Origin of the sequence: Nocardioides sp. dk884, from assembly GCF_009557055.1 — a bacterium.
Classification (GTDB): Bacteria; Actinomycetota; Actinomycetes; order Propionibacteriales; family Nocardioidaceae; genus Nocardioides.
In genome coordinates, this window is sequence record NZ_CP045649.1 from 3286924 (window position 1) to 3399197 (window position 112274).

116 protein-coding genes and 1 tRNA gene (2 of these 117 only partly in view) are annotated in these 112274 nt (G+C 73.1%); 55 read left to right on the plus strand and 62 right to left on the minus strand.

Translation table 11 applies throughout. The features are described 5' to 3' along the window. Nucleotides 1-474 carry the final stretch of an exodeoxyribonuclease VII large subunit gene (gene xseA / locus GFH29_RS15745; RefSeq protein ID WP_153324738.1) on the plus strand. The gene continues 777 nt to the left of window position 1, outside the view, so the window shows 474 of its 1251 coding nt (coding positions 778-1251); the start codon falls outside the window, past its left edge; the stop codon is at nucleotides 472-474. Continuing rightward, complete coding sequence (locus GFH29_RS15750) at nucleotides 458-691, plus strand: exodeoxyribonuclease VII small subunit (RefSeq protein WP_153324739.1); 234 nt, start codon at nucleotides 458-460, stop codon at nucleotides 689-691. Before xseA ends, GFH29_RS15750 begins: the two co-directional genes overlap by 17 nt. Nucleotides 692-698: 7 nt before the next feature. Here GFH29_RS15750 and GFH29_RS15755 read toward each other — a convergent pair whose 3' ends face one another. Further along, a complete protein-coding gene (locus tag GFH29_RS15755) occupies nucleotides 699-1358 on the minus strand; it encodes a DUF4245 domain-containing protein (RefSeq protein ID WP_267128525.1) in 660 nt (219 codons plus the stop codon). Between the two features lie 123 nt (nucleotides 1359-1481). On the opposite strand from GFH29_RS15755, the gene GFH29_RS15760 reads away from it, so the two are divergent. The 5 genes from GFH29_RS15760 to glpX are packed head-to-tail and all read left to right on the plus strand — an operon-like array spanning nucleotide 1482 to nucleotide 5551. Continuing rightward, nucleotides 1482-1877 (plus strand): TOBE domain-containing protein, encoded by a 396-nt coding sequence (locus GFH29_RS15760; RefSeq protein WP_153324741.1) that lies wholly within the window; start codon nucleotides 1482-1484, stop codon nucleotides 1875-1877. After that, nucleotides 1874-2635, plus strand: coding sequence for a molybdate ABC transporter substrate-binding protein (gene modA, locus GFH29_RS15765; protein WP_228387544.1), 762 nt, complete (start codon nucleotides 1874-1876; stop codon nucleotides 2633-2635). Before GFH29_RS15760 ends, modA begins: the two co-directional genes overlap by 4 nt. A gap of 9 nt (nucleotides 2636-2644) precedes the next feature. After that, nucleotides 2645-3433, plus strand: a complete 789-nt coding sequence (locus GFH29_RS15770; RefSeq protein ID WP_153324742.1) for an ABC transporter permease — start codon at nucleotides 2645-2647, stop codon at nucleotides 3431-3433. Beyond that, complete coding sequence (locus tag GFH29_RS15775) at nucleotides 3430-4572, plus strand: sulfate/molybdate ABC transporter ATP-binding protein (RefSeq protein WP_153324743.1); 1143 nt, start codon at nucleotides 3430-3432, stop codon at nucleotides 4570-4572. The genes GFH29_RS15770 and GFH29_RS15775 overlap by 4 nt, the downstream gene beginning before the upstream one ends. Further along, a complete protein-coding gene (gene glpX / locus GFH29_RS15780; RefSeq protein ID WP_153324744.1) occupies nucleotides 4529-5551 on the plus strand; it encodes a class II fructose-bisphosphatase in 1023 nt (340 codons plus the stop codon). Before GFH29_RS15775 ends, glpX begins: the two co-directional genes overlap by 44 nt. Here glpX and GFH29_RS15785 read toward each other — a convergent pair. Next, a complete protein-coding gene (locus tag GFH29_RS15785; RefSeq protein ID WP_194288970.1) occupies nucleotides 5516-6373 on the minus strand; it encodes an esterase/lipase family protein in 858 nt (285 codons plus the stop codon). The genes glpX and GFH29_RS15785 overlap by 36 nt on opposite strands. Nucleotides 6374-6500: 127 nt before the next feature. Between GFH29_RS15785 and GFH29_RS15790 the strand changes: the two genes are divergently transcribed. From GFH29_RS15790 to GFH29_RS15810, 5 genes are all read left to right on the plus strand, one after another. After that, nucleotides 6501-7430: an alpha/beta fold hydrolase gene (locus GFH29_RS15790; protein WP_153324746.1), complete on the plus strand. Its 930-nt coding sequence runs from the start codon at nucleotides 6501-6503 to the stop codon at nucleotides 7428-7430. Nucleotides 7431-7707: 277 nt separating this feature from the next. Continuing rightward, nucleotides 7708-8943 (plus strand): extracellular solute-binding protein, encoded by a 1236-nt coding sequence (locus tag GFH29_RS15795; protein ID WP_194288971.1) that lies wholly within the window; start codon nucleotides 7708-7710, stop codon nucleotides 8941-8943. Then, on the plus strand, nucleotides 8940-9881 hold the full coding sequence (locus GFH29_RS15800; RefSeq protein WP_228387545.1) for a carbohydrate ABC transporter permease: 942 nt from the start codon (nucleotides 8940-8942) through the stop codon (nucleotides 9879-9881). Before GFH29_RS15795 ends, GFH29_RS15800 begins: the two co-directional genes overlap by 4 nt. Before the next feature lies 1 nt (nucleotide 9882). Then, nucleotides 9883-10713 (plus strand): carbohydrate ABC transporter permease, encoded by an 831-nt coding sequence (locus GFH29_RS15805; protein ID WP_153324748.1) that lies wholly within the window; start codon nucleotides 9883-9885, stop codon nucleotides 10711-10713. A 4-nt stretch (nucleotides 10714-10717) separates the two neighbouring features. Beyond that, nucleotides 10718-11926, plus strand: coding sequence for an ABC transporter ATP-binding protein (locus GFH29_RS15810; protein ID WP_153324749.1), 1209 nt, complete (start codon nucleotides 10718-10720; stop codon nucleotides 11924-11926). A gap of 9 nt (nucleotides 11927-11935) precedes the next feature. On the opposite strand, the gene GFH29_RS15815 is transcribed toward GFH29_RS15810, so the two are convergent. Further along, a complete protein-coding gene (locus GFH29_RS15815; RefSeq protein WP_228387546.1) occupies nucleotides 11936-12607 on the minus strand; it encodes a DUF1707 SHOCT-like domain-containing protein in 672 nt (223 codons plus the stop codon). 64 nt (nucleotides 12608-12671) lie between these two features. Continuing rightward, nucleotides 12672-13283 carry a hypothetical protein gene (locus tag GFH29_RS15820; protein ID WP_153324750.1) on the minus strand — a complete coding sequence of 204 codons (612 nt, stop codon included), beginning with the start codon at nucleotides 13281-13283 and terminating at the stop codon, nucleotides 12672-12674. 96 nt (nucleotides 13284-13379) lie between these two features. Here GFH29_RS15820 and GFH29_RS15825 point away from each other — a divergent pair, with 96 nt between their 5' ends. Then, entirely contained in the window at nucleotides 13380-15065 is a 1686-nt protein-coding gene (locus GFH29_RS15825) for a fumarate hydratase (protein ID WP_194289559.1), read from the plus strand. A 69-nt stretch (nucleotides 15066-15134) separates the two neighbouring features. On the opposite strand, the gene GFH29_RS15830 is transcribed toward GFH29_RS15825, so the two are convergent. From GFH29_RS15830 to GFH29_RS15845, 4 genes are read right to left on the minus strand one after another with little or no spacing between them, the layout of a single operon-like run. Next, complete coding sequence (locus tag GFH29_RS15830; RefSeq protein WP_153324752.1) at nucleotides 15135-15344, minus strand: hypothetical protein; 210 nt, start codon at nucleotides 15342-15344, stop codon at nucleotides 15135-15137. 46 nt (nucleotides 15345-15390) lie between these two features. After that, entirely contained in the window at nucleotides 15391-15969 is a 579-nt protein-coding gene (locus GFH29_RS15835) for a DUF3618 domain-containing protein (RefSeq protein WP_153324753.1), read from the minus strand. Further along, the gene (locus tag GFH29_RS15840; RefSeq protein ID WP_228387547.1) at nucleotides 15945-16424 is read right to left on the minus strand and encodes a phage holin family protein; all 480 of its coding nucleotides are present in this window, start codon (nucleotides 16422-16424) and stop codon (nucleotides 15945-15947) included. Before GFH29_RS15840 ends, GFH29_RS15835 begins: the two co-directional genes overlap by 25 nt. Continuing rightward, nucleotides 16421-17080 carry a hypothetical protein gene (locus tag GFH29_RS15845; RefSeq protein WP_153324754.1) on the minus strand — a complete coding sequence of 220 codons (660 nt, stop codon included), beginning with the start codon at nucleotides 17078-17080 and terminating at the stop codon, nucleotides 16421-16423. Before GFH29_RS15845 ends, GFH29_RS15840 begins: the two co-directional genes overlap by 4 nt. A 79-nt stretch (nucleotides 17081-17159) precedes the next feature. Here GFH29_RS15845 and GFH29_RS15850 point away from each other — a divergent pair, with 79 nt between their 5' ends. Together GFH29_RS15850 and GFH29_RS15855 are read left to right on the plus strand one after the other, a co-directional pair. Next, nucleotides 17160-17843, plus strand: coding sequence for a hypothetical protein (locus GFH29_RS15850; protein WP_153324755.1), 684 nt, complete (start codon nucleotides 17160-17162; stop codon nucleotides 17841-17843). Beyond that, nucleotides 17840-19249, plus strand: coding sequence for a class II fumarate hydratase (locus GFH29_RS15855; protein WP_228387548.1), 1410 nt, complete (start codon nucleotides 17840-17842; stop codon nucleotides 19247-19249). Before GFH29_RS15850 ends, GFH29_RS15855 begins: the two co-directional genes overlap by 4 nt. Before the next feature lie 36 nt (nucleotides 19250-19285). Here the strand turns inward: GFH29_RS15855 and GFH29_RS15860 are convergent, their stop codons facing one another. The 3 genes from GFH29_RS15860 to GFH29_RS15870 all read right to left on the minus strand — a co-directional run bounded on the left by GFH29_RS15860 (nucleotide 19286) and on the right by GFH29_RS15870 (nucleotide 22603). Next, on the minus strand, nucleotides 19286-20026 hold the full coding sequence (locus tag GFH29_RS15860) for a lytic transglycosylase domain-containing protein (RefSeq protein ID WP_153324756.1): 741 nt from the start codon (nucleotides 20024-20026) through the stop codon (nucleotides 19286-19288). Between the two features lie 214 nt (nucleotides 20027-20240). Continuing rightward, nucleotides 20241-21578, minus strand: a complete 1338-nt coding sequence (locus tag GFH29_RS15865; protein ID WP_153324757.1) for a PhoH family protein — start codon at nucleotides 21576-21578, stop codon at nucleotides 20241-20243. 251 nt (nucleotides 21579-21829) lie between these two features. Next, on the minus strand, nucleotides 21830-22603 hold the full coding sequence (locus GFH29_RS15870; RefSeq protein ID WP_153324758.1) for an isoprenyl transferase: 774 nt from the start codon (nucleotides 22601-22603) through the stop codon (nucleotides 21830-21832). 119 nt (nucleotides 22604-22722) lie between these two features. On the opposite strand from GFH29_RS15870, the gene trhA reads away from it, so the two are divergent. Beyond that, the gene (trhA, locus tag GFH29_RS15875; RefSeq protein WP_153324759.1) at nucleotides 22723-23463 is read left to right on the plus strand and encodes a PAQR family membrane homeostasis protein TrhA; all 741 of its coding nucleotides are present in this window, start codon (nucleotides 22723-22725) and stop codon (nucleotides 23461-23463) included. Nucleotides 23464-23490: 27 nt separating this feature from the next. Here trhA and GFH29_RS15880 read toward each other — a convergent pair whose 3' ends face one another. Next, nucleotides 23491-24750 carry an MFS transporter gene (locus GFH29_RS15880; protein WP_228387549.1) on the minus strand — a complete coding sequence of 420 codons (1260 nt, stop codon included), beginning with the start codon at nucleotides 24748-24750 and terminating at the stop codon, nucleotides 23491-23493. Nucleotides 24751-24806: 56 nt separating this feature from the next. On the opposite strand from GFH29_RS15880, the gene GFH29_RS15885 reads away from it, so the two are divergent. Then, nucleotides 24807-25766 carry an ArsR/SmtB family transcription factor gene (locus tag GFH29_RS15885; protein WP_153324760.1) on the plus strand — a complete coding sequence of 320 codons (960 nt, stop codon included), beginning with the start codon at nucleotides 24807-24809 and terminating at the stop codon, nucleotides 25764-25766. A 13-nt stretch (nucleotides 25767-25779) separates the two neighbouring features. On the opposite strand, the gene GFH29_RS15890 is transcribed toward GFH29_RS15885, so the two are convergent. Then, nucleotides 25780-26319, minus strand: a complete 540-nt coding sequence (locus GFH29_RS15890; RefSeq protein ID WP_228387550.1) for a bifunctional adenosylcobinamide kinase/adenosylcobinamide-phosphate guanylyltransferase — start codon at nucleotides 26317-26319, stop codon at nucleotides 25780-25782. A 71-nt stretch (nucleotides 26320-26390) separates the two neighbouring features. Here GFH29_RS15890 and GFH29_RS15895 point away from each other — a divergent pair, with 71 nt between their 5' ends. Beyond that, nucleotides 26391-26777 carry a thioredoxin family protein gene (locus GFH29_RS15895; RefSeq protein ID WP_153324761.1) on the plus strand — a complete coding sequence of 129 codons (387 nt, stop codon included), beginning with the start codon at nucleotides 26391-26393 and terminating at the stop codon, nucleotides 26775-26777. Between the two features lie 24 nt (nucleotides 26778-26801). On the opposite strand, the gene GFH29_RS15900 is transcribed toward GFH29_RS15895, so the two are convergent. Further along, nucleotides 26802-27119, minus strand: a complete 318-nt coding sequence (locus tag GFH29_RS15900) for a hypothetical protein (protein ID WP_153324762.1) — start codon at nucleotides 27117-27119, stop codon at nucleotides 26802-26804. A 12-nt stretch (nucleotides 27120-27131) separates the two neighbouring features. Then, nucleotides 27132-28025: a mycothiol conjugate amidase Mca gene (gene mca, locus GFH29_RS15905; RefSeq protein ID WP_153324763.1), complete on the minus strand. Its 894-nt coding sequence runs from the start codon at nucleotides 28023-28025 to the stop codon at nucleotides 27132-27134. Between the two features lie 45 nt (nucleotides 28026-28070). Here mca and GFH29_RS15910 point away from each other — a divergent pair, with 45 nt between their 5' ends. Beyond that, entirely contained in the window at nucleotides 28071-28544 is a 474-nt protein-coding gene (locus GFH29_RS15910) for a DUF4307 domain-containing protein (RefSeq protein ID WP_153324764.1), read from the plus strand. Between the two features lie 279 nt (nucleotides 28545-28823). Then, the gene (gene greA, locus GFH29_RS15915; protein WP_153324765.1) at nucleotides 28824-29333 is read left to right on the plus strand and encodes a transcription elongation factor GreA; all 510 of its coding nucleotides are present in this window, start codon (nucleotides 28824-28826) and stop codon (nucleotides 29331-29333) included. 18 nt (nucleotides 29334-29351) lie between these two features. On the opposite strand, the gene ilvA is transcribed toward greA, so the two are convergent. The 3 genes from ilvA to GFH29_RS15930 are packed head-to-tail and all read right to left on the minus strand — an operon-like array spanning nucleotide 29352 to nucleotide 33198. Beyond that, nucleotides 29352-30578 (minus strand): threonine ammonia-lyase, encoded by a 1227-nt coding sequence (ilvA, locus tag GFH29_RS15920; protein WP_153324766.1) that lies wholly within the window; start codon nucleotides 30576-30578, stop codon nucleotides 29352-29354. Then, complete coding sequence (locus tag GFH29_RS15925) at nucleotides 30575-31996, minus strand: AI-2E family transporter (RefSeq protein WP_153324767.1); 1422 nt, start codon at nucleotides 31994-31996, stop codon at nucleotides 30575-30577. Before GFH29_RS15925 ends, ilvA begins: the two co-directional genes overlap by 4 nt. Nucleotides 31997-32031: 35 nt before the next feature. Next, the gene (locus GFH29_RS15930) at nucleotides 32032-33198 is read right to left on the minus strand and encodes a cystathionine gamma-synthase (protein ID WP_153324768.1); all 1167 of its coding nucleotides are present in this window, start codon (nucleotides 33196-33198) and stop codon (nucleotides 32032-32034) included. 93 nt (nucleotides 33199-33291) lie between these two features. On the opposite strand from GFH29_RS15930, the gene msrA reads away from it, so the two are divergent. The 3 genes from msrA (at nucleotide 33292) to GFH29_RS15945 (ending at nucleotide 36104) form a co-directional block, all read left to right on the plus strand. Further along, on the plus strand, nucleotides 33292-33945 hold the full coding sequence (msrA, locus tag GFH29_RS15935) for a peptide-methionine (S)-S-oxide reductase MsrA (RefSeq protein ID WP_153324769.1): 654 nt from the start codon (nucleotides 33292-33294) through the stop codon (nucleotides 33943-33945). A 187-nt stretch (nucleotides 33946-34132) separates the two neighbouring features. Continuing rightward, on the plus strand, nucleotides 34133-34750 hold the full coding sequence (locus GFH29_RS15940; protein WP_153324770.1) for a hypothetical protein: 618 nt from the start codon (nucleotides 34133-34135) through the stop codon (nucleotides 34748-34750). Between the two features lie 25 nt (nucleotides 34751-34775). Beyond that, entirely contained in the window at nucleotides 34776-36104 is a 1329-nt protein-coding gene (locus GFH29_RS15945; protein ID WP_153324771.1) for an ABC1 kinase family protein, read from the plus strand. 28 nt (nucleotides 36105-36132) lie between these two features. Here the strand turns inward: GFH29_RS15945 and GFH29_RS15950 are convergent, their stop codons facing one another. Then, complete coding sequence (locus GFH29_RS15950) at nucleotides 36133-36636, minus strand: GNAT family N-acetyltransferase (protein WP_153324772.1); 504 nt, start codon at nucleotides 36634-36636, stop codon at nucleotides 36133-36135. 209 nt (nucleotides 36637-36845) lie between these two features. On the opposite strand from GFH29_RS15950, the gene GFH29_RS15955 reads away from it, so the two are divergent. The 3 genes from GFH29_RS15955 to GFH29_RS15965 all read left to right on the plus strand — a co-directional run bounded on the left by GFH29_RS15955 (nucleotide 36846) and on the right by GFH29_RS15965 (nucleotide 39640). Then, nucleotides 36846-37691: an ABC transporter ATP-binding protein gene (locus tag GFH29_RS15955; protein ID WP_153324773.1), complete on the plus strand. Its 846-nt coding sequence runs from the start codon at nucleotides 36846-36848 to the stop codon at nucleotides 37689-37691. An 87-nt stretch (nucleotides 37692-37778) separates the two neighbouring features. Continuing rightward, nucleotides 37779-38789 carry an aliphatic sulfonate ABC transporter substrate-binding protein gene (locus GFH29_RS15960; RefSeq protein ID WP_153324774.1) on the plus strand — a complete coding sequence of 337 codons (1011 nt, stop codon included), beginning with the start codon at nucleotides 37779-37781 and terminating at the stop codon, nucleotides 38787-38789. Next, the gene (locus GFH29_RS15965; RefSeq protein ID WP_153324775.1) at nucleotides 38789-39640 is read left to right on the plus strand and encodes an ABC transporter permease; all 852 of its coding nucleotides are present in this window, start codon (nucleotides 38789-38791) and stop codon (nucleotides 39638-39640) included. The genes GFH29_RS15960 and GFH29_RS15965 overlap by 1 nt, the downstream gene beginning before the upstream one ends. 25 nt (nucleotides 39641-39665) lie before the next feature. On the opposite strand, the gene GFH29_RS15970 is transcribed toward GFH29_RS15965, so the two are convergent. The 7 genes from GFH29_RS15970 to GFH29_RS16000 are packed head-to-tail and all read right to left on the minus strand — an operon-like array spanning nucleotide 39666 to nucleotide 46289. Further along, nucleotides 39666-40178: a DinB family protein gene (locus GFH29_RS15970; RefSeq protein ID WP_153324776.1), complete on the minus strand. Its 513-nt coding sequence runs from the start codon at nucleotides 40176-40178 to the stop codon at nucleotides 39666-39668. Nucleotides 40179-40214: 36 nt separating this feature from the next. After that, on the minus strand, nucleotides 40215-40994 hold the full coding sequence (locus GFH29_RS15975; RefSeq protein WP_194288972.1) for a VOC family protein: 780 nt from the start codon (nucleotides 40992-40994) through the stop codon (nucleotides 40215-40217). Further along, complete coding sequence (locus GFH29_RS15980) at nucleotides 40991-41380, minus strand: pyridoxamine 5'-phosphate oxidase family protein (protein ID WP_194288973.1); 390 nt, start codon at nucleotides 41378-41380, stop codon at nucleotides 40991-40993. The genes GFH29_RS15975 and GFH29_RS15980 overlap by 4 nt, the downstream gene beginning before the upstream one ends. Further along, entirely contained in the window at nucleotides 41377-42024 is a 648-nt protein-coding gene (locus tag GFH29_RS15985; protein ID WP_153324777.1) for a YigZ family protein, read from the minus strand. The genes GFH29_RS15980 and GFH29_RS15985 overlap by 4 nt, the downstream gene beginning before the upstream one ends. A 7-nt stretch (nucleotides 42025-42031) precedes the next feature. Beyond that, a complete protein-coding gene (locus tag GFH29_RS15990) occupies nucleotides 42032-42811 on the minus strand; it encodes a TSUP family transporter (RefSeq protein WP_153324778.1) in 780 nt (259 codons plus the stop codon). Between the two features lie 22 nt (nucleotides 42812-42833). Continuing rightward, a complete protein-coding gene (locus GFH29_RS15995) occupies nucleotides 42834-44855 on the minus strand; it encodes a vWA domain-containing protein (protein ID WP_153324779.1) in 2022 nt (673 codons plus the stop codon). A gap of 30 nt (nucleotides 44856-44885) precedes the next feature. Then, nucleotides 44886-46289 carry an ATP-binding protein gene (locus GFH29_RS16000; RefSeq protein WP_153324780.1) on the minus strand — a complete coding sequence of 468 codons (1404 nt, stop codon included), beginning with the start codon at nucleotides 46287-46289 and terminating at the stop codon, nucleotides 44886-44888. Between the two features lie 59 nt (nucleotides 46290-46348). Between GFH29_RS16000 and GFH29_RS16005 the strand changes: the two genes are divergently transcribed. Next, nucleotides 46349-46714: a YchJ family protein gene (locus tag GFH29_RS16005; protein ID WP_153324781.1), complete on the plus strand. Its 366-nt coding sequence runs from the start codon at nucleotides 46349-46351 to the stop codon at nucleotides 46712-46714. Nucleotides 46715-46772: 58 nt separating this feature from the next. After that, complete coding sequence (locus GFH29_RS16010) at nucleotides 46773-47336, plus strand: TIGR03086 family metal-binding protein (protein ID WP_153324782.1); 564 nt, start codon at nucleotides 46773-46775, stop codon at nucleotides 47334-47336. 108 nt (nucleotides 47337-47444) lie between these two features. Here the strand turns inward: GFH29_RS16010 and GFH29_RS16015 are convergent, their stop codons facing one another. The 3 genes from GFH29_RS16015 to GFH29_RS16025 form a co-directional block, all read right to left on the minus strand. Beyond that, entirely contained in the window at nucleotides 47445-48638 is a 1194-nt protein-coding gene (locus tag GFH29_RS16015; RefSeq protein ID WP_267128526.1) for a lipid-transfer protein, read from the minus strand. Then, nucleotides 48635-49099, minus strand: coding sequence for a Zn-ribbon domain-containing OB-fold protein (locus tag GFH29_RS16020; RefSeq protein WP_153324783.1), 465 nt, complete (start codon nucleotides 49097-49099; stop codon nucleotides 48635-48637). The genes GFH29_RS16015 and GFH29_RS16020 overlap by 4 nt, the downstream gene beginning before the upstream one ends. Before the next feature lie 116 nt (nucleotides 49100-49215). After that, a complete protein-coding gene (locus tag GFH29_RS16025) occupies nucleotides 49216-50607 on the minus strand; it encodes a cystathionine beta-synthase (RefSeq protein ID WP_153324784.1) in 1392 nt (463 codons plus the stop codon). Nucleotides 50608-50687: 80 nt separating this feature from the next. Between GFH29_RS16025 and GFH29_RS16030 the strand changes: the two genes are divergently transcribed. Beyond that, a complete protein-coding gene (locus GFH29_RS16030) occupies nucleotides 50688-51752 on the plus strand; it encodes an SGNH/GDSL hydrolase family protein (protein WP_153324785.1) in 1065 nt (354 codons plus the stop codon). A gap of 73 nt (nucleotides 51753-51825) precedes the next feature. Here the strand turns inward: GFH29_RS16030 and GFH29_RS16035 are convergent, their stop codons facing one another. Then, the gene (locus GFH29_RS16035) at nucleotides 51826-52671 is read right to left on the minus strand and encodes a Bax inhibitor-1/YccA family membrane protein (RefSeq protein WP_153324786.1); all 846 of its coding nucleotides are present in this window, start codon (nucleotides 52669-52671) and stop codon (nucleotides 51826-51828) included. Between the two features lie 222 nt (nucleotides 52672-52893). On the opposite strand from GFH29_RS16035, the gene GFH29_RS16040 reads away from it, so the two are divergent. Next, complete coding sequence (locus tag GFH29_RS16040) at nucleotides 52894-55032, plus strand: acyltransferase family protein (protein WP_153324787.1); 2139 nt, start codon at nucleotides 52894-52896, stop codon at nucleotides 55030-55032. On the opposite strand, the gene GFH29_RS16045 is transcribed toward GFH29_RS16040, so the two are convergent. From GFH29_RS16045 to eno, 12 genes are all read right to left on the minus strand, one after another. Continuing rightward, nucleotides 55021-55674, minus strand: coding sequence for an SAM-dependent methyltransferase (locus GFH29_RS16045; protein ID WP_153324788.1), 654 nt, complete (start codon nucleotides 55672-55674; stop codon nucleotides 55021-55023). The genes GFH29_RS16040 and GFH29_RS16045 overlap by 12 nt on opposite strands. 1 nt (nucleotide 55675) lies before the next feature. Beyond that, a tRNA-Leu gene (locus GFH29_RS16050) sits at nucleotides 55676-55749 on the minus strand. 83 nt (nucleotides 55750-55832) lie between these two features. Next, nucleotides 55833-56411, minus strand: coding sequence for a peptide deformylase (def, locus tag GFH29_RS20735; RefSeq protein WP_228387552.1), 579 nt, complete (start codon nucleotides 56409-56411; stop codon nucleotides 55833-55835). Beyond that, nucleotides 56408-56935 carry a glycine cleavage system protein R gene (locus GFH29_RS20740; protein ID WP_228387553.1) on the minus strand — a complete coding sequence of 176 codons (528 nt, stop codon included), beginning with the start codon at nucleotides 56933-56935 and terminating at the stop codon, nucleotides 56408-56410. Before GFH29_RS20740 ends, def begins: the two co-directional genes overlap by 4 nt. Then, nucleotides 56932-57798 carry a uracil-DNA glycosylase gene (locus GFH29_RS16060; RefSeq protein ID WP_323368667.1) on the minus strand — a complete coding sequence of 289 codons (867 nt, stop codon included), beginning with the start codon at nucleotides 57796-57798 and terminating at the stop codon, nucleotides 56932-56934. Before GFH29_RS16060 ends, GFH29_RS20740 begins: the two co-directional genes overlap by 4 nt. A gap of 26 nt (nucleotides 57799-57824) precedes the next feature. Beyond that, entirely contained in the window at nucleotides 57825-58118 is a 294-nt protein-coding gene (locus tag GFH29_RS16065; protein ID WP_228387554.1) for a hypothetical protein, read from the minus strand. 73 nt (nucleotides 58119-58191) lie between these two features. Then, nucleotides 58192-58572: a DUF3618 domain-containing protein gene (locus GFH29_RS16070; protein ID WP_153324789.1), complete on the minus strand. Its 381-nt coding sequence runs from the start codon at nucleotides 58570-58572 to the stop codon at nucleotides 58192-58194. Beyond that, on the minus strand, nucleotides 58569-58973 hold the full coding sequence (locus GFH29_RS16075; protein WP_153324790.1) for a phage holin family protein: 405 nt from the start codon (nucleotides 58971-58973) through the stop codon (nucleotides 58569-58571). Before GFH29_RS16075 ends, GFH29_RS16070 begins: the two co-directional genes overlap by 4 nt. Before the next feature lie 44 nt (nucleotides 58974-59017). Continuing rightward, nucleotides 59018-59956, minus strand: coding sequence for a Ppx/GppA phosphatase family protein (locus GFH29_RS16080; RefSeq protein WP_153324791.1), 939 nt, complete (start codon nucleotides 59954-59956; stop codon nucleotides 59018-59020). Then, a complete protein-coding gene (locus GFH29_RS16085) occupies nucleotides 59949-60476 on the minus strand; it encodes a DUF501 domain-containing protein (RefSeq protein WP_153324792.1) in 528 nt (175 codons plus the stop codon). The genes GFH29_RS16080 and GFH29_RS16085 overlap by 8 nt, the downstream gene beginning before the upstream one ends. Further along, on the minus strand, nucleotides 60473-61075 hold the full coding sequence (locus GFH29_RS16090) for an FtsB family cell division protein (RefSeq protein WP_153324793.1): 603 nt from the start codon (nucleotides 61073-61075) through the stop codon (nucleotides 60473-60475). Before GFH29_RS16090 ends, GFH29_RS16085 begins: the two co-directional genes overlap by 4 nt. Before the next feature lie 28 nt (nucleotides 61076-61103). Further along, nucleotides 61104-62381, minus strand: coding sequence for a phosphopyruvate hydratase (eno, locus tag GFH29_RS16095; protein WP_153324794.1), 1278 nt, complete (start codon nucleotides 62379-62381; stop codon nucleotides 61104-61106). Nucleotides 62382-62576: 195 nt separating this feature from the next. On the opposite strand from eno, the gene GFH29_RS16100 reads away from it, so the two are divergent. The 4 genes from GFH29_RS16100 (at nucleotide 62577) to GFH29_RS16115 (ending at nucleotide 66750) form a co-directional block, all read left to right on the plus strand. Further along, complete coding sequence (locus tag GFH29_RS16100) at nucleotides 62577-63014, plus strand: CoA-binding protein (protein WP_153324795.1); 438 nt, start codon at nucleotides 62577-62579, stop codon at nucleotides 63012-63014. A 66-nt stretch (nucleotides 63015-63080) separates the two neighbouring features. Next, nucleotides 63081-63605, plus strand: a complete 525-nt coding sequence (locus GFH29_RS16105) for a 2Fe-2S iron-sulfur cluster-binding protein (protein WP_153324796.1) — start codon at nucleotides 63081-63083, stop codon at nucleotides 63603-63605. Next, entirely contained in the window at nucleotides 63602-64624 is a 1023-nt protein-coding gene (locus tag GFH29_RS16110) for an FAD binding domain-containing protein (protein WP_153324797.1), read from the plus strand. Before GFH29_RS16105 ends, GFH29_RS16110 begins: the two co-directional genes overlap by 4 nt. Then, a complete protein-coding gene (locus GFH29_RS16115) occupies nucleotides 64621-66750 on the plus strand; it encodes a xanthine dehydrogenase family protein molybdopterin-binding subunit (RefSeq protein WP_153324798.1) in 2130 nt (709 codons plus the stop codon). Before GFH29_RS16110 ends, GFH29_RS16115 begins: the two co-directional genes overlap by 4 nt. Here GFH29_RS16115 and GFH29_RS16120 read toward each other — a convergent pair. The 6 genes from GFH29_RS16120 to GFH29_RS16145 all read right to left on the minus strand — a co-directional run bounded on the left by GFH29_RS16120 (nucleotide 66710) and on the right by GFH29_RS16145 (nucleotide 71522). Next, nucleotides 66710-67903: a heparan-alpha-glucosaminide N-acetyltransferase domain-containing protein gene (locus GFH29_RS16120; protein WP_153324799.1), complete on the minus strand. Its 1194-nt coding sequence runs from the start codon at nucleotides 67901-67903 to the stop codon at nucleotides 66710-66712. The two genes, GFH29_RS16115 and GFH29_RS16120, sit on opposite strands and share 41 nt — an antisense overlap. A 10-nt stretch (nucleotides 67904-67913) precedes the next feature. After that, entirely contained in the window at nucleotides 67914-68447 is a 534-nt protein-coding gene (gene purE / locus GFH29_RS16125) for a 5-(carboxyamino)imidazole ribonucleotide mutase (RefSeq protein ID WP_153324800.1), read from the minus strand. An 8-nt stretch (nucleotides 68448-68455) separates the two neighbouring features. After that, complete coding sequence (locus GFH29_RS16130; RefSeq protein WP_153324801.1) at nucleotides 68456-69616, minus strand: 5-(carboxyamino)imidazole ribonucleotide synthase; 1161 nt, start codon at nucleotides 69614-69616, stop codon at nucleotides 68456-68458. 10 nt (nucleotides 69617-69626) lie between these two features. After that, nucleotides 69627-69953: a winged helix-turn-helix domain-containing protein gene (locus GFH29_RS16135; RefSeq protein WP_153324802.1), complete on the minus strand. Its 327-nt coding sequence runs from the start codon at nucleotides 69951-69953 to the stop codon at nucleotides 69627-69629. An 86-nt stretch (nucleotides 69954-70039) separates the two neighbouring features. After that, on the minus strand, nucleotides 70040-71029 hold the full coding sequence (locus GFH29_RS16140) for an adenylate/guanylate cyclase domain-containing protein (protein WP_153324803.1): 990 nt from the start codon (nucleotides 71027-71029) through the stop codon (nucleotides 70040-70042). After that, entirely contained in the window at nucleotides 71016-71522 is a 507-nt protein-coding gene (locus tag GFH29_RS16145) for a PH domain-containing protein (RefSeq protein ID WP_153324804.1), read from the minus strand. The genes GFH29_RS16140 and GFH29_RS16145 overlap by 14 nt, the downstream gene beginning before the upstream one ends. Before the next feature lie 178 nt (nucleotides 71523-71700). On the opposite strand from GFH29_RS16145, the gene GFH29_RS16150 reads away from it, so the two are divergent. Beyond that, nucleotides 71701-73020, plus strand: a complete 1320-nt coding sequence (locus GFH29_RS16150) for an HNH endonuclease signature motif containing protein (protein WP_153324805.1) — start codon at nucleotides 71701-71703, stop codon at nucleotides 73018-73020. Between the two features lie 72 nt (nucleotides 73021-73092). Here GFH29_RS16150 and GFH29_RS16155 read toward each other — a convergent pair whose 3' ends face one another. Then, entirely contained in the window at nucleotides 73093-73860 is a 768-nt protein-coding gene (locus GFH29_RS16155; protein ID WP_228387555.1) for a biotin--[acetyl-CoA-carboxylase] ligase, read from the minus strand. Between the two features lie 105 nt (nucleotides 73861-73965). Between GFH29_RS16155 and GFH29_RS16160 the strand changes: the two genes are divergently transcribed. The 4 genes from GFH29_RS16160 to GFH29_RS16175 all read left to right on the plus strand — a co-directional run bounded on the left by GFH29_RS16160 (nucleotide 73966) and on the right by GFH29_RS16175 (nucleotide 78222). Next, a complete protein-coding gene (locus GFH29_RS16160) occupies nucleotides 73966-75585 on the plus strand; it encodes an acyl-CoA carboxylase subunit beta (RefSeq protein ID WP_153324806.1) in 1620 nt (539 codons plus the stop codon). Next, nucleotides 75582-75815, plus strand: coding sequence for an acyl-CoA carboxylase subunit epsilon (locus GFH29_RS16165; protein ID WP_153324807.1), 234 nt, complete (start codon nucleotides 75582-75584; stop codon nucleotides 75813-75815). Before GFH29_RS16160 ends, GFH29_RS16165 begins: the two co-directional genes overlap by 4 nt. A 164-nt stretch (nucleotides 75816-75979) precedes the next feature. Continuing rightward, nucleotides 75980-77470 carry a glycosyltransferase gene (locus GFH29_RS16170; RefSeq protein ID WP_228387556.1) on the plus strand — a complete coding sequence of 497 codons (1491 nt, stop codon included), beginning with the start codon at nucleotides 75980-75982 and terminating at the stop codon, nucleotides 77468-77470. A gap of 29 nt (nucleotides 77471-77499) precedes the next feature. After that, on the plus strand, nucleotides 77500-78222 hold the full coding sequence (locus GFH29_RS16175) for a hypothetical protein (RefSeq protein WP_153324808.1): 723 nt from the start codon (nucleotides 77500-77502) through the stop codon (nucleotides 78220-78222). A 56-nt stretch (nucleotides 78223-78278) separates the two neighbouring features. Here GFH29_RS16175 and GFH29_RS16180 read toward each other — a convergent pair whose 3' ends face one another. After that, nucleotides 78279-79253: a response regulator transcription factor gene (locus tag GFH29_RS16180; RefSeq protein WP_153324809.1), complete on the minus strand. Its 975-nt coding sequence runs from the start codon at nucleotides 79251-79253 to the stop codon at nucleotides 78279-78281. A gap of 54 nt (nucleotides 79254-79307) precedes the next feature. Further along, on the minus strand, nucleotides 79308-80300 hold the full coding sequence (locus tag GFH29_RS16185; RefSeq protein WP_153324810.1) for a glycoside hydrolase family 6 protein: 993 nt from the start codon (nucleotides 80298-80300) through the stop codon (nucleotides 79308-79310). Between the two features lie 87 nt (nucleotides 80301-80387). Between GFH29_RS16185 and GFH29_RS16190 the strand changes: the two genes are divergently transcribed. Together GFH29_RS16190 and GFH29_RS16195 are read left to right on the plus strand one after the other, a co-directional pair. Continuing rightward, nucleotides 80388-80945 (plus strand): TetR/AcrR family transcriptional regulator, encoded by a 558-nt coding sequence (locus GFH29_RS16190; protein ID WP_228387557.1) that lies wholly within the window; start codon nucleotides 80388-80390, stop codon nucleotides 80943-80945. A 10-nt stretch (nucleotides 80946-80955) separates the two neighbouring features. Beyond that, a complete protein-coding gene (locus tag GFH29_RS16195; RefSeq protein ID WP_153324812.1) occupies nucleotides 80956-81564 on the plus strand; it encodes a Maf family protein in 609 nt (202 codons plus the stop codon). On the opposite strand, the gene GFH29_RS16200 is transcribed toward GFH29_RS16195, so the two are convergent. The 3 genes from GFH29_RS16200 to GFH29_RS16210 all read right to left on the minus strand — a co-directional run bounded on the left by GFH29_RS16200 (nucleotide 81500) and on the right by GFH29_RS16210 (nucleotide 84541). Beyond that, nucleotides 81500-82033 carry a GtrA family protein gene (locus tag GFH29_RS16200; protein ID WP_153324813.1) on the minus strand — a complete coding sequence of 178 codons (534 nt, stop codon included), beginning with the start codon at nucleotides 82031-82033 and terminating at the stop codon, nucleotides 81500-81502. The genes GFH29_RS16195 and GFH29_RS16200 overlap by 65 nt on opposite strands. 26 nt (nucleotides 82034-82059) lie before the next feature. After that, complete coding sequence (locus GFH29_RS16205) at nucleotides 82060-83292, minus strand: glucose-1-phosphate adenylyltransferase family protein (protein ID WP_153324814.1); 1233 nt, start codon at nucleotides 83290-83292, stop codon at nucleotides 82060-82062. Between the two features lie 67 nt (nucleotides 83293-83359). Then, entirely contained in the window at nucleotides 83360-84541 is a 1182-nt protein-coding gene (locus GFH29_RS16210; RefSeq protein WP_153324815.1) for an acyl-CoA dehydrogenase family protein, read from the minus strand. A 262-nt stretch (nucleotides 84542-84803) separates the two neighbouring features. On the opposite strand from GFH29_RS16210, the gene GFH29_RS16215 reads away from it, so the two are divergent. The 10 genes from GFH29_RS16215 (at nucleotide 84804) to GFH29_RS16260 (ending at nucleotide 98579) form a co-directional block, all read left to right on the plus strand. Next, complete coding sequence (locus GFH29_RS16215; protein WP_153337445.1) at nucleotides 84804-86558, plus strand: biotin carboxylase N-terminal domain-containing protein; 1755 nt, start codon at nucleotides 84804-84806, stop codon at nucleotides 86556-86558. A gap of 29 nt (nucleotides 86559-86587) precedes the next feature. Next, nucleotides 86588-87835: a hypothetical protein gene (locus GFH29_RS16220; protein WP_153324817.1), complete on the plus strand. Its 1248-nt coding sequence runs from the start codon at nucleotides 86588-86590 to the stop codon at nucleotides 87833-87835. After that, nucleotides 87832-88614: a hypothetical protein gene (locus tag GFH29_RS16225; protein ID WP_153324818.1), complete on the plus strand. Its 783-nt coding sequence runs from the start codon at nucleotides 87832-87834 to the stop codon at nucleotides 88612-88614. Before GFH29_RS16220 ends, GFH29_RS16225 begins: the two co-directional genes overlap by 4 nt. Further along, nucleotides 88611-89846, plus strand: a complete 1236-nt coding sequence (locus tag GFH29_RS16230) for a hypothetical protein (protein WP_153324819.1) — start codon at nucleotides 88611-88613, stop codon at nucleotides 89844-89846. Before GFH29_RS16225 ends, GFH29_RS16230 begins: the two co-directional genes overlap by 4 nt. A gap of 135 nt (nucleotides 89847-89981) precedes the next feature. Beyond that, on the plus strand, nucleotides 89982-91205 hold the full coding sequence (locus tag GFH29_RS16235) for a hypothetical protein (RefSeq protein ID WP_153324820.1): 1224 nt from the start codon (nucleotides 89982-89984) through the stop codon (nucleotides 91203-91205). After that, nucleotides 91202-91906, plus strand: a complete 705-nt coding sequence (locus tag GFH29_RS16240) for a hypothetical protein (RefSeq protein ID WP_153324821.1) — start codon at nucleotides 91202-91204, stop codon at nucleotides 91904-91906. The genes GFH29_RS16235 and GFH29_RS16240 overlap by 4 nt, the downstream gene beginning before the upstream one ends. After that, complete coding sequence (locus tag GFH29_RS16245) at nucleotides 91903-93090, plus strand: hypothetical protein (protein ID WP_153324822.1); 1188 nt, start codon at nucleotides 91903-91905, stop codon at nucleotides 93088-93090. The genes GFH29_RS16240 and GFH29_RS16245 overlap by 4 nt, the downstream gene beginning before the upstream one ends. A gap of 30 nt (nucleotides 93091-93120) precedes the next feature. Continuing rightward, nucleotides 93121-93630, plus strand: a complete 510-nt coding sequence (locus tag GFH29_RS16250; protein ID WP_228387558.1) for a PH domain-containing protein — start codon at nucleotides 93121-93123, stop codon at nucleotides 93628-93630. Continuing rightward, nucleotides 93627-95102 carry a PH domain-containing protein gene (locus GFH29_RS16255; RefSeq protein ID WP_153324823.1) on the plus strand — a complete coding sequence of 492 codons (1476 nt, stop codon included), beginning with the start codon at nucleotides 93627-93629 and terminating at the stop codon, nucleotides 95100-95102. Before GFH29_RS16250 ends, GFH29_RS16255 begins: the two co-directional genes overlap by 4 nt. 78 nt (nucleotides 95103-95180) lie before the next feature. After that, nucleotides 95181-98579, plus strand: coding sequence for a pyruvate carboxylase (locus GFH29_RS16260; protein WP_153324824.1), 3399 nt, complete (start codon nucleotides 95181-95183; stop codon nucleotides 98577-98579). A 106-nt stretch (nucleotides 98580-98685) separates the two neighbouring features. Here the strand turns inward: GFH29_RS16260 and GFH29_RS16265 are convergent, their stop codons facing one another. From GFH29_RS16265 to lpdA, 4 genes are all read right to left on the minus strand, one after another. Continuing rightward, nucleotides 98686-100473 (minus strand): peroxidase family protein, encoded by a 1788-nt coding sequence (locus GFH29_RS16265; protein WP_153324825.1) that lies wholly within the window; start codon nucleotides 100471-100473, stop codon nucleotides 98686-98688. A gap of 323 nt (nucleotides 100474-100796) precedes the next feature. Further along, nucleotides 100797-102008 carry a SpoIID/LytB domain-containing protein gene (locus GFH29_RS16270; protein ID WP_153324826.1) on the minus strand — a complete coding sequence of 404 codons (1212 nt, stop codon included), beginning with the start codon at nucleotides 102006-102008 and terminating at the stop codon, nucleotides 100797-100799. A gap of 126 nt (nucleotides 102009-102134) precedes the next feature. Further along, complete coding sequence (locus GFH29_RS16275; RefSeq protein ID WP_228387911.1) at nucleotides 102135-103529, minus strand: NAD(P)H-quinone dehydrogenase; 1395 nt, start codon at nucleotides 103527-103529, stop codon at nucleotides 102135-102137. A 62-nt stretch (nucleotides 103530-103591) separates the two neighbouring features. Next, nucleotides 103592-105001, minus strand: a complete 1410-nt coding sequence (lpdA, locus tag GFH29_RS16280; RefSeq protein WP_153324828.1) for a dihydrolipoyl dehydrogenase — start codon at nucleotides 104999-105001, stop codon at nucleotides 103592-103594. 69 nt (nucleotides 105002-105070) lie between these two features. Here lpdA and GFH29_RS16285 point away from each other — a divergent pair, with 69 nt between their 5' ends. The 4 genes from GFH29_RS16285 (at nucleotide 105071) to GFH29_RS16300 (ending at nucleotide 107631) form a co-directional block, all read left to right on the plus strand. Next, a complete protein-coding gene (locus GFH29_RS16285; protein WP_153324829.1) occupies nucleotides 105071-105523 on the plus strand; it encodes a gamma-glutamylcyclotransferase in 453 nt (150 codons plus the stop codon). A gap of 84 nt (nucleotides 105524-105607) precedes the next feature. Then, on the plus strand, nucleotides 105608-106408 hold the full coding sequence (locus GFH29_RS16290) for a purine-nucleoside phosphorylase (RefSeq protein ID WP_153324830.1): 801 nt from the start codon (nucleotides 105608-105610) through the stop codon (nucleotides 106406-106408). 5 nt (nucleotides 106409-106413) lie between these two features. After that, nucleotides 106414-107055, plus strand: coding sequence for a TetR/AcrR family transcriptional regulator (locus GFH29_RS16295; protein WP_153324831.1), 642 nt, complete (start codon nucleotides 106414-106416; stop codon nucleotides 107053-107055). Nucleotides 107056-107064: 9 nt separating this feature from the next. Then, entirely contained in the window at nucleotides 107065-107631 is a 567-nt protein-coding gene (locus GFH29_RS16300; RefSeq protein WP_153324832.1) for a TetR/AcrR family transcriptional regulator, read from the plus strand. 380 nt (nucleotides 107632-108011) lie between these two features. Here GFH29_RS16300 and GFH29_RS16305 read toward each other — a convergent pair whose 3' ends face one another. The 4 genes in view from GFH29_RS16305 to GFH29_RS16320 are tightly spaced (at most 35 nt apart) and all read right to left on the minus strand, a layout consistent with a single transcriptional unit that may run on beyond the window. Continuing rightward, on the minus strand, nucleotides 108012-109373 hold the full coding sequence (locus GFH29_RS16305) for an HtaA domain-containing protein (protein WP_153324833.1): 1362 nt from the start codon (nucleotides 109371-109373) through the stop codon (nucleotides 108012-108014). Nucleotides 109374-109408: 35 nt separating this feature from the next. Beyond that, entirely contained in the window at nucleotides 109409-110890 is a 1482-nt protein-coding gene (locus tag GFH29_RS16310; protein WP_153324834.1) for a hypothetical protein, read from the minus strand. Then, on the minus strand, nucleotides 110877-112037 hold the full coding sequence (locus GFH29_RS16315) for a hypothetical protein (RefSeq protein ID WP_153324835.1): 1161 nt from the start codon (nucleotides 112035-112037) through the stop codon (nucleotides 110877-110879). Before GFH29_RS16315 ends, GFH29_RS16310 begins: the two co-directional genes overlap by 14 nt. Continuing rightward, on the minus strand, nucleotides 112022-112274 hold the 3' end of the coding sequence (locus tag GFH29_RS16320) for a heme ABC transporter ATP-binding protein (protein ID WP_153324836.1). The gene runs 569 nt beyond the window's last position; the window shows 253 of its 822 coding nt (coding positions 570-822); its start codon lies beyond the right edge, outside the window — the gene reads right to left on this strand; the stop codon is at nucleotides 112022-112024. The genes GFH29_RS16315 and GFH29_RS16320 overlap by 16 nt, the downstream gene beginning before the upstream one ends.

Here is a 112274-nt window from a genome sequence, read left to right on the forward strand (position 1 = left end):
ACCGACGCGGCCAAGCTGGTCGTGCCCGACGTGGTCGAGGAGCTGCGCTCGATCGAGCGCGCCCGCGACCGGCTCCGCGCCGGCGTGCAGGGCCTCCTCGCCCGGGAGCAGGCCGGCCTCGACGCGCTGCGCTCGCGCCCGGCGCTCGCCGACCCCCGCTCGCTCCTCGAGGCCCGGCGCGACGAGGTGCTCGCGCTGCGCGACCGCACCCGCCGCACCCTCTCGCACCTGCTCGACCGCGCCGCCGACGACATCGGCCACCAGCGCGCCCGCGCCCGTGCGCTCTCGCCGCTGGAGACCCTGCGCCGCGGCTACGCCGTGCTCCAGGACAGCGACGGGCACGTCGTCACCTCGGTCGCCGGCGTCGCGGCCGGCGACGCCCTCAGCGTGCGCGTGGCCGACGGCCGCATCCACGCCACCACCACCGACACCCGCCCCGACCTCCCGGAGGACCCCGATGGCCGCGAAGACTGACAAGACCGAGGCCGCCGAGCAGCGCCCCTCCTACGAGCAGGCGCGCGAGGAGCTGATCGACGTCGTACGCCGCCTCGAGCAGGGCGGCTCGACCCTCGAGGAGTCGCTGGCGCTGTGGGAGCGCGGGGAGCAGCTGGCCCGCTGGTGCCAGGAGTGGCTCGACGGCGCCCGTGAGCGCCTCGACGCCGCCATCGCCGCCGAGGACGCCGACGACTGAGCCGGGCTCAGCGCGGCGACGGGCTCTCGACGTCGGGGCTCCAGGTCGCGGCCCCGGGATCGGTGACGTCCACGGGGGCGAAGGTCAGCAGGTTGACCAGCGTCGCGAGGTCCGCAGCGTCGGCCGACCCGAACACCAGGATCGTCTCGTTGCGGATCTCCGCGGCGAAGGCGGTGTCCCCGCCCTCGTCGGCGTACCCCACCCACTCCGGGGCGATCGCCTTCGGCGTCACGAGGGACTCCTCGGTCGTGGTGTCCTCGTCGACGAACTGGTCGAGCAGCACGTCGACCGACTCGTCCTGCTGGCGAACTCCGACGAACGTGCCCTCGTCGGTGAGCATGCCGATGCCCCAGGACGGCTGCCGGCCGGGGACGTAGTCGATGGAGGTGGCCTTCCAGCCCTCCGGCAGGGTGCGGGGATAGACGACCCGGCGGTCGATGCGCTGCTGGTCGCGGACGGCGCTGAGGTAGTCGACCGCCTCGACCTCGACCTCCGGCTCGTCGCTGGTCACGCTGCGCAGCAGCATGAAGCCACCGATCGCCACCAGCAGCACCAGCATCGCGCCGACCATCCCGGCCATCGACGTCTGGTAGCGGCGACCCGATCCACCCGGGTTCGGTCCGGCCTGGCTCGACCCAGTCTGCCCTGTTCCGCCCTGCTCGCTCACGCGGACATCCTCACAGGTGCGCGGGCGGTCCGGTGCGCCACCCCGTCACCGCAACCGACCCCTCGTCCCCGCACCTGCGGACAGATGCGCGACATTCCACCGCATCTGCGGCATGATGCCCGGGTGACCACCTACCGGATTGCGGAAGCCGCCGACCTGCTGGGCGTGAGTGACGACACCATGCGCCGCTGGGCGGAGGCCGGCCGCATCCCGACCACCGTGGTCTCCGGGCGCACCGTCGTCGCCGGCCCCGACCTGGCCGCGCTGGCGGAGTCCCTCGCCGACCTGCCCGACCGCGACCGCACCCGGGCCTCGTCGGTCAGCGCGCGCAACCGCCTCGACGGCATCGTCACCCGGGTCGTCAAGGACACCGTGATGGCGCAGGTGGAGATGATCTGCGGGCGCTACCGGCTGGTCTCCTTGATGAGCACCGAGGCCGCCGACGAGCTGGGCCTGGTCCCCGGCGCCCGGGCGATCGCCTCGGTGAAGTCCACCAACGTCGTCGTGGAGCGCCCGTGAGCACCGCACCGGCACGGGCGGCGACGCTGCTCGCCGCCCTGGCCCTGCTCACCGGCACGGCCGCCTGCGGCGGCGCCGATGACTCCCCCACCCTCACCGTGTACGCCGCGGCGTCGCTCCAGGCACCCCTGGACGAGCTCGTCGAGGACTTCGAGCGCAGCCACGACGGGGTCGAGGTGGTCGTGAGCTATGCCGGGTCCTCCGACCTCGTGGCCCAGCTCCGGCAGGGCGCGCGCGCCGACGTGCTCGCGACCGCCGACACCGCCACCATGGACCGAGCGGTCGCCGACGACCTGGCCGGCGACCCGCGGGTCTTCGCGACCAACACGCTCACCCTCGCCGTCCCGCCGGGCAACCCCGGCGCCGTCACCGGGCTCGACGACCTCGCCCGCGACGACCTCTCGGTCGTCGTATGCGCCCCCCAGGTCCCGTGCGGAGCCGCGACACGGCGCCTCGCCGACGTCTCCGGCGTCCGTCTCTCCCCCGACAGCGAGGAGCAGTCGGTCACCGACGTCCTCGGCAAGGTCGCCTCCGGCGAGGCCGACGCCGGGCTGGTCTACGTCACCGACGTCCTCGCGGCCGGAGACCGGGTCGAGGAGGTCGAGGTCCCCGGGTCCGGACGCGTCGTCAACGACTACCCGGTCGCCGTGCTCGCCGATGCGCGCGAGGACGACCTGGCCGCCGACTTCGTCGACCTGCTGAGCGGCGACACCGGTCAGCGGGCGCTGGAGCGGGCCGGCTTCGGCCCGCCGCGCTGAGGGGCGTCGATGTCCCGCGTCCGCGCCGTCGGCCTGCCCCGCTGGCTCTTCGTCCCCGCCGCCCTCGGCGCCACTCTCGTGCTGCTGCCGCTGGTCGCGATGGTGCTGCGGGTGCCCTGGACCGACTTCCCCGCCCTGGTCACCGGCGCCTCCGCGCAGGAGGCGCTCTGGCTGAGCCTGCGCACGTCGGCGACCAGCACCGTGCTGTGCGTGCTGCTCGGCGTACCCATGGCGATGGTCCTGGCCCGTACCTCCTTCCGCGGCCAGGCGGTGCTGCGCTCGCTGGTGCTGCTCCCGCTGGTGCTGCCGCCGGTGGTCGGCGGCATCGCGCTGCTCTACACCTTCGGGCGCCGCGGTCTGCTCGGCGAGAGCCTCGAGGTCCTCGGCATCCAGGTGGCCTTCTCCACGACCGCCGTCGTGCTCGCCCAGACGTTCGTGGCCCTGCCGTTCCTGGTGCTCAGCCTGGAGGGCTCGCTGCGCACCGCCGGGGAGCGGTACGACGTGGTGGCCGCCTCGCTGGGCGCGTCCCCCTCGACCGTCTTCCGCCGGGTCACACTGCCGCTCACCCTGCCCGGGCTGGTCTCCGGCGCGGTGCTCGCCTTCGCCCGCGCCCTCGGGGAGTTCGGGGCGACCATCACCTTCGCCGGCAGCCTGGAGGGCGTGACCCGCACCCTGCCGCTCGAGGTCTACCTGCTCCGCGAGAGCGACCCGGACGGCGCGGTGGCGCTGTCGTTGCTGCTGGTCGTCGTCGCGGTCGTCGTCATCGGCGCCACCCGTCAGGGACGGGCGCCGCGATGAGCACCGCACCCGTTCCCGACACCCGCACCGGCCTCGAGGTCGACGTCCGGGTCGACGACCGCGACCTCGAGGCGGCACTGTCCCTCGCGCCGGGCGAGACCCTCGCGGTGCTCGGGCCGAACGGCGCCGGCAAGTCGACCCTGCTCGCCACGGTCGCCGGCCTGCTGCGCCCCGACCGGGGCCGGGTGAGGATCGGCGGGCGCGAGGTCTCCGGGCCGCGCACCTGGCTCGCCCCGCACCAGCGCCGGGTGGCGCTGCTGTCACAGGACCCGCTGCTGTTCCCCCACCTCGACGTGCTGGACAACGTCGCCTTCGGCCCGCGCAGCGCGGGCACCGGACGCCGGGCGGCCCGCGAGGTCGCGCACCGCTGGCTGGTGGAGGTCGGGGTCGAGGACCTCGCCTCCCGGCGTCCCGCCTCGCTCTCCGGCGGCCAGGCCCAGCGGGTCGCGGTCGCCCGCGCCCTCGCGGCCGAGCCCGACCTGCTGCTCCTCGACGAGCCGATGGCCGCGCTCGACGTGTCGGTGGCGCCCGCGCTGCGCCAGGTGCTGCGCCGGGTCCTCGCCGAGCGAAGCACCGTGCTGGTCACCCACGACGTCCTGGACGCCCTGCTGCTCGCCGACCGGGTCGTCGTGCTGGACGGCGGGCGCGTCGTCGAGGACGGCGCCACCACTGAGGTGCTCACCCGCCCGCGCAGCGCGTTCGCCGCCCGGGTCGCGGGGCTCAACCTGCTCTCCGGGCGCTGGGAGGACGGCGTCCGCACCCCCGAGGGACGCCTGGTCCACGGCAGCGTCGTCGGCCCGCAGCCCGCCCCCGGCCAGGAGGTGGTCGCGGTGTTCCGCCCCGAGGCGGTCTCGGTGTTCGACCACGACCCCGGCGGCAGCCCGCGCAACGTCTTCGAGGCGACGATCACCGAGCTGGAGCCGGTGGGCGGCGTCGTACGCGTGCGGGCGGGGGCGCTCGCGGCCGACGTGACCACCCGCGCCGTCCCCGATCTGGACCTGGTCCCGGGCTCTCGCGCGACCTTCACGGTCAAGGCGACGGAGGTATCGGTCTACCTCGCGTCGGCGAACCCGACCGGACCGATAGGGTTCGGGCATGACGGAGCCGGACAGCCTGAGCGTCGACCCCCAGTCCCCTGACCGCAACCTCGCCCTGGAGCTGGTGCGGGTCACCGAGGCGGCCGCCATGGCCGCAGGCCGCTGGGTGGGCAGGGGTGACAAGAACGGCGCGGACGGCGTCGCGGTGAACGCGATGCGCGTGATGATCTCCACGATCGGCATGAACGGCACCGTGGTGATCGGCGAGGGCGAGAAGGACAACGCCCCGATGCTCTACAACGGCGAGTCCGTCGGCGACGGCACCGGCCCCGAGTGCGACGTCGCGGTCGACCCGATCGACGGCACCACCCTGACCGCCAAGGGCATGAGCAACGCGGTCGCCGTGCTCGCCGTCGCCCCGCGCGGCACGATGTACGACCCCTCCGCGGTGTTCTACATGGAGAAGCTGGTCGCCGGCCCCGAGGCCGCCGACGTCGTCGACATCCGCCTGCCCGTGGCCGAGAACATCCGCCGGGTGGCCAAGGCGAAGGGCTCGCAGCCCGAGGACATCACCGTCGTGCTGCTCGACCGCCCCCGCCACGCCCAGATCGCCGACGAGATCCGCGCGGCCGGCGCCCGCATCAAGTTCATCACCGACGGCGACGTGGCCGGCGCCATCATGGCCGCCCGCCCCGAGACCGGCATCGACCTGCTGCTCGGCGTCGGCGGCACCCCCGAGGGCATCATCGCCGCCTGCGCGATGAAGAGCATGGGCGGCGTCATCCAGGCCCGCCTGTGGCCCCAGGACGACGAGGAGCGCCAGCGCGCCCTCGACGCCGGGCACAACCTCGATCCCGACTTCGTGCTCGGCACCGACGACCTGGTCACCGGCGACGACTGCTTCTTCGTGGCCACCGGCATCACCGACGGTGAGCTGCTGCGCGGCGTGCGCTACCGCGCCGGCGGCGCGACCACCCAGTCGCTGGTGATGCGCTCGCGCAGCGGCACGATCCGCACCATCACCTCCGAGCACCGCCTGGAGAAGCTACGCGCTTTCTCCGCGATCGACTTCGAGCACTGAGGCGAGGCCGGTCCGGCCCGCGGGCACGTCCCGCGGCCGGACCGCCGCGACCACGTGGGCGATGACCCGCGGGTCGAGCACCATGCCGAGGTGCGAGGCAGTCACCTCGACCGGCTCGGCCAGCGGGTCCACGCAGGCGCGCCAGTCCACGACCCCGTCGCGCCGGCTGTAGATCGCGGTGAACCCGGTCCCGGCCGGGACCGGCTCGCGGCTCTCCTCGAAGCTGCGTCGCGCGCACGCCCCAGCCAGGCACTCCTCGGCCATCAGCCCGGACAGCCCCGCCCGGCTCAGCCGCACCAGCGCCTCCACGGCGGCGGTCAGCGACGGGTGGTGGGCCCCCGGCGCCAGCATCGGGCTGCCCATCGTGACGATGTTGGACACCAGGTCCGGGCGTCGTACGGCGATCCCACGCGCCAGCATCCCGCCCAGGCTGTGACCCACGAGCTGCACGCGGCTTCCGCGGCGCTGGGCGATGGACTCCAGGCGCCCCTCGAGCTCGGCGGCGGCGTCGAGGGTGCACCCGACGTTGGCGCGGATCTGGGAGCGGTAGGTCCGCAGCCCCTGCTCGCGCAGCACCCGTCCCAGCGGGCGCAGCGACAGGTCACCGCAGAGGAACCCCGGCACCAGCAGCACCGGATCGGCGTCGCGCGGCGCCACCCGGGAGGCGTACGCCGTGGCGCGGCGGGCGCGCCGCTGCCCCGCCCGGCTGTGCGCGTAGCGGCTCGCCTCGAGCAGCACGCTGCTCTCGCGTAGCGCCGCGTGCGGTGCGAGGCGGGCATAGCCCTCGGGCAGCAGGAAGGCGCCGAGTGTGGAACGGGTCACATCCGGAAGGTACCCCTCGGGTGCGCCGCGCACCGGCGCCCCGGCAACCGGTGTGGACCGGTCGCCCCGCTCACCGGTCGCGCGCACCCGTGGTCGCCGCGCCCAGGGATGGGTGACACTACGAGGCATGAGCCGCAGCACCACGCCGACCGAACGCCCCATCCCGGAGTCCGAGGAGCTCTTCGCACCCGTCGGACGGGGCATCGAGCTGTGCTATCAGACCTTCGGCGACCCGGATGGCGACCCGCTGCTGCTGGTGATGGGGCTCGGCGGGCCGATGGGCTGGTGGCCGGCCCCGCTGTGCCGGATGCTCGCCGAGCGCGGCTTCTACGTCGTGCGCTACGACAACCGCGACACCGGCCGCTCGACCCGCGTGCCCGGCCGGGTGGGCAGGTCCGCGATCCTGCGGGCCTTCGGCGGCGCGCCGGTGCGGGCGCCGTACACGATGTCCGACATGGCCGCCGATGCCGTCGGGCTGCTCGACCACCTCGGGATGGACCGCGCGCACGTCGTCGGGGTGTCGATGGGCGGGATGATCGTGCAGACGATGGCGATCGAGTTCCCCCAGCGGGTCGCCTCGATGACCAGCATCATGTCCACCACCGGCAAGCGCACGGTGGGCTGGCAGCACCCCAGCCTGCTGCCGCGGCTGATGTCCAAGCGCGGCTCGACCAAGGCGCAGTACGTCGCGATCAGCGCCCGGATGGCGCGGCTGATCGGCTCCCCGGCGTACCCGGAGTCCGAGGAGACGCTGCGCGCCCGCGCCGAGGAGACCTGGAGCCGAGGCCTGAACCCGGCGGGCGTGCTGCGGCAGATGCTCGCCATCCTCACCCAGCCCAACCGTGGCTCCCGGCTGCGTGGGCTGCGGGTGCCGGCGACGGTGATCCACGGACTCGCCGACAAGATGGTGCACGTCTCCGGCGGGCGGGCCACCGCCGCCGCCATCCCCGGCGCCGAGCTGATGCTGATCGACGGCATGGGCCACGACCTGCCGCACCAGCTGCACCGGACGCTCGCCGACGCGATCCGACGCACCGCCGACCGCGCCGCGGACTGAGCCGCGACCTCCGCCCCAGAGCCCCCTCCCTCGCGCGTCGCCCATCGGGTCGCGCCGCACATCCCGACCGGGCACCGGTCCAGACCTCCAGGTTTCCGGCGACCCCCCACGGGGTTATGGACAAACGGGCCATTGGGGACTAGACGTGTGACACTGATCACGCAGACCGGGAGGGGCAATGACGCATTCCTCAGCACGATCACTCACTCGGCGGGGCCGGGCGGGCCCGACCCGTCGGTCGCGGGCCCGGCGCGGGATCGCGGCTGCGGCCGCGACGGTGCTGGCGACCACGCTGCTCTCCGCCTGCTCCGGTGACGAGGGCAAGCCGGTGCTCACCTGGTACCTCAACCCCGACGGGGTCGACACGCTCAACGCCATCGCCGAGCGGTGCAGCACCGACGACTACGACATCGAGACCGAGCTCCTCCCGACCGGCGCGACCGACCAGCGGGTGCAGCTGGCCCGTCGGCTCGCCGCCGAGGACGACACGACCGACCTGATGAACCTCGACCCGGTCTTCGTGCCGGAGTTCGCCAACGCCGGCTGGCTCGCGGAGATGCCCGAGGACACCATCACCGAGGACACCCTCGAGGGCATCGCCGAGACGGCCCGCTGGGACGACACGATCTACGCCGCCCCGATGTGGGCCAACACCCAGCTGCTCTGGTATCGCAAGTCCCTCGCCGAGGAGACCGGCCTCGACATGAGCAAGCCGGTGACCTGGGACCAGATCATCGACGCCGCCTCCGAGGTGCCGGGCGCCACGGTCGGCGTGCAGGGCAACAAGTACGAGGCCTACGTCGTGTGGATCAACGCGATGATCCAGGGCGCCGGCGGCGAGATCGTCTCCAACACCGACGCCGGCATCGACGCGACGGTCGAGATCGACTCCGAGGCGGGACGCAAGGCTGCCGCGATCATCGAGAAGCTCGCGAACTCGCCCGCCGCGCAGTCCGACCTGTCGGTCTCCAACGAGGGCACCAGCCTCCCCGCGATGTTCGCCGGGCCCGGGGAGTTCATGGTCAACTGGACGTTCGTCTACAAGAACTACGCCCCCAGCCCCGAGAACACCATCACCGAGGAGCAGTACAAGGACCTCGGCTGGGCGCGCTACCCGCGCACCGTGGCCGACATGCCGTCGAAGCCGCCGGTCGGCGGCATCGACATCGGTGTCGGGGCCTACTCCAAGCACCCGGACTTCGCCCTCGAGGCCGCGCGCTGCGTGACCGACACCGAGGCCCAGGTGCAGCTCGCCGTCGAGGCCGGGCTGATGCCGGCGACCAACTCGGCGTACGACGCCCCTGAGCTCGCCGAGGCCTACCCCGAGGACCTGCTCGCGCTCTTCCGCGAGAGCGTCGACCAGGGCGGCCCGCGTCCCAAGAGCGCCTTCTACGCCACGATCTCCAGCGCCCTGCAGAGCGTGTGGCACTCCCCGGAGTCGGTGAGCGACTCGACCCCCCAGGAGTCCGCCGAGTTCCTCAAGAACGTCCTTGAAGGGAAGGCGCTGTTGTGACCACCACCATCGCCACCCCGGCCACCAAGGCCGGCGACATCCCACCGGAGGTGAGCGACCGCACCCGCGCCGAGAACCGGCTGGGCATGAAGCTCGTCGCCCCGGCCCTGATCGTGATGCTCGTGGTCACGGCGTTCCCGATCCTGCGGGCGCTGTGGCTCTCCTTCTACAACTACTCCCTCACCGCCCCCGAGGACCGCCAGTTCGTCGGGATCGACAACTACGTCACCGCGCTGACCGACAGCCTGTTCTGGCGCGACATCGGCATGACGGTGATCTACATGCTGGTCACCGTGGCCTTCGAGCTGGTCATCGGCTTCGCGTTCGCGATGATCATGCACCGGGTGATCTTCGCCCGCGGCGTCATCCGGACCTCGATCCTGATCCCCTACGGCATCATCACCGTCGTCTCCGGCTTCGCCTGGCAGTTCGCCTTCACCTACCAGAACGGCTTCGTCAACGGCTGGTTGCCATTCGTGAGCGCCGACTTCAACTGGTTCGGCGACACGGTGCCAGCGGTGATCGCGATCATGGTCTCTGAGATCTGGAAGACCACGCCGTTCATGTCGCTGCTCCTGCTCGCCGGCCTGGCGCAGGTCTCCGACGACATGATCGAGGCCGCCAAGGTCGACGGCGCCACCTGGTGGCAGCGGCTGTTCAAGGTGATCCTGCCGAACATGCGGGCCGCGATCATGGTCGCGGTGCTCTTCCGCGCCCTCGACGCCTACCGCATCTTCGACAACATCTTCGTGATGACGGCGGGTGCGCAGAACACCGAGTCGATCTCGTTCCTCACCTACCGCCAGAGCATCGAGCAGTTCCAGCTCGGCATGGGCTCCGCGCTCGCCGTGCTGCTGTTCCTCTCGGTGCTGCTGGTCGCCTTCTTGATCGTCAAGCTGTTCCGCGTCGACCTGGCCCAGGCCCGAGGGGAGTCCTGACATGCGCAAGCTCGCTCTGCCGCTCGGCGTCCTGCTCGTGATGGTGTGGTGCCTGCTGCCCATCGCCTGGATCGTGTCGCTGTCCTTCAAGAGTCAAGACGCCGTCTCCAACGGCACCGACCCCGGCTTCTTGCCGCTCGACTCCTTCACCGGCTGGGACAACTACACGGCCGTCTGGGACGACGACCAGTTCCGGCGCTCGATCATCAACTCGATCGGCATCAGCCTGATCGCGACGATCCTCTCGGTCGCGCTCGCGACCCTCGCGGCGTACGCCATCGCCCGCCTGGAGTTCAAGGGCAAGCGCTTCGTGCTCTCCACCGCCCTGGCGATCGCGATGTTCCCGGTGGTCTCGCTGGTCAGCCCGCTGTTCGACCTGTGGCGCCAGTTCGGGCTCTACGACACCTGGCCCGGCCTGATCATCCCGTACATGTCGTTCACCCTGCCGCTGGCGATCTGGACGCTCTCGGCGTTCTTCCGCGAGATCCCGTGGGAGATGGAGCAGGCCGCCCAGGTCGACGGCGCGACGTCGTGGCAGGCGTTCCGCAAGGTCATCGTCCCGCTCGCCGCACCCGGCGTGTTCACCGCGGCGATCCTGACCTTCTTCTTCGCCTGGAACGACTTCGTCTTCGGCATCACGCTGACCTCGACCGAGGCGGCGCGCCCGATACCGGCGGCGCTGTCGTTCTTCGTCGGGCCGGACCCGTTCCAGCGACCGGCCGGCCTGCTCGCCGCGGCCGCCGTCATCGCGACCATCCCGATCGTGATCATCGTCCTGTTGTTCCAGCGCAAGATCGTGGCCGGCCTCACCTCCGGCGCAGTGAAGGGGTAACACCATGGCCGCCATCTCCATGAAGAACATCGTCAAGAAGTACGGCGACGGGTTCCCCGCCGTGAACGACATCTCGATCGATGTCGCCGACGGCGAGTTCGTGATCCTCGTCGGGCCGTCCGGGTGCGGGAAGTCCACGCTGCTGCGGATGATCGTCGGGCTGGAGGACATCACCTCCGGCGACATGTACATCGGCGACCGGCGGGTCAACGACCTCGCTCCCCGCGACCGCAACCTCGCGATGGTCTTCCAGAACTACGCGCTCTACCCGCACCTCACGGTGTACGAGAACATCGCGTTCCCGCTGCGCCTCGCCGGGGCCAAGGACGAGGAGGTGGACAAGAAGGTCCGCGCCGCCTCCGCGACCCTGGAGCTCGACGAGCACCTCGACCGCAAGCCCGGCAACCTGTCGGGCGGTCAGCGCCAGCGGGTCGCGATGGGCCGTGCGATCGTCCGAGAGGCCGACGCGTTCCTCTTCGACGAGCCGCTGTCGAACCTCGACGCCAAGCTGCGCGGCCAGATGCGCACCGAGATCTCGCGCCTCCAGCGGCGCCTCGGCATCACCACCGTCTACGTCACCCACGACCAGACCGAGGCCATGACGCTGGGCGACCGGGTGGCGGTGCTCAAGCGCGGCGTGCTCCAGCAGCTGGCCACGCCCCGCGAGCTCTACACCCAGCCCAACAACCTCTTCGTCGCCGGCTTCATCGGCTCCCCGCCGATGAACTTCCTGCCCGCGACCGTGGAGGGCGACGAGGTCAGCCTGCCGTTCGGCAAGGTCCGCATCCCGCGGGCCAAGGCCGAGCGGGCCCAGGGCCGCGGCCTGCTGATCGCCGGCATCCGCCCCGAGCACTTCGACGACGCGAGCGTCGTGGGCAAGTCCGGCGACGGCTCGACGTTCCACGCGAAGGTCGACGTCGTGGAGTGGCTGGGCAACGAGTCCTACGCCTACATCCCCTTCGAGGCCCCGCCGGAGGTGCAGGCCCAGCTCGACCAGCTCGAGCGGGACCTCGACGGCGAGGCGATGCGCACCCAGCTCGTCGTCTCCCTCGACGGCGCCTCACGGGTCCGCGAGGGCGACGAGGCCGAGCTGTGGGTCGAGACCGAGCACATGCACCTGTTCGACCCGGAGACGGGCGAGAACCTCACCCTCGAGCGTCAGGTCGGGGACAACGAGCAGGCGACCCTGGAGCACACCGCCAGCGACAACTGAGCACCCGCGTCAGGACGATGCCCGGCCCAGGAACCCGCGTTTCTGGCCGGGCATCGGCTTGCGGGTGACCGTGACCGCGCCCATCAGCGCGAAGCCACGCACCCGCACGATCGGCGAGTACGGCCCGAAGTCGGGCGCCACCTTGTCCCGGCCCTGCTCGAAGGCGCCCATCAGACCGGCGCCCTCGACCACCACCTGGGTGTGGGCATTCACGATGATGTCGACCGACCCCATGAGGGTGTTGGCGGTGATGACGACCTCACGGACGGTGAACACCGCCTCACGCAGGTCCAGCTCGACCGCACCCATCAGCGAGAACGCCGTGTGCGTCCCCCCGACGACCCAGGCGCCCCTGCGGGTCTGCGAGCTCAGCACCGCCGTGCTGTTCGCGGGCTGCGGCAGGCCGACGTACGGCGTGGGGGCGGGCGCGCCCGGCTGGGCCGGGGCGGGCAGCGCGGCGGAGGCCGGTACGACGTTGGAGGCGCCCGGCAGGTCCACGACCAGCGGGACCAGGTCCGCGTACACCTTCGCGGCGTAGGTGGCCTCGAGACGCTCCTCGAGCTCGTCGACCTCCAGGCGCCCCTCCCCCGCGGCCTCGCGGAGGAACTCGGCCAGGCGGTGCCGGTCCGCATCCGATATCCGCAGCTGGGGCGGGCGCGGCTGCCGGGGGTCTCCGTCCATGGCGCTCACCCTATCGAGGCCGGGAGGCTCACGCGTCCCTGTGCGCGGCCAGCTCGGACACGCGTCAGCATCCGCCCTGGCGGGCCACCTTGTACCGGTAGTCACCGGCCTTGTAGCGCGACCGCGGACACAGGACCGTCCCGGTGTCCGAGCCGCCGAAGCTCTTGATCGGGCCGTACTTCTCGACGCCGATGCCCGGGGCCCGCGAGCACGAGAGGTGATGCCAACGCCCCTTCACCTTGTACTTGCCGGTGAAGAGCACGAAGCGACGGTCGTGGTTCTTCTCCGGGATCGAGAACGTCCTGGTCACGGTCTTGGTGCTGGTGCGCGCGCCCTCGCGCGCCACCGACATGGACGCCTTCGCCGAGAGAGAGTTGAACGCCCACGTGGTCGACCCCCCGATCTCGGTGCCGACGTTGGTGGTCGACTTCAGGGTCTTCGAGTGGGTCAGCGCCACTGACTGGGTGAAGGACGTGCCGCGCGCCAGCGTGATGGCCTCGACATGAGTGGCCACGAACTTCTTGGACACGTTCTCGACCCGCTTGATCACATCGCGGTCCTGACCGTCGCACTTCGTCTCAGGACTTGCGGCGGCGTGCGGAGCCAGGCTCGTCGGGGCGAACCCGGCCACGGCGAGGACGACGGACGCGGCGACGGTACGGCGAAAAGCAAGCATGGGCTCTCCTTGTCGACCGGAGGCAGGTCGAGCCCCCGAGGGTAGATTCCTCCCCCGTCCGCCACGGCAGCAAACGCCGCAGTATCCTCGCTGCCCGTGGCCAGCCCTGAGTTCCTGTACTCCGACCTCCTCCCCACCGGCAGGGACGACACGCCCTACCGGCTGATCACCACCGAGGGGGTCAGCACCTTCGAGGCGGACGGCGAGACCTTCCTGCGGGTCTCCCCCGAGGCGATCCAGCGGCTCACCACCGAGGCGATGCACGACATCAGCCACTACCTGCGTCCGGCCCACCTGCGCCAGCTGCGCCGGATCATCGACGACCCCGAGGCGTCGGGCAACGACCGCTTTGTGGCCCTCGACCTGCTCAAGAACGTCAACATCTCCGCCGGCGGAGTGTTGCCGATGTGTCAGGACACCGGCACCGCGATCGTGATGGGCAAGAAGTCCGAGGGCGTGCTCACCGGCACCGACGACGGCGAGGCGATCAGCCGTGGCGTGTATGACGCCTACACCCAGCTGAACCTGCGCTACTCCCAGCTCGCGCCGCTCACGACGTACGAGGAGAAGAACACCGGCTCCAACCTGCCGGCCCAGATCGAGATCTACTCCACCCCGCAGACCTCGGGCAAGCCGGAGTACAAGTTCCTCTTCATGGCCAAGGGCGGCGGCTCGGCCAACAAGTCGTTCCTGTTCCAGGAGACCAAGGCGATCCTCAACCCGGACCGGCTGCTGAGCTTCCTGGACGAGAAGATCCGCTCGCTCGGCACCGCTGCCTGCCCGCCGTACCACCTCGCGGTGGTCATCGGCGGCACGTCGGCGGAGTTCGCGCTCAAGACCGCCAAGTACGCCTCCGCGCACTACCTCGACAACCTGCCGACCGAGGGCTCGATGAGCGCGCACGGGTTCCGCGACCTCGAGCTCGAGGAGCAGGTCTTCAAGCTGACTCAGTCCTTCGGCATCGGCGCGCAGTTCGGCGGCAAGTACTTCTGCCACGACGTGCGGGTGGTGCGTCTGCCCCGCCACGGCGCCTCGCTGCCGGTCGCGATCGCGGTCTCCTGCTCGGCCGACCGTCAGGCGCTGGGCAAGATCACCCCCGAGGGCGTCTTCCTCGAGCAGCTCGAGACCGACCCGGCGCAGTACATGCCCGACGCCGGCATGGCCGAGGAGATCGCCGGCGGCGAGGTGGTCCAGGTCGACCTCAACCGCCCGATGAGCGAGATCCTCGCCCAGCTCTCGCAGTACCCCGTCAAGACCCGGCTCTCGCTCACCGGCCCGCTGGTAGTGGCGCGCGACATCGCGCACGCCAAGATCAAGGAGCGCCTCGACGCGGGCGAGGAGATGCCGCAGTACCTGCGCGACCACCCCGTCTACTACGCGGGTCCGGCCAAGACCCCCGAGGGCATGGCGTCGGGCTCGTTCGGCCCGACCACGGCCGGGCGGATGGACTCCTACGTCGAGCAGTTCCAGGCCGCCGGCGGCTCGATGGTGATGCTGGCCAAGGGCAACCGCTCCAAGCAGGTCACCGACGCCTGCGGCACCCACGGCGGGTTCTACCTCGGCTCGATCGGCGGCCCCGCCGCCCGCCTGGCCCAGGACTGCATCAAGAGCCAGGAGGTCATCGAGTACCCCGAGCTCGGCATGGAGGCGGTCTGGAAGATCGAGGTGGAGGACTTCCCCGCCTTCATCGTGGTCGACGACAAGGGCAACGACTTCTTCACCGACCCCGCCGGCACCACCACGGTGCCGATCTCGGGGATCCGGGTGCGCTCGGCGCAGTAACCCGGGTCCGCAGGAGCACCACGCACGCACGTCGGGGAGCAGCCAGCCGGCTGCTCCCCGATGCGTGTCTCAGGCCGAGCGGTTCGACTCGACGTTGCCACCGGCCTTGCCGTTCGGACCGGCGTCCTCGCCGTCCTCGATGGCGCCCTCGGCCTCCGGGTTACCGGCGACGGCCTGGTCATCGGAGATGGGGGTGTCGGCCGCGGCCGGGTCCATCGAGGCGACCTCGGAGACCTGCCCCTCGCTCTGCTCCACGTCCTGCTCGTCCTTGCCCGTCATCGGGCCTCCTTCTCGTCGGTAGGTGCTGACTTCTGCTCAGTACCCGTCATTCGCTCGTGGCCGACGACTGGACGTCGCCCACTGCCGAGCGTCCCTCGTCCTGGACGCGGCTGACCGACTCCTGGGCCGAGTCCTTGACCTGCTGCGCGGCCTCGGTCGCGGTCCCCTGCACACCGGAGACGACGTCCTGGCCGACCGACCGCGCCTCGTCGAGCAGCGGGCGACCCTGGTCGAGCGCGGACGAGGCGGCACTCGCCTCGGCCCGGCTGGCGGGGAACATCCCCGCGACCACCATGCCGAGGCCGAACGCGACGAGACCGGCGCCCAGCGGGCTGCCCTCGTAGCGCTCCTGTGCGACGCCGGCCGCCGAGGACGCGGTATCGCGGACGGTGTCCTTCGCGGAGCCGGCAGCCCCGCTGGCGGCGTTGCCGGTGCTCTCCCGAGCCTGGGATGCGCTGCCCATGATGCGGTTGCGCACCCCGAGGACCCGGTCGCGGGCCGCGGCCTTGCGGCGCGCGACGACGGCCGAGGGGCTGACCCGGTCCTGGAGCTCGTCGAGGTCCTGGGCGAGGGTCTGACGGGTGCCTGCGATGTCGGTGCTCAGCTCTTCTGTGCGGTTGCCCATTGGGCGTCCTCCTTCAGTGTGCGCTGCGTCGCGGGCAGCTGGGGGTTGCTCTGCTGCAAGGCCTTGCGGCCGGTCACGGCGAGCGCGGCCGCGATCGCCGCCCAGAGGACGGTGACGATCAGCGCCGCCGCCCACAGCGGCATCCAGGAGTCGAGGACCGCTGTCAAGGTGACCGACACCCAGATCAGCAGGAGGTGCCCGGCGACGCCGGCTCCCCCGAGCAGCCCGACTCCCTTCCCGGCTTGGGTCATCTCCTGCTTGAGCTCGGTCTTGGCCAGCTCGAGCTCCTGCTTGACCAGCGTGGAGATGTCGCTGGTGACGTCGCTGACGATGTCACCGAGGCTGCGCTCGCCCCGTGGGGCGGCATCGACCAGCGGAGTCGCCCCGGACAGCGGGTCGGCGAACTCCGGCGGGTGCTCCGGCGGCGGTACCGACGGTTGGACCGGCCCGCTCACAGCACGCCCCGCTCGCCGGCGGGCTCACCGGGCCCGCGCTCGCCGTACCCCATCTCCGGACCGGAGCCCGCGATCGAGGTGCTCGGCGCATTCGGCAGGCCCGAGCTGTGCGACATCGTCGGGTCGCCGATCGGGGTGTCACTCGTCCCGCTCGGAAGCGGTGTCGCCGAGCCCCCGAGGGGGTCCGCCTCCGCCGCCGCGATGCCGTCGGCGGCGCCGCGCAGCAGTCGTCCGGCCACCACGCCGGCGGCCAGCGACCCGAGCAGGAAGACACCCGGGCGGCGGCGCGCGAAGCGGCGGGCCTCGTCGAGGAGCTCGCTCGGCTCGTGTCCCTCCAGGTAGGAGCCGGCGCTGCGCGCGCGGTCGGCGACCTCCTTGGCGACGCTGGTGGCGAGACCGGGCTCGCCGCCGTCGGCCATCTGGCCCAGGTCGTCGGCGAGTCCGCGGAGGGTCTCGGCGAGTCGGGCCTGCTGGGTCCGCGACTGCTCACTGGCCTGGGCGACGACGTCGTCGAGGACCCGGCGCGCCTGATCCGCGGCCTCTGAGGCCACGGCACGCGCCTCCTCGGCGGCCGTGCCGGCGACCTGCTTGCCGTCATCGACTGCCGTGCCGGCAGCCGCCTGAGCGCGCTCCTTGGTGCTGGGACTGTCGTTCATCAGACCTCCACAGGGTTTCGGGGACATTCCGGGGGTATCCCTCCCAGCGCGGACCAACCCCATCCCCCAGGATGTAACAGTGGAGTACGTCGAGGTCGCCCGCGCCCAGTCCGAGCGGGGAGAGCTGGTGCTGCGCCAGCGCCACGAGGAGCGCGGGCCGGTGGTGCTGGAGCTGCGGGCGAACGGCGTGTTCGTGATGGACACCCAGGAGACCAGCACGGAGGAGGCGCTCGCGACGGCCTGCCTGGCGCTGGTCGAGGCGCCGGCCCACGTGCTGGTGGGCGGTCTCGGGCTGGGCTTCACCGCACACCGGGTGCTGGCCGACCGCCGCGTCGAGCGCTGCGTCGTGGTCGAGATCGAGCAGGCGCTCGTGGACTGGATGCGCGACGGAACGGTCCCGCACGGCCCCTCCGTGCTCGCCGACGAGCGGCTGCACGTGGTCGTCGCCGACGTCGCGGTCGCCCTCGCCGAGGCCCGTCCCGCGTCGTACGACCTGGTGCTGCTGGACGTCGACAACGGGCCGGGCTACCTGGTGCACGACGCCAACGCCGGCCTCTACGAGCAGCCGTTCCTCACCCGGGTGCGGGCGCTGCTGCGTCCGGGTGGGGCCGTTGCGATCTGGTCGGCGGCCGAGGAACCCGCGCTCGAGGAGTCGATGAGCACGGTCTTCGGCGCGGCCGAGGCGCACCCGCTGGAGGTCGCGCTGCAGGGACGCGAGGAGCACTACTGGCTCTACGTCGCGCGGGTACCGTCCCACGCGTGAGCAGCGACCCGAGCAGTCAGGCGGACGAGCAGTTCCGCACCGAGCACGACTCCATGGGCGACGTCCTCGTCCCGCGCGACGCGCTGTGGCGTGCCCAGACCCAGCGCGCGGTGGAGAACTTCCCCATCAGCGGCACGCCGCTGGAACCGCGCCTCATCCGCGCGATCGGCCTGGTCAAGGCGGCTGCGGCCGCCACCAACGGCGAGCTCGGGGTGCTCGAGGCCGACGTCGCCGGCGCGATCGCCGACGCTGCCGGCGAGGTGGCCGCCGGCGAGCACGACGACGCGTTCCCCATCGACGTCTTCCAGACCGGCTCGGGCACCAGCTCGAACATGAACGCCAACGAGGTGATCGCCAGCCTCGCCGCGCGCGCCGGGACCGAGGTCCACCCCAACGACCACGTCAACGCCAGCCAGTCCTCCAACGACACCTTCCCCACCGCCATCCACGTGGCCGCCACGCTGGCCGTCGTCGACGACCTGCTGCCTGCGCTCGACGTGCTGGGCAGCGCGCTGGAGCGCAAGGCCGAGGAGTTCGCCGGCCTGGTGAAGTCCGGGCGCACCCACCTGATGGACGCGACCCCGGTGATGCTGGGCCAGGAGTTCGGCGGGTACGCCGCGACCGTGCGCTATGCCGCCGAGCGGCTCGAGGCGGTGCTCCCCCGCGTCCGTGAGCTGCCACTGGGCGGCACCGCGGTGGGCACCGGGATCAACACCCCGGCCGGGTTCGCCCCCAGCGTCATCGCCGGGCTCGCGGAGCGGACCGGACAGCCCTTCACCGAGGCGCGCAACCACTTCGAGGCCCAGGGCACCCGTGACTCCCTGGTCGAGCTCAGCGGCGCGCTGAAGACCTACGCGGTCGGGCTCACCAAGATCTGCAACGACCTGCGCTGGATGGCCTCGGGACCGACCACGGGGCTGGCGGAGATCCACCTGCCCGACCTGCAGCCGGGCTCGAGCATCATGCCGGGCAAGGTCAACCCGGTGCTTCCCGAGGCGACGCTGATGGTCTGCGCCCAGGTGATCGGCAACGACACCACCGTGACCGTCGCCGGTGCCAGCGGCAGCTTCGAGCTCAACGTCGCGATGCCGGTCATCGCCCGCAACCTGCTGGAGTCGGTGCGTCTGCTCGCGGCCTGCTCACGCGTGCTCGCCGAGCGCACGATCGACGGCATCACCGCCGACGCGGAGCGGATGCGCACCTACGCGGAGTCCTCGCCCTCGGTCGTCACGCCGCTGAACAAGTACCTCGGCTACGAGGCCGCTGCCAAGGTCGCCAAGTCGGCGCTGGCGAACGGTGCGACGATCCGCGAGACAGTGATCGCGATGGGGTACGTCGAGCGGGGCGAGGTCACCGAGGCCCAGCTCGACGAGGCTCTCGACGTGGAGTCGATGACCCACCCGTGAGGGCGGCGCACCCCGTGCGGAGACGCGCGGGGTGCGTCAGTACCAGCCGTGCGACTCGCTGTGCGCCCAGGCGCCGCACGGGCTGCCGTAGCGGTCGGCGATGTAGCCCAGGCCCCAGCGGATCTGGGTGACCGGGTTGGTGGCCCAGTCGGCGCCGGCACTGGACATCTTCGAGCCGGGCAGCGCCTGGGGGATGCCGTAGGCCGACGAGGTCGGGTTGTCGGCGTTGACCGTCCAGTTGGACTCGCGGGTCCACAGCGAGTCCAGGCAGCCCCACTGGTCGGAGGAGAACCCGGCCTCACCGAGCAGCGCGCGACCGACGGTGCGCGGGTCCTGGGCCGAGAGGTCCTCGGTGCGGGTCATCGCCTCGCCGGCGGACGGCGACACCACTGCCTCCTTGGCCGGGTCGGCCGCCTGGCGACGATCGGAGCGCGAGACCTCGGGCGCCCGCGCGGGAGCCTGGGGCTGCTCGACGACCTCGACGCGCTCGGCGTCCGTGGTCGTGCTCGTGCCGGAGTCGTCCGTGCCGGAGTCGTCCGTGCTGGCGTCCAGCGCCTCGCCGAGCGACGCCGAGGCGAGCCCGATCCCGCCGCCGCTCCCGGCGGCCGAGCTGCCGCTGCTGGAGAGGACGCCGCCGACCACTGTCGCGCCGGTCGCGGCGACCGCGAGGGTGGAGTAGAGCAGCGTGGCACGCAGGGCCCGGCGCGGGGCCTCCGTGCTGACCGCTCGGGTGGGGGCGGCGCGGTGCTTGGGGGCGGACTTGGCAGGCTGAGTCACAGGGGTTTCGGCTCCGGGTAGAGGACGGTGGCCAGCGGCCCACCCTGCTCGGTCGACCTGCCTCAGGCAAACCGCCGTGCCCACGTGGCGGAAGAAAGTGGCGCGAGGAACAGACCAGTCGCCTCCTTCGTCCCACGAGACTCACCCGTCCCGCCCCGCGCCGCGATCTGGAAACGTCACACCTGCCACCCTCCTGCGCCGAGTCGGCCCGGGGTCAGAGGGTGACGTGCTCGAGCATCTCGGTGACGAGCGCGGCGATCGGGGAGCGCTCGGAACGGGTGAGGGTGACGTGGGCGAAGAGGGGGTGGCCCTTGAGCTTGTCGATGACCGCGACCACCCCGTCGTGGCGTCCGACGCGCAGGTTGTCACGCTGGGCGACGTCGTGGGTGAGCACCACCTTGGAGTTGGCGCCGACCCGGGAGAGCACGGTCAGCAGCACGTTGCGCTCCAGCGACTGCGCCTCGTCGACGATCACGAAGGAGTCGTGCAGCGAGCGGCCGCGGATGTGGGTCAGCGGCAGCACCTCGAGCATCCCCTGCGCGAGCACCTCCTCGATGACCTCCTTCGAGGTGATCGAGCCGAGGGTGTCGAAGACCGCCTGGCCCCAGGGCGACATCTTCTCGTTCTCCGAGCCCGGCAGGTAGCCGAGCTCCTGGCCGCCGACCGCGAACAGCGGGCGGAACACCACGACCTTCTGGTGCTGGCGCCGCTCGAGCACCGCCTCGAGCCCGGCGCACAGCGCCATCGCGGACTTGCCGGTGCCGGCGCGCCCGCCCAGCGACACGATGCCGACCTCGGGGTCGAGCAGCATCTCCAGCGCGATCCGCTGCTCGGCCGAGCGGCCGTGCACCCCGAAGGCCTCACGGTCGCCGCGCACCAGGTGCACCGCCTTGTCCGGCCCGACGCGCCCCAGCGCGGTGCCGCGCTCGGAGACCAGCACCAGCCCCTGGTGGCAGGGCAGGTCGCGGGCCGCGGCGAGCTCGAGGGTGCCGTCGTCGTACAGCTCGTCGAGGTCGGCGGTGTCGATCTCGAGCTCGGCCATGCCGCTGTAGCCGGTGTCGGACTCGCTGACCGCCTCGAAGCGGTACTCCTCGGCCTCCAGCCCGACGGCGGCGGCCTTGATCCGCAGCGGCAGGTCCTTCGACACCAGCGTCACCTGGTAGCCCTCGTCGGCGAGGTTGCGGGCGACGGCGAGGATGCGGGTGTCGTTGTCGCCGAGCCGGAAGCCCGACGGCAGCGCCCCGGGGTCGGTGTGGTTGAGCTCGACGCGCAGGGTGCCGCCGCTCTCGCCCACGGGGATCGGCTGGTCGAGGCGGCGGTGGGTGACCCGCAGCTCGTCGAGCATGCGCAGGGCGGCGCGGGCGAAGAACCCCAGCTCGGGGTGGTGCCGCTTGCCCTCGAGCTCGGTCACCACGACCACGGGGAGCACCACCTCGTGCTCGGCGAAGCGGCGGATCGCCCCCGGGTCGGCCAGCAGCACGCTGGTGTCCAGGACGTAGGTGCGAGTGGTGGATTCGTTCGGGCGCTGCGGGTGGTGGGCCTGGGTCGGCACGGTTCCCCCTCACGGGCCGGCACGGCGCACTCGGCGTCCCGGGTCCCTAGCTCACGCGGATGGACCGGGAGCCCCGAAGACAGGAGTGCCCGCCTCCGTCGGCACGGCGGGCCAGCCGCCGTGCGATGCAGTCGTGACTGGTCACGATCGGGCCTCCTGGTACGGCGGGCTTCCCCACCCGCCGATGCCTCGAAAAGTACGCCGCGGGGCCCCGCCGGTGCAGCGACACGCCGCACCGGAAAGGTGAAGCCTCAGGAACCGAAGCGGCGCTCGCGCTGGGCGTAGGCGCGGATCGCGCGCAGGAAGTCGACCCGACGGAAGTCGGGCCAGTAGGCCTCGCAGAAGTAGAACTCCGACCGCGCGCTCTGCCACAGCAAGAAGCCGCTCATCCGCTGCTCCCCGGACGTGCGGATCACCAGGTCGGGGTCGGGCTGGCCCTTGGTGTAGAGGTGCGCGGAGATGTCCTCGACGCTCAGGCTCTGGGCCAGCTCCTCCATGTCGGTGCCGCGCTCGGCGTGCTCGAGCAGCAGCGAGCGGACCGCGTCGGCGATCTCGCGGCGCCCGCCGTACCCCACCGCGATGTTCACCAGCAGCCCGTCGACGTCGCGCGTCGCGTCCTCGGCGGCCTTGAGCCGCGCGGCGGTCCCGGCGGGCAGCAGGTCGAGCGCGCCGACCGGGTGCACCCGCCAGCGACGCTTGGCCGCGAGGGAGTCCACGACGCCCTCGATGATCCCCAGGAGCGGGCGCAGCTCGTCCTCGGGACGGTTCAGGTTGTCGGTCGAGAGCAGCCACAAGGTGACCACCTCGATGCCGACCTCGTCGCACCAGCCGAGGAACGGCTCGATGTTGGCGGCCCCGGCGCGGTGCCCGTGAGCGGAGTCGTGGCCGAGGGAGCGGGCCCACCGGCGGTTGCCGTCGAGCATCACGCCGACGTGCTTGGGCAGGTTGTCCGGCATGCGCCGCAGCAGCCGGGCCTCGTAGGCCGGGTAGAGCACCCGGCGCAGCCCCCGTTTCCAGTCAGCCACGTCGCACAGCGTAGTGCTCAGCGCCGTTCGGCAACACGATGCACGGCTCACACCCGGAGATGAGGTGACGTTCGCCGCCTTGTCGTCGAATCGGAGCCCCAGATGGGTACCGTCGACCCATGAGCAGGTCTATGCAGCACGCGCGCGATGAGATGAGGCACGGCCTGGAGTCGATCCACGACTCGATCTCCGACACCATCGCCGAGGTCAAGCCCAAGCTGCGCGGCTGGCTGCACCTCTCCACGGCGCCGCTGACCCTCGTCGCGGGCATCGTGCTGGTCGCGCTCTCCCCCGACACCACCACCAAGATCGGGTCGGCGGTCTTCACCGGCACCGCACTCCTGCTCTTCACCGTCTCGGCGATCTACCACACCGGCACCTGGTCCCCACGGACCTGGGCGTTCCTGCGCCGCTTCGACCACTCCAACATCTTCTTGCTCATCGCCGGGTCCTACACGCCGTTCGCCCTGCTGCTGCTGGACGGCACCCAGCGCACCGCGCTGCTCGTGACGGTGTGGACCGGCGCCGTGCTCGGTGTGCTGTTCCGCATCTTCTGGACCGACGCCCCGCGCTGGCTCTACGTCCCGATCTACATCGCGCTGGGCTGGGCCGCGATCTTCTTCATCCCCGGGTTCCTCAGCGGCGCCACCGCGCTGGGCGTGGGCGTCGGCATCGCGATCTTCACCCTGATCGTGGTCGGCGGTGCCCTCTACACCTTCGGCGGCATCGTCTACGCCCTCAAGCGCCCGAACCCCTCGCCGCAGTGGTTCGGCTTCCACGAGGTCTTCCACAGCTTCACGGTGCTGGCGTTCGCCGCCCACTACATCAGCGTCTCGCTGGCCACCTACGCCCTGCGCTGATCGCCTGCTGATCCCGGGAGCGTCGGCTCAGGCGACGAGCAGGACCTCCGGCTCACCGCGTCGTACGGCGGCCCGAGCGGCCACCGCCGCGACGCCCGTCCCCGCGACGGCGAACATCGTCGCGAGACCGATCCAGCCCAGCCACCCGTGCTCGATCGCGGTCGCGGTGATCACCAGGGGCGCGAGCATCCCGGCGATCGAGTAGCCCATCTGGCTCACCCCCTGGTAGGCCCCGGCGCTCAGCGGGTCGGCGAGCTCGAAGGCCAGCCCCCAGGCGCCGGCCTCGGCGAGGATCTCCGCCGCCGTGCTGACGGTCTCGGCGAGCAGGAGCAGCACCACCGCCGCGACCACCCCGACCGACCCGGCCGCCGCCAGCAGCAGGCAGGCCAGCGCGAGCAGCAGGCCCCCGCGTCGTACCGCCCGGCCGGCGGCGCGGATCTCGTGGGTGCCGCGCGAGGCCCGCACCTGCAGGGCGGCCACCAGCACGGTGTTGAGCAGCAGCACCACCGAGACCATCACCGCCGGGGCCTCGGTGTGGTGGGCGATCCACAGCGGCACGCCGACGTTCTGCAGGCCGAACTGCATCGCGACCACCGAGTTCAGCGCGGTCGAGGCGAGGTAGGTCCGGTCGCGCAGCGGGGAGCGTCCACGCGGCGCGGTGAGGTCGGCCCCCCGCCCGCGGGTGGGCCGCAGCGCCTCCGCGAGCCCGGGCACCCGGGCGCGCAGCCCGCCCAGCGGCACCACCGCGAGCAGCGAGAGCAGCCCGACCGCCACCATCGTGGTGCGGTACGCCGTGGCGGTGCCGAGCAGCAGCGCGACCGCGGCCGCGGCGGTGCCGAGCGCGATGAAGACGTTGGTGACCACCCGCAGCCGGGCCCGCACCTCGATCCGGTCCGGCCCGGTGAACCAGCGCGCCAGCAGGGTCTGCTTCGCCGTGCCCTGCATGCTGCGCGCCCCGACGGCCACGCACGCGATCAGGACGAAGCTGAGCGCGTCGTCGGCCAGCACGTAGGCCAGCAGCGCGACGCCCTGCACCACCGTCGCGGCCTGCTGGAGCCGGTCCGCGCCGAGCCGGTCGGCCAGCCGGCCGCCGAGGAACGAGCCGAGGACCCCGACCGCCCCGGCGATCGTCAGGCCGGTGCCCACCGTGGTGGCCTCGAGGCCGATGACGAAGGTGAAGTAGAGCGCGCTGACGCTGTAGAAGAGCCCCATCGACAGCGAGCCCGCCATGGTCGCGATCGAGAGGGCACGGGCGACGGGGTCGCCGGGGAGGAGGGTCCGGAGCACGCGGCAGTTCTCCCACGACGCCGGGCCGCGCCACCAACGATGTAGCGTCCTGCTTCATGATCGAGTACGAGCTCGCGGGTCTCGACCTCGGCGAGGTCCGGTTCGCGATCTCACCGCTCAACGAGCTGGCGCTGTCGGTGCGGGTCTTCCGCGACCCCGGCCGCTACCCCCATCACCTGCCCTGGCTGCGCCGCACCGAGGCCGCGCGCGCCGGGCTGGACACCGAGGTGCTCGCCGCGCTCACCAACGACCGGCTGTGGACCCCCGACTTCCTGCACCCGCGCCCGACCAGCCCGCTGACCCGGATCGGCGAGGAGCTGGCCTCCCTGGCCGGCCTGCCGGCGGTGGTGGTGCGCGCGAAGCTGGCCGAGGTCCACGGCGAGGACCTGCCGCCGGCGCTGCGGGGTCGCACCGACCGGGTGCTGGCCCGGGTGGTGCGCGCGCTCACGGAGTACTGGGAGGCCTGCTTCGAGCCGTGGTGGCCGCGGATGCGCACGGTCTTGGAGGCCGACGTGACCTATCGCGGTCGGGTGATCGCCCAGCGCGGCCTCGCCGCGATGTTCGCCGACCTCAGCGCCCGGGTGCGCATGGTCGACAACGTGGTGCAGGTGAGCACGAGCTCGCGGGGCGGCTACCGGCGTACGACGACCGGTGCGGGGCTGACCCTGGTGCCGTCGCTGTTCTCGCGCGGCGGGTCGACCCCCATCACCCCCGAGCAGGCCCCGCAGATCATGTACGCCGCGCGCGGCGTCGGCACCCTGTGGGAGGCCGAGGACGTCGCCGGGCCGGACGCGGTGGCCGCGCTGCTCGGCGCCGCCCGCGCCCGGCTGCTGGCGATGCTCGACTCCCCCGCCTCCTCCACCGAGCTCGGGGTGCGTCTCGGGGTGACGACGACAGCGGTCAACCAGCACCTGCGGGCGCTGCACGCCGGGGGCCTGTTGACCTCGGCACGCCACGGCCGCTCGGTGCTCTACCTGCGCTCCGAGCTGGGTGACCGGCTGCTCGCCGGCGCCTGAGCGGCGGCCCTGCTCAGAGCACCAGGACCCGCCCGGCGATCACCAGGTGCACCTCGTCGCAGGCGGCGGCGACGCGTTGGTTGACGGTGCCGAGCAGGTCGCGGAAGACCCGCCCGGAGCGGTGCGCGGGGACCACGCCGAGACCGACCTCGTTGGTGACCAGCACGACCGGCCCGCTCGTGGCGCGCAGGGCGTCCACGGCCGGGGCGAGCGCGGCGAGCACGTGGTCGTGCACCTCGTCCACCGGCGCCTCCCAGAGCCCGGCCGCGTCCACGCAGGCCGTCAGCCAGGTCCCGAGGCAGTCGATGAGCAGCGGGCCGCTCGCCCCGGCGAGCACCGCGGCGAGGTCGGCGGTCTCGAGGGTGCGCCAGCCGGCGGGACGCCGGGCGCGGTGCGCCGCGACCCGGGCCGCCCAGTCGGGGTCAGCGGCCGGGTCCGGCACCTGTCCCGGCGCCACGTAGGTGACGGCGGGGTGGGCCTCCAGCAGCCGCTCCGCGTGGGTGGACTTGCCCGAGCGGACACCACCGGTGACCAGGATCCTCGACGCGCTCACGGCCCCAGCCTCACACGGGGGCGCCGTACGCCGCCCGGGAGGTCACTCACCCGGCCCCGTACCGTGGACCCATGGCCACCATCGAGCTGACCGGCGAGAACTTCGTGTCCCACGTGGAGGGTGACGACATCCTCTTCGTCGACTTCTGGGCGAGCTGGTGCGGGCCGTGCCGGCAGTTCGCCCCGACCTACGAGGCGGCCTCCGAGGCCAACCCCGACATCACCTTCGGCTCGGTGAACACCGAGACCGAGCAGGAGCTGGCCGCGATGGCGCAGATCCAGTCGATCCCCACGCTCATGGCCTTCCGCGAGGGCGTGCTGGTCTTCGCCCAGCCGGGCGCGCTGCCGGCCCCGGCGCTGGACCAGGTGATCGACGCGGTGCGCGGCCTCGACATGGAGGACGTGCACCGCCAGGTCGCCCAACAGCAGGCGGAGCAGCAGGCCCAGCCGCCGGCCTGAGCCGGCACGGACCTCCCCCGGGGCTCAGCCCTGCGGGCGCTGCGGGTCGTCCGAGGGGTCCTCGGGCGCCGCGGCGGTGTCGGTCGTCTCCTCGGCACCGGGGATCCGGCTGTCCGGACGCGGCTCGCGGTACGGACCGAAGGCGCCCTTCTTGCGGTTCGCCTCGGTGCGTCGCAGCTGGCGGGTCAGCGCCCAGCCCAGCAGGCCGACCGCGACACAGAGCGCCAGGAAGACGCCGAAGCCGACCCAGCCCGCCTTGACGTCCTCGGGCTCGGGGGTCTCGTCGAGTCGTTCCATCAGGACCGGCAGGACCTCGGCGACGAGGACGTTGTAGAGCTCCATGTCCCCAGTGTCTCAGGAGGGGGCGAGGATGCCCGCGAACAGGTCGTCCTCCGGAACCTGCGAGGGGACGTGGCTCACCACGAGCTCGTAGTCCTCCGTCGGCCAGACCTCCTGCTGCAGCTCGCGCGGGATCGCGAACCAGAAGCTGTCGGGGTCGATCTGGGTGGCGTGCGCGAGCAGCGCCTGGTCGCGCACCCCGAAGTAGTCCCCGCACGGGACCCGGGTGGTGACCCGCTCGTCCCACTCCGGCTCGCGGGTCCAGCTGGCCAGCCGCTCGGTGTACGGCGACTCCAGGCCGTGGGCGAGCATCGCCTCGTGCAGGGCGTTGGTCTTCGCCCAGCTCCAGCCGTGGTGGTAGTAGAGCTTCAGCGGCTGCCACGGCTCGCCGGCGTCGGGGTAGCGCTCCGGGTCGCCCGCGGCCTCGAAGGCGTGCACGCTCACCTGGTGGCACATGACGTGGTCGGGGTGCGGGTAGCCGCCCCGCTCGTCGTACGTCGTCATCACGTGCGGGCGGAACTCGCGGATCAGCCGCACCAGCGGCTCGGCCGCCTCCTCGACGGGCACCCGCGCGAAGCAGCCCTCGGGCAGCGGCGGCTTGGGGTCGCCCTCGGGCCACCCGGAGTCCACGAAGCCCAGCCAGTCCTGGCGTACGCCGAGGATGTCGCGGGCGCGCTCCATCTCCTGGCGCCGGATCTCGGTGATGTTCGCGGCGATGTCGGGGCGGTCCATCTTGGGGTTGAGGATCGACCCGCGCTCGCCGCCGGTGCAGGTCACGACGTGCACGTCGACGCCCTCGGCGACGTACTTCGCGGTCGACGCCGCACCCTTGCTCGACTCGTCGTCGGGGTGGGCGTGGACGTGCATGAGCCGGTAGCCGGCGCGCGGCGACGTGGAGACCTCTGACATGCCCGCGAGTTTAGGCCGCGCGGTCCCAAGTGGGATCATGGCGGGGTGAGCACCCGGCCTGCCTCGTCCGACCGCCCGTCCGGCTCCCCCGCCGGCGCCCCGTCGAGCCTCGCCGAGCCCGAGGCCACCGACCTCGCCCAGCGCTACGGCTCCACCGCGCCCTGGAGGCGCTGGACCCTGCGCGCCCTGGTCGCCGTGGTGGTGCTCGGCAGCGCCACGTGGGTGCTGTGGGCGATGAACGGTCATGCCCGCCCGGCGGTCGACTCCGAGCTGGTCTCCTTCACCGTCGTCGACGAGCACACCACGAGCGTGCGCGTCGAGCTGCGGGTGGACGACGACGCCGAGGACGTGCAGTGCCTGCTGCGCGCGTTCGCCGCCGACCACATGACGGTGGGTGAGCGCTCCTTCACCGCCGAGCCCGGCGACACCACGCTCGTCGTCGACATCCGCACCGAGCGGCGCGCCACGGCCGTCGAGTTCCCCGGCTGCACCGCCGAGGGCCAGGTCCGCCCGGGCTGAGCCCCGGTCCCGGTGAGCGGATAGCGGTCCCGAGCGCCTGCCGGCACCCTCCTCGCGCCGTCACCTGCGGTTTTCCGTGCCGGCCTGTCGTGCGACGACCTGCTTTCGTCAGTGGTCCTTGTTAGGCTGGAATTTCTGACCGACCCGCTGGGCCGTCCAGGAAGGAAGAGGCCCGCGCGACTCGGCGTACGGCCTCACCCACTGGCTGCCCGAGCGAGACGGTCCCGATCCCCCCGCAAGAGGCGCGGACGACCGCACCCCGAGCAAGCAGGAGTACCCATGACGCAGTCCCCCGGCCAGGACATCATCTGGCTGACCCAGGACGCCCACGACAAGCTGCAGGCCGAGCTTGCCAACCTCAAGGGCCCCGTCCGTCAGGAGATCGTCGAGAAGATCAGCTCGGCGCGTGACGAGGGCGACCTCAAGGAGAACGGCGGCTACCACGCGGCTCGTGAGGAGCAGGGCCGCGTCGAGGGGCGGATCCGCCAGCTCGAGGACATGCTGCGCCGCGCCGAGGTGGGCGAGACCCCGCCCGACGACGGCGTCGTCGAGCCCGGCATGGTCGTCACCTACAAGTTCGTCGGTGACGACGACGACGAGGCCGAGACCTTCCTGCTCGGTGCCCGCGAGATGGAGGACACCGTCGAGGGCATCAAGGTCTACTCCCCGCAGGCCCCGCTCGGCGCGGCCATCAACGGCGCCCGTGCCGGTGACACCGTCTCCTACGCCGCGCCCAACGGCAAGGAGATGAAGGTCGTCGTGCTCGGCGCCGTGCCGTACCAGCCGTGACCTCGTGAGGGCCGGGGCTCAGCTCCGCTCCTCACCCCCACGCACCAGGTAGCCCCGTCCTCGCAGCAGCTCCATGAGCTCGCGCGAGTGCGGGGCTCCTCGCGTCTCCAGCTGCAGATGCACCTCGACCTCGTCGAGGTGCAGGGCCGGCGAGTGCCGCTCGTGGACCACCTCGAGCACGTTCGCGCCGATCCCGGCGATCTCGGTGAGCAGCTCGGCGAGGCCGCCGGGGCTGTCCGGCACCCGCACGTGCAGGTGGAGGTAGCGTCCGGCCGCCGCCATGCCGTGCCGGATCACCTTGCCGATCAGCAGCGGGTCGACGTTGCCGCCGGACAGCACCGCCACCGCCGGCGTGCCGAACACGTCGGGACGGTCCAGCAGTGCGGCCACCGCGGCGGCGCCCGCCGGCTCGACGACGAGCTTGGCGCGCTCGATGAGCGAGAGCAGCGCGCGCGAGATCGAGTCCTCCGAGACGGTGACGATCTCATCGACGTGGTCGCGCACGGCCGCGAAGGTGATCTCCCCCGGCATCCCGACCGCGATGCCGTCGGCCATCGTCTTCATCGAGCCCAGGCGGCGCGGCACCCCTTCCGCCAGCGAACCGGGGTACGCCGCGGCGCCGGTCGCCTGCACCCCGACCACGCGGACCTCGGGGCGCAGCGCCTTGACCGCGATCGCGACGCCGGCCAGCAGCCCGCCCCCGCCAGTGGGCACCAGCACCGTCTGGACCTCGGGCACCTGCTCGAGGATCTCCAGGCCCACGGTGCCCTGCCCGGCCACGACGTCGGGGTGGTCGAAGGGGTGGATCAGCACCGCACCGGTCTGCTCGCTGAACGCCTGCGCGGTCGCCAGGACGTCCTCGAGGTAGCCGGGCGCGAAGCGCACCTCCGCGCCGTACGCCCTCGTCGCGCGCTCCTTGGGGATCGGCGCCCCCTCGGGCATGAACACCGTGGCGCGGGCACCGAGCATCTGGGCGGCGAGGGCGACGCCCTGGGCGTGGTTGCCGGCCGAGGCCGCCACCACGCCGCGGGCCCGCTCCTCGGCGCTGAGCCGGGCGATGCGGACGTAGGCGCCGCGGGCCTTGAAGGAGCCGGTGCGCTGGAGGTTCTCGCACTTGAGGTGCACCGGACCGTCGACGAGCGCCGAGAGCCAGCGCGACTCCTCCATCGGGGTGCGGATCGCCACCCCCTCGAGCAGCTCGCGGGCGGCGCGGATGTCGCCCAGCGACACCGTCGGCGTGCTCACGGTCTCTCCGCCGCCACGGGCGACTCGGGGGTGTCGCCGACCGCGGCGTGCTCGTCAGCCACGCGTGCCGGCTGCTCGCCGTCCTCGGCGTAGTCCTCCTCCAACGCCTCCACGGGGTCCTCCCCGGGGCTGCTGCGGGAGGCGAGGTGGGTGACCACCGCGTTGATCGCGGCCACCATCGGCACCGCGACCAGCGCGCCGGCAACGCCCGCCAGCACGACGCCGCAGGCGATCGCGACCAGCACGCCGAGCGGGTGGACCGAGACGAAGCGGCCCATCAGGAACGGCTGGAGCACGTGGCCCTCGATCTGCTGGACCACGATCACGCCGATCAGCATCAGCACGGCGGTCCACAGGCCCTGGTCGACCAGCGCCACGAGCACCGCCACCGCGCCGGCGACCGTCGCGCCGACCATCGGCACGAAGGCACCGACGAAGACCACCAGGCCGATCGCCAGGACCAGCGGCAGGCCGAGCGCCGCGGCCCACACCGAGATGCCGATCGCATCCACGAGCGCCACCAGCACGGTGGCCCGCACGAACTGGGTGAGCGAGACCCAGGCGACCCGGCCCGAGCTGTCGACCGCCTCGCGGGCCGCGCGCGGCGCGAGGCGCACGAAGAACGCCCAGATCCGGGCCCCGTCGGCCATGAAGAAGTAGGTCGAGAAGATCACGATGAAGAAGCCGGTGACGACGTGCGTCAGCGCCGTGCCGAGGGAGGTGACCTGGCTGAACGCGCCGCCGTTCTTCGACCACTCGGTGATCGCGTCCTGGGCGTCCTTGATGTAGCTGTTGATCTGGGAGTCGCTGGCGTTGAGGGGGCCGTCGCGCAGCCACACCCGCACCTTGCCCAGGCCCTGGACGACCTGGTCGACCAGCTGGGAGTACTGATCGGCGATCTGCTGGCTCACGAAGGTGACCATCAGCCCGAGCATCGCGAGGCCGGCCATCATCACCAGCAGGGCCGCCAGCCCGCGCGGCAGGCCGATGCGCCGCAACAGGCGCACGACCGGGCTCGCGAGCGCGGCCAGCAGCAGCGCGATCGCCAGCGGGACAGTGACCACCGAGAAGCGCCACAGCAGGTTGAGCAGGACGTACGTCGCGGCCGCGATCACCAGCATCCGCCACGACCAGGCCGCCGCGAGGTCCACGCCCCACGGCACCTGGGCACGGCTGAAGTTGGAGCGGCCGGCGACGGCCGGCGCCGGCTCGGGGTCGCCGCGGCGGTCAGCGGCGCGGATCAGCGCCCACTGGTTGGCGAGCTGCTGGGTGATCCGCTCGCCGAAGCGCTCCTCGTCCTCGGCGCTCGGCGCTCGGGTGGCGCCGCCGCCCGCACGGCCCCGCAGGACGCGCCGGGGCAGCCGGAGCCGGCCCCGCCGACCCCCGCCGTCCTGGTCGGCCGCGTGCTCCTCGTCCACCCCGTCGATCCTTCCCTCCCCCGCTTCCGCCTGTGTCACGAGCCCAGCGCCTGCTCGAGGTCGGCGAGCAGGTCCTCGGCGGTCTCGATGCCGACGCTGAGGCGCACCAGGTCGGCCGGGACCTCCAGGTCGGTGCCGGCGACGCTCGCGTGGGTCATCCGGCCGGGGTGCTCGATCAGCGACTCCACGCCACCGAGGGACTCACCCAGGGTGAACACCTGGGCGCGCTCGCAGGCGCGCAGGGCGGCCTCCTCGCCCCCGGCGCAGCGGAACGAGACCATGCCGCCGAAGCGGCGCATCTGGCGTGCGGCCACCGCGTGGCCGGGGTGCTCGGGCAGGCCGGGATAGATCACGTCGGTGACGCCGGGGTGCTCGAGCAGGAACTGCACGACCCGCTCGGCGTTGTCGCAGTGGCGCTCCATGCGGACCGCGAGGGTCTTGATGCCGCGGTGGGTGAGGAAGGAGTCGAACGGGCCGGGCACCGCCCCGATGGCGTTCTGGTGGAAGGCGATCGCCTCGGCCACCGCGAGGTCGCGCACGACCAGGGCGCCCCCGACCACGTCGGAGTGCCCCCCGACGTACTTGGTGGTGGAGTGGACCACGACGTCGGCGCCCAGGGTCAGCGGCTGCTGGAGGTACGGCGAGGCGAAGGTGTTGTCGACGACGAGCAGGGCGCCCGCCTCGTGGGCGATGCCGGCGAGCGCCTCGATGTCGCCGATGGTGAGCAGCGGGTTGGTCGGGGTCTCGACCCAGACCAGCTTGGTGAGGCCGGGGCGGATCGCCGCGCGCACCGCGTCGAGGTCGGAGACGGCCGCGGGGGTGAGCTCCAGGCCCCAGACCCGCTCGACCTTGTCGAAGAGGCGGTAGGTGCCGCCGTACGCGTCGTCGGGGATGACCGCGTGGTCGCCCGGGCGGCACAGCGCGCGCACCAGGGTGTCCTCGGCGGCCAGGCCGGAGGCGAAGGCGAAGGCCCGCTCGCCCTCCTCCAGCGCCGCCAGCGCGCCCTCGAGGGCGGTGCGGGTGGGGTTGGCGGACCGGCTGTACTCGTAGCCGCCGCGCAGGCCGCCCACGCCGTCCTGCTTGTAGGTGCTGGTGGCGTAGATGGGCGGGATCACCGCGCCGGTCGTCGGGTCGGGCTCATAGCCGGCGTGGATCGCACGCGTCTCGAAGCCAGACTTGCCACTGTGTCGCTGCTCGGTCATGTGCTGAGGCTAGCGGTGGGGAGGTCGGGAACGATCTGGTCGCCGGTGCTGTTGGACACTGGGCAGGCCCCACCCCCAGGAAGTGAGTCCCCCGTGTTCTTCTCCCGCACCAAGAGCCAGCTCCTCGCCCCGGACGCCACGCTGCCCGGTCGCACCGAGCGCCCCTGGCACCTCGCCGAGAAGCACCTCGTGCTCGGCACCCCGCTGGTCACCGACGAGGCGCCGGCCGGCTACGAGGTAGCGGTCTTCGGGCTGGGCTGCTTCTGGGGCGCCGAGGAGATCTACTGGCAGATCCCCGGCGTCTGGTCCACCTCGGTCGGGTACGCCGGCGGCACCACGCCGAACCCGTCGTATGAGGAGGTCTGCAGCGGTGGCACCAACCACACCGAGGCGATCCGCGTGGTCTTCGACCCCGCGCAGGTCTCCTACGCCGACCTGGTGAAGCGGTTCTTCGAGGTCCACGACCCGACGCAGGGGATGCGCCAGGGCAACGACGTCGGCACCCAGTACCGCTCGGCGATCTACTGGACCACCCCCGAGCAGGAGGCGACCGCCCGCGAGCTGACCTCGGTGTACGCCACCGAGCTCGCCCGCCGCGGCCTCGGCGAGATCACCACCGAGATCCGCCCGGCCGCGGAGACGCCGTACTACTACGCCGAGGACGTGCACCAGCAGTACCTCGCCAAGAACCCCCACGGCTACCGCTGCCACTCCAACACCGGCGTCCGCTTCCCCGCCACCGCCTGACCCCTCGTTCGCCGAGTCGGCGCCAATGGTTGCGCGAGTCGGCGCCAATGGTTGCGCGAGTCGGCGCCAATGGTGGCGCCGGTCCGAGACCGGGTGCCTCTTCCTGAGCTACCGCCGCCGCGACCGAGGCCTGGTCTAGCCCGCCGGCCGGCCGACGGGCTGGCGCTCCGGGGGCTAGGTTCCGGTCATGACTGTCGCCGCCCGGAGAACCTCCCACCCGCGGAGGGCCCTCTGGGCCGGGCTCTGCGGGCTCGCCCTGATCCTGGCTGCCGTCGTGGCGTGGATCGTGGTCGTGATGACCCACATGGGTGGATACCCCCACTGGTCGGACGACTCCGTCGTCCCGGTGGACGGGCGTGCCCACCGGGTCGAGGTGGACGGCGACCGTCCGCTGATGATCTGGACCTTCGACCGGACGCCCACCTGCACGGCCCGTGACGCCTCGGGCGCCGAGGTGCCGACCGAGGCCCCGGACGGCACCTACCGCCGCGACGGCGGCGCCGCGGACTGGGTGGGCTTCACGGTGCTGCGGCCGTCGTCAGATTCGGTCGAGGTCACCTGCCGTGGCATCCACCCGTCCTCGCGGAGCCTGGTCATGGTCGAGAGCGTGCCTCGACTGCCTGCGCGCATGGCCGGCGATGGACCGGAGGTCTGGGTCGCCGTCGGCCTCACGGGCGCCGGCCTGGCCACCCTAGTCACGGCCGCGCTGCTCGCCGTACGCCGCCATGAGCGCCGACTCGACGCGCCATTGGCGCCGACTCGCGCAAACCTCGGGGCCGACTCGGCGAGGGGTACGAAGGGGTGACCGACCGCCGGGCACACTGGGAGGCATGACCGACCTGCCCCGCAAGGCTGCGGCTCGCACCGCGCGGCTGGCCGCGCTGCCCCTGGGGTACGCCGGGCGCAGCGCGATCGGGCTCGGCAAGCGGATGGCCGGGCGACCCGGCGAGGACGTCATGTCCGACATCCAGCAGCGCACCGCCGAGCAGCTGTTCCGCACCCTGGGCGAGCTCAAGGGCGGGGCGATGAAGTTCGGCCAGGCGCTCTCCGTGCTCGAGGGCGCGCTGCCCGAGGAGGTCGCGGCGCCGTACCGCGAGAGCCTCACCCGGCTGCAGGACGCCGCTCCCCCGATGCCGACCCAGCAGGTGCGCGAGGCGCTCGCCCGCGACCTGGGCCCGGACTGGAAGAAGCAGCTGGTCCGCCTCGATGGCGGCCCCGCGGCCGCCGCGTCGATCGGGCAGGTGCACCGCGGCCGCTGGGCCGACGGGCGCGAAGTGGCGGTCAAGGTGCAGTACCCCGGCGCCGGCGAGGCGCTGCGCTCCGACCTCAAGCAGCTCGCCGCGATGGCGCGCACCCTGGGTCCGCTGGTGCCCGGCATGGACCTCAAGCCGCTCATCGCCGAGCTGCAGGACCGGGCCGCCGACGAGCTGGACTACCGCCTCGAGGCCGAGGCACAGACCGCGTTCCACGAGGCGTTCCGCGACGACCCCGAGATCGTGGTCCCCGCGGTCGTGGCCGCCGGCGACAGCACCCTGATCACCGAGTGGATGGAGGGGCCCGGGTCCCTCGCGCGCGTGATCGCGGAGGGCACCCAGGAGGAGCGCGACCACTACGGCACCCTCTTCGCCCGCTTCCTGGTCGCCGCGCCCGCGCGCACCGGGATGCTGCACGCCGACCCGCACCCGGGCAACTTCCGCCCGCTGCCCACCGAGGACGGCTCACCGGGTCGCCTCGGGGTCCTCGACTACGGCGCGGTGGCGCGGCTGCCCGATCGCCGTTTCCCCGAGGCCGTGGGACGCCTGATCCGGACCGCCGCCGACGGGGACGGCGAGGCGCTGCTCGAGGGCCTGCGCGCGGAGGGGTTCGTCAAGGCCAACATCCGCATCGACCCCCAGCTGCTGCTGGACTACCTGCTGCCGTTCGTGGAGCCCGCGCAGGTCGACACCTTCCGGTTCTCGCGGGAGTGGATGCGCGAGCAGTTCCAGCGGCTCAACAACCCCCGCGACCCGTCGTACACGCTCGCGGTCAAGCTCAACCTGCCCCCGGAGTACCTCCTCATCCACCGCACCTGGCTCGGGGGCGTCGGCATGCTGTGCCAGCTGGAGTGCGAGGCGCCGTTCCGCGACCTGCTGATCGAGCACCTCCCCGGCTTCGCCTGACCGCGCAGATCGCCAGCGGCCCGGCGGATCAGTCGCCGGCGTCGAGCGGCAGGTGCATCACGTGCAATCCGACCAGGCCGTGGGCGGCCGAGTCGAAGGCCTCCGGCACGGTGCCGACGATTCGGAACCCGAGCGCCTGCCACAGGCGTACGGCGGCGGTGTTGGTCTCGACCACGGCGTTGAACTGGATCGCCCGGAAGCCTTGGTCGCGGTGCCACTGCACGACGTGCTCACCCAGGGCGCGCCCCACCCCGCGACCGCGGGCGGCCGGTGCCACGAGGAACGACGCGGTGCCGACGTGGCTGCCGCGGCCCGGCCGGTTCGGCCCCATCGTGGCGCTGCCGAGCACCTCGCCGTCCTCCACGAGCACCGCGGTGCGTCCCGGCGGCGCCTGCATCCACAGCCGCCGCCCGGCCTCCGGCGTGAGGTCCAGCGGGTAGGCGTAGGTCTCCCCCGCCTGCACCGTCTCCTGCAGGAACGGCCAGATCTGCGGCCAGTCCGTGTCGGTCGCGGTGCGGATCATCCGTCCCATGGCGGCGACGCTAGCGCCCCGGCTCCCGGGCGCTCGGCCCCTTCCGCCGGCTGAGCGGACCCGCCGACGCCGCGAGAGGCAGGCCCGATCACCCGGAGCGCCCCCGGACGCGCCGCGGAGCCTCGGCGGCTGGCACACTGGCTCTAAGAACATTAAAACAGTATGTTTTAGTGACCTAGTTGCCAGCAAGCACGTTCCAGTGAGGTCCGATGAGTCTGCTCAGCCCGGCGCTCCGCCGCTCCCCCGCGGCGACGAGCACCTCCGTCACCGCCGCCGGCGGTGCCGACGCCCTGCCGCTGCGCTTCGCCCAGGTCGGGCGCAGCTTCGGCAGCGGCTCGCAGGCTCGCGCGGTGCTGCGCGGCATCGATCTCGAGATCGCACCCGGCGAGGTCGTCGCCCTGCTCGGTCCCAGCGGCTGCGGCAAGTCCACCCTGCTGCGCGGCGCCGCGGGCCTCGACACCCCCACCACCGGGCAGGTGCTGATCGCCGACACCCCCGTCCGGGCGTACGACGAGCGCTGCGCGGTCGCCTTCCAGGAGCCGCGCCTGCTGCCCTGGCGCACGCTGCGCGCCAACGTCGCGCTGGGCCTGCCCGCCGGCACCGACCGCCGCGCCGGCGCGGCGCGGGTCCAGGAGCTGCTCGAGCTCGTCGGCCTCGCCGACCAGGCCGACCTGCGTCCGCGCGAGGTGTCCGGCGGCATGGCCCAGCGCACCTCGCTGGCGCGCGCCCTGGCTCGCCGGCCCGGCGTGCTGCTGCTCGACGAGCCGTTCGGCGCCCTCGACGCCCTCACCCGCCTGAAGATGCAGGACCTGCTGCTCGCGGTGCACGGGGGCAGCCCCACGACGGTGCTGCTGGTCACCCACGACGTCGACGAGGCGCTCCAGCTGGCCGACCGGGTGGTCGTCCTCGGCCGCACGGGCGACGACCCGGCCGCCTCGGTGAGCCAGCTGGTGCCGGTGCCCGGCGTCCGGCCCCGCGACCGCGGCTCCGTCGAGCTCGCCGCCCTGCGCAGCCGGCTGCTGGAGAGCCTCGGCGTCGACGCGCACCGCCACTGACCCGCGCCCCGCCGCCAGCCCGGCCGGCACGCCCACGACTCGGAACCCACCCCCGGCACACCGTGCCCGCAACCGAAGGAACCACCGATGACGACGCACCACCTGCGCCGCACCATCGCGGCGCTCGTCGCCGCCAGCACCGTGCTCGCCGGCGCCACCGCCTGCGCCGAGGGCGAGGCCTCCGAGGAGGACTCGCGCGCGCTGGAGATCGACTACGCGACGTACAACCCGCTCAGCCTGGTGATCAAGGACCAGGGCTGGCTCGAGGACGCGCTCGCCGACGAGGGCGTCGACGTGACCTGGGTGAAGTCCGACGGCTCGAACAAGGCCAACGAGTCGCTGCGCGCCGGCGCCATCGACATCGGCTCGACGGCCGGCTCGGCCGCGCTGCTGGCCCGGGCCAACGGCTCCCCGATCCGCACCATCGACATCTACTCCCAGCCCGAGTGGGCCGCGGTCGTGGTCGGCCCGGACTCCTCGATCACCGAGCTCTCCCAGCTGGAGGGCAAGAAGGTCGCGGCCACCCAGGGCACCGACCCGTACTTCTTCCTGGTCCAGGCCCTCGAGGCCGAGGGGGTGGACCGCTCGAAGGTCTCCATCGAGAACCTCCAGCACGCCGACGGCGCGACCGCGCTGCAGAACGGCGCGGTCGACGCCTGGGCGGGCCTGGACCCGATCATGGCGGACGCCCAGACCGACGGCGCGGAGCTGATCTACCGCAACATCGACTTCAACACCTACGGCTTCCTCAACGCCACCGAGGACTTCCTCGAGGACGAGCCCGAGCTCGCCCAGCTGGTCGTCGACGCCTACGCCAAGGCCCGCGAGTGGGTGCAGGCCAATCCCGACGAGGCGGTCACGATCCTGGCCGAGGAGGCGGGCATCGAGGAGGACGTCGCCCGGACCGTGCTGACCGAGCGCACCAACCTCGACTTCGACCACGTCCCCGGCCAGGCGCAGCGCGAGGTGCTGGAGACCGTCGGGCCGCTGTTCGTCGAGACCGGCGACGTGGAGGAGCAGGGCCAGATCGACGACGCCCTCGAGGTCCTGCTGGACGACACCTGGGCGGCGAAGGCCGACGCCGCGAAGGTCGGCTGATGCCAGGGGCGAGCACGGGTACGGCGTCGACCGCCAGCCCCGCCAGCACCGCGACCGACGAGCCGCGCCTGGTCCCGCCGCCCGCGGGCGCCTGGCACGAGCGCACCCTCGTGCGGGTGGTCGGCGGGGCGCTGCTCCCGCTGGCGCTGCTGGGGCTGTGGCAGCTGCTCACCTCCTCGGGGGTGTTCAGCGCCGTCCAGCTCCCCGCGCCGGGCGCAGTGGTCGAAGCGGCACGTGGGCTGATCGAGCGCGACCTGCTGTGGCAGCACGTCCACATCTCCACCCAGCGGGTGCTGATCGGGTTCGCGATCGGCGCCGCGATCGGGACCGCGCTGGGCGCGCTCGTCGGGTTGTCCCGGGTCGCGGACCTGCTGCTCGCCCCGACCATCGGCGCGCTGCGCGCCGTCCCCTCCTTGGCCTGGGTCCCGCTGCTGATCCTGTGGCTCAAGATCGGCGAGGACTCCAAGATCACCCTGATCGCGATCGGGGCCAGCTTCCCGGTCTTCACCACCGTCTCGCTGGCGCTGCGCCACGTGGACCGCAACCTCGTCGAGGCCGCCCGCGCATTCGGGCTGCGCCGGCTGCGCCTGCTCGCCACCGTCCAGCTGCCCGCGGTCGTCCCCGCGCTCTTCTCCGGCCTGCGCCTGGCGCTCGCTCAGTCGTGGCTCTTCCTCGTGGCCGCCGAGCTGATCGCGTCCTCGCAGGGTCTGGGCTACCTGCTCATCGAGTCGCAGAACAACGGCCGCACCGACCGGCTGCTGCTCGCGATCGTGCTGCTCGCGGTGATCGGCAAGCTCTCCGACGCGCTGCTCGGGCTCGTCGAGCGCTGGGCCGTACGCCGCTGGACCTGAGCGTCACGGGACGGGCACGCAGACGTCAGTTCCCGGTCTGCCCGTCGATCGACTCACGGATCAGGTCGGCGTGCCCGTTGTGCTGGGCGTACTCCTCGATGAGGTGGACCAGGATCCAGCGCAGGTTGACGTGCTGTCCGTCGTGTCCGCGGGGACGTACGGCGCGGTCGTCGAGCGCCGCGGCCGCGATGATCGCGTCGGCCGCCGTCACCTCGGCCTCGTAGAGCTCGCGCAGCTGCTCGGGGGTGTCGTCGGCGGCGCTGTGCCAGTCCCAGTCCTCGTCGGCGTCCCAGTCCACCGAGAGCCACGGCTCCGGCTGCTCGCGACCGAGCAGGACCGCGGTGGTCCACCAGCTCTCGACGTAGGCGAGGTGCTTCATCATCCCGCCCAGCGTCATGTCCGAGGGCGGCTGCGGGGTGTTCAGCTGCGCCGCGCTCAGCCCGGAGCACCGGCGCCGGAACCGGTCGCGGTGCCGGTCGAGGAAGCCGAGCAGCATCGTGCGCTCGTCGGCGGCCGGGTCCATCTCGGCGAGATCCATGGCGGGCACACTAGCGCCCCCGGGCCCGGGAGCCGCTCAGGATCCGGGCCGCCGGTCGGTGACGCAGTACGCCGTCCCGACCGGGTCGGCGAGCACCGTCCACTGCGCGCAGGTGGCGAGCACCCGCGCGCCGAGGGTCTCGTGGCGCGCCACCTCCGCCGCCCGGTCGTCGGCGGCCAGGTCGAGGTGCGCGCTCACCGCGGGCGCCGGGTCGTCGAGGCGCTGGAGCAGCACCCGGACCGGGAACCCCTCGGGGCGCACCAGGTGGCGGAACTCCGGATCGCTCTCGCGCAGCTCCCACCCGGTGAGCGCGGCCCAGAACGCGCACTCCGCCTCCCACAGCTCCGCCGGCACGTCCAGGCAGACCTGGTCGAGCACGGAGCGGTGCCCGCCGGGCCAGGTGGCCGGCGCGGCACGCCGGGCGCCGGGGTGGCTCACCAGGCAGAACACGAAGCCGCCGGGCGAGGACAGCACGGCGTACCCCTCGGGACCGGCCTGCACCCGGGCGCCGAGCGCCACCGCGCGCACCGCGGCCGGCCCGACGTCCTCCCCCGGCGCGGCGACGGTGAGGTCGAGGTGGACCCGCCACGGGCCGGTGTCCAGGCGCCCGAGACGCTGCACGCAGAGGTGGTCGTCGGCGCCGTCCGGAGGCAGCAGGGTCGCGAACTCGTCGTGCTCCCCGCGCCACGGCGACAGCGCGTAGCCGGTCACCGCGCACCAGAACGGCACCACCCGCTCGGCGGCTCCGGGCGCGAGGTCGAGGAACGCGGTCGCCCAGGTCGGGCGCAGCGGCTCGATCCCCGCGCCGGCGCTCATCCGACCGGCTTGCAGTCGGCCCCGCAGCCGTCGTGCGAGGCGACGTGCGGGGCGTCGGCCTCGCCGTCGGCGTGCCGGCGGGGCCGGTGCAGCACCGCCGAGCCCGGCGTGACCCGCGCGATCTCGCCGTCCACGGTCGCGGTGCCGTCGACGAGCAGCGAGTAGCCGCGCTCCTCGCGCGGCGGGAACAGCAGCGTGACCGTGGGGTTGGCGGCGATGTTGGCGCTGGTACGACGGCCAGCGTCGGGCACCACCAGGACCCCGTCGACCACCTGCGGCTCGGCGCTGACCGCACGCACCACCCCGTCGGTGGTGGTGAGCAGGTAGCCCGGCCCGAAGTCGGCGAGGGTGCGCGCGAGGTCGGCCAGGTCGACGGGGATGCTCATGAGCCCGAGGGTACGTCGACCCAGCGCTCCCCGGCAGGGACCGCGAGGGCCGTGCCGGCACTCAGCTCGGCCAGCAGCGCGTGCAGCGCGGGCTCCTCCTCGGGCTCGACCCCGAGGCGCAGCGTCACCGTCGCGGCGTACGTCGCGTCCAGCACCGCGACCCCGCGGTGGCGCAGCTCGGTCTCGACCCGGCCGGCGTCCGCGTGGCCGACCTCCACCAGCAGCTCGCGGACCAGCAGGCGCCGCACGGTGCCGCTCGCGGCCAGCCCGGCGCGCACCGCGTCGCCGTACGCGCGCACCAGCCCGCCGGCGCCGAGCAGGGTGCCGCCGAACCAGCGGGTCACCACCGCCACCACGTCGCTGACCCCGGAGCCCTCCCAGCCGCGCAGCACCTCCAGCATCGGTGCGCCCGCGGTGCCGGCCGGCTCCCCGTCGTCGCTGGAGCGCTCGACCGGGACCGGCGGCGGGCCGAGGACGAACGCCGAGCAGTGGTGCCGCGCGTCCCAGTGCGCGCGGCGCAGCCGCTCCACCACCGCGCGCGCCGCGGCCTCGTCCTCGACGCGCTCCAGGGTGCACAGGAACCGGGACCGCTTGACCTCGATCTCGGCCTCCGCGTCCCGGGCGACGGTGAGGTAGCCGGTCACCGCCCGCTCACCAGATCCCCACCAGGTCGCCGCCGATGCGGATCACGAAGGCCGCCACGACGATCACGAAGAACACCCGGATGAAGCCCGCACCGCGGGCCACGGCGGTGCGCGCGCCCAGGTAGCCGCCGACCAGGTTGGCCGCGCCGAGCACCAGGCCGATCTTCCACATCACCGCGCCGTGCGGGATGAACACGCACAGCGCGGCCAGGTTGGTGGCCCAGTTGGCCAGCTTGGTCTTGGCCGAGGCCTCGAGGAAGCCGTACCCCATCAGCCCGACCAGCGCGATCGTGAAGAAGCTCCCCGTGCCCGGCCCCATCGCCCCGTCGTAGAACCCGACCGCCAGCCCGACCAGCATCGCCACCCGCAGGTGGCGGTGGCCGGTGAAGCGCAGCGAGGTCGCCTGCCCCAGCGACGGGCGCAGCAGCACCCAGGCGCCCACCACGACCAGCACCACGAGCACGATCGGCTCGAAGGCGGACTTGGGGATCTGCGCGGCCACGAAGGCCCCGCCGACGGAGCCCACGAAGGCCAGCGCCATCAGCGGCCCGAACGTGCGCGGGTCCGGTCTGACCCGGCGGTAGTACGTCGCCGCGCTCACCGAGGTGCCGCAGAACGACGCGAGCTTGTTGGTCGCCAGCACCTGCACCGGGCTGGCTCCGGGCAGGCCGAGCAGGATCGCCGGGAGCTGGATCAGCCCGCCGCCGCCCACGACCGCGTCGACGAAGCCGGCGCTCACCGCGGCCAGGGCCAGCAGGACGAGCACGGTCAGGCTGGGGTCGTCCACCGGCGTGATCCTAGGCGCGCTGTCAGTCGACCCAGAAACCTCGCCCGAACCGGCCGTCGTACGACGGTGCGTCGGCACCCGAGCGGCCGCCGCGCGCTCGGCTCCCGAGGTAGGACCCCACGACCGCGGCGCCCAGGTCGTCGAGCTCCGGGGCGACCACCCGGCCCTCGGCCCGCTGCGCCATCGAGTCCACGAAGCGGGCCAGGCCCGGGTCGTCGCCGAGGCGGAAGAACGTCGTCTGCGCCCCCAGGCGCCGGGCGTTGTCGAGCTCGCGCACGGCGTAGGCGACGGTCAGCGGGTGCGGCGGGTAGCTGAAGAACACCTCGCCGTTCGGCTCGAGGTGGGAGGTCGGCTCGCCGTCGGTGACGATCAGCAGCACCGGCTGGGCGTTCGGGTGCTTGCGGAAGTGGCGGTTGGCGAGCAGCAGGGCGTGGTGCAGGTTGGTGCCCTTGTCCCACATCGCGTCCAGGCCGGTGAGGTGCTCGATCTCCATCACCTCGGCGTGCCGCCCGAAGCCGATCAGCTGCAGGTCGTCGCCGCGGAAGCGGGAGCGGATCAGGGTGTGCAGCGCCAGGGCGGTGCGCTTCATCGGCACCCAGCGACCGTCCATGGCCATCGAGAACGAGGTGTCGACCAGCAGCGCGACGCACGCCTGGGTGCGGGCCTCGGTCTCCTGGACCTCCACGTCGCCGATCTCCAGCAGCCGCGAGGACCCGCCCTCCGCGGCCCGGCGCCGGACGCTGTTGAGGATGGTGCGCGGGATGTCCCACGGCTCGGTGTCGCCGAAGGCCCACTCGCGGGTGGCCCCGGAGCGCTCCCCCGCGGCGCCGGCCTGCTGCAGCTCGCGCTGGCCCTGGCGACCCGAGAGACGCTGGGCGACGTCGCGCAGCAGCGCCTTGCCGAGCTGGCGCATCGCCTTGGGGGTCAGCTGGAGCTGTCCGGTGGAGTCGCGGCGCATCGTGCCCTGCTCGCGCAGCGCCTTCTCCAGGCGCTGGAGCGTGCGCGCGTCGACCGCGGCCTGCTCGCCGAGCTGGCGGGCGAGCGCGTCGAGGTCGAGGTCGTCCATCCGCGCGCCGCCGTAGGACTGCGAGAGCTGCTCGGAGAGCCCGTCGAGCTCCGCGAGGTCCTGGAAGACCCCGGTGCCGTCGCCGAGCCCGAGGCCCTCCCCGCCGCCCATCTGCTCCGAGCCGTCCCAGTCCTCACCGGGGCGCAGCGACTGCAGGTTGGCGTCGAGGCGGTTCAGCGACTCCATCAGCTGTGGGGACCCGAACGCCTGCGCGGAGAGCTCCATGAGCTCCTCGCGCTGCTCGGGGGTCATCGAGTTCAGCATCCGCTGGGCGGCTGCCGAGCGCTCGGCGAGGGTGTCGAGCAGCTCGTCGAGGTCGCGGGGGTTCTCGGGGAAGAAGTCGCCGTGCTTGTCCATGAACGACTCGAAGTCCTGCGGGGTGTCGATCCCCTGCCGGCGCTTCTCGAGCAGGTCGTTGAGGTCGCCGAGCATCTCCTCGACCGCGGCCCGGTCCTCGGCGGTGGCGCCCTCCAGGGCCTGCTTCATCCCGGCGAAGCGCTGGTCGAGCAGCTCGCGGCCGAGCAGGTCCTTGATCTTCTCGAAGTCCTCGCGGGCCTCGCGGCTCTGCCAGTCGTACGACGAGAGCTCGCTGACCGCGGCCGCCGGGCTCGGGGGCAGGTTGGCCAGCTGCATCTCGCGCACCGCGCGGTCCGCGTCGTCCATCATCGCGTCGCGGGCCAGCTGCTTGCGCTCCTCGAGCACGGCCTTGTCCAGCAGCTCCTGCACCTCGCGCATGGTGCCGTCGAGGTTGTGGCGCGAGAGCAGCTCCTGGCGCTTGCGAGCCACCTGGCGGGCCAGGTCGTCGAGGCCGCGCTGGTCCTGCCCGCCGCGGCGCAGGAACTCGCTCATCGCCCGCTCGGGGCTGTAGCCGGCCATGACGTCCTCGCCGATGGCGTCGAGCGCCTCGCCGAGGTCGACCGGCGCGGCGAGCGGGTCGCCGCCGTCGTAGCGCTTGAAGCGGGTGCGGTCCCTGCTCATCGTGCCTCCCGGTCCGGGTGCGCGCGGGTCTCAGCCATAGACGGTCTCCGCGCCGTCGGTGTCCTTGCCGACCTTGCGGGCCAGATAGAGCCCCTCCAGGGCCAGCTCGATCGCGCTCGCGCGCGCCCCGTCGCTGGTGGCGCCGAGGCGCTCGCAGATCTCGTCGTACAGCTCGGACTCGCCGAGCACCGGCAGGCCGGCGAGGAAGTCGAGGGCGGTCACCTGCTCGCCGGTGGTCACCATCGCGCCGGCCTCGATCGCCTCGACGAGCAGCCCGAGGTCGAGCCCGCGCAGGTGCTGGCGCACGGTCTCGGCGGTCGCGGTGCGCATCAGGTGGGTGAGCACCTCGTCCTCGCGCCCCTCCTCGCCGCTCTCGAACTCGATCTTGCCGCCGAGGACGGCCACGGCCGTCTCGAGGTCGACGACCCGGGCGACCGGGTCCTCCTCGCCCTGCGAGGCGGCACGGTGCAGGGCCGAGGCCGCGACGGTCTCCGCGCCGGCGATCGCGAACCGGGCGCTGACCCCCGAGCGCTGGTCGACCGAGCTGGACTCGCGCAGGTTGCGGGTGAAGCGGGCCAGGATCTCCACGAGGTAGTCGGGGACCTCCGCGACCAGGTCGGCCTCCTGGCGCACCACGGCGACCTCGGCGGCCAGCTCGAGGGGGTAGTGGGTGCGGATCTCGGCGCCGAAGCGGTCCTTGAGCGGGGTGATGATGCGCCCGCGGTTGGTGTAGTCCTCGGGGTTGGCACTGGCCACCACGAGCACGTCCAGGGGCAGGCGCAGCACGTAGCCGCGGATCTGGATGTCGCGCTCCTCCATCACGTTGAGCATCGCGACCTGGATCCGCTCGGCGAGGTCGGGCAGCTCGTTGATCGCGACGATGCCGCGGTGGCTGCGCGGGATCAGCCCGAAGTGGATCGTCTCGGGATCGCCCAGGGTGCGGCCCTCGGCGACCTTCATCGGGTCGACGTCGCCGATCAGGTCGGCCACCGAGGTGTCGGGGGTGGCGAGCTTCTCGGCGTAGCGCTCGTCGCGGTGGCGCCAGGTGATCGGCAGGTCGTCGCCGAGCTCGGCGGCGCGACGCCGGGAGACGTGGGTGATCGGGTCGAAGGGGTGCTCGGCGAGCTCGGAGCCGGCGATCACGGGGGTCCACTCGTCGAGGAGCCCGACCATGGTGCGCAGCAGGCGGGTCTTGCCCTGGCCGCGCTCGCCGAGCAGCACGACGTCGTGGCCCGCGATCAGCGCGCGCTCGAGCTGAGGGATGACGGTGTCCTCGAAGCCGTGCAGGCCCGGCCACGGGTCCTCGCCGGAGCGCAGGCGGGCCAGCAGGTTGTCGCGGATCTCGGTGCGCAGCGGCTTGTGCACGTGGCCGGAGGCGCGCAGCTCACCCAGGGTGGCGGCGCCGGGGGCGGGGGCGGAAGTGGCAGCAGTCACGTTCCTCACGCTACTGCGGCGGACCACACCCCAGGGGTCGCGCCGGTTACGGTTCCCCGGTGCAGCTGCGACGCGAGTGCCCGTGCGGATCCGGTGACCCCTACGACGCGTGCTGCGGACGCCTGCACCGCGGGGCCGCCCAGGCGGGCAGCGCCGAGGAGCTGATGCGCTCGCGCTACGCGGCGTACGCCGTGGGCGACACGGCGTACGTCTGGCGCACCTGGCACCCCCGCACCCGCCCTACCGACGTGACGCACGACCCGAGCACCCGATGGACCGGGCTGACGGTCCTCGCCGCGGGTGAGGACTGGGTGGAGTTCGAGGCCCGGTGGGAGAGCCCGGCCGGTCCGGGGCGGATGCACGAGCGCTCCCGCTTCGAGCAGCGGGCCGGGCGGTGGCTCTACGTCGACGGCGACGTCGACTGACCCGGGAGGGTGCCGCAGGACCCTTGCGGGGACCGCACCTCGCGCCCATGCTCCGAAGATGGACCTCGAGGACCTCGCCCACGCGCACCGCGCCGTGGCCGCGCTGGCCAGGGGGCTGGACGCCGCGGACTGGTCGCGGACGACGCCGTGCCCCGACTGGGACGTGGCAGCGGTGGTGCGCCACCTCGTCGTCGGTGAGCAGGCGTTCACGACATCGCTGACCGGTGTGCCCTACGACCTGTCCGAGGTCTCCGCGGAGGTCGACGACATGCCCGACGCGGTGCTGCCCGACGTGCTGGAGTCGGCCGGCGACACGCTGCGCGAGGCGCTGGCCGTCGCCGGCCCGGGTGAGTACCCCACCGGCATCGGACCGCTGCCCCTCGGCGCCATCGCCGAGCTGCGCACCATCGAGACGCTCACCCACGGCTGGGACGTCGCCCGCGCCACGGGGCGGTCGCTCGACGTGCCCGAGCAGGTGTCCCAACGGGCCCTACAGGCCAGCCGGCGCCTGATGACGCGGCTGCCGGTGGACCGCACGCCGTTCGCGCCGCCCCAGCCGGTCGACGACGCCGCACCCGCTGCCGACCGGCTCGCCGCCCTGCTCGGGCGGCGCCCCGGCTGAGAGCTGTGGACGAGCCCGCGATTCGCGCGCAGAAGTCTCGACTCGACCGTGAAAAGTCTCGACTCGGCCGTCAGAAGTCTCGATTCAACCCGAACCGCGGGCGGAGCCTCAGCGGCTGAGGATCACCGAGGAGCCGTGGCCGAAGAGGCCCTGGTTGGCGGTGATGCCGACCCGGGCGCCCTCGACCTGGCGGCCCTCCGCCTGGCCGCGCAGCTGCCAGGTGAGCTCGCAGACCTGGGCCAGCGCCTGGGCGGGGACGGCCTCGCCGAAGCAGGCCAGGCCGCCGGAGGGGTTGACCGGGATCCGGCCGCCGATGGTGGTCTCGCCGGCGCGGAGCAGCTGCTCGGCCTCGCCGCGCTTGCACAGCCCGAGGTCCTCCATCCAGTCCAGCTCCAGGGCGGTGGACAGGTCGTAGACCTCCGCGAGGTCGACGTCGTCCGGCCCGAGTCCGGCCTCCTCGTACGCCGCGTGCGCGATCGACTCCTTGAAGGTCCGCTCCCCCGCGCCGGTCGCCGCGCTCGAGTCGGTGGCCAGGTTGGGCATGTCCATCACGGTGTTGGGGAAGGTCGGCGTCACCGTCGACACCGCGCGCAGGCGCACCGGGTCGGTGAGCCCGTGGCGCCGCGCGTAGTCGGCGCTGACCAGCACCACCGCGGCCGCGCCGTCGGAGGTCGCGCAGATGTCGAGCAGGTGCAGCGGGTCCGAGACCACCGCGCTGGCCAGCACGTCCTCGACGCTGACCGCCTTGCGGTAGCGGGCGTTCGGGTTCTCCAGGCCGTGGCGGGCGTTCTTGACCTTCACCTGGGCGAAGTCCGCGGGCGTGGCGCCGTAGAGGTCGATGCGCCGGCGCGCGTAGAGCGCGAAGTAGGCGGGGTTGGTCATGCCCAGCAGCCGGAAGCGCAGCCAGTCGGGGTCGTCCCAGCGCTCGCCCGCGTTGGGGGCCAGGAAGCCCTTCGGCGTGGTGTCGGCGCCGACCACCAGCGCCACCTCGCACAGCCCGGCGAGGATGCGGGTGCGGGCGGTGTCGAGGGCCTGGGCGCCCGTCGCGCACGCGGCGTACGACGTGGCGACGCGGGCGCCGTTCCAGCCGAGCGCCTGGGCGAAGGTCGCGCCGGCGACGTAGCCGGCGTAGCCGTTGCGGACGGTCTCGCCGCCCACCACCAGGTCGACGTCGGTCCACGGGACGCCGGCGTCGGCGAGCGCCGCGCGGGCGGCGTGCACTCCGTAGGTCACGAAGTTGCGGCCCCACTTGCCCCAGGGGTGCATGCCCACCCCGGCGACGACCGCGTTGTCGGTGCTCACTGGTCGGCCTCCTCGCCCAGCTCGGTGACCGGCTTCCAGCGCCACACGGTGCGCTCCCCGGTCTCGTCGGTGTGCAGCGTCTCCACCACCAGCTCGGCCTCGGCGCCCACGCTGAGGTCGTCGACGCCGTAGCCCTCGGCCACCTGGCCGAGCACGGTGAGCCCCTCCGGGAGCTCCACGGCCGCCAGCGCGAACGGGACGAACGGGTCGCTCGGCGCGATGTACGGCGCCGGCGGCTGGTACTGGGCGTCGGTGTAGGACCAGATCCGGCCCCGGCGCGACAGCTCGGCGGTCTCGAAGACCTCACCGTCGCAGGCGGGGTTGCGGCAGTAGCCCTCGTTGCCCGGCACCGGCGGGAAGTAGACGGTGGTGCAGGCGGTGCACCGCGACCCGATGAGCCGCGGCTCGGGGCCGGTGGTGAACCACCCCTCGATGACCGGCGTGGACGATGACGACGTCATGGGACCCCTCAGCCTCGACAACTGCAACGGGTGCCGACTATGGCACGCGTCACCGACCGCGCGCGGGCTTCGTCCCACCGAGCCGGAGTGGTCCGGGGCGAGGCCCGGCCCGCCGCTCAGCCGCGGGCGAGGAAGGTGAGCAGGTCGTGACGGGTGACCACGCCGATCGGCTTGCCGTCCTCGTGCACCAGCACCGCGTCCGCCTTCTCCAGCAGTCGTACGGCGGCCTCCGCGGGCTCGGTGGAGCCGATGGTCGGCAGCGGGTCGGACATGTGCTCGTCGACCCGGTCGGTGAGGCGGGCGTGCCCGGCGTACAGCGCGTCGAGCAGGTCGCGCTCGGAGACCGAGCCCGCGACCTCGGCGGCCACGATCGGCGGCTCGGCGCGCACGACCGGCATCTGCGAGACGCCGTACTCCTGGAGGATCTGCACGGCCTCGGCGATGGTCTCGCCGGGGTGGGTGTGCACGAGGTCGGGCAGCCGCCCGTCCTTGCCGCGCAGCACCTCGCCGACCGACTGGGCGGCGGCCTTCTGCGAGGTCGGGAAGCCGTACTGCCCGAGCCACTCGTCGTTGAAGATCTTGGTGAGGTAGCCGCGCCCGGAGTCGGGCAGCAGCACCACGATCACGGCGTCCTCGCGGCCCTGCTCGGCCAGCTCGTGGGCGAGCTGCGCCGCGGCGTACGCCGCCATGCCGGAGGAGCCGCCGACCAGCAGCGCCTCCTCGCGGGCCAGCCGGCGGGTGAAGGCGAAGGAGTCGGCGTCGGAGACCTCGATGACCCGGTCGGCGACCCCGCGGTCGTAGGTGTCGGGCCAGAAGTCCTCGCCCACGCCCTCGACGAGGTAGGGGCGACCCGAGCCGCCGGAGTAGACCGAGCCCTCCGGGTCGGCGCCGACGACCTGGATGTCGGGGTTCTGCTCCTTGAGGTAGCGCCCGACGCCGCTGATCGTGCCGCCGGTGCCCATGCCGGTCACGAAGTGCGTGATGCGTCCGTCGGTCTGCTTCCAGATCTCCGGGCCGGTGGTCTCATAGTGCGAGCGCGGGTTGTGCGGGTTGGAGTACTGGTCCGGCTTCCACGCGCCGGGCTGGGAGGCCAGCCGGTCGGAGACGCTGTAGTAGGAGTCCGGGTGCTCGGGGTCGACGGCCGTCGGGCACACCACGACCTCGGCGCCGTAGGCCTTGAGCACGTTGCGCTTGTCCTCGCTGACCTTGTCCGGGCACACGAAGATGCAGTGGTAGCCCTTCTCCTGGGCCGCCATCGCCAGCCCGACGCCGGTGTTGCCCGACGTCGGCTCGACGATGGTGCCGCCGGGCTGCAGCGCCCCGGAGGCCTCCGCCGCCTCGATCATCCGGGTGGCGATGCGGTCCTTCACCGACCCGCCCGGGTTGAGGTACTCCACCTTGGCCAGCACGATCGGCCCCGGGCGGTCGGCGAGACCGTCCAGCGTCCGGCGCAGGCGCAGCAGCGGAGTGTTGCCAATCAGGTCCAGGAGCGAGTCGACGTACTGCATTCGGCCAATCTAGGGCGGGGCACCGTCAGATGGGCAAACCCTGCCCGCGACCGGCCGGTAACGCTCCGTAGACTCGGCCTGTGGGAAAGGCAGCAGCAGCACGCAAGCTGGCTTCCGCTGCGGCCTACGGCGGCGGCGGTCTGACCATGCTCGGGGGCACCCTGTACGGCGTCCTCACCGCCGAGGCCAAGCTGGCCCGCAAGGCGATCGGCCCGCTCCTCGACGACCCGCCCCCGGACCCCACCGGCTGGTACGGCCGCGACCGGCCCGGCCCCGCGGTCAAGCTGGTCGTCCTCGGTGACTCCAGCGCCGCCGGGTACGGCGTGGCGCGCGTCGAGGAGACTCCCGGCGCGCTGATGGCCAGCGGCGTGGCCGAGCACGCGGAGCGACGCGTCTATCTGCGCGACCTCGCGGTCGTCGGCGCCAAGTCCTCCGACCTCGCCGAGCAGGTCGACAAGGCCCTGCCGATCCAGCCCGACGTCGCAGTGATCCTCATCGGCGGCAACGACGTCACCCACACCGTGATGCCGTCGGCCTCGGTGCGCCACCTCCAGGAGGCGGTACGTCGGCTGCGCGCAGCCGACGTGGAGGTCGTCGTCGGCACCTGCCCGGACCTGGGCACGATCAAGCCCATCGCTCCCCCGCTCAAGCAGATCGCCCGCGCGTGGTCGCGGCGCCTGGCCGCCGGCCAGACGATCGCGGCGATCGAGGAGGGCGGGCGCACCGTCTCCATCGGCTCGATCCTCGGCCCGGAGTTCGCGGCCGCGCCGGCGCTGCTGTTCGGCCCGGACCGCTTCCACCCCTCCGCCCAGGGCTACCGCGCCGCGGCCGGCATCCTGCTGCCCTCGATCCTCGCCGCGGTCGGCGTGATCCCCGACGACGAGGAGCGCATCGAGTCGATGCGCGGCGAGGCGATCCTGCCGATCAGCAAGGCGGCGGTCCAGGCGGTCAACAACCCCGGCACCGAGCTCGACGGCACCGAGGTCGGCGGCCACCGCCTCGGCGTGCGCGGGCTGTGGGTGGAGATGCGCCACCGCGGCCGCCGCCCCCAGACCCGCAGCGAGGGCCCCGAGCCCACCGGCCCCGAGCAGATCGAGCCCGAGAACGCCCCCGCGGGCGGCGAGCCCACCCCCGCCGGTTCCTAGCCGATCCGCACGCACGAGGGCCCCGGGAGCGATGCTCCCGGGGCCCTCGTCGTTCGCGCCGAGGCGCGGAGGCTCAGTCCTGGTTGAAGATCGCCAGGATGCGCAGCAGGTTGGTGTAGATCCAGACCAGGCTCACGGTCATCGCGAACGCCGCGCGCCACGACTCACGCTCGGGCAGGCCGTTGGCGATGCCCTGCTCGACGAAGTCGAAGTCCATGATCAGCATGAAGACACCGAGCACCAGGCCGGCGACGGCGAACAGCAGGCCGATGCCACCGAAGCCGTAGATGCCGAAGCTGTTGCCGAACATGCCGAGCACCAGCTCGAGGACGCTCAGGCCGATCATGCCGAAGACGGCGGCGGTCACGAAGGTGCGGAACTTGTTGCCGACCTTGATGTTGAGGACCTTGTACGCCGCGAGGGTGCCGGCGAACGCGGCGAAGGTGCCGAGCACGGCCTGGGTGACGATGCCGTCGCCGAACCGGGCGTCGAAGAGCTTGCTGAGGCCGCCGAGGGCGACACCCTCGAGGGCACAGAACGCCAGCACCAGGGCGGGGCTGATGACGCGCTTGAAGGAGTTGACCATCGACAGCGCGAAGGCGCCGAGGCTGCCGATCGTGACGGCCGCGACCAGCGGGCCGAGGTCAGCGGTCGAGTCCTCGAGGTCCGGGGTGAGGAACCAGGTGAGCGCGGCGAAGACGATCACCATGCCCAGCGACATGCCGGTCTTCTGCACCACCGTGTCGATGGTCATCCGGCTCTCGGACGTCGGGGCCGGCGCGTAGCCGAGGCCCTGGGCCTGACCCGGGGTTCCGGTCCCCCACGTCGAGGGGTCTGCGTAGGTCTGGGTGCCGTAAGCGTTCGCGCCGGGGCGGTTGAACTCCTCCGACCGACGGAACACCGGGTTGTTGCTCTGCATTCGGGGTCTCTCCTTGGAGGCCTGCGTGATGACCGCCGCCCTGACGGTCATGGGGTCAGCCTAGTGACCTCACCGTGTGCAACGCCCGACACGCGCCGCTCGTTCCCGTTCCCGGCGTCGTTCCGGTGCTCCGCCGCACGCCGATGGCGGCCGGGACGTGCGGATCGCGGGCCCGGGGGTGCGCGTTGGTAATGTCGCGGCGCCCCCAGACCCAGGAGACCGATGACCCAGCCACGCCCGGAGGCCGGCGCGCGCTCGCCCTTCCGTGCGGACGTGCAGGGCCTGCGCGCGATCGCCGTGCTCACGGTCATCGCCGGCCACGCGGGGCTCGCCCAGCTGCCCGGGGGCTTCGTCGGGGTCGACGTCTTCTTCGTGATCTCCGGGTTCTTGATCACCCAGCTGCTCCTGCGCGAGGTCGCCCGCACCGGCCGGGTCTCGCTGCGCGGCTTCTACGCCCGCCGCGCGCGGCGCATCCTCCCCGCCGCGACCCTCGTCACCCTGGTGACCCTCGGCGCCTCGGTGTGGTTGCTCAGCGCCCTCGACGCGCTCGAGGTGGTCAAGGACGCCGCCTGGGCGACGATCTTCGCCGCCAACATCCGCTTCGCGGCGGTCGGCACCGACTACTTCGCCCGCGACCAGCTGCCCTCCCCGCTGCAGCACTACTGGTCGCTGGCCGTCGAGGAGCAGTTCTACCTCGTCTGGCCACTGGTGCTGGTGGCCTGCGTGCTGCTGGCACGCCGCCTCACGCGCGGCGCCGCGGACCCCTCGCCGGCCCGCACCGCCCGGGTGGTCATGGTGACGCTCGGCGTGCTCACCGCCGCCTCGTTCGCGTACGGCGTGTGGCGCACCGAGGTCGACCCCGCCGCGGCGTACTTCTCCACCCCGGCGCGGGCCTGGGAGCTCGGCCTCGGCGCCCTCGCGGTCCCCCTCGCCCCGGTCATCGCCGCGCGCATGCCCTCGACCGCGCGGGGACTGCTGAGCGTCACCGGGCTGGGCTTCATCGCCGCGGCCTGCCTGCGCTACGACGAGACCTCGCCGTTCCCCGGCACCGCCGCGCTGCTGCCGGTCGTGGGCGCGCTGCTGGTGCTGGTCGCGGGCGCGGGCGGCCACCCGCGCGAGCCGTTCCCGATCCGGGCGCTGGGCGTCCGGCCGATGCGGGTGGTCGGCGACTGGTCCTACTCCCTCTACCTGTGGCACTGGCCGCTGCTCGTGCTGCCGGTCGGCTACCTCGGCCGCGACCTCACCCCGCTGGAGGTGGGGGCGGCGGTCGCCGCGACGTTCCTGCTCTCCGGGCTCACCTACCGCCTCGTCGAGACGCCGTTCCGCCGCACCCGCGTCCTGCGCGTGCACCGCGGCCTCGTGCTCTACCCCGTCTCCCTGGGCCTGGTCGCGGCCGGTGCCTTCGCCGCGCAGGACTACGCCGAGTGGCGCACCGGGGAGCACGGCGACGACCCGGCGGTGACGGTGAGCGACCTGGGCCAGGAGGCCGCCGAGCTCGACCCGACGGTCGCGCTGGTGAAGGCCTCGGTGCTGGCCGCCCGGGAGGGCCAGGCCGTGCCCAGCGACCTGACCCCCGACCTGCTCGACATCCGCGAGGACCGAGCCGGGCTGGGCCGGTGCAGCTATGAGACCGACTCGCTCCCGCTGTGCCCGCGCGGCACCACCGGCACCCCGGAGCAGACAGTCGTCGTGCTCGGCAACTCCCACGGCCGCATGTGGGTGCCCGCCTTCGAGCGGATCGCCCGCGAGCACGACCTGCGCACCTACTACCTGGTCAAGGTCGGCTGCCCCGCGGCGCTGGTGACCGTCGGCTCGCAGGCCGAGTACGCCGGGTGCACGACCTTCCGCGAGTGGGCGCTCGAGCAGATCGCCGAGCTCGATCCCGACCTCGTGGTGGTCGCCACCAACGTCTCGGAGACCCTGCTCCACGAGGGCCGCCCGGTCGAGGACCCCGCCGAGCGCGACGTGCTGGTGCGCGCGGGCTTCGACACCCTCTTCGACCGGCTCGCGCCGATCGCGGGGCGCACCGTGCTGCTGCGCGACGTCCCCGAGCTCGACGAGTCGCCCGAGGTCTGCCTGAGCACCGGACGCCCCGACCTCGGCGACTGCCTGCTCGCCCCCACCCCGGACGCCACCCGGATGGCCGACCTCTCGGTCGCCTCCGCCCAGGAGCGCCGGATCCCGGTCATCGACCCGACCCCGTGGGTGTGCTGGGACGGCTCGTGCCCGGCGGTGATCGGCTCGACGATCCCCTACCGCGACGTCGGCCACCTCACCACCGAGTACGCCGCGGCCCTCACCGAGGACCTCGAGCGGGCGCTGGCCCCCCTGCTCGGGGCCGGCCGGACCTCAGCCGGCTGACGGCTCGCGTCGCCGCACGGCCACCACGACCGTGTCGGTGGCGACCGCCTCGCGCCCCGCGGCGTCGCGCACCCGGCGGGTGGGGGCGTCCGCGACCCGCACGTCCCAGTCCGCCGGGTCCAGCAGCGCGGTCACCTGCTCGGGGGCGAACAGCAGCCGGCCGAGCTCGGGGTTGCGCAGCCCGGCGGCGGCGTCCGCGGGGTGGTGCGCCCCGACCAGCAGCGTGCCGCCGGGGCGGACCGCCGCGGCGAGCACGGCGTACACCTGCGCGAAGTGCTGCTCGGGCAGGTGCAGGAAGTGCACGCTGACCAGGTCGGCCGCCGGCACCTCGTCGGCGGCGAGCAGGTCCACCTGACGCCACGTGCAGCGCTCGGTGACGCCCTCCGCCTCCGCGGCGTGCTGCGCGGCCCGCTCCAGGGCCACCGCTGACACGTCCACGCCGGTGACCTGCCAGCCCCGCCGGGCCAGCCAGACCGCGTCGGCGCCCTCGCCGCACCCCACGTCCAGCGCGGTGCCGGGGGCCAGGCCCGCGGCGTGCTCGACCAGGCGGGCGTTCGGCTGGCCCGACCAGATCCGGTGCGACGCGGCGTACCGCTCGTCCCAGAACTCAGCGCTCCAGCGGTCCGGTGCTGTCTCACTCATGTGCCCCCGGTGGGACTCGAACCCACACTGCGCCGCTTTTAAGGCGGCTTCCTCTGCCGATTGGGATACGGGGGCGACGCCCGCGAGCGGACGTCGCAGTCTGCTCGCAGACGGTACGACGTGGGCCCGCTCCCGGGCCAGCACTGGGACTACCGGACCTACAAGTAGGTCTTGCGCGGGTGGATGGCGTGCGCGCCCGCGACCCGGTCGAGGAAGACGAAGCCCGCGCAGTGGTCCAGCTCATGCTGCAGGCAGCGGGCCTCGAAGGCGTTCGCCGAGAACGTGACCTCCTCGCCGGTGCCGGGCAGCTGGCCGCGCACGACCAGCCGCGAGGCGCGCTTCACGTCGCCGGTGAAGTCCGGGACGCTCATGCAACCCTCGCGGGCCTTCTCGTTGCGGCTGGACTCGATGACCTCGGCGTTGCACAGCACGAAGGTGCCGTGGTGCTCGCGGGTCTTGGGGTGGGCGGAGACGTCGACGCAGAAGACCCGGGCCGCGACTCCGACCTGCTGGGCGGCGAGGCCGACGCAGCCGGGGCTGACCCGCATGGTGGCGACCAGGTCCGCGGCGAGCTGCACCGTCTCGGGCGCGGTGGGGTCGACATCGGCGCCGGGAGTGGAGAGCACCGGGTCGGGCACGCGCACGACCTCCAGGACCCGTCCCTCGACACCCAGCTCGTCCTCGGTCCAGGCCGCCAGCCGCTCGCTCGGCGCGGCCGGGGTGGGGGTGACGCTCACAGCTCGTCGGCCTCCGCGGGACGCAGGGTGGCGCCGACTCCGAGGGCGGTGGCCGCCGTGCGGATCGAGGTCTCGAGGGCGTCGAGGTCGGTGCCGGCGGGCACGTCGAACTCCGCGACCAGGAGGTAGAGGCTGCCCGAGAGCCGGGTGCTGAGGTCGGTGATGTTGCCACCGAGCGCGGCCACCTCGGACACGACGCCGGAGACGATGCCGGGGCGGTCGCCGCCGTGGACGGTCAGGACCCAGGAGGTGCCGGCGGCGGCGGGCACGCTCTCCTCGGGGACCTCGCGGACGGTCACGGTCAGGGTGCCGTCCGCGGTGAGCGGCGCGAGCGCGGACTCGATCGCGGCAGCCTCGACGTCGCCGGAGCAGACCAGCATCATCGCGAAGTGCCCGCGCAGCAGCGTCATCGTGGAGTCCTCGAGGTTGAGGCCCAGCCCGGCCAGCTGGCCGGTGGTCTCCGCGATGATGCCGGGGCGGTCGTGGCCCAGGACGGTGACGGCGTACAGGGTGGGAGTGCTCACCGCGGCATTGTCGCAGCCACCTCCGCCGCACGACCCAGGACCTCATCGAGCATCGCCTCGGTGAGCCTCCCGGTGAAGGTGTTCTGCTGGCTGGGGTGGTAGCTGCCGATCAGCAGCACGTCGTGGCGCCCGGCCTCCGCGCGCCCCCGCAGCAGCGCCTCCGCGCCGTGCCCGAAGCGCGGCCGCGGCCGCGGCACCTGCCACCCCGCGCCGCCGAACGCGGCCAGCGCCGCTCCCCAACCGATCGCGCCGAGCGCCACTGCGACTCGCACCGTGCCGGCCAGCAGCGCGAGCTCGGCATCGAGCCACGGCGCGCAGGTGTGGCGCTCCTCGGTCGTGGGCTTGTTCTGCGGCGGGGCGCAGCGCACCGCCGCGACCATCCGGGTGTCGACCAGCGCCTGGCCGTCCGCGGCGTGCACGCTGGTCGGCCGGGTCGCCAGGCCGACGCGGTGCAGGCTGGCGAACAGCCAGTCCCCCGACCGGTCGCCGGTGAAGATCCGCCCCGTGCGGTTGCCGCCCTGGGCCGCGGGCGCGAGCCCCACGACCAGGATCCGCGCGTCCGCCGGACCCCAGCCGGGGATCGGGCGTCCCCAGTACGGCTGGTCGGCGTACGACGCCCGCTTGTGCACGGCGACGTCCTCGCGCCAGCGCACCAGCCGCGGGCAGGCGCGGCACACGCTCACCCGCGCGTCGAGCTCGCCCAGCCCGGCTTCCCTGGCCTGCGTGCCCGCGGCGAGACGACGGACCCCGGCCGCGGTGGTCGCGACCGGGGTCTCGGGTCGGGCGGGGTCCCCCGGCCAACCGGTGCCGGCAGGCACGGGCGAGGGGTGCAGCTCGCCGGTGGCCGGGTGCGGCAGGGGCACGCCTATCGGCGTGCTCCCGGCCGGGTTCACGGGGCCGGCGGCACCGAGGTCTGGGCCTGCCCGGGGCTCTGGTCGTGGCTGCGCACCTTGTCGGCCGCGGCGTGCGCCGCGCTCTCCGCCTTCTCCTTGGCCACGTCGGCCGCGGCCGCCGCCTGGGTGCTGACGACGTCCTGGGCCTGCTGCGCGGCCTGCTGGACACGCGGGTTTCCGCTGACCTTCTGAGCCTGGGCCTTGATCTGCTCGTAGCGCTCACGCCCGGCGCGCGCGCCCAGGACGTAACCGGCACCAGCGGCCAGCAGCAGCGGAAGCTTCTTCAGCATGGAGGATCTCCTTCGAGGGTTGAGAACAGGTGGAACGAACACTCAGGGGGCGGCGGCGTACGCCGCGCCGGGCTCAGTGCGAGCGGCGCCAGCGCAGCACGAGCAGACCGGCCACCGCCGCGACGCCGGCGGCGAGGGCCGCGATCAACTCCGGACGCAACGAGCCGTCGGCGGTGGTCATGGCGTCGCTCATCCGGGAGCGGACGTCGAGACGGGCCTGGAGCTCCTCGACGGTCTCGGCCAGCTCCGCGCGCTGGCGCGCCACGTCGGCGGCCAGGGCGTCCGGGGTCTGCGGGGTGTCGGGCGTGCCGGGGCTGTCCGGCGTGCCGGCGGTGGCGGGCTGGGGCGGGTTGGCAGGGGTGCCGGCGTCGACGGGGTGGGCGCCCGACGTCTCCGGGACAGCCCGGGCCGGGACCGGCTGGTCGGGGCCGGGAAGGGGACGGTCGCCACTCACGAGTGGCCTCCCTTGATCGTGGCCACGTCCTCCTTGACCCCGGCGACGGCGCGCTCGGGGGCCACGGGGGTGGCCTGCTGGACCTCGCGCCGGCCGACGACCGCGGCGATCGCGGCGATGACGAACAGCACGCCGGCCACGATCAGGGCAGAGGCCCAGGCCGGGAGCACCAGGGCGAGGAGGAGGATGAGCCCGGCGATCAGCGCGCCGAGCCCGTAGAGCGCGATCAGGCCGGCCGCGCCGAAGGCACCGAGACCGAGCCCGGCCTTCTTGCCCTTCTCGGTCAGCTCGGCCTGCGCCAGCCGCAGCTCGCTGCGGATGAGTTGCGGAACCTGCTCGGTGAGACGGTGCACCAGGGCACCCAGAGGTTCCTCGGAACTGCTCGGGGTCCGGTCGGTCATGGCCGACCAGTGCCCGAGCCTCCGCCGCGCAAACTCCTGGCGGCCTAGCCGGCCAGGATCGACCTGGCGATGCCGTCGAGGATGTCGGCCTCGGAGACCACCAGCTCGGTCACCGACGTACGCCGCAGCACGCACGACAGCACCAGCGCGCCCGCGTCGATCACGTCGGCGCGGCCCGGGTGCATCCACGGCAGCGCCAGCCGCTCGGCGACGCTCATCGCCACCAGCCGGTCGACCATCGCGTGCACCTCGGCGACCGGCAGGCGGGCCTGGTCGATCGCGTCGCGGTCGTAGCGCTCCAGCCCCAGCACCCCGGCCGCGATGGTGATGATCGTCCCCGCGACGCCGACGACGGTGGCCGCCTCGCCCGCCGGGACCGGGCACTCGTCGAGGTGGGCCTCGATGTCGGCCACGCAGGCCGCCACCTCCGCCGCGGTGGGCGGGTCGGAGTGCAGGTGCCGCTCATGCTGGCGCACCGACCCGATGTCCATCGAGTGGCCGTAGCGCGGGTGGTCCTCGCCGAGGATCAGCTCGGTGGAGCCGCCGCCGATGTCGACGACCAGCACCGGGGGCACCGGACCCGTCCGCAGACCGCCGACCGCCCCGGCGAAGGACAGGGCGGCCTCCTCGTGGCCGGTCAGCACCTCCGGGTCGACCCCGAGCCGCGCACGCACACCGGCCGCGAACACGTCGGCGTTGGCGGCGTCGCGGGTCGCCGAGGTGGCACAGAAGCGGATGTTCTGGGTGGGTACGCCGTGCGACGCCACCAGCGCGGCGTACTCGTCGATGGCGACCCAGGCCCGCTCGAGCGCCTCGTCGGCGAGCCGGCCGGTGGCGTCCACGCCCTGGCCCAGCCGCACCATCCGCACCTCGCGCACCAGCGGACCCGTCGGGTCGCTGATCAGCAGCTTGATGGTGTTGGTGCCGCAGTCGACCGCCGCGGTCGGCCGCCCGGGAAGTCGGGTGCCCACCGGGTCAGTCATCGGCACTGGCGTCGGCAGGGGCCTGGTCGGCGCAGCCGCCGCCGACGCACGGACCCGCGGCCCACCACTCGCCGAGCCGCTCGAGCACCTCGTCGCCGAGCGGGTTGACGCCCGGCCCCATCGCGAGCGACTGCCCGGCGAGCACGTGGAGGCACTTGACCCGGTCGGGCATCCCGCCGGCGGAGATGCCCTCGATCTCCGGCACCGTGCCGAGCGTGGCGCGGAACTCCAGGTAGCGCTCGTGCGCCGCGCGATAGGCGGCCGCGAGCTCGGGGTCGGTCGTGAGACGGTCCTGCATCTCCTTCATCACCCCGCCGCCCTCGAGGGTGCCGATCTTGGAGGCCGCCCGCGGGCAGGTGAGGTAGAAGGTCGTCGGGAACGGCGTGCCGTTGGGCAGGCGCGGCTCGGTGGTCACCACGTCAGGGTTGCCGCACGGGCACCGGTGACCGATCGCGTGGATCCCGCGCGGCTCCCGGCCGAGCTGCTCGGCGATGGCGTCGCGATCTGCGGGGTCGATCACTGCTGGGGGTTCTCCTTCTGAGGCTGCTCGCCGTCGGGCGAGCCGTCGATCTCCGCCGAGGGCGGGGCGCCGTTGCGCGGGGGGTGTCCGGCGGCCTCGACCGAGCCCCAGGCGCCGGTCCACCAGGCCTCCGGGGTCTGGGGGGCGCTGCGGTCGGGGTCGCCCAGGGTCGACTGGGGCTCCACGGGCTCGCCGTTCTCGTCCAGGACGATGTAGGGGATCACGCCGGGCTTGACGTAGCCGAGCCGCTCGCGCGCCTCGCGCTCGACGTACGCCGGGTCCTCCCAGCGCCGCCGCTCGCGCTCCAGGTCGTCGATGGCGGCCTGGCGCTCGGCGATCTTGGCCTGGAGGTCCTGCAGGTGGCTGCGCTGGTCGAGGTAGGCGCGCAGCGAGGAGGCGTAGGAGACCGCGAGCACGGCCAGCACCAGGACCAGCACCGCGGTGCGGCCGGTGAGCCGCGACCGGGGACCGGAGGAGCCGCCCGTGGCCGGCGGCGTCGACGTCCGGGCACGCCCGGAGCCGGACGCGGGGCGTCCGGGTCCGGTGCGTGCGCGAGGGCTGCTGGTCCCCCGTCGGGTGCGTCGGCGATCGTCGGCCACGGGTGGCTTCCTGTCGGTTCGGGTGGGCTCAGCCCTGGTAGCGCGGGAAAGCGCCGGCGCCGGCGTAGCGCGCCGCGTCGCCGAGCTGGTCCTCGATGCGCAGGAGCTGGTTGTACTTCGCGACCCGCTCCGAGCGCGCCGGGGCGCCGGTCTTGATCTGGCCGCAGTTGGTCGCGACCGCGAGGTCGGCGATCGTGGTGTCCTCGGTCTCGCCCGAGCGGTGGCTCATCATCGAGCGGTAGCCGTTGCGGTGCGCGAGCTCGACGGAGTCGAGGGTCTCGGTCAGCGAGCCGATCTGGTTCACCTTCACCAGCAGCGCGTTGGCCTGGCCACCGCTGATGCCGCGCTGGAGACGCTCCACGTTGGTGACGAACAGGTCGTCGCCGACGAGCTGGGTCTTCGAGCCGAGCTGGTCGGTGATCGCCTTCCAGCCGTCCCAGTCGTCCTCGTCCAGCGGGTCCTCGATCGAGACGATCGGGTAGGCCGCGACCAGGTCGGCGTAGTAGGCGGTCATCTCCTCGGCGCTCTTCTGCGCACCTTCGAAGGTGTAACGGCCGTTCTCGCAGAACTCCGAGGCGGCCACGTCGAGGGCGAGCGCGATGTCGGTGCCGACCTTGAGGCCGGTGGACTCGATCGCCTCGGCGATCAGGTCCAGCGCGGCGCGGTTCGAGGCGAGGTCGGGGGCGAAGCCGCCCTCGTCGCCCACGCCGGTGGCCAGGCCGCGCTTCTTCAGCACCGACTTGAGCGCGTGGTAGACCTCCGCGCCCGCGCGCAGCGCCTCACCGAAGGTCGGCAGGCCGATCGGGGCGATCATGAACTCCTGGATGTCGACGTTGGTGTCCGCGTGGGCACCGCCGTTGAGGATGTTCATCATCGGGACCGGGAGCAGGTGGGCGTTCGGGCCGCCGACGTAGCGGAACAGCGGCAGGCCGGCCGACTCCGAGGCGGCGCGGGCCACGGCGAGCGAGACGCCGAGGATCGCGTTGGCGCCGAGCGCGGCCTTGTTGGGCGTCGCGTCGAGGTCGAGCATCGCCTGGTCGACGAGGCGCTGGTCGTCGGCGTCGAGGCCCTCGACCGCGGGACCGATCTGCTGGACGACGGCGTCGACGGCCTTGAGCACGCCCTTGCCGAGGTAGCGCTCGCCGCCGTCACGAAGCTCGACGGCCTCGAAGGCGCCGGTCGAGGCGCCGCTGGGGACGGCCGCGCGGCCGAACGCACCGTCGTCGAGGAGGACCTCGACCTCGACGGTGGGGTTGCCGCGCGAGTCGAGGATCTCGCGGGCGCCGACAGCTTCGATGGATGCCAAGGTGCTGCTCCTGGTGAGGTGGCCTGAGGATGGACGCCCAACCGGGCCTGGAGGCCGGGCTCGACGGGGTCAGGATCGGTTCGGATGCGGTGCCCAGCCTAATCGTCGGGGTGCGCCGATCCGTGCAGGCCGCGCCCCGACGGGACTGACGCGCTCCGGGGGCCGTCGGGGGTGCTCGCCGCTATCGTCGTGACCATGACGTCCCCGACCCCTCGCAGCGACAGCGCCCCGGCCTGGCAGGACCGCGAGACGATCCGGTTCCTGCTCGAGGACTGCCAGACCTGGGCAGTGGTGGGCCTCTCCGGCGACCAGACCCGCACGGCGTACCAGATCGCGGCGCAGCTGCAGGCTCGCGGCAAGCGGATCGTGCCGATCCACCCCAGCGCCCCCACCGTGCTGGGCGAGCAGGGGTACGCCGCCCTGGCCGACGTCCCGTTCCCGATCGACGTGGTCGACGTCTTCCGCCGCTCCGAGGCGGCCGGGCAGTTCGCCGACGAGGCGGTGAAGATCGGCGCCCGGGGCGTGTGGTTCCAGCTGGGCGTGATCGACCTCGCCGCCTTTGAGCGGGTCACCGAGGCGGGGGTCGCGATGGTGATGGACACCTGCCCCGCGATCGAGTGGCGCCGCCCCTGATCTGAGACCAGCGCGGAGCCCGACGCGGAGGTTGACGACGGGGTGCCTGCGGGTACCGGCGCCGCCATGGATGCCGAGCTCACGCTGACCGTCGACGGACGACGGCGCACCGTCACCGTGGACACCCGCACCACCCTGCTGGACGCGCTGCGCGAACGGCTCGGCGTGATCTCGCCGAAGAAGGGGTGCGACCACGGCCAGTGCGGCACGTGCACGGTGCTGCTCGACGGTCGTCGTCATCTGACCTGTCTCACGCTCGCGGTCGCCCACGACGGCGCCGAGGTCGTCACCGCGGCCGGGCTGGGCGGCGAGGACGGCTCCCTGCACCCGGTGCAGCAGGCGTTCCTCGACCACGACGGCCTGCAGTGCGGCTACTGCACCCCCGGGCAGGTCTGCTCGGCCATCGGGGCCCTCGACGAGGCCGCTCGCGGCTGCCCGAGCCACGTGAGCGACGACCTCACCGCCGACGTCGACGTCGCCGACCTCTCCGATGAGGAGATCCGGGAGCGGATGAGCGGCAACCTGTGCCGCTGCGGCGCGTACGCCGGGATCCTCGCCGCGGTCCGCGAGAGCGCGGAGGCCCAGGCATGAGGGAGCTGACCTACCTGCGCCCCGACGACGCGGCCGCGGCCGTGGCGGCGGTGAGCGCCGACCCGGAGGCCCGGTTCCTCGCCGGCGGGACCAACCTCGTCGACCACCTCAAGCTCGGGGTGGCCCGCCCCGCCACGCTCGTCGACGTCAGCCGGCTGCCGATGGAGGAGCTCACCGAGATCACCGGCGCCCCCGGCTCCCCCGGGCCCTCGGGCACCGGGCTGCGGATCGGCGCCAACGTCCGCAACAGCGACCTCGCCGCCGACCGGCGGGTGCGCGAGCGGTTCCCGGTCGTGGCCCGCGCGCTGCTCGCCGGGGCATCGGGGCAGCTGCGCAACCAGGCCACGACCGGTGGCAACCTCCTGCAGCGCACCCGCTGCGTCTACTTCCACGACGTCACCACCCCGTGCAACAAGCGCGAGCCCGGCACCGGCTGCTCCGCGATCGGGGGCTACGCCCGCTACAACGCCGTGCTCGGCGCGAGCGAGGCGTGCGTCGCTGTCCACCCCTCCGACCTCGCGGTGGCGCTGGCCGCGGTCGACGCGACGGTCGTGGTGCTGGGGCCCGACGGGGAGCGCCGGGTCCCGTTCGCCGACCTGCACCGCCTGCCCGGGGACCATCCTGAGGAGGACACCACGCTGCGCCACGGCGAGCTGATCACCGCCGTGGAGCTGCCGGACTCCCCCGGCGCGCGCCGCTCGGACTACTACAAGGCGCGCGACCGCGCGTCGTTCGCCTTCGCCCTGGTCTCGGTCGCCGCCGCCCTCGACCTCGCCGAGGACGGCACTGTGCGGGAGGCCCGGATCGCCTGGGGCGGGATGGCCCACAAGCCGTGGCGCGCCACCCGCGCCGAGGAGGCGCTGCGCGGGCGGGTCCCCGACGAGGACACCGTGCGCGACGCGGTCCGCGCCGAGCTCGCCGACGCGGTGACCGGTGACCAGACCGCCTACAAGACCGCCATGGTCGAGGGCGCCACGGTGCTCGTGCTCGACCGGCTGCGCCAGGGAGGACAGCGATGACTCCGCCGATCGAGGTCAGCCCCACCCCCGTCACGCCCACCGAGATCGGCCGCTCCCTCGAGCGCGCCGACGGCGTCGAGAAGGTCACCGGCCGCGCGGCGTACGCCATCGAGCAGGCGCCGCGCGACGCGCTGCACGCCTGGCTGGTGACCAGCACCATCGCGCGCGGGCGCATCACCGCCATCGACCACGGGCGCGCGCTGGCCCACCCGGGCGTGGTCGCGGTGCTCGACCACACCAACGCACCCCGGCTGCAGGACGCCGACAACGCCGAGCTGGTGATCCTCCAGGACGCCGCGATCGGCTATCGCGGCCAGATCGTCGCCCTCGTGCTCGCCGAGACCTCCGAGGCCGCACGCGAGGGCGCCGCGCTGGTCGACCTCACCTACGCCGCCGAGCCCCACGAGGCCGAGCTGCGCGAGGACACCGCCGTGCACCGCCCCGAGTCGGTCAACCCCGAGCTGCCGACCGACACCGAGCAGGGCGACGTCGACGCGGCCCTCGTCGCCGCCGAGGTGGTGGTCGAGGAGACCTACCGCACCGCTTATGAGTCCAACAACCCGCTCGAGCCGCACGCCGTCGTCGCGACCTGGCAGGACGACGGCGAGGGCCCGGTGCTCACGCTGCACGACTCCACGCAGGGCGTGCACGGCGTCGCGACCGCCCTCGCGCCGATGTTCGGCCTCGAGCCGGAGCAGGTCCGCGTCACCGCGGCGTACGTCGGCGGCGGGTTCGGCAGCAAGGGCGAGACGCACAGCCACGAGGTGGCCGCGGCGCTCGCCGCGCGGGCGGTGCCCGGGCGCGCGGTGCGCCTGGCGGTGACCCGGCAGCAGATGTTCGGCATGACCGGCTACCGCACCGCGACCATCTCCCGCATGCGCCTCGGCGCGCACGCCGACGGCACCCTCACCGCGATCGAGCACCGCGCCTTCGAGCAGACCTCCCGGATCCGCGAGTACGCCGAGCAGACCGCCTCGCCCACCCGGATGATGTACGCCGCGGCGCACCGCCGCACCCAGCACCGCCTGGCCCGCCTCGACGTCACGGTGCCCTCCTGGATGCGCGCACCCGGGGAGATGCCGGGCATGTTCGCCCACGAGGTGGCGATGGACGACCTCGCGATCGCCACCGGGGTGGACCCCGTGGAGCTGCGGGTGCGCAACGAGCCGGAGGTCGACCCCGAGACCGGCCTGCCGTGGAACGACCGGCGCCTGGTGGAGTGCCTGGAGCGCGGCGCCGAGGCCTTCGGCTGGCGCGAGCGCCCCGCCGAGCCCCGCGCCACCCTGGACGGCGAGTGGTGGGTCGGCACCGGCGTCGCCTCCGCGACGTACCCGATGATGCGCCAGCCGGGCAACGAGGCGCGCGTGTGCTCCCTGCCCGACGGGCGCTACGCCGTCGCGATCGCCGCCGTCGACATCGGCACCGGCGCCCGCACCGTGCTGGCCCAGATCGCCGCCGACGCGCTGGGCTGCCCGCTGGATGCGGTGGAGCTCGAGATCGCCGACACCCTGCTGCCCAGCGCGAGCGTCGCGGGCGGATCGGCGGGCACCAGCTCGTGGGGGAGCGCGATCGTCGCCGCGGCGCAGCAGTTCCGCGCCGACCACGGCGACTCCCCCGACCCCGGCGTGGTCACCACCGCCGCCGCGTCGGACGACACCACCAGCAGCGCGCATGCGATGCACTCCTTCGGCGCGGTCTTCGCCGAGGCTCGCGTGCACCGGCTGACCGGGGAGATCCGGGTGCCGCGGCTGCACGGCACCTACTCGGTGGGCCGCGTGATCAACCCGCGCACCGCGCGCTCCCAGCTGCTCGGTGGCCTGGTGATGGGCCTCTCCGCCGCACTGTTCGAGGAGTCGTGGCGCGACCCGCGGTTCGGGCACTTCGTCACCCAGGACCTCGCGACCTACCACGTGGCCACCCACGCCGACGTCCGCGACCTGCGCGCGGAGTGGCTGGAGGAGGACGACCAGCTGGCCACACCGATGGGCTCGCGCGGCATCGGCGAGATCGGGATCGTCGGCTCCTCCGCGGCGGTCGTCAACGCCGTGCGGCACGCCACCGGGCTGGCGCTGCGTCAGATCCCCGTCACTCCGGACCTCGCGCTGACACCGCCGCCGGGCGCCTGACCCGGTCGGCCACCGCTCCGGAGAGGTGGCCGACCGCCCGCTCCAGCGGGCCGCGTCGCCCGGCGGCGACGTACCCCGCCCCGATCGCGAGCAGCACCAGCGCGTGCCAGTGGAACGACCCCTCGTCGGGGGGCCACAGCGCCTCGGTGCGCAACAGGATGTGCAGCGCGTAGAGCGAGAGCGTCATCGTCCCGGCGCCCGCCACGACCCGCAGCGCGACCACGGCGGTCTCCGGGAGCGCCCGGACCACCAGCAGGCACAGGCCGATCACGGCAGCCGCGCTGCCACCGGTCTGGGCTAGATCGAACGGCGTGCCGCTGTGCGGCGCGACCACGAGCAGCCACTGCCACGCCCCGCCGGTGGGCGTGGTGCCGCTCATGCCCGTCGCGACCGCATCGAGGACCTCGGGGCCGGTGGTCTCCCAGCGGCCCCGCAGGAGCGCCTCGACCACGTCGGGACGTGCGGTCAGTGCCTGCGAGACCAGGGTCGCGGCCACCGCGAGCGCCAGTCCGCCTCCGGTCAGGGCCAGGGCGACCCCGCGGCGGGTCAGGTCGGTGCGCCCGATCGCCATGCCGAGCAGCAGCAGCGCCAGCCACGCGATGCCCGGGTAGTAGCCGGTGAACAACAGCTCGGCGAGCAGCCGCCCGGGCTCGGCGAGGTCGGTGGGCTGCGGACTGTCGAAGCCCCGCTCGGGCAGGTGCGGACGCAGCAGGTGCGAGAGCACCGGGGCGGTGACCGCCCAGACCGCGGCGAGGCCGAGCAGGGCGGGCGTGCGCAGCGCGACGAACGGCAGCCCGAGCACGAACAGCACGCCGTAGTAGGTAAGGATCACCGCCAGCCCGGAGTCCGGCACCCCCAGTGCCAGTCCGAGCACGGCGACCAGCAGCGCCCGCGCGGCCAGCCCGGCGCAGCGCGCCCACCGCTCGCGCCCGGCGTACGGCGTGGGCCCGCCGGTGGCGAGGGCGATCGTGACGCCGGCCAGCACCGCGAACAGCGCGGAGGCGCGCCCGCCGGCGAGCCACTGCGCCGCGCTCAGCGAGCCGTCGGCGTCGCGTGCGGCGACCACGTGGGTGGCCACCATGCCGAGCAGCGCCAGGCAGCGGGCGACGTCGAGCGCGACGAACCGGCCCGCTGGCGGTGCCGGCCCGTTCATCGCGGTGGTCTCAGAAGCCGGCGCGTCGCGGGGTGGCGGCGGCCCGCACGACCTCGCCCTTGCGGTGGGCGGCGGCCTTGAGGTCGGCCTGGAAGTCCAGCATCCGCTGCTGCAGCGCGGGGTCGGTCGCCGCCAGGATCCGCACCGCGAGCAGCCCCGCGTTGCGGGCGTTGCCGACCGCCACGGTCGCGACCGGGACACCGGCCGGCATCTGCACGATCGAGAGCAGCGAGTCCATCCCGTCGAGGTGCGCCAGCGGCACCGGCACGCCGATGACCGGCAGCGGGGTCACCGCGGCCAGCATGCCCGGCAGGTGGGCCGCTCCGCCGGCGCCCGCGATGATCACCGACAGGCCGCGCCCGGCGGCCTGCTTGCCGTAGTCGATCATCTCCTCGGGCATCCGGTGCGCCGAGACCACGTCGGCCTCGAAGGCGATGTCGAACTCCGCCAGCGCCTCCCCGGCGGCCTGCATGACCGGCCAGTCGGAGTCGGAGCCCATCACGATGCCGACACGCGGCTGCTGCTCACGCTGTTGCTCACTCATGGGGTCACTCACTCGCTCTCGTTGCCGAGGTCGCCGCGGAACCAGGCGGCGGCGTGCCGCGCCCGCTCCAGGCAGTCCTCGAGATCGTCGCCGTAGGCGTTGACGTGGCCAACCTTGCGCCCGGGGCGCAGGTCCTTGCCGTACAGGTGCACCCGCAGGTGCGGGTCACGGGCGAGCGCGTGCGGGTACCCGTCGTACAACCGCCCGACCTCGGGGTCCGGACCGCCGAGGATGTTGACCATCACCGTCCAGCGGGCGCGGGGCGCGGGCGAGCCGAGCGGCAGGTCCAGGACCGCGCGCAGGTGGTTCTCGAACTGCGAGGTCACCGCGCCGTCCTGGGTCCAGTGCCCGGTGTTGTGCGGGCGCATCGCGAGCTCGTTGACGAGCACCCGGCCGTCGGTGGTCTCGAAGAGCTCCACGGCCAGCACGCCGGTCACGTCGAGCTCGCCGGCGATGCGCAGCGCGATCTCCTGGGCGTGCCCGGCCAGCTCGGGGTCCAGGTCCGGCGCCGGCGCGATGACCTCGTGGCAGATGCCGTCCTTCTGGGTGCTGGCCACGACGGGGTACGCCGCGGCCTGGCCGCTGGGCGAGCGGGCCACCAGCGCGGAGAGCTCGCGGCGGAAGTCGACGAGCTCCTCGGCGAGCAGGCGTACGCCGGCGGCCGCGGCCGCCGCGAACGGCTCGGCGCAGTCCTCGACCGAGCGCACGAACCACACGCCCTTGCCGTCGTACCCGCCGCGGGTGGTCTTGAGGACGCACGGCAGGCCGAACGCCTCGACGTCGGCGACGTCGGCGACGATCGCGTTGCGGGGGCACGGCACGCCGAGCTCGGCGAGCCGCTCACGCATCACGCCCTTGTCCTGGGCGTGGACGAGCGCCTCGGGCCCGGGGCGCACGGCGATGCCGTCGGCCTCCAGGGCGTGCAGGTGGTCGGTCGGGACGTGCTCGTGGTCGAAGGTGACGACCGCGCAGCCCTCGCTCACCCGGCGCAGGGTGGCCAGGTCGCGGTAGTCGCCGACCAGCTGGTCGGGGATCACCTGGGCGGCGGAGACGCCGGGCGCCTCGGCGAGCAGGCGCAGCGGCAGACCGAGCGCGATGGCGGGCTGCGCCATCATCCGCGCGAGCTGGCCGCCGCCGATCACGGCAAGGGTGGGAGCGGGCTCGGACACGGCCTGAACTCTAGGAGACGACTCCCGAGCTGCTCGGCTCGCCCTTCTCGAAGCGCAGGCCGTGACCCCGGACCGTGGTGATGAGGTGAGGCTCGCGGCTGCTGTCGCCGAGCTTGCGGCGCACCCATCCCAGGTGGACGTCGATGGTCTTGGAGGAGGTCCAGAACGTCGTGTCCCAGACGTCGTGCATGAGCTCCTCGCGGGTGACGACCTCACCGGCGCGCGCGATCAGGGCGTGCAGGAGCTCGAACTCCTTGCGCGACAGCGCGATCTCGGTCTCCCCGCGCCAGACCCGACGGCTCTCCGGATCGAGCCGGACGTCCTGGACCTGGTACACGCGCCCCACGGTAGGAGTACGTGACAGTCCTCACTCGGCATTTCACCAGAATGTGCAGGTGCGACCGAGTGGCGGCGGGCCGAGCCTCAGCTGCGGCGTACCGACACCGGCTCCACGAGCCCGAAGCCTCGCACCGGACGCGCCGGGAGCCGGCGGGTCTCGAACTGCTCCTCGGGCAGGAGCTCGGCGGTGCGGGCGTCGATGATGATGCGATTGCGACGCGCCACCGCGGTGAGCCGGGCGGCCATGTTGACCGGCGGGCCGAAGACGTCGCCGAGCCGCATGACGACCAGACCACTGGCCAGGCCCAACCGCACATCGGGCATGCGGGGATCGCGCCCGATGACGTTGATGATCCCGGCGGCGGTGTCGTAGGCGGCGATCGGGTCGTCGTTCACGAAGAGCACCGAGTCGCCGATGCTCTTGATGACCCGTCCGCGCTGGTTGGCGACCACGTCGGCGCACCGGGACTCGAAGAGCTCCACGAGATCGCCGATGCGGTCCTCGCTGAGCTGGTTGGACAGCGCCGTGAAGCTGACGATGTCGGCGAACCCGACCGTCAGCTGGGTGGTGTGCAGGTCCTCCTCGCGGGCGCTGAGCGCCTCGACCCGCGCGACCGACGCGGCGAGGTGGCGGCGCCAGACATAGATGAGCAGGTCCTCGAAGGGCCCGGAGAACTCCTCGAACATCCGCATCGCCGCGGAGAGCCGCCCCTGCGGGGTGTCCTCATCGCCCTCGGCCATCTCCTCGACGCGGTGCAGCAGCGCCGTGGTCTCCCAGTCGGCGAGCCGGGCCATCGTCTGGCCGACCGCCCGCGTGATCGTCACGGCCAGGTCGAAGTCGATCAGCCCGGACTCCACCATGCCGGTGATCCGGGAGACCGCCTCGGTGTCGGCGGAGGTGAACGCGGTGTCGCCGCCGGTCTCGGGGAACCCGAGCGCGCGCCACAGCCGGCGCGCCTGGTCGACGGTGACCCCACTCTCGGCCGCAACGTCGGCAGCCGTGTAGGTCGGGACCGCACCCAGGATCGCGCGCTCGAGGCCCGTCCCCTGGGTGAGGGACTCAGATTCCTTCATGTCGGGCGGTGGCCTCCGTGGCCTGGTCGTGGAGGAGCTGGTGGACGCGGCGCTTGATCTCCTCGACGCGCGGGATGTCGGGCAGCACCACGCGGCCGTGGGTGCTGGCGTCGCTGATCACCAGCGTGCCGCACCCCAGCAGTCGGTCGGTGAGGTGGAGCTCGATCTCGATGTCGCTGATCCGCGACAGCGGGATGTCGTGCCCACGACGCACGAGCACGCCGGTGCGGGTGATCAGCCGACGGTCGGTGAAGGCGTACGCGCCGGTCAGCCACTCCAGGAACGGCCACAGCGACCAGCGCGCCACCAGCACCGCGACCAGGACCCACCCGACGAGCGTCACGACCTCGTGACCGACGAGCAGCTGGAGCGCGAGGCCGACGGCCAGCAGCACGACCAGCGTGAGCACCGGCACGAGCAGCGCCTTGGCGTGCGTGCGCGTCGACACGACGATGATCTCACCGTCGTTGAGGAGCTTGGGATTCAGTGCCACGGCGAGATCATCCCATCCCCCACCCCCGGCGTGTGACCCGAGACTCACCTCGCGGAAAGCAGGGCCCGCTCGGGCGGTGGGTAGCGAGCGAGCGAGCTCGTCGAGACCACGGTGGTAAGCAGCAGCATTCCGTTGGAAAAAGCCTTGTCCTCGAACGTGCGTTCGAGTAGGATGAGGCATGGCCGACCACGAGCTCCCCGACTGCGACACCCCAGCTGCCGTGCTGGCGTTCGCACAGTCGCAGCGGGCTGCGGTGCAGCGGGCGGAGTTCCTGGTCCTGGAAGCCGCTCTGGCGTGGGCGGCGATGCACCCGGCCGAGTCGGTCTCGACGCAGACGCCGACCGTCGGGTGGATCTTCGCCGAGGTGGCGGTCCCCCTGGGGGGTGAGGGGACGCCGCTGGTCGCGGAGTTCGCGCCGATGGAGCTGGGCGCCGCGCTGGGCATGTCGACCGACGCGGCCCGTGCGTTGGTCGGGTCCGCGCTCGAGCTCGCGCACCGGTTGCCGCGGACCTGGAAGCAGATGAAGGCAGGCATGGTCCCGGTCTGGAAGGGCCGCCGCCTCGCGCAGCTGACGTTGAGTCTTCCGCCGGACGGTGCCGAATTCGTGGACCGCCAGCTCGCCGGGACCGTCGGAAAGGTCGGCTGGGCCACCATCGAGCGGCTCGTCGACCAGGCCCGCGTCACCTTCGACCCCGAGGGTGCCGAGAAGCAGCGCCGCGAGGCCGCCGACGGACGCCGCTTCGACGTGCACACCGGCGAGGCCACCCACGACGGCACCGTCCGGGTCGAGGGCGAGCTCGACCTCGCCGACGCGCTCGACCTCGACACCGCGATCCGCCAAGGCGCCGGGGAGCTCGCCGCCCTCGGCTCCACCGAGTCGTTGGACGTCCGCCGCTCGATGGCAGCCGGGGAGCTCGCCCGGCGCCAGCTGGCCTTCGACCTGCGCACCGAGGCGGGTGCAGGCGGTGACGGCGCCGCGTCAGTGGTGAAGCCCCGGCAGGTCGTCATCCACGTGCACCTGTCGCACGCGGCGATCAGCCGCGACGAGGCCTGCATCGCGCACGTCGAGGAGACCCGGTCGATCGTGTCGACCGAGCAGGTCCGCGACTGGTGCGGTGGTGACGCGCAGGTGGTGATCAAGCCGGTCATCGACCTCGACGCACATCACCACACGGACGCCTACGCGATCCCCGACCGCCTCACCGAGCAGACCCGTGTCACCCAACCGGTGTGCGCCTTCCCATGGTGCGAACGCCCCGCGCGCCGCTGCGACACCGACCACGTCGTCGCCCACGGCACCGATCCGAGCGGCGGTCCAACCTGCAGCTGCAACCTCGCCCCGCTCTGTCGACAACATCACCGGGCCAAGACCCACACCGCGTGGACCTACGACAAGACCGACGCGGCGACATACCTCTGGCGCTCACCCCACGGGCTCCACCTGGTCAAGCACCTCGGCACCACCCGCCTCGTCACCGCCCATCCCCCGGACGAGTAGGTCGACCGCCCCGGACCCCGCCAGCACCTGCCGGCGGGGCCACACCCCTGCGCGGGCACAGGACCTGCGCGGTCAGGCGGGGCGTACGTGGACGACGTCGCCGGCGCCGACGGCGACCGGGCCGTCGGGGCCCTCGACGAGCAGGCGGCCGGTGTCGTCGATGTCGGTGGCCCGGCCCAAGAGGGCGGCACCGGAGGGCAGCTCGACGCGGACGTCGCGGCCGAGCGTCACGCACGCCTCGCGGTACGCCGCGCGCAGGCGCCGCGCTCCCTCCTCGCCGTCGCGCTGCCAGGCCCGGTAGGTCTCCAGCAGGGTGGCGAGCAGGTCGGCGAGCAGGTCGGCGCGGTCGGGCGTCCCGTGCTCGCCCGCCTCGAGGGCCAACGACGTGGCGGTCGGGACCGGCAGCTCCTCGGCGGCGAGGTCGACGTTGAGCCCGATCCCCACGACGGCGGCCAGTCCGGTGGGGGTGTCGACGACCTCGACGAGGATGCCGGCGACCTTACGGTCGTCGATCAGCGCGTCGTTGGGCCACTTCACGCCGGCGGCGAACCCGGCTTCGCGCAGCGTGCGCCCCACGGCGTACCCGGTCAGCAGCGGCAGCCACGGCCAGTCCCGCGGGGGCACCGTCGGGCGCAGCAGCACCGAGACGATCAGCCCGGAGCGGGCCGGCATCTCCCAGCTGCGGTCGAGACGGCCGCGCCCGGCGCTCTGGTGCTCGGCCACGACGACGAGTCCCTCGCCGGCACCGGCACGCGCCCGCTCGGCGACGACGGCGTTGGTGGAGGTGGTCTCGTCGAGCACCTCCACGACCAGGTCGAGGCCCCTCGTGCGGGGTCCCACAGCGACCCGGGTCCTGTCCAGTGGTGGGCGCGCCGACCGAGAAGGAATCACGGGCACTACATTGGCCCACACCCTGCACGGACGCCAGCGAGGAGATCAGGACCAGTGAGCGCACAACCCGGCGAAGGCACCGACGTCCCCACGGATATCGATATCCACACGACGAGCGGCAAGCTGGCGGACCTCGAGCGCCGCATCGACGAGGCGGTCCACGCCGGATCGGCCGCGGCCGTCGAGAAGCAGCACGCCAAGGGACGCCTGACCGCCCGCGAGCGCGTCGCGCTGCTCTTCGACGAGGGCTCCTTCGTCGAGATCGACGAGCTGGCCCGGCACCGCTCCACCGCCTTCGGCCTGGAGAAGACCCGCCCCTACGGCGACGGCGTCGTCATCGGCTACGGCACGGTCAACGGCCGCCAGGTCTGCGCGTTCTCCCAGGACTTCACCGTCTTCGGCGGCTCGCTGGGCGAGGTCTACGGCGAGAAGATCACCAAGATCATGGACCTGGCGATCAAGACCGGCTCGCCGCTGGTCGGCATCAACGAGGGCGCCGGCGCCCGCATCCAGGAGGGCGTCGTCTCCCTGGGCCTGTACGGCGAGATCTTCAAGCGCAACGTGCACGCCTCGGGCGTCATCCCGCAGATCAGCCTGATCATGGGCAACTGCGCCGGCGGGCACGTCTACTCCCCCGCGGTCACCGACTTCACCGTGATGGTCGACCAGACCTCCGGCATGTTCATCACCGGTCCCGACGTCATCAAGACCGTCACCGGCGAGGACGTCACGATGGAGGACCTCGGCGGCGCCCGGACCCACAACACCAAGTCCGGCAACGCGCACTACATGGCCTCCGACGAGGAGGACGCCATCGAGTACGTCAAGGCGCTGCTGTCCTACCTGCCGCAGAACAACCTCGATGAGCTCCCGTCGTACGACGAGGTGGCCGACCTCGAGGTCAGCGACCTGGACCGCTCCCTCGACACGATCATCCCGGACTCCCCGAACCAGCCCTACGACATGCACGAGGTCGTGCGGGCGATCGTCGACGACGAGGACTTCCTCGAGGTCCAGGAGCTGTTCGCGCCCAACATCATCGTCGGCTTCGGCCGCGTGGAGGGCCGCCCGGTCGGCGTCGTCGCCAACCAGCCGATGCAGTTCGCCGGCTGCCTCGACATCGACGCCTCCGAGAAGGCCGCGCGCTTCGTGCGCTTCTGCGACGCCTTCAACATCCCGGTGCTCACCTTCGTCGACGTCCCGGGCTTCCTGCCGGGCACCGACCAGGAGTGGAACGGCATCATCCGCCGCGGCGCCAAGCTGATCTACGCCTACGCCGAGGCAACCGTCCCGCTGGTCACGATCATCACCCGCAAGGCCTACGGCGGCGCGTACGACGTGATGGCGTCCAAGCACCTCGGCGCGGACATGAACATCGCCTGGCCGACCGCCCAGATCGCGGTCATGGGCGCCCAGGGCGCGGCCAACATCATCCACCGCAAGACCCTCAAGGCCGTCGAGGCCGCAGGCGGCGACGTGGAGGCCAAGCGCGCCCAGCTGATCGAGGAGTACGAGACCACGCTGGCCAACCCCTACATCGCGGCCGAGCGCGGCTACGTCGACGCGGTCATCGCGCCCCACGAGACCCGCTCCGAGGTGGTCCGCTCGCTGCGGCTGCTGCGCTCCAAGCGCGAGACGCTGCCGGCCAAGAAGCACGGGAACATCCCGCTGTGAGCGGCGCCGACGCCGGCACCCCGGAGCCGGCCCGCCCGGCCCTGCGGGTGGTCAACCCCGACGCCACCCCGGAGGAGATCGCGGCGCTGGTCGCCGTCTTCTCCTCCCTCGGCACCAGCGCGCCGGCCCCCCGACGCGCGGTCTCGGCCTGGGCCGCCCCGGAGCGGGCGACCCGTCGTCCACTGTCGTCCGGCCTCGGCGGCTGGCGCGCCAGCGGGCTGCCCCGCTAGACCAGCGCGCCCCACGCGACGCTCGGCTCGAGGCGCCGGAGCGGAGAACCACTGTCTCTTGAGGAGATCTTGGGCATTCCGACCCGGCGCCTTGAGCCACCGCCGCCACACTCGAAGCCGAGCAGCACGCGGCGCACCGCGAGCACGACCGACGGGAGCACCGCGTGGAACCTCGCCACGGGACCGACCACACCTCGCCTACCGCCCTCATCCGGGACGCCGAGAACCCCTACGTCCGCACCCTCGACCCGCACCTCGCGGCGTACGCCGATGAGTTCCTCGAGCGCGTCGACGAGCTGCCGACGTACCGCCCCACCATCGGGTGCGTCATCCCGGCCTACAACGAGGGCGAGACCATCGCCGGCGTCCTGGACTCGCTGCTGATGCAGACCCGGATCCCGGACGCGATCCACGTCATCGTCAACAACACCACTGACGACTCCGTCGAGATCGCCGGGCACTACGCCGGACCGCACACCCGCACCACTGCGGACGGTGAGCAGTCGACGGTCATCTACGTCCACGACATCGGCAAGAACCCCGACAAGAAGGTCGGGGCGCTGAACTACGGCTACTCCCTCGTCGAGCACATGGACTACCTGCTCGGCGTCGACGGCGACACCACCCCGGAGCCCGACGCCGTGGAGCACCTGATCAACGAGATCGCCAGCGACGACCGCATCGGCGGCATCTCGGCGATCTACTCCATCGACGACTCCGCGCTCACGGGCCCGATGTCGAAGTTCCTCATCGCCGGCCAGCGCGCCCAGTTCGCGGCGTTCAACATGCAGAACCTGCTCAAGGGCCGCAACATGGCGGTGCTGGGCGGGCAGTTCTCGATCTTCTCCACCCAGGCGCTGCGCGACGTGCTCAAGGACAGCCACCAGCGCACGCCGTGGGTCAACGACTCCGAGGTCGAGGACTCGCTGCTCTCCCTGCAGATCAAGTCGGCCGGCTACCTGACCAAGATCTCCGCGCACGCGCGCGCCCACGTCGGCGGCATGAGCACGCTGCGCTCGCTCGACGCGCAGCAGGTGAAGTGGAACTTCGGCGCCATCGACCTGATGTGGCCCGGCCAGCGCGGCGACACCCGGGGCCAGCCGTTCCACCCGAACCTGCGGCTGCGCTGGTTCGAGCACATGTCGATGGTGCTCAACATGGTCACCCGGCTGATGTTCTTCCTGCTCGTGATCGCCGCTGTCTCCATCGACGCGTTCGTCTTCCGGGCCTGGTGGCTGATCCCGCCGCTCGCCGCGGTCCTGCTCAACCTGCGCGTCGCGCACTCGATGAAGTTCAGGAACAAGCGCGACTACCTGTTCGCCCTGCTCATCGCTCCCGCCGAGTTCTACATGCTGATCCGGATGGGTCACTTCGTGCGGGCCTGGCTGAAGTTCTTCAGCCGCCAGCAGACCGACAACTGGGCGGCCCAGGCCAAGGCGGAGCGCGGCAAGGGCGCCGCCTGGATGTACCCGTTCCTCGCCCTCGCCGTGATGTTCGTCGGGTTCGGCGCGGTGTGGAACTACGCCCCGATCCCGATGGAGACCAAGTCCGAGATCCTCGCGGTCGGCTGGCCCATCCTCGGCATCATCACGATCGTGCAGACCGTCTGGATGGCACTCAAGGCCATGCGTCCCTACCGCGGCTTCCAGGCCTGACCGCGCGTCTCTCCCACCGAAGGATCTCTGTGCAGACCCGTTCTCGCCGCATGCGCGCCACGTCGTACTCCGTCTTGATGGGCGTGCTCGTCCTCCTGCTCTCCTCGTGCGCGGTCTGGGACGCGCTCGCGCCGGACGACGAGCCGGTGCCCACCGCCGCACCATCCGCTGTCGAGAAGATGTTCGACTCCCAGTTCACCCGGGACGGGACCTTCCAGTCCCACATCGACGTCAACGGGGTGGACTTCGTCTACACGTTGTGGCCCACCAAGTCGACGCCGCGCACCAACGAGTGGTTCCCGCGCGGGGACAAGTTCTTCTCCTTCACCTTCCAGGCCTACGACCTCGACCGCCGTCTGCGCGACCCGTTCGCCACCAAGCGCAAGGTCTACCTCGACCGGATCAAGGTGACCTCGCGGACCACGACCGTCGGCAACGGGCGCGCGCAGCGGCCCTACCGCCTCGATGCCTCGGCCCGCGCGATCACCTTCGACCCCGAGCCGGTGGCGACCGAGCGGGGCATGCTGATCACCTCGCCGAAGGGCGCCTTCGAGCTGCGTAACCAGCGGATCGGCCCGATGTCGCTCGACACCCGCGGCCTCACGCTCAGCTTCACCGCGACGGTGTGGATCCAGGAGGAGGCCGGCAGCGAGTCCTTCTACAAGAAGGAGATCAAGCAGAACGTCCCGATCGCGATCTTCGAGTCCACGCAGCGCACCCAGGTCACCCGGATCCCGACCAACGCCAACTGACCCGGTCCCGCAGCGCTCCGCCCCACGGGCTCGGGGCGAAGCGCTGCGGTGACGCCTCAGACCGGCTCGGCCATCCGGTAGCCGACGCCGCGCACCGTCTCGATGTAACGGGGCGTGGCACCGTCGTCACCGAGCTTGCGACGCAGGCTCGCGATGTGGATCTCGACCGCTCGCTTGTCCGCCTCGTTGACGAAGTACGTCGTGACGTACTGCTCGCCGCGCATCGCCAGGACCAGGTCGGCCTTGCTGCGGACCCGTCGACCGGTCCGCAGCAGCGAGACCAGCAGGTCGAGCTCGGCGGAGGTCACCTCGACGGTGACGCCCTTGACGGTCACGGCCCCGGTCTCGAGGTTGAGCGCGAGGTCTGCGAAGCGGACCCAGCCATCCTGGGCCGGCGGCGCAGGCGGCGCGACAGTGGTGCTGGGGGCCGGGGCCGCCACCGGGGCGACGCTCGCCACGGGGACGGGGACGGGGACGGGGGCGGCAGGGACGGGGGCGACGGTGGCGGTGGCCTGGGCGCCGGCGAGCGGCGCGAGCGGGCTGCCCCGGCCGAGGTCGAGCGCGGCCTGGGCGGCCCACGTGAGCTCCACGACCGGCTCCGGCTCGACCGCGGGCGGGCTCGGCGCCCAGCTGGTCGGGACCTCCTGGCGAGTTCGCGGCCGGCGGAGCATCGAGTCGGCGCGGGCCCGCAGCTCACGCGGGCGGAACGGCTTGACCAGGTAGTCGTCGGCGCCGACCTCGAAGCCCTGCACGACGTCGATCTCGTCGGCGAGGGCGGTGATCATGATCAGGTAGGTGTTGCTGAACTCGCGCAGCCGCTTGGCGACCGCGAAACCGTCCATGCCGGGCATGTTGACGTCGAGGGTCGTCAGCAGCGGATTGTGCCGACGCACCGCCTCGACGCCGTCGGGCCCGTCCTGGGCCACGATGGTGCGAAACCCCGACTGGGTCAGCACGATGTCGATCAGGTCTCGCACGTCCGGATCATCCTCGATGATCACGGCCGTCCAGTCGGCGTCTCCCCCAGTCATGGCTGGAGCCTAGCAACGCAAACGGCCACCGCCGTTTCCAACCGACAGGCGCGGTCACCACCCGGTGCGCGCCGCCATCTCGAGCGTCTGCTCCGCCCAGAAGTCACCTGCCGGTGGGCCGTCGTTGCAGGTGCCGTCGCTCTCGCCTGGAGGCTTCACCCACAGGTAGGCATCGAGCCCGCCTTCGCCGCTCACCAGCCCGGGCTCGAGGCCGAACGCTCGCCCGCCCGGGTTGCACCACTCCTCACTGGCGCCGAGGCCGTTGCGCCCCCGATCGAGGACATAGTGCGCGCCGTCGAGCAGCGTGCTCAGCCGCTCGGCGTACGCGATCTCGTCCTCGTCGCGCTGGTAGTTCGACACGTTGGTCGCGAAGCCGCGCACCTGGTCGATCCCTGCGTCGGTGAGCAGAGCCGCCATGTCGTGGGGCGCCAGCCAGTGCGAGTGGCCGCCGTCCAGGTACGTCGCGACTCCTGCCTCGGCGAGCACGTCCACCGCCCCGCCCACCAGCTCGACGCGCCGGTCGGGGTCCTGGCACTCGCTTGCGGAGGCGAGGGCATCGGGCTCCAGGACCACGACGGCGAGCTCCCCGGAGGCCGCGGCGTCGGCGATCTCCTGCACCCAGTCCAGATACCCGGACGCGTCCAGACCGCCGGCCGAGTACCCCCCGGAGCAGTCGCGGTCCGGGATCCCGTACACCACCAGGACGGGCAGCCGATCCGCGTCGTCGCCCGCGCGGACGATCCCCTCGACGTACTCCCCCACCTGGTCGGGAGGGGTGCGCTCGGGGGTCAGCCAGATGGCCTGCGGCACCTCCGCCAGGCGACCGAAGACCTCTGCGCCCCGGGTGTCGCCGGCCTGCTCGGCCGCCGCGGCTGCCTGGGCGGTGCGCGAGCCGGTGTCGACCAACAGGGCACGGGCGGCGAACGCGTTGTCGGTCCTGGGATCCAGACCCTCGTCCCCACACCCGGAGACCAGCAACGACCCAGCCAGGACGCCTGCCAGAACCAACGAGCGCACGGGTCCGGCGGGGCGCCCACTGAGCTTCACGGCGCCATCATGCCCGGTCTCGGGGGCGGGTGGAGCACTGCGACAACATCACCGGACGACGGCGAGCGCGCTGCTAGCGTGCCGAGCGTGACCGCACGGATGAGTGCCGACCACCGGCGTGAGGTGGTGCTGCAGGCCGCCACGCGTGCGTTCGCCCGGCGCGGCTACAACGCCACCAGCACCGATGAGGTGGCACGTGAGGCGGGGGTCTCCCAGCCGTACGTCGTGCGGATCTTCGGGACCAAGCTCGAGCTGTTCCTCCAGGTGTTCGAGCGCGCGCTGGAGCAGGTGCGCCGTGCCTTCGTGCAGGCGCTGGACGACGAGGGCCCCGCCGCCGGCACCGGCCCCGCGCGACTCAGCGCGGCGTACACCGCCCTGGTCCGCGACCGCGACCTGCTGCAGGTGACGATGCACGGCTTCTCCGCGGGGCACGTGCCCCGCATCGCGACCGCGGCCCGCGCCGGGCTCGGCCGCATCCACGAGACCCTGCGCGGTGCTGGGTGGAGCGAGCAGGAGGCGCGGGACTTCGTGGCGCGCGGGATGCTGATCAACGTGCTGCTCTCGATCGGCGCCCCCGAGCACGGCGACAGCGAGCCCGCGCTCGCCGAGCTCACCCGTGCCGCGCTCGGCGAGGCCGCCCAGTAGCCTCCGGCGGGTGAGCACCCTCGTCCTGGCCTCCGCCTCCCCCGCCCGTCTCGCGACCCTGCGCAGCGCCGGCGTCGACCCCCTCGTGATCGTCTCCGGCGTCGATGAGTCCCAGCTCGACGGCCTCGCGCCCGCCGATCTCGCGCTGGGCCTGGCCGAGCTGAAGTGCGCGGCCGTCGCCGCGCGCGAGGAGGTGCCGGCGGGCGCGGTGGTGCTGGGCTGCGACTCGGTGCTCGAGCTCGACGGCGAGGCGCTCGGCAAGCCCGCCGACCCCACGGAGGCGACCCGCCGCTGGCAGGCGATGCGCGGTCGCAGCGGCGTGCTGCGCACCGGTCACTGCCTGCGCGACACCGCCAGCGGACGCACCGTCGCAGCGACCGCCTCGACGACCGTGCACTTCGCCGATGTGAGCGATGAGGAGATCGCGGCGTACGTCGCGACCGGCGAGCCGCTGCACGTCGCCGGCGCCTTCACCGTCGATGGCCTCGGCGGCGCGTTCATCACCGGCATCGAGGGCGACCACCACAACGTGGTGGGGGTCAGCCTGCCGTTGCTCAGGGAGCTGCTCGCCCAGCTGGGACACTCCTGGACGCACCTGTGGACGGCCCCGCGGCACTGACGCCCGAGCGGTCCTCGGCCAGGAGCGGCAGCGGGCGGCGGAAGACGAAGGTGCGGAACAAGAAGAACCGCGCCGTCATCCCGAGGACGAGGCCGATCACGTTGGCGGCGATGTTGTCGGAGACCGGGTCGGCGAGACCCAGCACCTCCCGGCTGATCGTCAGGCACCCGATCGGGAGCAGCATCGTGACCGCGTTGATGACGATGAACGCCGAGATGCCGCCGTCCGCGGGGCGCACCGACCGGTCCTTGAAGGCGTAGTTGCGGCTGCCGTGGAAGCTCACCGCCATGCCGACGGTGTTGGCCAGCACGTAGGCCAGGATCGGCTCGCTCTCCAGCAGCGCGAGCCGCTCGGCACCGAAGCCGTGGACCAGCAGGTTGAACAGCACCAGCGCGACCAGCGTGGCCAAGCCCCCGACGGCGAGGAAGCGAACCGCCTCGGTCAGGTAGCGGCGCCAGCGGCTCGACATGGGCCACAGGCTACTGAAGGGCACACTCAGGCGGTCGAGCCGGGCTCCAGCCGACTTCCGGGCTCCAGCCGGACACCGCGGCCCACGACCGAGCCGCGGCCCACGAGCGTCACCAGGTCGGGGTCGTCGAGGGCGGCCTCGCCGGCGCCCTCGATCACGGCGCCGGCCGCCACCTCGCAGTCACTGTCGAGCACCGCCCAAGCCACCCGGGCGCCGGCGCGCACGACCGTGTCGGCACCCACGACGCTGTCCTCCACCTCGGCGCCGGCCTCCACGACCGCCCCGGGCCCGAGCACGCTGCGGCGCACGGTCCCCGCGACGCGGGCGCCCGGGCTCAGCATCGAGTCGGTCACGACCCCGCCGTCGAGCACCCGCGCCGGGCTGCGCTGCGGCTGCCGGGTCAGGATCGGCCAGCCCGGGTAGTCCAGCACCTCGTGGTCGTCGGTGAGGAAGTCGCGGTGCGCGCGCAGGTAGAGGTGCGGCTGCCCGAGGTCGCGCCAGTAGCCGCCGTACGCGTGGACGACGGTGCGCCCGCGCTCGACCAGCCGCGGCACCAGGTGCTCGCCGAAGTCGCCGAGGCCGGTGTCGCCCTCGTCGGCCTGGTGGGTGAGCTCGCGGTGCAGCTCCTCGAGCACCTCGATGAGCACCTCACGGTCGTAGACGAAGGCCTCGGTCGCGATCGTGTCGCTCGACGCCTGCTCGGGCTTGTAGGCGAAGCGGGTCACCCGCCCGTCGGCGTCGTGCTCGACCACCGCGTGGTCCTCGGCCCGGTCACCGGGCGGGACGGTCGTGGTGACCACCGTGCACTCGGCGCCCGCGCGGCGATGGGTGTCCAGCACGTCGTTGAAGTCGAGGCGGTAGATGTGGTCGGCGCTGAGGACCACGACCTCGTCCGGCGCGGCCGCGCGGACCTGGTCGCGGATGCGGTAGAGCGCGTCCGCGTTGCCCTGGGCGAACCCGTCCTCGTCGGCGGTGCCGGTCCCCTGCTCGGGCATCAGCAGCCGCAACCCGCCGTGGTTGCGGTCGAGGTCCCACGGGCGGCCGTTGGCGACCTGCTCCTCGAGGGTGGATCCCTGGAACTGCACCGCCAGCCACACGTCGGTGATCCCGCTGTGCGCGAGGTTGGACAGCGGCAGGTCGACCAGCTGCCAGGCGCCGGCGAAGGGCAGCGCCGGCTTGGCGCGCTCCCGGGTCAAGACGTCGAGACGACCGCCGGCACCTCCGGCCTGGACGATGGCGAGCACACGAGAACGGGGCATACCCGATGTTCACACAGCACCGGTGAGGTCGCGTGCACGGCTCACTCCACCGGCTCACTCCACCGGCTCACTCCACCGGCAGGCCGAGCCCCCGGGCGATGAGCATCCGCTGCACCTCGGAGGTGCCCTCGCCGATCTCGAGCACCTTGGCGTCGCGGTAGAAGCGGGCGACGGGGTACTCCTCCATGAAGCCGTAGCCACCGAAGACCTGCGTCGCGATCCGGGTGGCGGTGACCGCCGACTCGGTGGCGTGCAGCTTGGCGATCGCCGCGGCCCGCTTGAACTCCGCGACCGGGGCGCCGGCGTCCTTCATCGCGGCCGCCTTGTAGGTCAGCAGCCGGCTGGACTCGAGCATCACCTCGAGGTCGGCGATCTGGAAGGCCACGCCCTGCTTGCGCCCGATCGGTCCCCCGAACGTCTCCCGGCCCAGGGCGTAGGTGACGCTCATGTCCAGGCACGCCTGCAGGCACCCGACGGCGAGCGCGGCGATCGCGACCCGGCCGTCGTCGAGGGTGGCCAGGAACTGCGCGTAGCCGCGTCCCCGCTCCCCGAGCAGGTTGGCCTCCGGGACCCGGACCGCGTCGAAGGACAGCGGGTGGGTGTCGGAGGCGTGCCAGCCGAGCTTGTCGTAGGCCTTCTCGGCGGTGAAGCCGGGCGTGCCGGCGGGCACCATGATCGTGCTGATCTCGGGCCGCTCCCCGGGCTCGGTCACCGCGGTGCGGGCGGTCACGGTCACCAGGCTGGTGATCGAGGAGCCGGAGTTGGTGATGAACTGCTTCGCGCCGTCGATCACCCACTCGCCGTCCTCGAGCACGGCGCGGGTGCGGGTGGCCCCGGCGTCGGAGCCTCCGCCGTGCTCGGTGAGCCCGAACCCGGCCAGCCGGCGCCCCGCGACGAGGTCGGGCAGCCAGGTCTGCTTCTGCTCGGGGGTGCCGAAGGCCAGGATCGGGCTGATCCCCAGCCCCACCCCCGCCTCGAGCGTGATGCCCATCGACTGGTCCACGCGCCCGATCTCCTCGATCGCCACGCAGAGGCTGGTGAAGTCGCCGTCCTCCCCCGCCCCGCCGTACTCCTCGGGAGCGGTGAGCCCGAACAGCCCGAGCTCGCCCATGCGCTGCACGACCTCGACGGGGAAGTGGTGCTCGCGATCCCACGTCCCCGCGTGCGGAGCGATCTCCGCCTCCGCGAACTCGCGCACGCTGCGGCGGAACTCCTCGTGCTCGCGGGACAGCTCGAATCCGGTGCTCATCTCGGCATGCTAGCCCGCTGGTTAGCGTTTGTTAACCACCCCGCCATGGGCGCCGACTCGGCGCGCCATGGACGCCGACTCGCGCAACCATTGGCGCCGACTCGGCGTACGTGCCCTTCGTTCCGCTGACCGGGCAGCGCGGGCGCGGGGGATGGCTCAGGATGCGACCATCCCGAAGCCGCGGATCGGCAGGAGGTAGCCTGCCGCGCGGAGACATCAAGCGTCACGACGACCAGGAGTACAGGTGCCGGAGAGCAAGCCGTTGCAGAAGGTTCTCATCGCCAACCGCGGTGAGATCGCAGTCCGGGTCATCCGCGCGTGCAAGGACGCCGGGATCGGGAGCGTGGCGGTCTACGCCGAGCCCGACCGCGACGCAGTGTTCGTCCGCATGGCCGACGAGGCCCACTCGCTGCAGGGAGCGACCCCCGCGGAGTCCTACCTCGACATCGAGAAGATCATCGCGGTCGCGAAGAAGTCCGGCGCCGACTCGGTGCACCCGGGCTACGGCTTCCTCGCCGAGAACGCCCAGTTCGCCCAGGCCGTCCTCGACGCCGGGCTGATCTGGATCGGCCCGTCCCCCGAGGCGATCGACGCCCTGGGCGACAAGGCCAAGGCCAAGCACATCGCGCAGAAGGCCAACGCGCCCCTCGCGCCCGGCACCAAGGACCCGGTCAAGGACGCCGACGAGGTCGTCGAGTTCGCCAAGGCGAACGGCCTGCCGGTCGCGATCAAGGCCGTCTTCGGCGGCGGTGGCCGCGGCCTCAAGGTCGCCCGCACGCTCGAGGAGATCCCCGACGCCTACGAGTCCGCCGTCCGCGAGGCCGTCACCGCGTTCGGTCGCGGCGAGTGCCTGGTCGAGAAGTTCCTCGACCGCCCGCGCCACGTCGAGACCCAGTGCCTGGCCGACTCCCACGGCAACGTGGTCGTCATCTCGACCCGCGACTGCTCGCTGCAGCGTCGCCACCAGAAGCTGGTCGAGGAGGCGCCCGCGCCGTTCCTGACCGACGAGCAGGTCGAGAAGCTCTACACCTCCTCCAAGGCGATCCTGCGCGAGGCCGGCTACGTCGGCGCCGGCACCTGCGAGTTCCTCGTGGCCGCCGACGGCACCATCTCCTTCCTCGAGGTCAACACCCGCCTCCAGGTCGAGCACTGCGTCTCCGAGGAGGTCACCGGGATCGACCTGGTCCGCGAGATGTTCCGCATCGCCGCGGGCGAGGAGCTCGGGTACGACGACCCGGAGATCCACGGCCACTCCATCGAGTTCCGCATCAACGCCGAGGACGGCGGCCGCAACTTCATGCCGGCCCCCGGCACCCTCACCGAGTGGGCGCCGCCGCAGGGCCCCGGCATCCGCGTCGACGGTGGCTACGAGAAGGGCGAGACCATCCCGGGCTCGTTCGACTCCCTCATCGCCAAGCTCGTCGTCACCGGCCGCGACCGCACCCAGGCGCTGGAGCGCTCGCGCCGCGCCCTGGCCGAGTTCAAGGTCGACGGCATGCCCACGGTCATCCCGTTCCACGCCACCGTGGTGGAGGACCCGGCGTTCATCGGTGACGGCGAGAAGTTCGACGTCTACACGACCTGGATCGAGACCGACTTCGACAACCAGATCCAGCCGTACGCCGGCGACACCCCCGACGCCCCCGAGGCCGAGGACCGCCACACCGTCGTCGTCGAGGTCGGCGGGCGCCGCCTCGAGGTCGTCGTGCCCGGCGGGCTCGGCTCCATCGGCGGCGGCGCGACCAACGGCGCCAAGAAGCCGAAGCGCGCGGCGGGCAAGAAGGCCGGCGCCGCGGTCAGCGGCGACGCCGTGGCCAGCCCGATGCAGGGCACGATCGTCAAGATCGCCGTCGAGGAGGGCCAGGAGGTCGCCGAGGGCGACGTCGTGGTCGTCATGGAGGCGATGAAGATGGAGCAGCCGCTCAAGGCCCACAAGGCCGGCACCGTGACCGGGCTCAAGGCCGAGGTCGGCGCCACCGTCAGCAACGGCGAGGTCATCTGCGAGATCAAGGACTGAGCGATCCGCCTCTCGGGTAGTGACCGGCGGTGAACTCCGGCCCGCCGGCACCCCAGCCGCGTGACGACGAGCCCCTCGACGCCCCCACCTGGAGCGTCGAGGGGCTCGCCGCCGCCTTGCGCGAGGACCCCGTGATCGTCCAGGAGATCATGGGCAACGGGCAGCGCGACGCCGTCGACGACGCCCTCACCGAGCTCATCGACGGGGCCGACTTCCCGGTGTACGTCGCCCTGGTGCAGTCCCCCGGCGGGTTCGCCGACGACCGGCCCGAGGACGAGCTGGCCTCCCTGCTGCACGCCGAGATCGGCGAGGACGGGCTCTACGTCGTCTCGCTGAACCCCGACTTCGGCCACCTCGGCTGGCAGACGTACGGCGCCGAGGCCCCCGGAAAGTGGGACATCTACGACGTCAACGCGCCGTACGCCGACGACGCCTCGCCCAGCGCGGCCGGCGCGGCCGCCGAGCTGGTCGCGACCGCCCTCAACGACGCCGAGCCGCTGCCCGATGACCAGCTCGCGGAGTACCGCACCGGCGATCTCTGGGTGAACCGCGGCAGCACCCTCAGCGAGGACATCAGCGCACCGACCGAGGGCACCTACGCGGTGGTCGCCACCGGGCTGGGCGTCGGGGTGGCGATCGTCGCGTGGTTCGTGCTGCGCACCATCGCCCGCTGGCGTGAGCTCGCGCCCGGCACCGCCGTCGCCCGAGGCATCCCCACCGGCACCCGTCCCGACACCGTCGCGGACACCCCCGCCGCGCCGACGGCACAGGACGCGCGCCGCCGCGCCGAGAAGGAGCTGTCGGTCCTCGACCGCGCGCTGCTGCGACGCTCCGCCACCGGTCTGGACCCGACCGACGAGCAGCGCCTCGACGGCTCCCGCACCGCCGCCCGCACCCTGCTCGACACGGGTGAGGAGCGCGATGCCGACCTGCTCGAGTCCCTCGGCGCCCTGGTGCTGGTCCGCACCGCTCAACGACTGCTCGACCAGCCGAGCGCGGCGTACCGGCCCTGCTTCTTCAACCCCTGGCACGGGGAGGGCACCGCCCGGGTGGCCGCCCCCGTCGGCACCGGCGACGAGGTCGACCTGCCCGCGTGCGGGCGGTGCCGGCGCGCCCAGTCCCGGCCCGAGCTGGCCGACCCGCTGGTCGTGCGCGGCCGGCTGCGACGTCTGCGCCCCTACTGGGAGGGCGACGACGTGTGGGCGCGCACCGGCTTCGGCGCGATCAGCGACGACCTGTGGCGCACCGTGCTCGAGGACCGGCGGGCCACCCGATGAGCGCCCGCAAGCGCCCCCGCTCGGGCCATCCCGGGCGGACGCACGCCAACGCCAAGAAGGCGTCCACCGACAACCTCCTCGACCTCGCCCGGGGCGGGGTCGATCTGACCGGACGCCACGTCGTCGACCTCGGGCTCGCCTGCCTGCTCGGCCTCGGCGGCGCCGCGCTCGGCGTCCACCTGGTCGACCAGCGCGGCGAGCAGACCGCGCGCGAGCCCGGTGACCGGGTGCAGGGGGCGATCGCCGCGCTGCGCGAGGACCCCGTGTACGTCGCGCCCGACGGTCGCGACATGGTCTCGGTCGAGGGCGAACAGCGCCTCGAGCGGCTCATCGCCGACGCACCCGTGCCGGTGCACGTGCTGGTCTGGGAGTCCAGCAAGCAGGCCGGTCCCGAGCCGTACTCGTTCACCCTGCCCGACCAGCTGGCGACCGAGCTCGGCGAGCCGGGCATCTACATCGTCTGGCAGGGCCCCGAGGACGTCGGCGTCGACGTGCCCGAGGGCAAGCGGCTCGGGTGGGAGGTGCCCGACCTCGAGAACGTCGGCGACGCCGAGACCCAGCTGAGCGACTTCATCACCGGGCTGCCCGCCAGCGGCGCCCTCGAGGACGCCGAGTCCAACGACTACTGGGGCGGGGTCGGCGGCGGCATTGCCGCCGCCCTGCTGATGGTCGCGGCCCCCACCGCGGCCGGCGCCTACCTGCTCACCGGGCTGGCCCGCCTCGCCACCGGCCGCCCGTTCCGCAACCGCCCCCGCCCGGCCTCGAAGGGAACCCGATGACCGAGCCCAACCCCGTCGCCGAGATCGTGGCGGACCTGCGCGAGGACGGCGTCCACATCGGCCCAGGCATGGCGCGGCACGTGGACCCCGCCGAGGAGGCGGCCATCGAGGCGGCCGTCGCCCGCATCGACATACCCGTCCACGTGGTGGTCCGGGGGCTCGAGGAGGACGACATGTTCGCCGGTAGCGCCGGGGACATGCTCGTCCGGGCCCGCACCGAACTGGGGACCGACGGCTGGTTCGTCGCCCCCAAGTACATCTTCTCGACCGGGGACTACTCGCTCGAGATCGAAGAGTGGACCGGGGACGCGGGCCGCCTCGACCTGCCGTACGACGCCACGGGCATCGCGGAGTGGCTGCACCCCGACGACCTCGGCGCCGGCCTGGTCGCGCTGACCACGGCGATCGCCGACGGCACCGTCACGGCGAAGGCTGCCGAGGCCCGTGAGGCCTTCGACGCCCGACCCGACGCCACCACGACGACGACGGACACGGCCTCCGATCCCGATTCGGGCTGGGACGGTGCGGCCGGCCCGGTGGTCGGCGGTTTCGCGGTGACCGCGCTCGCGGTGACCGCCGTCCTCCTCATCCGTCTGTTCCGCCGCCGCGCAGGGGGCGGCGCCCTCGGGCGCGGCTCCGGGCGCGCCGCTCAGCGCTTCACGCTCCCGCCGTCGGTGCTGGAGCGGGTGCGCAGCGCCGACGACGCGCGGCTGCGCTCCCGGGCCGAGCAGGACGTCCTCGCGCTCGGCGAGCGCATCGACGGCACCCAGCTGACCAGGACGGCGAACGCCGACGCCTGGCAGGCGGCGCTGGACCACTACGACGCCGCCCGCCGGGTCCTGGGCCGCGACCCCGCCGCGTCGCCGGACCTGCTCGACGTGATCGGGGCGATCGTCCTGGCCGCCCGGGGCGGGGCAGCCCTCGACGCCGCCGGACGGGGCCGGGCCTTCTCCCCCGACGCCCCCTGCTTCCTCAACCCGCTGCACGGCAAGGCGGGGGCCCGGCGCAAGCTCGACGACGCCGGCCGCGCCCTCGACGTACCGGTGTGCGCGGCGTGCGGCAAGGACCTCGCCGCCGGGCGCCGCCCCGACATCCTCGACGTGGTGCGCGACGACGTGCCGGTGCACTACTTCGCCACCGACGCCGAGCCGTGGGCCTCGACCGGGTACGGCGCGCTGGAGCCGGACCTGCTGAGCGCCCTGCACGCCCGCCGGCCTCGCGGGCGCCGCTGAGCGGACCGCCCGCTGCAGGCACCTCGACCTCGTGCGGAAGCCGTCCGAGCGCCCGGCTAGCGTGTGCGCCATGTCCTCCCAGGCGCCGGTGACGAGCCGTGACGCGGTGCTCGGGCTGAGCGGTCCAGCACACCGATGATCCCAGCCGATGTCGCGTACCCGGACACCGTGGAGGCGCTCGCCGAGGCGCTGCGCACCGAGCCGGTCATCGTCCACGAGACGCTCGGCGGTGGCGACACCGCCGGGGCCCTCGAGCGGATCAGCCGGCTCGTGGAGCGGATGCCGTTCCGCACCTTCGTCGCCGTCATCGAGGCGCCGCCGGAGGTGGACGCGGGCATCGAGTCCGGCCACTACCTCGCCACCGCGCTGAGCCGGCGCATCGGCGAGCCAGGGCTCTACGTGGTCGCCACCGAGGACGCGGTCACCGGCGTCCAGGTGGTGGGCACCGACTGGGACCAGACGCACTTCTCCCTGCAGGCCGACATCGACCGGCAGCTGGTGACCGACGAGGCTGGGGTCACGATCCTCGCCCCCACGGTCGAGGCCGAGACGATCCTGCGCACCGCCTTGGCCGAGCCGGCGGGGCCGGACGACGAGCGGCCCTGGAGGGACCCGACGCTCGACGAGGAGACCGTCGAGGACCTCGTCGCCCGGGAGCAGGCGCTGGCGGCGTACGAGACCCCCGCCTGGTCCGAGGAGTACGCCGCGCCGGCGCCGCCCGTGGACTGGAGCGCCGACAAGCGCTGGATGGTCGGGTCCATGGTCGCCGGTCTGCTGCTCGCGGTGCTGCTGCAGTCCCTGCGCGGCTGGCCGGGCTGGCGCCGCCGCCCGGCCCCGGTCCCGGAGGTCCCCGCACCCGTCGTCCTGCCCCCGGACCTCGCCGAGGTCCGCGCGGAGGCGGACACCGGCCTCACCGAGCTGGCGGAGGCCCTCGTGAACGCTCCCGCGGGGCCGAGCCAGGTCCAGGCCGCGCTCGCCCGGGAGACGGCCGAGCCGCTGCTGCGCTCCGAGGACGTGCGCGACGTGGTCGGTGCCCTGGTGCTGGTCCGAGCCGGGCGGCACGCCCTGGTCAGCTCGGACCCCTACCGGCCGTGCTTCGTCAACGCCATACACGGCGCCGCGGAGCAGGTCGCCCAGTGGCAGTTCGGCGACGCCGAGATCGAGGTGCCGGTCTGCGCCGCGTGCCACCGCGCGTTCGTCAGCGAGCAGCCGCCGAGCGCCCTGGTGGTCCGGCGCGGCGGCCGGCTCCGGCCGTACTACGAGGAGGACAGCGTGTGGGCCCGCACCGGGTACGGCAGCCTCACCACGGACCTGGCCGACCTGGCCCGCCAGGTCGCCGGCGAGCGGCGGCTCCGGTGAGCGGGCGCCGCCGGCTGCGACCGGCCACCGCGGGACTCGCGCTCGTCGTCTCCCTGGGCGCCGGCCTGCTCGCCGGCGCCGTGCCCGGCCACCACCCGACGCCGGAGCCGGACCCCTACGACCAGGCAGTCCTGGCCGCGGCCGCTGCCTCCACTCCGGGCGACCGGGTGCAGGCCGCGATCGACGCCGTGCAGGAGACCGGTCTGCACATCGGCCCCGAGCTGCGCGGCGAGCTCGGCGCGGACGAGGTGGACCGGATCGAGGAGATCATCGCCGACGCACCGGTGCCGCTGTTCGTGGTCTGGTGGGAGGAGAGCTGGCAGGCGGGGTATTACCCGCCCGAGAGTGCGATGGACCAGCTGCGCGCCGGCGTCTTCCGCGAGGGGTTCTACGCGGTCGTGTCGCCGGGACGCCCGCCGTACCTCGCGGCGCTCGGCTACCAGGAGCCGCGGATCGAGGCCGACGGCACCGGCCGACCCGCTGCCGCCCTGACCCGGGTGGTCACCGAGCTGGCGGACACCGAGGCCGCCCGGCCCGGGGAGCCCCGACCCGGCTCGGACGACTGGGGCGGCGCCGGCGGCGGCCTCGCGGCCGGGTTGCTCTTCGCGCTCCTCGGCTACCTGGGGCTGCTGCTCGTGTTCGGCGTCCTGGGCGCCATGGCGTCCTCCCGCTCGCCCCGCACCCTGGAGGCCCGGCCATGACCTGGATCGACGAGCCGCTGCTGAAGGAGATCGAGGCCGAGCTCGGCGAGGACGGGGTCTGGGTCGCGCCCGACCTGCGCGCGGAGATCTCCCCCGCGCAGGAGGCGCGGCTCGAGGCCGCCGTCGCCGAGGCCGCCACCCCCACCTACGTCACGCTCGTCGAGCTCGACCACGACGATCTGACCGGCGGCAGCCCGGAGCAGCTGGCCGCCATGATCCGGGACGACACCGGCCGCTCGGGGTTCTACGTCGTGCCGGAGACACGCATCGACGACGAGCCGTACCGCCTCGAGATCGTGTCCTACCCCGACGACGCCGGGCTCTTCACCGCCTCCGCGGTCGCGCAGGCCGAGCACCCGAAGGACCTCGGCGCCCAGACGCTGCGGGCCCTGGAGCTGCTGGAGTCCGGCGACGCCGACCGGCTCTACGACGAGCTGAACGGCACCGGGACCGGCACCGGGTCGGGGACGGGGACCGTCCCGACCCCGGCTGCTCCGGCCGACGACAGCGGCGGCCCCGGCGTCACCGGCGTCCTGACCGCGGTGCTGGTCGTGGCCGTCGCGGTGGTCATCGGCGTACGCCGCCGGCGGCCACGCGCCGTGCCTCCGTCCGCCGCCGGGTCGCCCTTCACCCTGCCGCCGGCGGTGCTGAGCACCGTCCGCGCCGCCGAGGACCGACGCAACGAGGACAGTGCGCACGCCGATGTGCTCGCCCTCGGCGAGGCCATCGACGCCGCGCACCTCGACCCGCGCCACGCCGCCTCGCTGCCGGCCTGGCAGGCCGCGCTGGACCACTACGACGTCGCCCGCCGGATCCTCGACCGCGAGCACTCCCCCGCCGACGCGGTCGGCGCGATCGTGCTGGCCGGCCGCGGCAGGTCGGCGCTCGAGGCGGCCGTGCGCGGCCGCGGCTGGACCCCGGAGCCCGGGTGCTACTTCCACCCGCTGCACAACGGCCCCGTCGCCCCGGCGCGCTGGCACGACGGCGACGCCACGACCCGGGTGCCGGCCTGCACGGGGTGCACGCGCGCCCTCGAGGCCGGAGACGAACCGGCCGACGTCTTGGACTTCGTGGCCGACGGCCGGCCCGCCCACTACTTCCGCCTCGACCTCGGCCCGTGGAGCAGCACCGGCTACGGGTCCCTGGATCCCGACCTCCTCGGCCGGCTGACCGCCCGCGGCTGAGCACCGGTGCCCGCCCCCTAGGCTCGGGGCGTGCCCGACCTGCGCGATCCCCGTGAACGGGTCTGCCCCCGCGCACGCCTGATGTGGTGGTGCACCCACGCCATCGGCGCCGCGGTGCTGCTCGCCGCCCTGGTCGCGGGCGTCCTCCTCACCGACACCCTGCGCTGGTGGCTGGTCCCGCCGGTCGCCGTCGTCCTCACGGCGTACGCCGTGGCCGTGCCGCAGTGGCGCTACGTCGTGCACCGCTGGGAGGTCACCGACACGGCCGTCTACACCCAGACCGGGTGGTGGGCGCGCGAGCGCCGGATCGCGCCGATCTCGCGGGTGCAGACCGTCGACCTGGAGCAGGGCGCGATCGCGCGTCTCTTCGGGCTGGCCACGGTCACCGTGACCACCGCCTCCGCCGCCGGCGCGCTGGCGATCCCGGGTCTCGACGCCGAGGCTGCCCGCGCCCTCGTCGACGAGCTGACCTTGCGCGCCGACGCCACCCAGGCCGGGAGCCGGCCCTCGCCCCATCGCGCGGGGGACGACGCGACGTGAACGGCGAGACCGACGGCTGGCAGCGCCTCGACCGCCGGATGCTGCTGGTCAACCCGCTGCAGGAGCTGGTGAAGTTCCTGCCCGCGCTGCTCGGGCTGCTGGTCGCGGGCACCGCGATCGGCGGGCGCGGCTGGCAGCTGCTCGCCGTGGCGGTGCCGGTACTGCTCGGCGTCGTCCGCTATCTCACCACCCGGTTCCGCGTCGCCGAGGGGCGTGTCGAGCTGCGCCGCGGCCTGCTCAACCGGCGCACCCTGGCCGTGCCGGTCGACCGGGTCCGCACCGTCGACCTCACCGCCGGCCCGGTGCACCGGCTGCTCGGCCTGGTCACCGTGCGCATCGGCACCGGCACCGCCTCCTCGCGCGAGGAGGACGCCCTCGACCTCGACGGGCTGCCGGGCGCCACCGCGCGCACCCTGCGCGCCGCGCTGCTGCGCGCCCGCGACCCGCTGCCGGGCGGGACCGACGGCGTACCCGGCCCCGCCCCGACCGCGCACACGGTGCTGCGCCTGGACCCCGCCTGGGCTCGCTACGCCCCGCTCACCGGCACCGGGCTGGTGCTGCTCGCCGGTGTGGTCGGCGGCGCGTTCCAGCTGGCCACGACCCTCGGGCTGGAGCTGAGCCTGCGTGCCGAGGACCTGCCCGGCACCGACCTGCCCGTCGCCGGGTGGCTGGCCGTGGTCGCGGGGCTCGTCGTCGTGCTCCTGGTCGTCTCGGCGCTCGCGGTGGCGGCGTACCTGCTCACCAGCTGGGGGCTGGTCCTCACCCACCGGCCCGGGGCCTGGCACCTGGTCCGTGGCCTGCTCACCACCCGCGAGACCACGCTGGACGACGACCGGGTGGCCGGGGTGGTCCTGCACGAGCCGGCCGGTCTGCGGCTGGCCGGGGCCGCGCACCTGTCCGCGATCGTGACCGGCCTGGACCGCAGCCGCCCCGGCAGCGCCACCCTGGTCCCCCCGGCGCCCACGGCGGTCGCCGCCGGGGTGGGCGGCGAGGTCGTCGGCACGTCCGCCCCGCTGAGCGCCCCGCTCGTCGCGCACGGCCCGGCGGCGACGCGGCGGCGCTGGTCCCGCGCGCTCGGCCCGGCGGCGCTGGTCGCCGGGCTCGGGGTCGTGGCGTGGCTGGCCCTGCCGGTCGGACGCTGGGGTCTGACCCTGGCCGTGCTCGCCCTCCCGGTCGCCGCGGTGCTGGCCCACGACCGGTCCCGCGCGCTCGGTCACGCCCTCGTCGAGGGTCACCTGGTCGCCCGCTCCGGGAGCCTGACCCGCGCCCGCGAGGTGCTCGCCACCCGCCACGTCATCGGCTGGACCTTCCGCGACACCGTGATCCAGCGCCGGGCCGGCCTGCTCACGCTCACCGCGACCACCGCCGGAGGAGACCAGCAGGTCACCGTCCCCGACGTCCCACGCGGGCGCGCCGTGCACCTGGCCGACGACGCGGTGCCCGGCCTGCTGCACCAGTTCCTCGCCCCCTGAGCCGGGGCCCCGTCCACCGGCTGAGCAGCATCCGGGCGGTGCCGGGGACGGCCGCTCGAGCCCGATAGCGTGGGCCACATGTTCTCCAAGGTGCTGGTGGCAAACCGCGGCGAGATCGCGGTCCGAGCGTTCCGCGCGGCGTACGAGCTGAACGCCCGGACGGTGGCGGTCTTCCCCTACGAGGACCGCGGGTCCGAGCACCGACTGAAGGCCGACGAGGCCTACGAGATCGGCGAGCGCGGCCACCCGGTGCGCGCCTACCTCGACCCCGAGGGCATCGTCGCGACGGCCGTGCGCGCCGGCGCCGACGCGATCTACCCCGGCTACGGGTTCCTCTCCGAGAACCCCGCGCTCGCCGAGGCCTGCGCCAACGCCGGCATCACCTTCGTCGGCCCGAGCGCCGAGGTGCTGGAGCTGACCGGCAACAAGGCCCGCGCGATCGCGGCCGCCAAGGCGGCCGGTGTCCCGACGCTGGCCAGCGTCGAGCCCTCGACCGACGTGGACTCCCTCGTCGAGGCCGCCTCCGCGCTGCCCTACCCCCTCTTCGTCAAGGCGGTCGCCGGCGGCGGCGGCCGCGGCATGCGCCGCGTCGACGACCCGGCCAAGCTGCGCGAGGCCGTGGAGACCTGCATGCGCGAGGGCGAGGCCGCCTTCGGCGACCCGACCGTCTTCATCGAGCAGGCGGTGGTCGACCCGCGCCACATCGAGGTGCAGATCCTCGCCGACGGCGCCGGCAACGTCATCCACCTCTTCGAGCGCGACTGCTCGGTGCAGCGTCGCCACCAGAAGGTCGTCGAGATCGCCCCGGCCCCCAACCTCGACCCCGACCTGCGCGCGCGCATGTGCGCCGACGCGGTGCGCTTCGCCCGCGAGATCGGCTACCGCAACGCCGGCACCGTCGAGTTCCTCCTCGACCCCGCCGGCAACTACGTCTTCATCGAGATGAACCCCCGCATCCAGGTCGAGCACACCGTGACCGAGGAGGTCACCGACGTCGACCTCGTGCAGGCCCAGCTGCGCATCGCCGCCGGCGAGACCCTGGCCGACCTCGGTCTGAGCCAGGACACGATCGTGCTGCGCGGAGCCGCGCTGCAGTGCCGGATCACCACCGAGGACCCGGCCAACAACTTCCGCCCGGACACCGGGATGATCACCACCTACCGCTCCCCCGGCGGCGCTGGCGTGCGCATCGACGGCGGTACGACCTACACCGGCGCCGAGGTGTCCGCGCACTTCGACTCGATGCTGGCCAAGCTCACCTGCCGCGGGCGCACCTTCGAGAAGGCCGTCGAGCGGGCCCGCCGCGCGATCGCGGAGTTCCGCATCCGCGGCGTCTCCACCAACATCGCGTTCCTCCAGGCCGTGCTCGCCGACCCCGACTTCATCGCCGGCAACGTCACGACCTCCTTCATCGAGACCCACCCCCAGCTGCTCCAGGCGCGCCGCTCCGGCGACCGCGGCACCAAGCTGCTGACCTACCTCGCCGAGGTCACGGTCAACCAGCCGCACGGCCCGGCGCCGGTCAAGGTGGACCCGGCCAGCAAGCTGCCGGCCACCAACCTCGAGGTCCCCGCGCCCGACGGCACCCGCCAGCTGCTGCTCGAGGTCGGCCCCGCGGAGTTCGCGCGCCGCCTGCGCGCCCAGGACCGGGTCGCCGTCACCGACACCACCTTCCGCGACGCCCACCAGTCGCTGCTCGCCACCCGGGTGCGCACCCGCGACCTGCTGACGGTCGCGCCGCACGTCGCGCGCACCACCCCCGAGCTGTGGTCGCTGGAGGCGTGGGGCGGCGCGACGTACGACGTGGCGCTGCGCTTCCTCGGCGAGGACCCGTGGGAGCGGCTCTCGGCGCTGCGCCAGGCGGTGCCCAACATCTGCCTGCAGATGCTGCTGCGCGGGCGCAACACCGTCGGCTACACGCCGTACCCGACCAAGGTCACCGACGCCTTCGTGCAGGAGGCGGCGGCCAGCGGCCTGGACGTGTTCCGCATCTTCGACGCGCTCAACGACGTCGAGCAGATGCGTCCCGCGATCGACGCGGTGCTGGCCACCGGCACGAGCGTCGCGGAGGTCGCGCTGTGCTACACCGGCGACCTGTCGGACCCGGACGAGCAGATCTACACCCTCGACTACTACCTGCGCCTGGCCGAGAAGATCGTCGACGCGGGCGCCCACGTGCTGGCGATCAAGGACATGGCCGGCCTGCTGCGCGCCCCGGCCGCGCGTCGCCTGGTCACCGCGCTGCGGGCCAACTTCGACCTGCCGGTCCACCTGCACACCCACGACACCCCCGGCGGCCAGCTCGCGACGCTGACCGCCGCGATCGACGCCGGCGTCGACGCGGTCGACGCCGCCTGCGCGGCCGTGGCCGGCACCACCTCCCAGCCGGCGCTGTCCGCGCTGGTCTCGGCGACCGACCACTCCGAGCGCGAGACCGGCCTGTCGCTGGCCGCGGTCAACGCGCTGGAGCCGTACTGGGAGGCGACCCGCCGCGTCTACGCGCCGTTCGAGTCGGGCCTGCCCGCCCCCACCGGCCGGGTCTACCGCCACGAGATCCCCGGCGGCCAGCTCTCCAACCTGCGCCAGCAGGCGATCGCGCTGGGCCTGGGCGAGAAGTTCGAGCAGATCGAGGACATGTACGCCGCGGCGAACGACATCCTCGGCAACGTCCCGAAGGTGACGCCGTCCTCGAAGGTGATCGGCGACCTCGCGCTCTCCCTCGTCGCGGCCGACGCCGACCCCGCCGAGTTCGCGGAGAACCCGCAGAGGTTCGACATCCCCGACTCGGTCATCGGTTTCCTCAGCGGCGAGCTGGGCGACCCGCCCGGCGGCTGGCCCGAGCCGTTCCGCACCAAGGCGCTCGAGGGGCGCAGCTGGAAGATGCAGGACAAGGAGCTCACCGCCGAGCAGGAGGAGGCGCTCGACGGTACCCCCGGGGAGAGCCGTCCGCTGCGCCGGCGCACTCTCAACGAGCTGCTGTTCCCCGCGCCGACCCGCTCGTTCAACGAGTCGCGGGCGACGTACGGCGACATCTCGGTGCTGCCGACCCTGGACTACCTCTACGGCCTGCGCTTCGGCGAGGAGCACCGCGTGGACCTCGAGCCGGGCGTCACCCTGCTGCTCGGCGTGCAGGCGATCAGCGAGCCCGACGAGCGCGGCTTCCGCACCGTCCTGGCGCTGATCAACGGTCAGCTGCGCCCGGTGAGCGTGCGCGACACCAGCGTCGCCTCCGAGGCGGCCACCGCCGAGAAGGCCGACTCCTCCCAGCCCGGCCACGTCGCGGCGCCGTTCCAGGGCGTGGTGAGCGTCGTCGTCGTGGCCGGCGACAAGGTCTCCGCCGGTGACACGGTCGCCACCATCGAGGCGATGAAGATGGAGGCGGCGATCACCGCGCCGATCAGCGGCACCGTCGAGCGGCTGGCGATCACCGGCACCCAGTCCGTCGAGGGCGGCGACCTGGTGCTGGTCGTCTCCTGATCCGGTCGGTCCCCCTCCGGGGGGTAGGCCGGGTAGTCCGACACACCAGGGTCGTGAATCGCGCGATCCACGACCCTGGTGTGTCGGACTACCGCACGGGACGGCGCTACGCGGCCGCCGGGAGCACGCCGGCGAAGCGGAGCAGGTCGCTGATCGTCGCGATCACGCCGCCGTCCTCGAAGCGGACCCCGGCCGCCGGCGACCAGCCCCCGGGAGACGCCAGGAAGCCGTACGGGTCGGCGATCACCTGGCCGATGATCGTCTCGCAGACGATCCGGCTGCCGACCTCGCCCAGGGTGTTGCCGTTCCCCTGGACCTCGGCCTCCTTGAGCACGTAGAACCACAGCGGCGTACGCGTCAGCAGGTCCGCGCCCTCGGCGCGCAGCGCGTCGTTGACCGTCACCGGGTTGTCCTGGAGCAGCTGCTGCGGGGCCAACGGGGCCGCGCCCATCGCCTCGGCCACCGCCTGCCCGGTGGGGAGGTTCAGCAGGTAGCCGCGCAGCAGGTTGCGCACCGCCAGCCGCTTCTGGATCTGCCGCATCGACGGGGACAGCTCCGGGCTGTTGCCCTCGTTGCCCAGGTCGCGCAGGGTCGGCGCGAGCCGCGTGTCGATGCGTCGGGCGAACTGGTCGGGCACCGTGCTGCCCTTGTCGACCATCCGGTCCCACTCGATGATCCAGTTGAACGGCAGCACCGCCGTGTCACCGCGGAACGGCGGGACGGCGCCGCCGGTGAAGGCGAAGAGCAGCGAGAACGGCGCCGCGGGCAGCACCCCCGCGCCCCTCCCGAAGTTGCGGTTGAAGTCGTACACGTCGCGCACCATGCTGTGCCCGAAGCGGTATGCCGCGCCGGAGAACTCCAGCGGCTGCACCGGCGTCGAGCTCGAGGCGTGGAAGTGGTGCGGGCCGGCCAGCAGCACCTGGTCGGCCATGCCGGCCAGGCACACGGTCTTCAAGAAGTCGTGGACCACCAGCCACTGGTAGTGCCAGGTGACCAGCTGCCGCGCCCGGGCGAAGGTCTGCGCCGGGCTCTGGCCGTACGCCGGCTCGTGGGCCTCCACCCAGTCCACCACCGCGTTGTGGAAGCGGAGCAGGGCCACGTGCAGCTGGGCGACGATGAGGTTCTCGTCGTTGCGGCCGTCGCCGATCCGCGCCACCGAGCCGTCCCGCGGCAGGTCCCGCGCCAGGTCGTCGACCGGTGGGATCCGCTGCCCGGGGATCGAGCCCGCCGGATCGGTCGTGGTCACGGCCGCCTCGCCGAGCGCGAACCGGATCCCGTCGTAGAAGCCGGCCGCCTGGGTCGTCGCGCCGTCCAGCGCCGGGCCGTCGCCGTAGAGCGAGTCCAGGTCGAGGGCGGGGTGGCGCAGGTTGCGCATCGCGGTCCGGACGACGTCCGGGTCCAGGGGTGCGAGGTCGTCGCGGGTGAGGTCGAAGGCGACCGGGTCGCTCTCCGTGGCGGCGGTCATGTCGTGGTCGATGAACTGACCCCAGTAGGTGTAGACGGGCGGGTTCACCGAGTTGTGCTGGCCCTGGAGCGGGTCGAGCGAGGAGGGCGGGTCCTCGACCATCCCGGCGCCGAGGTCGCGCAGCGCGCGTACGACGGTGGCCCGGACCTCGGTGGTGCCGGCCGGGAGGTGGGAGTCGGCACTCCCCACGAGCGCGGGGAACAGGTAGTCGAACGCGGTCGTCCGGGGCTCGGACTCCGCGGGGAGCGCAGCGCTGAGCAGGGACACCCCGGCGTCGCGTCGGTCGGCGTCCTGCGCCTGCGGCGCGGTGTCGGGGACGGCGTGACCACCGTGATGGAGGTGGCCGAGCACGTAGCGCGGGTGGGCGCGGGCGTCGAAGTCGGGGGCCGGTGCCCCCGGGGTGGAGGCGGGCGTGGTGGATGTGGTCATGACGGGACCCTCGGGGTCGGGTGGGGGCTCTCCAGGAGGTCGCCGCAGCGGCGACCGCGGGGCCGCAGGGCCGGGCGCACACAGAGGTGAGCCGAGGCCGGCCACCCGTGCCGGCACCTGGGACTCTTCGGGGATCTCGACCGAGGCGTGCTCGCCCGGGCGATCTTTCGAGACTCCACCGCGGCCACCGGCACCGCAACCACCGCGCTAGACCGATGGCACCTGGCTGCGCGTCACGTCCCCTGTTGTGGGGAACTGACGTGCCGTTTCGTCCCTGTCGCGCGGATCTGTGGTGGGGAGGCGCCCCGACCCCGCCGTACGGCTCAGCCCACCGGGCGGAACCAGGTCGAGCGCAGCCCGAGGTAGGAGCGCACCTGGTCGCCGGTCGGGGTGACCGCGCCGTCGCGGAACACGATCCGCATGCGGCTCACCCGCCCGCCCCACGTGCCGTTGCCGTTGCGGGCGGTGACCGCCACCGACTGCAGGGGGCCGAGGCCGGGCCAGACCCGCTCGAAGTCAGCGGCCGAGACGGTGGCGCGCCAGGGGTTGATCGGGTCCCAGCGGTCCTCGCGGTCCTGGAGGTAGGGGAACTGCCCGCCCATGGTCCAGCCGCCGTTGCTGGAGCTGAACTGGGTGAAGGCGGGGGTGCCGCCGTGCAGCAGCACCTCGCCGCGGGTCGCGTCGATGGCCGCGTTGGAGGCCGGGTGCTCGGCCGAGGCGCCGCCGTACACCTGGCAGCTGGTGGTGTCGCAGATCTGGTAGTGCCGGGCGAGCGGACGACGCCGCTCGAAGGCGGCGTAGGTGCGCGCCGCGACCGCCTGGGCCCGCACCGCGTCGGCCTTCCACAGCGCCGGCACCTCCTGGGGCACCACGCCCTTGAGGTAGTGGTGCAGGGTCACGATGTTGACGGTGTCGCGCGTGCGGGTCCCCGGCTGGGCGCTGGCCGAGCGCAGCGCGCCGCGGTAGGCCACGGCGCCGCTGGGCGTGCGCAGCGTGACCGGGCGGTTGCCGGCGGCGAACTGGGCGTCGCCGGCGACGGTGCGCCAGGTGCGCCAGGCGCCGGTGCGCTTCTTGAAGTCCACCCGGGTGCGGGTCGCACCCGCCGCCACCAGGCGCCACCGCTTCGCGGCGGGGCGCGCCTGGGAGAGGTCCCAGGTGCGTCCGGCGCCCAGGCCGGTGACGCTCAGCCCGGGTCGGGCATCGACGAGGACGTCGTCGCTGGTGTCGGCGGTGATGTGCACCGAGACCTTGCCGGCCGCCTTCCCCCAGGTCGTGCCGGGGTAGTAGAAGTCGAGGATCTCGCGGTAGCCCACGCCCTTCTCGGCCGCCACCTTCGCGCCGTACTGCGACAGGCCCTTGCCGTGGCCGTAGCCGCGGCCCTCGAAGGTCACCGAGGCGAGCTTCTTGGCGCGCTGCGGCGGCTCCTCGGCCCTGCCGACGGCCCCTGCGGGCAGCGCGGGGACCAGGGCGGCGATCACGGCGAGGCCGATGCCGACCGCGATGCCGGCGACGAGCATGCGAAGACGAGGTGACATGTCACTCCCGGGACGAGCGGCCGGAGCCGCGGTACGTCGGTCCCGGCCGTTTGTACCAGTGATCCGGGCGACACGCCGAGGCCGCGGGGCGGCCCCGGCGTGCGCGAGGGTACGTCGGGTGGCGGGTCAGCCGCGCCGGTGCAGGCGCCGCGCCGCCTCGGCGACCGAGCCGCTCATCGAGGGATAGACGGTGAACGCGCCGGCCAGCTGGTCGGCGGTCAGCGACTCCGCGACCGCGATCGAGACCGGGTGGATCAGCTCGCTGGCACGCGGGCCGACCACGACGCCGCCGACCACGATGCCGGTGCCGACGCGGCAGAACAGCTTCACGAAGCCGTCGTGGACGCCCTGCATCTTCGCGCGGGGGTTGCCCGACAGCGGCAGCATGATGGTCTCGGCGTCCATCTCGCCGTTCTCGACCGCCTGCTGGGAGATGCCGACGGTGGCGATCTCCGGGGCGGTGAAGACGTTGGAGGAGACCGCCTTGAGGTTGAGCGGGTGCACGGCGTCGCCGAGGAAGTGCGCCATCGCGATCCGGCCCTGCATGGCCGCGACGGAGGCGAGCATCAGCACGCCGGTGCAGTCGCCCGCGGCGTACACCCCGCGCGCGGAGGTGCGCGAGACCCGGTCGACGTAGACGAAGCCGCCGTCCTTGAGCAGCACGCCGGCCTCCTCCAGGCCGATGCCCTGGGTGTTCGGCACCGAGCCGAGCGCGAGGATGCAGTGCGAGCCCTGGACCTTGCGGCCGTCGGTGAGGGTGACGGTGACGACGTCGCCGTCGCGCTGCACCGACTCCATCCGCGACTTCGAGAGCACGGTCATGCCCCGGCGGCGCAGGACGTCCTCGAGCACCGTCGCCGCGTCGGCGTCCTCGCCGGGCAGCACCCGGTCGCGCGAGGAGACCAGGGTGACCGGGATGCCGAGGTTGAGGTAGGCGCTGGCGAACTCCGCGCCGGTGACACCGGAGCCGACCACGATCAGCTCGGTGGGCACCTCGGTGAGGTCGTAGACCTGCTCCCAGGTGAGGATCCGCTCGCCGTCGGGCTGCGCGGAGGGCAGGGTGCGCGGGGCCGCGCCGGTGGCGACCAGCACCGCGTCGCCCTCGATGGTCTCCTCGCCGCCGTCGGCGAGCGAGGCGATCACCCGCCCGGGACCGTCGAGACGGCCCCGGCCCGAGACGATGCGGACGCCGTCACGGGTCAGGCGGCGGTGGATGTCGCGCGACTGGTCGGCCGCGAGCTGCTTGACCCGCGCGTTGACCCGCTCGAGGTCGACGCGGATCTCGGTGGCCGTGCCGCCGCCCTGGTCGGCGAACGAGACCCCGAGCTCCGCGGCGCCGGAGAGGTCGCTCATGACCTCCGCCGTCGCGATCAGGGTCTTGCTCGGGACGCAGTCGGTGAGCACGGCGGAGCCGCCGAGACCGTCGGAGTCGACGATCGTGACCTCGGCTCCCAGCTGTGCGGCGACCAGCGCCGCCTCGTACCCGCCGGGGCCGCCGCCGAGGATCACTGCCCGGTCAATCGCCATCGTGTGTTCGCGCTCCTGCTTCCTGGTGCTGCTGACCGTGTCGGTGTCGAGACGGGTCAGAAGTTGATCATGTGGCCGGCGATGCCCTCGACGGCCTCCTTGACCGCCTCGGTCAGCGTCGGGTGGGCGAAGACGTTGCGGGCCACCTCGTCGGCGGTGAGGTCCCACTTCTGCGCCAGCGTGAGCACCGGCAGCAGCTCGGTCACGTCGGGACCGATCATGTGCGCGCCGAGGATCTCGTTGTGCTCGGCGTCGGCGACGACCTTGACGAAGCCGACCGCCTCGCCGAGACCCTGCGCCTTGCCGTTGGCGGCGAAGGGGAAGGTCGCGGTCTTGACGTCGTAGCCGAGCTCCTTGGCCTGCGCCTCGGAGTAGCCGAACGAGCCGATCTGCGGGGAGCAGTACGTCGCGCGCGGGACCATGTCGAAGTCGACAGGCATGGTCTCGACGCCGGCGATGGTCTCCACCGCGACGATGCCCATGGCCTCGGCCACGTGGGCGAGCATCATCTTGCCGGTCACGTCGCCGATGGCGTAGACGTGCTCGACGTTGGTGCGGCCGTACTCGTCGATCGCGATCGCGCCGCGCTCGGTCAGCTCCACACCGGTGTTCTCCAGGCCGTAGCCCTCCAGGCGCGGGGCGAAGCCGAAGGCGGCCAGCATCTTGTCGGCCTCGAGGACCTGGCTGTCGCCGCCCTGGGCGGGGCTGACGGTGACCTTGACGCCGGAGCCGGTGTCCTCGACGTTCTCGACCTTGGTGGAGAGCAGCACCTTGATGCCGAGCTTCTTGTAGTGCTTGAGCAGCTCCTTGGACACGTCGGCGTCCTCGGTGGGGACCATCCGGTCCAGGAACTCCACGATCGTCACGTCGACGCCGAAGTTCTTCATCACGTAGGCGAACTCGACGCCGATCGCGCCGGAGCCGCCGATGATGATCGAGCCGGGCAGCTCGGAGTCGAGGATCTGCTCCTCGTAGGTCACGACGTTGGCGCTGCGCTTCATCCCGGGCAGCATCCGCACGGTCGCGCCGGAGGCGATGATCAGGTCGTCACAGGTGTAGGTGGTGACGCCGTCCTTGCCCTTGACCTCGATGGTCTGCTTGCCGTCGCGCTCGCCCTGCAGGGTGCCCCAGCCGTCGATCTCGACGATCTTGTTCTTCTTCATCAAGAAGTGGACGCCCTTGACGATGCCGGCCGAGACCTGGCGCGAGCGGGCGTGGGTGGGGCCGTAGGCCATCGTGGCGTCGCCCTCGATGCCGTACTTCTTCTTCTCGTGCGTGAGCGTGTGCGCGAGCTCGGCGTTCTTCAGCAGCGCCTTGGACGGGATGCAGCCGACGTTGAGGCACACACCGCCCCAGTACTTCTCCTCCACCACGGCAACCGACTTGCCGAGCTGGGAAGCGCGAATCGCGGCCACGTAGCCACCGGGGCCGGCACCAAGGACGAGGACATCGAAGTGGGAGCTCACGGGCCTTAGCGTAGGGCTGTCGCGTGCGTCACCCCAAGGCGGCCCGCGGCGGGCACTAACCTGTCGGACGTGACGCTGTACGCCGCCTACGGGACCAACCTCGACCCCGCACGGATGGGCGAGCGCTGCCCGCACTCGCCGCTGCGCACGACCGGCTGGCTGCAGGGCTGGCGGCTGACCTTCGGCGGGGAGGAGCACGGCTGGGACGGCGCGCTGTCCACGATCGTGCAGGACCCCTTCGAGCAGGTCTTCGTGGCGGTGTACGACGTGACCCGCGAGGACGAGTCCAACCTCGACGGCTGGGAGGCCGCCGACCTCGGGCTCTACCGCAAGACCAAGGTGCGGGTCGCGACGATGACCGGCGAGGTGGTGACCTGGACCTACGTCCTGGACGCCTACGAGGGCGGGCTGCCCTCCGCGTCGTACCTCGGGGTGCTCGCCGACGCCGCCGAGGCGGCCGACGCGCCCGCGGACTACGTCGCGGCGCTGCGGCGGCGCCCGTGCCGCTCCACCGGGCTGTGACCCGCGGCACCGGGAATTGGTGAGCACACCCCTCCCGCGTCCACGAATCTCCGTCCAGCCCCGCGCCGGGCGTACGCTGCCTCGGTGAACGAGCAGTCTCCTTACACCCTGGCCGACGAAGCCGCCGCGCGGCTCGCAGAACTCACCGGCGTGGAGCGTCACGACGTGGCGCTCGTGCTGGGCTCCGGCTGGCTCCCCGCCGTCGACGCACTGGGCGAGGCCACCGCCGAGATCGCCACCACCGACCTGCCCGGCTTCAGCGCCGCCGCGGTCGCGGGGCACTCGGGCAAGATCCGCTCGGTGCGCGCCGGGGACCGCAACCTGCTGGTGTTCCTCAGCCGCACCCACTACTACGAGGGCCGCGGCGTCCCGGCCGTCGTGCACGGCGTGCGCACCGCCGCCGCCGCCGGCTGCCGCGCGATCGTGCTGACCAACGGCTGCGGCGGCCTCAAGGAGACCTGGTCCCCCGGCACCCCGGTGCTGATCAGTGACCACATCAACCTCACCGGCCGCTCCCCTATCGAGGGCGCGAACTTCGTCGACCTCACCGACCTGTACTCCAGCCGGCTGCGGGCGATGTGCCGCGAGGTCGAGCCGAGCCTCGACGAGGGCGTCTACGTGCAGTTCCCCGGCCCGCACTACGAGACCCCCGCCGAGATCGGGATGGTCCGCGCGATCGGCGGCCACCTGGTCGGCATGAGCACCACCCTCGAGGCGATCGCGGCCCGCGAGGCCGGCATGGAGGTGCTCGGCATCAGCCTGGTCACCAACCTCGCCGCCGGCATCAGCGGCCAGCCGCTCAACCACGAGGAGGTCCTCGAGGCCGGGCGCGCTGCGGCGACCCGCATGGGCGACCTCCTCGGCCGGATCGTCCCCCGGATCTGACTCCGATGTCCTCCGAGACCACGCGCCAGGCGCTCATCGACGCCGCCTGCCGGGCGTTCGCCGAGAACGGCGTCGAACGTGCCTCGCTGCTCGAGATCACCCGGCAGGCCGGCCAGCGCAACCGTGGCGCGGTGCACTACCACTTCGGCTCGCGGGCCGGGATGCTCGTGGCGGTCCTGGAGGAGCAGGTGGAGTTCCTGCGGGGGTACGTCGGCGACCTGCTCGCCCGCGCCGAGGCCCGGCCGGGCGAGCTCGAGCCGCTGGTCGATGCCTTCGTCGAGCCGGCCGTGGCCCTCGCCGCCCAGGGGTGGAAGGGCCAGTGCTTCCTGCGCATCGTCGCCGAGCTGCTGGCCACGCAGTCCGAGACCTCCCTCCCGCCGGCGGTCTACGACGTGATCGCCAGCACCCGGGTCTACGAGGTCTCCCGACTGCTGGACCAGCAGCTCGCCGAGCTGCCCCCGGCGGTGCGCGAGCTGCGGACGACCCTGACCATCGGGTTCGCGGTGCGTGCGGTCGCCGAGCGGGCCAAGGGCCGGGTGGACTCCCCGCAGATCGAGTGGCTCGACGACGAGACCTTCGAGGCCGACCTCAAGGCGATGTGCCTGGCGATGCTCAGCGTCGCGGCGCCTCGTGCGTCGACCAGATAGCCTGCGTCCGTGCCCCGCATCTCCGGCGACTCCCTGCAGCAGCACCGCGAGCTGCTGCACCGACGGGTCTTCGACGCCTTCGCCGCGCTGATGGGCGAGCACAGCTTCGACGCGATCTCGATGGCCGCGATCGCGCAGCGCGCCGAGATCGGCCGCACCGCGATCTACCACCACTTCCCCGACAAGGAAGCGGTGATGGTGGCGTTCGCCAGCCACGAGACCGCGCGCTACCTCGAGCAGCTCGACGACCTGCTCGACGGGATCGCGGAGCCCGAGGAACAGCTGCGCGTCTACCTGCGCCACCAGCTCGCGGCCGGCGAGCAGTTCCACATGGGCCTGGGCACCCAGGTCTACGGCCTGCTCTCCGATGAGGCCCGCCGTGCGATCCGCGGCCACGTCGTCGCCGTCGAGGACGTGCTGCGCCGCATCCTGGTGGCCGGCACGGAGGGCGGACAGTTCCGCATCGTCGACCTGGACAGCACCATGTCGCTGATCCACGCCTGCCTCAGCCCGCGCCACCTGCCCTCGGACGCGATCGAGCGGTTCGTGCTCCGCGGCGTCGGCGCCGACGCCTGAGCTTCTGTCTCGCCGCCCGTGGTGGCGGCGGCGGGCGCTGGCGGGCGGGTGGAGGTTACAAACCGCGCAATTGCGCGGATAAACACCGCTCCCGAGCCACCGCAGGTACTTTGCCCAGCAATTGCGCTGTTACGCGCAGCCAGCGGCCGCCGGCGGCGTACCGTTCCCGGCCGACTGGCAGGGGCAGGGGCGGCGCGGGTTGCGGTCACAAACCGCGCAATTGCGCGGATAAACACCGCCCCCGAGCCACCGCAGGTACTTTGCCCAACAATTGCGCGATAACGCGCAGCCAGGGGGCGGCGGCGTCCGCGCCCGGACGTACGACGGCCCCGGCACTCTCGCGGAGTGCCGGGGCCGTCGCGGGTGACGGGGTCAGCGCGTCACTTGGTGACCTTGTACTGACGCTTGACCACGGTGGCCTTGTAGTCCGGGGTCGCGAGCAGCTTCACGGTGACGGTGTAGCTGCCCTTCTTAGCCTTGGCGAGCTTGACGCTGACCTTGCCGGCCTTGTTGAGCGTGACCGTGCGGACGGCGCCGACCTTCTTGGCGCCCTTCTTCACGGTGACCTTGGCCTTGCCGGTGGCCTTGCCGTACTTGCCGCCGAAGGTGACCGCGACCTTGCCGGCCTTCTTGGTGGTCGGCTTGCTCAGGGCGACCTTGGTCTTGGCCTTCACCTTGGCGAGGCGGGCCCACGGGATCGAGACCGGGGTGACGGTGTCCTGGGACGTGGTCGAGTGGGTGTGCGCGCGCCAGGTGTAGAGGGCGTACTTCGTGCCCTTCTTCAGCTTGGCGGTCGGGACGTTCACGACCCGGGTGAAGGACCCGTCGACGATCTGGTCGCCGGTGACCCAGTCGATGCCGACCATCTGCGCCATGCCGGCGTCCATGTCGTCGAAGTCGATCTCCGCGCCGGCCGGGGCGACACCCACGTAGACGCCGTTGTCGCCCGGGTTGCCGTCGGTGGCGCTGAAGCCGCTGCCGGTGACCTTGAGGTCGAGGCCCGAGGAGGGACGTGCGCCGGCGATGGAGGTGGTGATGCTCGGGGCGGCAGCGGCCACGTCGGCCTCAAAGGCGGCGACGGCCTTCTTGGCGTCCGAGGCGGCACCACTCGCATGGAAGTGCGCGCGGACGCCCGGCGTCAGCTGGGCGAGGAACTCCGGGTGGAAAGCCTTGCCGTCGACCGGCTTGCCGGCGGCGAGGCCGAGCGCGACGGCGGTCTCGGAGTCGGCGGTCAGTACGCCTTCCCACGCGGGGGTGCCGCTCAGGGTGCCGTCCACGAGCGTGGCGCCCGAGAACTCCGCGACAGTGACCCGGGCGGGCGTCGTCTCTGCCGGCTCGGCGGGCGCGCCCTGCGTACCCGACACGAGCGCGGTGATCTCCCCGTCGCCGGCCTCGTCCACGGTGATCGCCGGGTCCTCGACGCGGACGGAGTACATCGTGCCGAAGGCGCCCAGGACGCTGCCGCCGTAGGTCAGCGTCGTCAGGTCCCCCACGGTCTCCGCGGACTCCGCGGCGAAGGTGATCGCCCCGTCGGCGAAGGTCGCACCCTCGGTGGCCGTGATCGCGGTGCCGGGGACGTAGGGAGCGGTGAAGTGCTCGACGAACTGCTGCGAGATCGACCAGCGCAGGGTCGGGGCGGTCTCCGCGGCCTGGGCGGCGGGGGCGATGGCGAGCCCGGCGGCGACGAGCGCGCCGGTGGCGCCGAGGGCCGCGAAGCGGCGGCCTCGGGTCAGGTGGGTCATGGGGTTCCTTTCAGCGGGAGGGTGGAGCGATGGCGTCAGTGACGCCGGGAGACCGGGAGGGGGACCCCACCGGGAAGAAGCAGGAGCAGGGCGCTGAGCAGCAGCGCGGAGCCGCCGACCCACCACCACGGCGAGCCGGAGACAGCGGCGGCATCGGTGCTCGGCGCGGAGGCGGCCAGCTGGGTCGAGGCGGGCAGGGTGCCGGTGCCCTCGGCGGTCGCAGTGCCGACCGCGCCCGCAGGCACGCCGGCGCCGGGCAGGCCGCCCGCGGCGAGCGCGCCGCTCGCCGGGTCCGATGTCCCGGGGGCGACACCTCCGACGGTCGGCGCGTCGGTGCCGGTGGCCGGCGGCGGCGTGACGACCGGGTTCGACGGGGTCGCGGACGGCTCGTCGCTGGGCGTCACCGCAGGGGGCGCCACCTCGCGGGCGGTCCAGCTGAACGTCATCGGCAGCGGACGCTTGGTGCTGTCGGTCGAGAGTCCGGTGGAGTACCAGAACTGGTCGGTGTTCAGCGGCACCAGGTAGCTCACGAAGCTCTGCGGGAACGAGCCCCACTCGTCGCCCTCGCGCCGCTGCGGCTCACTGCCGCCGCTGGTCCGCACCCCGTCGTACGCCGGCTGCACGGTCGTGCCGAGCACGCCCAGGTCGACGTCGGGGAGGTCCACGATGGTCGCGGAGCGCTGCGGGGCGCGCTGCCAGCGGGTGGTGTCGTTGCGGTCGGCGTAGAAGCCGCCCATCGTGGCGGTCACCCGGCCGACGCCGTCCTCGACCTCGAGGCGCGGGTCGCTGATCGTGAAGACGGTGTTGCCGCCGTAGTAGACGACCGTGAAGGTGCCCTTCCAGGAGACCTCCGCGTCGCCGGAGGCCGGGTCGACGGTGCCGGTGCCGCCGCGCATCACCACGTGGTGGTCGCTGAAGTCGCGCTCCATGCCGATCGAGGTGCGGCCGTCGGCGGTGGTGCCGAGGCCCTTCCAGGTCGCTCGGGCATAGCTGCCGTCGGGTCGGCGCTTCTGGATCTCGGTGTTGCCCTGCACGGCGCGCCACTGGTCCTGGCGCAGCTGCCGTCCGCCGCCTCCGGGGTTGGCCACGCCGGCGGCGAGGAAGTTGATCGAGAGCGGGTTGTGCGAGCGCGCGTTGCTCTGGTTGCTCACGCCCCAGCGGAAGACCGCCTCGCTCACCTCGAGGACACCGGTCTCCTCCGGGTCCTCGGTGGGACCGGTCGTGGGCTCGCCGGTCGGGTCGGTGCTCGGCGGGTCCGAGGGGGTGGGCGTGGGCGTGCCGGAGGGCTCCTCGGTCGGCCCCGTCGTCGGGTCGGCGGTCGGCCCCGTGGTGGGGACGGGCGTGGGGACGAGGGTGGGGTACGGCGTGGGTTCGGCCACCGGCCCGGCCTCGGCCGCACCCGCTCCCCCGCCGACGGCCACGCCGAAGCAGGTCAGGGCGAGCGCCGCCGCACCCGCGGCGAGGCCGCGTCGGGCCAGGAGGCGTCGGGCCGGGATGCGTCGGTCAGCGCGCGGCACGGCGAGACCTCCGCAGGCGCAGGATGGTGAGCACGAGGGCGGCGAGCAGCACGACCCCGGCGGCGGCCGCGAAGACCACCGCGGCGCGGTCGGAGTCCTCCTCCTCCTCGGCCGAGGTCTCCTCGGCGTCGTCGGCGGAGGTCACGGCGAAGCTGACGGTCGGTGCGTCCTCGACGCCGAAGACCCGCAGCTCGTGGGTGCCGGGCCGGGTGTCGGCGGGCAGGCCGATCACGCCGGCGATGCCGCCGTCGGCGCCGACCAGGAACGGCCCGGCCGCGGCGGCACCGTCGTCCAGGACGACGGTGACCTGGCGTCCGGCGGGCAGCCCGCTGCCGGTGAAGGACAGCACGTTGCCGACCGAGGCGGAGGCCCGGTCGACCTCGAGCGCGGGCTTGGCGCCGCGCGCCGGCTTGCCGGAGCCGGGAGCGGTCGTGGGGGTCCCCGACTCCCCCGCGCCCGACCCGGCGGCCGCGCCGGCGCCGGCACCGGAGCCGGAGCCGGTGCTCGTCCCCGCACCGGACCCAGCCTCCGAGGACGTGTCCTCGGTGGCGGCGCCCTCCTCGGAGCCGGCCGGCTGGTCGGCGTACACCTCACGCACTGGGAGCGGGGTGAAGGTCTCGTTGTTGGCGTTCTTGACGCCGTGGGCGCCGATCGTGATCACGCCGCAGGTGACCTCGCGGCAGTCGACGGTGCGCACCGAGCCGTTGCGCCCGACCGCCTCGAACACCGGGCCGGGGACGACGAGCTGGACCCGCCAGGAGCCGTTCTCGCTCATCGACCCGCCGTTGGCGGACGCGGCGGTGTCGGATCCGGGGAACGCGACGTAGCGCTGGTGCCCGGCGTTGTTCTTGGACTCGCTGTCGGGGACGTAGACGTAGTTCTCGCCCGAGACCCCGCCCTTGCTGGGCTGCCAGGCGCCGGAGACGGTGCCGAACCAGACGTAGACACCGCCGTGGCCGCCCTTGACGGACTGGAACCCGCTGCCGCTGACGGTCAGCGTCGTGGAGTAGCTGTCGTCGATCGCGGCGCTGCCGCGGTCGTTGACGACCGTCACCCGCCCGGCGGCGTGCGCCGGGGGCGCGGCGGCCGGGACGATGACGGCGGCGGTGGCCAGCGCTGCGAGCGCGGCGGTCACACGGCGGAGCACGAGGCCTCCTCATCGGTGGCGGCGGCGCTCGCGCCGCCGCGGAGCCGGACGGGGACGACGACCAGGCGGTCGTCGTGGTGCAGGACGTCGACGGGGTGCGCGTACACCTCGGTCAGCAGCTCGCCGGTCAGCACCTCGGCCGGCGGGCCGTCCGCGCGCAGCCGGCCGCCGGCGAGCACGCAGACCCGGTCGGCGTACGCCGCGGCGAGGGAGAGGTCGTGGAGCACGACCACCACC

Coding starts and splice junctions, on each gene's coding strand:
- GFH29_RS16075 (WP_153324790.1), bottom strand. CDS start 58,973: ATGACCGACCGGACCCCGAGCAGTTCCGAGGAACCTCTGGGTGCCCTG.
- greA (WP_153324765.1), top strand. CDS start 28,824: ATGACGCAGTCCCCCGGCCAGGACATCATCTGGCTGACCCAGGACGCC.
- purE (WP_153324800.1), bottom strand. CDS start 68,447: ATGAGTGAGCAACAGCGTGAGCAGCAGCCGCGTGTCGGCATCGTGATG.
- GFH29_RS16245 (WP_153324822.1), top strand. CDS start 91,903: ATGACCTGGATCGACGAGCCGCTGCTGAAGGAGATCGAGGCCGAGCTC.
- GFH29_RS16045 (WP_153324788.1), bottom strand. CDS start 55,674: ATGAGTGAGACAGCACCGGACCGCTGGAGCGCTGAGTTCTGGGACGAG.
- GFH29_RS15835 (WP_153324753.1), bottom strand. CDS start 15,969: ATGGGCAACCGCACAGAAGAGCTGAGCACCGACATCGCAGGCACCCGT.
- GFH29_RS16025 (WP_153324784.1), bottom strand. CDS start 50,607: ATGCAGTACGTCGACTCGCTCCTGGACCTGATTGGCAACACTCCGCTG.
- GFH29_RS16110 (WP_153324797.1), top strand. CDS start 63,602: ATGAGGGAGCTGACCTACCTGCGCCCCGACGACGCGGCCGCGGCCGTG.
- GFH29_RS16035 (WP_153324786.1), bottom strand. CDS start 52,671: ATGCAGAGCAACAACCCGGTGTTCCGTCGGTCGGAGGAGTTCAACCGC.
- GFH29_RS16010 (WP_153324782.1), top strand. CDS start 46,773: ATGGACCTCGAGGACCTCGCCCACGCGCACCGCGCCGTGGCCGCGCTG.
- GFH29_RS15895 (WP_153324761.1), top strand. CDS start 26,391: ATGGCCACCATCGAGCTGACCGGCGAGAACTTCGTGTCCCACGTGGAG.
- GFH29_RS15775 (WP_153324743.1), top strand. CDS start 3,430: ATGAGCACCGCACCCGTTCCCGACACCCGCACCGGCCTCGAGGTCGAC.
- GFH29_RS15845 (WP_153324754.1), bottom strand. CDS start 17,080: ATGAACGACAGTCCCAGCACCAAGGAGCGCGCTCAGGCGGCTGCCGGC.
- GFH29_RS15940 (WP_153324770.1), top strand. CDS start 34,133: ATGACTGTCGCCGCCCGGAGAACCTCCCACCCGCGGAGGGCCCTCTGG.
- GFH29_RS15955 (WP_153324773.1), top strand. CDS start 36,846: ATGAGTCTGCTCAGCCCGGCGCTCCGCCGCTCCCCCGCGGCGACGAGC.
- GFH29_RS16270 (WP_153324826.1), bottom strand. CDS start 102,008: ATGTCACCTCGTCTTCGCATGCTCGTCGCCGGCATCGCGGTCGGCATC.
- GFH29_RS16020 (WP_153324783.1), bottom strand. CDS start 49,099: ATGACGTCGTCATCGTCCACGCCGGTCATCGAGGGGTGGTTCACCACC.
- GFH29_RS15970 (WP_153324776.1), bottom strand. CDS start 40,178: ATGGATCTCGCCGAGATGGACCCGGCCGCCGACGAGCGCACGATGCTG.
- GFH29_RS16105 (WP_153324796.1), top strand. CDS start 63,081: ATGGATGCCGAGCTCACGCTGACCGTCGACGGACGACGGCGCACCGTC.
- GFH29_RS15750 (WP_153324739.1), top strand. CDS start 458: ATGGCCGCGAAGACTGACAAGACCGAGGCCGCCGAGCAGCGCCCCTCC.
- GFH29_RS15815 (WP_228387546.1), bottom strand. CDS start 12,607: ATGGACGGAGACCCCCGGCAGCCGCGCCCGCCCCAGCTGCGGATATCG.
- GFH29_RS15820 (WP_153324750.1), bottom strand. CDS start 13,283: ATGCTTGCTTTTCGCCGTACCGTCGCCGCGTCCGTCGTCCTCGCCGTG.
- mca (WP_153324763.1), bottom strand. CDS start 28,025: ATGTCAGAGGTCTCCACGTCGCCGCGCGCCGGCTACCGGCTCATGCAC.
- GFH29_RS15930 (WP_153324768.1), bottom strand. CDS start 33,198: ATGACCGAGCAGCGACACAGTGGCAAGTCTGGCTTCGAGACGCGTGCG.
- GFH29_RS16230 (WP_153324819.1), top strand. CDS start 88,611: ATGACCGAGCCCAACCCCGTCGCCGAGATCGTGGCGGACCTGCGCGAG.
- GFH29_RS16115 (WP_153324798.1), top strand. CDS start 64,621: ATGACTCCGCCGATCGAGGTCAGCCCCACCCCCGTCACGCCCACCGAG.
- GFH29_RS16120 (WP_153324799.1), bottom strand. CDS start 67,903: ATGAACGGGCCGGCACCGCCAGCGGGCCGGTTCGTCGCGCTCGACGTC.
- GFH29_RS15995 (WP_153324779.1), bottom strand. CDS start 44,855: ATGAGCAGGGACCGCACCCGCTTCAAGCGCTACGACGGCGGCGACCCG.
- GFH29_RS16080 (WP_153324791.1), bottom strand. CDS start 59,956: ATGACTGACCCGGTGGGCACCCGACTTCCCGGGCGGCCGACCGCGGCG.
- GFH29_RS15975 (WP_194288972.1), bottom strand. CDS start 40,994: ATGAGCGCCGGCGCGGGGATCGAGCCGCTGCGCCCGACCTGGGCGACC.
- GFH29_RS16100 (WP_153324795.1), top strand. CDS start 62,577: ATGACGTCCCCGACCCCTCGCAGCGACAGCGCCCCGGCCTGGCAGGAC.
- GFH29_RS15945 (WP_153324771.1), top strand. CDS start 34,776: ATGACCGACCTGCCCCGCAAGGCTGCGGCTCGCACCGCGCGGCTGGCC.
- GFH29_RS15830 (WP_153324752.1), bottom strand. CDS start 15,344: ATGACGGGCAAGGACGAGCAGGACGTGGAGCAGAGCGAGGGGCAGGTC.
- GFH29_RS16305 (WP_153324833.1), bottom strand. CDS start 109,373: ATGACCCACCTGACCCGAGGCCGCCGCTTCGCGGCCCTCGGCGCCACC.
- GFH29_RS15810 (WP_153324749.1), top strand. CDS start 10,718: ATGGCCGCCATCTCCATGAAGAACATCGTCAAGAAGTACGGCGACGGG.
- GFH29_RS16040 (WP_153324787.1), top strand. CDS start 52,894: ATGACCCAGCCACGCCCGGAGGCCGGCGCGCGCTCGCCCTTCCGTGCG.
- GFH29_RS16140 (WP_153324803.1), bottom strand. CDS start 71,029: ATGAAGGAATCTGAGTCCCTCACCCAGGGGACGGGCCTCGAGCGCGCG.
- GFH29_RS16260 (WP_153324824.1), top strand. CDS start 95,181: ATGTTCTCCAAGGTGCTGGTGGCAAACCGCGGCGAGATCGCGGTCCGA.
- GFH29_RS15790 (WP_153324746.1), top strand. CDS start 6,501: ATGAGCCGCAGCACCACGCCGACCGAACGCCCCATCCCGGAGTCCGAG.
- GFH29_RS15980 (WP_194288973.1), bottom strand. CDS start 41,380: ATGAGCATCCCCGTCGACCTGGCCGACCTCGCGCGCACCCTCGCCGAC.
- GFH29_RS16265 (WP_153324825.1), bottom strand. CDS start 100,473: ATGACCACATCCACCACGCCCGCCTCCACCCCGGGGGCACCGGCCCCC.
- GFH29_RS15950 (WP_153324772.1), bottom strand. CDS start 36,636: ATGGGACGGATGATCCGCACCGCGACCGACACGGACTGGCCGCAGATC.
- GFH29_RS16295 (WP_153324831.1), top strand. CDS start 106,414: ATGTCCTCCGAGACCACGCGCCAGGCGCTCATCGACGCCGCCTGCCGG.
- GFH29_RS16150 (WP_153324805.1), top strand. CDS start 71,701: ATGGCCGACCACGAGCTCCCCGACTGCGACACCCCAGCTGCCGTGCTG.
- GFH29_RS15900 (WP_153324762.1), bottom strand. CDS start 27,119: ATGGAGCTCTACAACGTCCTCGTCGCCGAGGTCCTGCCGGTCCTGATG.
- GFH29_RS15885 (WP_153324760.1), top strand. CDS start 24,807: ATGATCGAGTACGAGCTCGCGGGTCTCGACCTCGGCGAGGTCCGGTTC.
- GFH29_RS15805 (WP_153324748.1), top strand. CDS start 9,883: ATGCGCAAGCTCGCTCTGCCGCTCGGCGTCCTGCTCGTGATGGTGTGG.
- GFH29_RS16225 (WP_153324818.1), top strand. CDS start 87,832: ATGAGCGCCCGCAAGCGCCCCCGCTCGGGCCATCCCGGGCGGACGCAC.
- GFH29_RS16200 (WP_153324813.1), bottom strand. CDS start 82,033: ATGTCGAGCCGCTGGCGCCGCTACCTGACCGAGGCGGTTCGCTTCCTC.
- GFH29_RS15960 (WP_153324774.1), top strand. CDS start 37,779: ATGACGACGCACCACCTGCGCCGCACCATCGCGGCGCTCGTCGCCGCC.
- GFH29_RS16180 (WP_153324809.1), bottom strand. CDS start 79,253: ATGACTGGGGGAGACGCCGACTGGACGGCCGTGATCATCGAGGATGAT.
- trhA (WP_153324759.1), top strand. CDS start 22,723: ATGAGCAGGTCTATGCAGCACGCGCGCGATGAGATGAGGCACGGCCTG.
- GFH29_RS16235 (WP_153324820.1), top strand. CDS start 89,982: ATGATCCCAGCCGATGTCGCGTACCCGGACACCGTGGAGGCGCTCGCC.
- GFH29_RS15965 (WP_153324775.1), top strand. CDS start 38,789: ATGCCAGGGGCGAGCACGGGTACGGCGTCGACCGCCAGCCCCGCCAGC.
- glpX (WP_153324744.1), top strand. CDS start 4,529: ATGACGGAGCCGGACAGCCTGAGCGTCGACCCCCAGTCCCCTGACCGC.
- GFH29_RS16210 (WP_153324815.1), bottom strand. CDS start 84,541: ATGAGCACCGGATTCGAGCTGTCCCGCGAGCACGAGGAGTTCCGCCGC.
- GFH29_RS15770 (WP_153324742.1), top strand. CDS start 2,645: ATGTCCCGCGTCCGCGCCGTCGGCCTGCCCCGCTGGCTCTTCGTCCCC.
- GFH29_RS16205 (WP_153324814.1), bottom strand. CDS start 83,292: ATGCCCCGTTCTCGTGTGCTCGCCATCGTCCAGGCCGGAGGTGCCGGC.
- GFH29_RS16065 (WP_228387554.1), bottom strand. CDS start 58,118: ATGCTGAAGAAGCTTCCGCTGCTGCTGGCCGCTGGTGCCGGTTACGTC.